Here is a 92,966-nt window from a genome sequence, read left to right on the forward strand (position 1 = left end):
TCGATTTTTTTTAGTCTATTGGCAAACCAGCGATCCTGTACATCAATCATACTATAAAGTGAGCTTTTCCATGCGAATTTCCGAACGTCTGGCGAGGATCAAGCCGTCCGCCACTTTGGCGGTGAACACCAAGGCGCAGGAGCTGCAGGCCCAGGGGCGCGAGATCGTCAGCCTGGCCGTGGGCCAGCCCGATTTCTGCACCCCGGTCAACGTCTGCGAGGCGGCCAAGGCCGCCCTGGACGACGGCTTCACCCGGTACACCGCCGTGCCCGGCATCCCCGAGCTGCGCGAGGCCGTGGCCGGGTACTACGGCCGGTTCTACGGCGCCCAGGCCGGGGCGGCCAACGCTATCGTCTGCAACGGCGGCAAGCAGGTCCTGTACAACCTGCTCATGGCCCTGGTGAACCCCGGCGACGAGGTGCTCATCCCGGTTCCGTACTGGGTCAGCTACCCGGCCATGGTCCAGTTGGCCGACGGCGTGTCCGTGTACGTGCCCACCACCGCCGACGACGGCTACCTGGTCACCCTGGAAGGGCTGGAAGCCGCCCGCACCGACAAGACCAAGGTGCTCATCCTCAACTCGCCGTCCAACCCCACGGGCTGTTGCTACACCCAGGTCCAGATGGAAGCCATCGCCGAATGGGCCCGCAAAAACGACATTTTCATCATCTCGGACGAGGTCTACGACCGGCTGGTCTATCCCCCGTTCGAGCCCGTCTCACTGGCCAAGACCTGGGAGTTGTACCCCGAGACCCTGGCCATCGTGGGCGCGCTGTCCAAGTCGTTCTGCATGACCGGCTGGCGCGTGGGCTACGCCCTGGCCCACGAGGACCTGGTCAAGGCCATGACCAAAATCCAGGGCCAATCCACCTCCAACATCAACTCCATCACCCAGCGCGCGGCCGTGGCCGCACTGACCGGCCCGTGGGACATCGTGGACGAGATGAAGCAGGCCTTTGTCCGCCGCCGCGACCTCGCCTATGACATCATCACCGGCTGGGGCGCGGCCTGCCCCAAGCCCGACGGGGCGTTCTACCTCTTCCCGGTGCTGGACAAGTTCTACACCGACGACGCCCCGGATTCGGCGTCCATGTGCACCAAGATCCTCGAAGAGGCCGGGGTCGCCCTGGTGCCGGGGTCCGCGTTCGGCGACGACAAGTGTATCCGCTTCTCGTACGCCGTCGATGATGAGGTCTTGAAGTCGGCGCTGGCCAAGGTGGGCTCGGTGCTGCTCGGGAAATAGACCGCGTACCGCCGTCTCGCCGGAATTGAGAGATAAGGAAGGCCGCCCCTTGGGGCGGCCTTCTTATTTTGGCGGAAAGGGGAAGAGGAAAATGCGCGGTTGCACCGCTGAGAGCCGCTGTGCGGGGCTGAAGCCCCACACAATTCTCCATGCCCTCCCGGCGGGGTCCATTTTTTTGCTGGCCCAAAAAAATAGACGAAAAAAAGGGCCTTGGAGGGGGACGCGGCCGCCCGGAGATCGAGGGATAAGAAGCTGATCGATTCGGGTCGGCTCCCGATTCGAGGCTCGCTGCGCTCGCTGCGAATCGAAGAGCCGCCGCCCCGAATCGTCAGCTTCTAACCCCCCGATCAAGGGCTCGTTTGGGCGAAATGAAGAGTGGCGGCAGGACGCGGTGGACCGTGCTTCGGCGCGGGACTGAGAGAGCCGCTGTCGGACGCTCGCGTCCGAATCGCTCCATGGCCACAGTAGTGAGTTCCTGCCGGGCCTTTTGCCGAGCCAAACGTGGAAGGCCGATCCACTCTGCCGCAAAGCGCGGCCAAACTATGGCGCACAGGCTCTTTCGCCAGTCCATTCGCAGCAGTCCACTCCCCGCAAGCGCAGGGCAGCAATCGGAAGCGGACCCTAGAGCCCGTCCCCGGCGGCGAAGCGCAGGCCGGATCGCGTCTGCACAGCAGACATCCATCCGGCCAGCGAAAGCCGCCTACGGGCTCTTGGGTCCGCTTCCGCGCGCTCGCACCGCAGCGCAGTTTTTGCTTCCTTTTTTCTGCGCCAGCAAAAAAAGGAAGTCGCCGTAAAGGCGAAATCATTAAATAAGGCGGACAACCAAACGCCCGGACGCGAATGCGCGGACAATCCCCCGAGCTCAACAAGGCCCGCCGCCAGGCGATCCACCCCAACCCGGACGCGGATGCGCGGCCAATTAACCGCGCACAACAAGGCCCGCCGCCAGGCGAACCGCCACAACCCCGACGCGGATGCGCGGCCAATGTATCGAGCACAACAAGCCACATCCAGGCGTACTACGTAAACCTGACCGCGAATGCGCGGACACCCCTCGGCACATGCCTTCTGACGCCAGGCTCTTCGCAGCAGCCCACTCCCTGCAAGCGCAGGACAGCAATCGGAAGCGAACCCTAGAGCCCGTCCCCGGCGGCGAAGCGCAGGCTGGATCGCGTCTGCGCAGCTGACCTTCGATCCGGCCAGCGGAAGCCGCCTACGGGCTCTTGGGTCCGCTTCCGCGCGTTCGCACCGCAGCGCAGTTTTTGCTTCCTTTTTTCTGCGCCAGCAAAAAAGGAAGTCGCCGTAAAGGCGAAATCAAAAAGTAAGGAGAACAGCCAAAAGCTCCGACGCGGATGCGCGGCCATTGCCCCGCGCGCAACAAGGCCCGCCGCCAGGCGATCCACCCCAACCCGGACGCGGATGCGCGGCCAATCATCGGTGTACGACTTCTTACGTCGGGCTTTTCGCGGCAATCCATTCCCAACAAACGCAGAACAGCAATCGGAAGCGAACCCTAGAGCCCGTCCCCGGCGGCGAAGCGCAGGCCGGATCGCGTCTGCACAGCAGACATCCATCCGGCCAGCGGAAGCCGCCTACGGGCTCTTGGGTCCGCTTCCGCGCGTTCGCACCGCAGCGCAGTTTTTGCTTCCTTTTTTCTGCGCCAGCAAAAAAGGAAGTCGCCGTAAAGGCGAAATAAACAAGTAAGGTGGACAGCCAAAAGCCCCGACGCGGATGCGCGGACAATTAACCGCGCACAACAAGGCCCGCCGCATGGCAATCCACCACAACCCCGACGCGGACGTGCGGACGGAACTTCGCGTTCCCATTTTTAAAAAACAAGACGGCGCGCCATGCCCAAGCATGGCGCGCCGTCTTGTCTCGGCATCGGGGCGGCGGGGCGTCCCGCCTGCTATTCGTACAGCTTGTCGAGCTCTTCGTAGACGTAGCGCATGTACATCATCTTGGGGGAGCCGCCCATGGCTACCGCCAGCAACCCCGCGTCGATGATCTCGTCCTTGGTCGCACCGCAGGTCACGGCGTTCTGCACGTGGAGCGAGATGCACATGTCGCACTGGGACAGGATGGAACAGGCGATCAGGATCAGGGACTGGTACTTGTCCTCGATGGCGCTGCCTTGTTTGATGGCCGCGGTGAACCCCTGATACGCCTTGAAGACGTTGCGGCGGTTCTTGTTCATCTGGCGGAAGAGTTCGGTCGCTTTTTCAGCGGGTTCCGGCATTGCGGTCTCCTTGGTAAGTAGAGTCCGGTCCAGGAGAACGTCTCCTGGACCGGGCCTATGAGAGGGAGAGAGTCCCGATTGGGTTGCTCATTGGGTACATTCAAAAAAACGGGCTGTAAAGCGGAAAAAAAGAGAAAAAAATGGGATTTTGATGAATTTTGTTACGGATTTTTTCAAATAAACAACCGATCCCGCGTCTTAGGGCGGGATCGGCCGATTCCACTTTCCCTTCGGAAAGGGGGGGGTCAGTCTTCCTTGCCGTGAACCAGAGTGTAGAGCGCCCCCTTGCTGTCCAGGAGTTCCTGGTATTCGCCCTGTTCCACGATGCGGCCGGCCTTGAGGACCACGACCTTGTCGTAATAGGGGAGCATGTCCAGGCGGTGGATGACCGCCAGGACCGTGGATTTGCCCTTCCAGTTGGTGGTCAGGATGTTCTGCACCCGGGCCTGGGACTTGTTGTCCAGGGCGGCCGTGGCCTCGTCCAGGATGAGCACGGGCGGGACCTTGAGGAAGGTCCGGGCCAGGGCCACCTTCTGGCGCTGGCCGCCGGACAGCCGGTCGCCCATGGAGCCCACCTGGAAGTTCATGCCCATCTCCACCACGGGTTCGAGTGCGCCCTGCATGATCAACGCCTGCATGATCCGGTGGTTCAGTTCCTCTTCGGCGCCCTGGGCGTCGGTGCGCACGCGGCCGAACAGGATGTTGTCCTGGATGTTCAGGGCATCGATGTACTTGTCATGGGTGAAGAAGGTAAAGGCGTCGGGGTATCGCTCGGTGACCAGGTCCATGAAATCCTGGCGCGAACGGACCACACGGTTGGCGAACCCTTTGTCCAGGATCACCTGCTTGTGGATGCCGGGGATGTAGCCCATGGCCAGCTTGATGATCAGTCCCTGTTCCTGCTCGGACAGGGGCTCGCCCGAATCCAGCCGGTTGGCGACCTTCTGGTAGTCGCCGTACTCGGCCTCGGGGATGGGGCTGTTGCGGAAGTCCTCGTGGGAGGGCTCCGGACCGAGCTCGTCCGTGACCACGCGGGCCAGGGTCTCGCCCAGGACGGTCAGGTGCGCGCTCAGCCCGTGGTTTTCGAGGAACGTCTGGAACTCGGGGTGGACGTGCAGGTGCTCCTGGTCGAACGGCTCCATGTTGGCCGCGCCGAAGGCGATGTTCTCGGCCACGGTCATGTACTGCGAGTAGGACTCCATGTCGAAGAACTCGATGTACTCGGCCACGTCCGCGTACATGCCCGCCTCGCCCTCCTGGAACTCCTTGCGCGAGGCCAGGATGGCCTCCTTGAGGGTCTGGTTGTCGGCCTCGGGGTCCAGGCGGGAGCGCAGGGCGAAGGCCAGCACGTCGGTGAACAGCCCCACCTGTTGGGTGATCTTGATCAGGTCGTCCAGGCTCGGCTCGTCGCCGCCCGGACAGTGCCCGCCCTGCATGGCCAGGGAGCGGCAGGAGTAGAGCAGGTTTTCCTTGACCGTGCCGTCGAAGATGAAGGGGTGTTGGGCGACCATGCCCAGATTGTACGAGATGTCCTGCTTGGTCAGTTCCGAGACCTCGCGGCCGCCGAGCAGGATGCTGCCGCCCGTGTACTTGTAGAGCTGGGCCACGCACAGGGCCAAGGTGGATTTGCCCGACCCGGAGAAGCCGACCAGGGCCACGTGTTCGCCGCCCTTGATCTTCAGGGAGATGCCGTCCAGCAGCCGGACGTTGCCGCCGACCACGAAGGACAGGTCGTGGATCTCCAGGTCGTTGTCCAGGTGGTAGGGGTCGCGCCCCTCGGTGACTTGCTTGAACTCGGGCGCGTGGTCGAAGGCGCGCATGATCTGCTTGTAGCGCACGGAGCTGTCCTGGTAGACCTGCCAGAACTCCATGAGCTCTTTCCACGGGTCGTAGAGCTTTTCGTAGGCGGACAGGAAGGCCACGATGGCGCCCACGTCGAACCGGCCCTGGATGGCGTACCAGCCGCCGATGAGGAAGAGCACGAACGGTCCCAGGCTCATGAAGAAGTTGTTCACGAACTTGATGCCGAACTTGATGCCGTTCTGCAGCACCGTGGCCTTGTAAAGCTTGTCCAGCACCCTGGAAAATCGTTGCTTTTCCAGTGGGATGGAAGCGTTCGAGTGGACTTCGTGCACGCCGGAGATGGCCTCGCCCACCAACCCGGAAAGCGCCTGGGTGTGCTTGATGCGGCGGCGGTTGGCCCGGCGGAAATATTTCTGGATGCGCGGCAGGATGAAGAGTTCTATAGGATAGATGGAGATGGAGATCAGCCCGATGGTCGGGTTGAGGTTGATCATGTATCCGGCCATGGCCAGGAAGGTCAGGACGTTGACCGCGGGCACGGCCACGGCCTGGCCGACGAACGTGGCTACCGGAATGAACTCGGTGATCAGGTAGGAGATGACGTTGCCGGGCGAGGTGCGGCGGTAGAACTGCACGGGCAGGGAGAGCAGATGCTCGTATAGCCGCTCGCGGATGTACTTGAGGGCCCGCTCCCCGATGTGCACCTGCATCAGGTTGATGACGAACTTGAGCACCCCGGCCAGGGTCACGGACCCGATGTACAGGGCGCTGTAGCGCCACAGGGCCGAGACATCCTTCATGCCGATGGCCTGGTTGATGATCCGTTTTTGCATCTCCAGCGGGATCACGCGCATGGCCACGGTGATCACGATGATGCCCACCACGATCAACTGCAGCGGCAGGCTCTTGTACAGGACCCAGGAATAGAGCGAGGTCTTGGTGATGCGTTTTTGTTCGTTCGGGTGCGGCATGGGCCATCCGTTTTTCGAGTTTGAAACATGTACGGTATAAACGGTCCCAACCGGTTTTCCAAGCATTATAATGGAAATGGAAGGGCGGGCGTTGGACATTTGCCCCCTATCTGTGGTCAAACTGCAAGTGCGGCGCACTGTCGGCAAGGCGTCCGGAAAAGCGTATGAAGATATCCCTCAGATTAAAATTCTTTGCGGTGCTCCTGGCCTTTAGCCTGGCGCCCATCTTCATCTCGCGCGGGATCATGGGCCGGGCCTCCGAGGACGTCATCAAGGAGACCGGAGACCAGACCCGGCGCGAGCTTTTGGACATCGTCTCCAACGAGTTCGAGTACACGGCCTCTTCCCTGCTCGCCCTGCTGGAGCGCAGCTCCGAGTCCATGCGGCTGGCCGCCATCGGCGTGGCCCACGAGGTGGACGGCGTCCTGAAAAAGACCCCGCCCGCCAAGGGGCCGGTGCCGTTCCTGTCCAACGACTTCGGCGATCCGGACCTGACCCCGCCCGACGCGGCCCGGCGGCAGGGCTACTCCCGGCGGACCATGGGCAACGGGCAGCAGCTCATCCAGGTCAGCTTCGACCACCCCACCTTTCATCTGCCCGCCGGCGTGGATGAGAGGGCCGTGGAGCCCGAGATGCGCCGCCTGCTCCAGGCCTCGGACGGCATCAAGACCATCTTCCAAAACCTGCCCGAGGCCCCGTTCTGGATCAACGTGACCTTGGAGTCGGGCGTGATGATGACCTATCCCGGACACGGCCGGTTGCCGCTCAGGTACGACGCCCGCCAACAGGAATGGTACAAGAAGATCCGGACGGCGGATTCCTTCCAGTGGTTTCACAGTGTGGACCCGGCCAGCCGCTTCATCGTCTCCAAGGTGGCCTTCCCCCTGCGGGGCGCGTCCGGCCGCTTCCGCGGGGCCGTGTCCATCGATATCCCGGCCCACTCCATGATGCCGGACGAGAAGCTCGAGGCCCGCTGGGGGGGCGAGGTGCGCACCTTCCTGGTGGAGCGCATCCCCGAGGGACAGCCCACGGACAAGGGGCTGCCCATCCTGGTCCAGTTGGAGCCCAACGAGCAGGGCCGCCGCCACTGGACGACCGCGGTGGAGCAGAAGAGGCTGACCTTTGACGAGCCCGTGGGCTATGAGATCCTGCTCCATGCCCTGGACACCCGCGAGACCGGCGTGGTGGACGTCTCCTTCGAGGGCAAGCCGTCCCTGTGCGCCTTCGCCTCCACCGCGAGCGTGTCGTTTCTGGTCATCGCGCCCAAGACCGTGGTCGCCAAGCTGCCCGACGAGGTCGGCTCCTCCCTGCAGAACCTGTTCACCGAAATGCGCGTCCTGTCCTCGGTCATCTCCGGGGTCATGCTGCTGATTACCGGGCTCATCGCCTGGTTCGGCTCGCGGGCCATCACCCGGCCTCTCTTCAGCATCGTCGAGGTGGCCCAGCGGCTGACCCAGGGCGATTTCAGCGCACACATCGACAACCGCACCGGGGACGAGCGCGACGACCTCATCCAGTCCATCAACGAGATGGGGCCCAAGCTCAAGGAACTCATGCACCTGAACCGGGACATGGAGGTGGCCCAGGAGGTCCAGCGGCTGCTGCTGCCCGGCGCGGAGCCGGATTTGTCCGGGTTCGACATCTCGGGCGGCATCCTCTATTGCGACAAGACCGGCGGCGACTACTACGATTTTCTGAAGGTCTGCCGAGGAGAGCCTCCCTGTCTGGCGGTGGTCGTGGGCGATGTGTCCGGCCACGGCATCCCTTCGGCCTTGGTCATGGCTGCGGCCAGGGGCCAGCTGCATACCCTGTCCGACATCGAGATGGCCCCGCACGAACGGATGGGCGCCATCAACCGGGTGCTCGCGCGCGACCTGGACGGCACCGGGCGGTTCCTGACCCTGTTCTATCTCCAGCTCAAGGCGGACTCGGGCCGGGTACTCTGGGTCCGGGCCGGGCACGATCCGGCCATCCGGTACAACCCCGACACGGCCGAGTTCGGCGAGCTGCACGGCGAGGGCCTCCCGCTGGGCGTGGTCGAGGACTATGCCTACGCGACCAACGAAGCCATGCTCGCGGAGGGCGAGATCCTGGTCATGGCCACGGATGGGGTGTGGGAAGCGCGCAATGCCGAGGGCGAAATGTTCGGCAAGAAGAGAATGCTTGCCATCATCCGGGAGAACGCCCATAAAAGTGCTGAGGGGATTCGCCTGGCCATGATGGCTGCGGTGGAGGCCTTTCAGGGCAACGGCCAGGAGGACGACATCGCCGTCGTCGTGGTCAAGAAGGGAACAGGCGGCACGGACATGGCTCGGCATTCCATCTCCTTTCGCATGACCAACAAGGAAAACTGCTTCAAGTGCTTCCAGCCCAAGGTGGAAGCCTTCGGCACGGCATACGGCCTGCACTCCAAGATCATCTTCCACCTCACCCTGGTCCTGGACGAGTTGATCACCAACATCATCTCCTACGGATACGCCGACTTCGACGAGCACCCCATCGACGTGACCATCGCGCTTCAGGGCGACCGGCTGACCATCCGCGTGGAGGACGATTCCGAGCCCTTCAACATTCTCGAGGCCCCGGAGCCCGAGCTGGACCTGCCCCTGGACGAACGCGCCAAGCCCGTGGGCGGCCTGGGCATCCACCTGATCAAGAACATGGTGCACGGCATCCATTACAAACGAGAAAACGGCAAGAACGTCCTGACCCTGCACAAGAACATCAGCAAGACCCACTGCCCGGTGCAGGGCTAGGGACCATACGGAGGGAGAGAATGGCATTGACTCAGATCGACGAAGGCGGGGTGGTCATCCTCGCCGTGGACGGCAACCTCGACGGCGAGGGCACCCAGGCCCTTGAGGAGAAGGTCCTGGGCCTGCTCGAAAACGGCACCACCAAGCTGTTGTTCGACTTTTCCGGCCTCGACTACATCAACAGCTCGGGGCTGCGCGTACTGGTCCTGGCCTACCAGCGCCTCAAGAAGAACTCCGGCACGGTGGCCATCTGCGGCGTCAAGGACTATATTCAGGAGGTCTTCGAAGTCTCCGGATACGACAAGATCTTTTCGCTCTACCCCTCCCGCGCCGACGCGCTGGGGGCGGTCTAGCGCGAGCGGCTCCCCGCCGCGGACCGTCCGCGACTCCGTCCGGGGGCTTTGGCCCCACGGCCGGGCGTGTGCGCGGCGGCGGATCAGGTGGAAGGCGCTGCCGTCCCTCCCGCTTCGCCGTTTCGCGGCAATGAAGAACGGTGACAATGGACCCTGCCGGGTTTCGGCGGGGTCTTTTTTTGGGTCGGCCGGACGAGGGGGACCGTGTGCCGGTCTCTCCATCGGGCGCGTCCCCCTTCGCCTATTCGGACTCGCGCTCGATTTCGAGGAGCCGCCGCTTCCGCTCCAGCCCCCAGCGGTAGCCCGCCAGCTCGCCGGACTTGCGCAGGACGCGGTGGCAGGGGACGGCCACGGCCAGGGGGTTGGCGGCGCAGGCCGCGGCCACGGCGCGGACGGCCCCGGGCGCGTCCAGGGCGCGGGCCACATCGCCGTAGGTCCGCGTCTCGCCCGCCGGGATGCGCATGAGCTCTTGCCAGACGCGCTGTTGGAAGGCGGTGCCCTGGATGTCCAGGGGCAGGTCCAGTCCCCGGTCCGGGCGGCGGACAAAGGCGGCCACCTCGGCGAGCAGGGGGGCGAGTTCACCCTGGGCGTCGTGCAGGTCGGCCTCGGGGAAGCGTTGGCGCAGGGCCTGGACCAGGGGCTCGCGGGCGTCGCCGAATTCGATGGCGCAGATGCCGAGGTCGGTGAACCCGGCCAGGACCACGCCGAGGAAGCAGTCGGCCGTGGCGTAGCGGATGGTCAACCCGCGCCCGCCCCTGCGGTACGTGGCGGGCGGCATGCCCAGGGCCTGGCCGGCGCGTTCGTAGAACCGGCTCGGCGCGCCGAAGCCCGCCGCGTATATGGCTTCGGTCACGGACACGCCCTTGGCCAGGGCCTCGCGGACCCGCCCGTCGCGCACGGCCAGGGCGTACTCCTTGGGCGTGATCCCGGTGCGGGTCTTGAACAGACGCTGGAAATGGGACGGACTCAGCCCCGCGCCGCGGGCCAGGTCTTCGAGGGACGGCGGCGCCGCGCCGTCGGCCAGGGACTGTTCGATGGTCCGGCAGGCGGCCGCCACGCGGGCGGAACGCGCGTCCAGGTGGTCCGGGGCGTCCGGGCGGCAGCGCTTGCACGGCCTGAAGCCCGCCTGCTCGGCGAGGGCCGGGGTGTCGAAGAAACGCACATTCTCGGGGTTGGGCGAGCGCGACGGGCAGCCGGGGCGGCAGTAGACGCCGGTGGTGCGTACCGCGTAGACGAACCCCGAGGCCGAGGCGTCCCGATTCAGGACCGCCCGGAGGCGGTCGTCATATGGCGATTGCTTGGAGGTCATGGGTCCAAGATACCCGCATGCGCCGGGCAAAACCATCCGTTTCTTGTGCTGCAATCCGGTTTTGCCGGGCGGCAACAAAAAACCCGCCCGTCCACGACGGACGGGCGGGCCTGTATGGCTGGTGAGGCTGGCCGTTAGAAGCTGTAGCCGAGCGCGGCGCGCATCTCCGCGGGGATGACGGCATCCTGGCCGGGCTCAAGGGCCTTCCAGGGAGCACCGGCTTCCTTGCGGGAGGCTTTCACTTCCTCGAGGTCGAACCCGTAGCGGGGCACGTCGAACTGCTGGCCGGGGTAGATCAGATCGGGATTCTTGATCTTGTCACGGTTGGCCTTGTAGATCAGGGGCCACATGAACGGATCGTTGTACACGTGCTTGTACTCGGAAATCCACCACAGGCATTCGCCCTTGGTCACGGTATGGGTCACGGGCAGCGCATCGTACTCAGCCTTGTACACGGCCATGGGATCGACCACGGGCGCGGGCGCGGGCTGTTCGACGATGACTTCCTTTTCTTCGACCACAACCACTTCGGGTTCGGTCTGGACTTTCTTGGAACAACCCCAGGCGAGCATGACGCACAGGGCGATTGCCAGTAAAATCAGCTTCTTCATTGACGGCCTCCTCAAATAAAGCTCGTTTCATAAGTTCCAGCGTAACGCTGGTTCATGTATGTATTCTATTTGCCCAATTATCAATAATTTTCTTTTCTTGCAACACCATTTTGCTAGCGGGGTTCTCCTTGATCGCCTCGTCCAAGGCATGGGCCGCCTCGTCCACCCAGCCGCCCAGGCGCAGGGACTGGCTGGCCAGGATGTACATCCGCTCGGGTTCGTGCCCGTAAATGGCGAAGACCAGCCCTTCGTACTCGTCCGCGAACACGGCCCGGACCAGCTCGTTCTGGGAGAAGATGTAGCGCGCCAGCAGCACGTTGTCGCTGTAGCGGTGCAGGTAGTAGGGGAGCAGTTGGCGGCACTTGGCGATGATGAACCGGATGCGGTCGATCTCGCGACGCATGGACTCCTCGGTCTGGTTGAGGACCTGGAAGAGCTGCCCGGTGACGTCCTTTTCCGAGGCGTTCAGGTCGCCCTCGTACAGGCGGTGGAACCAGGGTGCGTAGTTCTGTTTCTGGTAGGCGTCCTCCTTGAGTTTCAGGGTCTCGTGGAAAATGTAGCCCAGCGCCCAGTCCAGGAACTGCCCGCCCAGTTGGGCGTGGGGGTCGTTGCGGAAGACGTGGTGGGCCGTGTCCTTCATGCGCCACAAAAGCCCCTTGTTCATCTCGGTGCCGACCAGATCCTTGACCACGTCGAACTCGACAGTGCCGTCCTCGTCAAAGCGGATGAACTGCTTCTCCAACTGGTCGCAGGCCTGGCAGAAGAACTTGAACAGATCCCGGACGAACTCCGAGTGTTTGGCCTGTATCCATGCTTTCGACATTTTCTCGCGCTCCTTGGGGGTTAGGCGGGGAAGATGACGTCCACCCGCGCGCCGCCCTCTTCGGCGTTGCTCAAGGCCATCTCCGCGCCGTGGCTTTCGAAGATGGTCGAGACCAGGGCCAGTCCCAGGCCGGTCCCGGTGTCCTTGGTGGTGAAGAACGGGTCGCGCACCTGGTCCAGGTGTGCGGGGTCGAAGCCGGGCCCGGTGTCGACCAGAGTCACGTGCAACCCCTCTTCGCCCCGGGCCGCCCGGATGGACAACTCGCCCGGTCCGTTCATGGCCTGGAGGGAATTGGCCACCAGGTTGTAGAAGGCGCGGTAGAGCAGGTCCTTGTCGCCCTTGGTGGTCATGTCGCCTTCGAATTCGCGGTCCACGGTCACGCCGAGCTTCTCGCACTCGGGCTCCAGAAAGACGGCCACCTGGTCGAGGATGGACCGGATGTCCACGTCGTGCATGGCCGGTTTCTTGGGCCGGGCGTAGTCCAGAAACTCCGTGACCGTGCGCGACAGCCGCTTGGCCTCCTCGTGCAGGGCCTCGAGGATGCGCACGTTGGAGTTGTTCTCCTTCTTGGCCTTTTTCAGGATCAGCTCGGAACTGGAGCAGATGATCCCCAGCGGGTTGCGGATCTCGTGAGCCACGCCTGCGACCATGCGGCCCATGCCCGCCAGCTTTTCCTGCTGCTGGAGCTCGAAGATGAGCCGTTCCTTTTCGCGCAACTGCCTGTTGGACAGCCGTTCGGCCCGGCGCAGGACGGTCAGGACCAGGAAGAAGAGGACCAGGGAGGTGACCAGGGAGAAGGCGATGATCAGGCGCTCGAAGTTCAGCGTGGCCAGGTAGTCGGCGGTGATGTCCTGCTGGAATTCCAGGATACCCATGATCGGGTTGGCCTCCATGTCGGTCAGGCTGCGTTCGACCCGCAGGGGGTAATAGGCGCGCAGGACCATGGAGCCCGGGTCGAGGCTGACCCGGAACAGGGAGGCGATCTTGGAGACCTTGGACAGGATCTCCGCGCTGAAGTCCTCGGTTTCCCAGGTCTTGTTGACCATGTAATCGGCGTTGCCCTCGCTGCCCACCTCGTCCTTGTTCAGGGAATAGGTGATGTTCCCTTCGCGGTCGTAGATGCGCAGGGAGGACACGTGGAAGCTGTGGATGGTCGAGCGGACCACCTTGTCCATGGCGCCCGCCTGGTCCTCGTTGCGCAGCCGGATGGCCCCGAACTTCAACACCGTGGGGATGACGAAGCGGGTGAACAACTGGTGGCTGACGTTTTCGGCCAGGAGCAGGGCAAAGGCCTCCTGCTTTTCGAGCAGGGTCTGCTCCGCGTACTTGGAGATGAAGAGCGACAGCAGCAGGCTGAAACTCAGGATGATGACCAGCAGGGTCCAGGAAATGACCCGGACGAACTGGAGCGGGCTGCTGCCTTCCTCACGATTATTCGGCAATGACTCAGAACTCCCGTAAATCTCGTTGTGCGTTCAGGAAGGCGTTCAGGTCCGCCTTCTCGTCCTCGAGCCCGTCCGCGTCCATGCGCGCCTTGGCCAGCCGCTTGCCCAGCTCCACGGCGGGCTGGTCCAGGGGGTTGATGCCCATGAGCCAGCCGGTCAGGATGGTGGCCGCGCCGAGCAGCCCGATGAGCTTGCCCGCCTGTTTCGGCCCGTCCGCGCCCACCTGGATTTCCACCAGGGGCACGCCGTTTTTGGACAGGGCCATGCGTGTGCCCAGCCCCTCGGCCTGGATCAGCTCGCCGAAGGGTTTGCCCCGGACGTAGGCGAACTGGTCGGGCAGGTCGGCCGGGAAACTCGGCCCGGCGGGCAGGGTCGGGCAGGTCAGGAACAGGCACGCCTTGTTGCGCACGCCGTCCATGAACATCTGGTTCACCGAGTGCTGGTCGGTCACGCCCACGGCGGGCACGGGCTGGCTGCCCTTGCCTTCCTTGCCCAGCGATTCGGCCCACAACTGGGCGAACCAGTCCCCGAAGCTGGCCCACAAGGGGATATAGGCGAAAAAGATCATCTCCGTAAAGCCCTTGTCCATGAGCGCCGCGCCCCAGGCGGCCAGGCGAAATGCCTGGGTTCCGGCCAGGGTTTCGCCGCTCAGGGCCGGGTCGGCCAGGACGTCGGCTACCTCGCGCGCGCCGCTGAGGAGGGCGTCGATGTCCATGCCCAGGAACAGGGCCGGGACCAGGCCCACGGCGGAGAGCACGGAGTAGCGCCCGCCGAGATTGTCGGGCACGGGCAGGGCCTTGATGCCGTAGGCCTCGACCTCGCCGCGCAAAAAGCCCTGCTTCGCGTCGGTGACCAGGAGCATGTGCTTGGCCCACTTGTCGCCGAGCCGCTCCTTCATCCACTCCTTGATAATGAAATACTGGCCCACGGTCTCGATGGTCCCGCCGGACTTGGAAACCGTGACCACCACGGTCTTCTCCGGCGGGAGCTTTTCTATGTACGCATCCAGGGCGTACGCGTCCACGTTGTCCGCGATCCACAGGCTTCTGTTCGTGTGGCCGGGCCGGTCCTGGCTGGGATAGAAGGCCTTTTGCAGGGCGCGGGCGCCCAGGGCCGAGCCGCCGATGCCGAGCAGGAGCATGTGCTCGAAGCCTTCGAGGTAGCCCTTGAGCCCGGCAAGTTGTTCCCTCAGTTCGGCCGCGTAGGGCATGGTCAGGAAGGGCAGTCTGCCCGCCCCGGTTTCCTCGCGCAGGCGCGCGGCCATGTCCGCCGCCTTGTCTTCATAGGTCGCCATATCGAGTCGTTCGAGGTCCGCGTTGGTCCAGTCGAGAATGTCAGCCATCTTTTCCTCCTTATTGAGGTTTTGTCTTCACGGGCTCGCGCGCGGCGCGAACGGGTCTTGATGGTGCCGGATACCATACAGCACACGATGGGCGAGGGTACCATTATTTTGGGAAAAAGTAAGGGAGCGTCCCGGCCCGCTCAGGCGGGCGGAAGGGGATCGCTGACCTCGGCGAGCCGCCGCGCGTAGTGCTCCGTGTGCAGCGAGAGGTGCTCGTAGTAGTCCCCGACCAAGGATTCCAGGGTCAGGGACTTGCCCTCCGATGCCCACGCATTGCCCGCGGCCGTCTCCGGCGTGGTCGCGGCCAGGTGGAGCAGGAAGGCGTTGTATTGCCGCCAGAGTCCGGCGAGCGCGGCGAAGTCGAATCCATCGTATCCCTGGGCCTTGACCCAGGCTTCGGCCTCGTAGCCCGGAAAGGAGTCGAGGTCGCCCATCCGCAGGCGGGCGAACCGCTGGTGGTTGTTGGAGGCCGAATCCACCAGATGCCCGACGATCTCGGTCAAGGTCCAGGCGTCGGGCGCGGGCCGGATGTGCGCCACCTCCGGCGGGGTGGCCGATAGCAGCCGGTCAAAGGCCTCCACCTTGTCGCGCATGGCCTCGGGTTCGAACATCGTATCCTCCTAGCGTTTGCCGAAGAGCAGCCGTTGCAGCTCGGCCAGGGTCGGGGCCGTGCCCGAATGGCAGACCGGGCCGTGACCCAGCCGGCCAGCCTGCTTGAGGCGCACGTCGTGGGCGGCCACCGGGCGGACCTGTCCGTTCAGGTCGATCTCGCCCCAGAAGACCGAGGCCTCGGGCAGGGGCTGGTCGTAGAAGGACGACATGACCGCGGCGACCACGGCCAGGTCCAGGCCGGGGTCCCTGGAGGCCAGCCCGCCGGTGATCTTGGCGTAGATGTCGTGGCCGCTCAGGTTGAGCCGAAGGCGCTTTTCGAGCACGGCCAGGAGCAGGTTCAGCCGGTTGGTGTCGAAGCCGAGCGCCGTGCGTCTGGGGATGGTCAGGAAGGATTTGGAGACCAGGGCCTGGACCTCCACGGCAAAGGGCCGCTGCCCGTCCACCGCCAGCGCCATGGCCGTGCCCGACAGGGACGGGTCCCGCGCGCCCAGGAAAAAGGTCGCCGGGTCCTCGACCACCTCCAGCCCCTGCTCCTTCATGGTGAAGACGATCAGTTCGTCGCTCGGGCCGAAGCGGTTCTTGAGCACGCGCAGGATGCGCGAGAAATGCTTGCGGTCGCCCTCCAGGTACAGGACTGTGTCGACCATGTGTTCGAGCAGCTTGGGCCCGGCGATCTGGCCGTCCTTGGTCACATGGCCCACCAGGATGAGGGTGGTCCCGCATTTCTTGGTCTTCTCCACCAGTTCGCTGGACACGGCGCGCACCTGGCTGACCGAGCCGGGGATGCCCTCGGCCAGCGGCGAGGCCAGGGTCTGGACCGAGTCCACGATGAGCAGCTCCGGCGGATTGGGTCCCTCCAGAACGGCCAGTCCGTCCTCGACCTTGTTGGTGGCCATGGCCATCAGGCCGGGGCCGAGCAGCCCGAGCCTGCCCGCCCTGGACTTGAGCTGTGGCAGGGACTCCTCGCCGGACAGGTAAACCGCCGTGTGCCCGAGCCGCGCCTGGCTGCCCGCCAGCTGCAGGAGCAGGGTGGACTTGCCGATGCCGGGCTCGCCGCCCACCAGGATGGCCGCGCCCGGCACCAATCCTTCGCCGAGCAGGTCGTCCAGGGAGGGCAGCCCGGACGGCCGGGCCCCGAGGTGCTCGCTCTCCAGGTTCTCAAGGAGTTGGGGCGAGGACTGTGACGCGGCCGCGCCCACCGGGGCCGAGGTCTTCTTCGACACGGTCACGGCTTCGAGCGTGTTCCATTCCTTGCAGGACGGACACTGGCCCTGCCAGCGGGGGGACTGCGCGCCGCATGCGGCGCAACGGTAGGTTTCCTTTGTTTTCATTGCAGGAGTATCCCGCCATTTGCGGCCAAAAGTCCAGTCTGGAATGAAACTGCACAATTAATGCGTTGACGGCGGCCGAGTCGGGCTGTATCCCCATTGATCGGTGGATCAATATTCATGAACGGTATCAAATATTCCTTTTTGTCCGGGGCGCGGGACTCCATCCCCATCCTGCTCGGCATGGTGCCCTTCGGGCTCATCTGCGGCGCGGTCAGCGCGGGTGCGGGCATGTCCCTGTGGGGTGCGCTCGGTTTCACCTGGGCCATCAACGCGGGGGCCAGCCAACTGGCGGCCCTGCAACTCATGGAGCACCACGCCTCCCTGGCCGTGGTCGTGCTCACCGGGCTGATCATCAATCTGCGCTTCTTCATGTACTCGGCGTCCATCGCCCCGCACCTGAAGACCATGCCCCTGCCGGGCCGGGCCCTGCTCGGGTTCATCCTGTCGGACCAGGCCTACGCCCTGGCCATCGCCCGTTTCCATCGGGAGGACGGCGGGGAGGTCAACAAACCGTTCTACTTCTTTGGCGCGGCCATGGCCGTCTGGGTGTCCTATTCCATCGGGGCCGTCTTCGGCGCGTCGGTGGGTACCATAATCCCGCCGGCCTGGGACCTGGGCTTCGCCGTGCCCCTGACCTTCATCGCCGTGGTCGTGCCCGCCATCAAGGACCGGCCCGCAGGACTCGCCGCCCTGGCCGCCGGGCTGGTGGCCTATTTCGCGGACGGCCTGCCGTACAATCTCGGGCTCATGGCCGGGGCCGTGACCGGCATCCTGACCGGATACCTGGCCGAGAGGAGGCTTGCGCGTGACTGATTCGGAGTACTACTGGCTGGTCGCTCTGCTCCTGGGGCTGGGGACCTTCCTGATCCGCTTCTCCTTCATCCTTGTCGTGGACCGGGTGACCTTTCCCGAGGCCGTAGTGCGCATGCTCCGTTTCATCCCGGCTTCGGTCCTGCCCGCCATCATCGTGCCCGCGGTCCTGCTGCACGGCACCGACGGCGGGCCCGTCGGCCTGGCCCGGCCCGTGGCCGCCCTGGTCGCCGTGCTGGCGGCCCGGAAGACCCGCAACATCCTGGTGACCATCCTCAGCGGGATGGCGACGCTCTGGCTCCTGCGCGCCATACTGTAGCGGGGCGGTCCGCCTGGCGGCGGGCCTTGTTGCACGCGGGGGATTGTCCTCGTTTGCGCGACGCCGGTGTGGGGAACGTGCAGTCTATTTCCGGACCTCGGCATGGCCCGCCGCAGGAGCCCCCTACACCCCTTCGAGGTATTCGAACTTGCCGAGCAGGTCGGCTTCGAGCAAAGCCTGCTCGGCCGTGAGGGCGTCGGCGATGTCGGCGCGGGTGTGCATGGTCTGCATCTTGTACTTGTTGCCCAGCGCGCTGCCGTGCTCCTGCGCCGAGGTCAGGGATGCCGCGCCGGTGCGTTTCCTGTGGCGCACGGCCAGGTGGCCCTGGTAGACCGGGAACCGGCCCGCCTCGCACAGCCGCAGGTCGTGCTCCATGTCGTCGTACTGGGACGGGGAAAGTTGGATGGCGAAGTCGCCGGATTCGAGCAGGGTCCGGGTGCGGAACAGGTGGCAGCAGCCGGTGACCGACGCGCAGGGGCGCAGAAAATCGAATCCGCCGGTGTCGAGCGTCTGCACGTGCAGGTCCGTGAGCGAAAACGGATTGGGGGCCAGCCGGGTCAGGTCGGCCCGTTCCGTGGGGTCCATGGCCAGGTGGCTGTCCGCGCTCTGGATGCACAGCGGGTTGGCGTGGTCCACCACCTTGCAGCCCCATACGCCCGCCTCGGGATAGCGCTTGACCGCCGCGCCCAACCGGGCCAGCCAGTCGGGCGGCAGCTCCACGTCGTCGTCGAGATAGCAGCAGAAATCGTGCGCCTGCACCGCGTCCAGATGGAGCAGCCAGTTGCGCGCGGCGGCCGCTCCGATGTTCACCGGCAAGGAAACCACCGTGAACCGGTCCGCGCCGAGAACGTCTGCGAACCGCGCCCCCCGGCGGGCCAGGACCTCGGCGGTTCCGTCCGTGGACCCGTTATCCAGGACGAAGACCGAACAGCCGGTCAGGTCGGCGGCGAGCAGCGAGGCGAGGGTGGCGTCGAGTTCGTCCGCCTTGTTCCAGGAATAGAGCAGCACGGCGGTCCGGCCAGGCAGCGGGCAACGCTGAACGGCCACACCCGAGAGCGCGTCAAAGGCGCGCAGGACCAGACTCGCGTTCCACGGGGCTCGGCGGGCGGCGGCGAGCAGCGCTTCCGGGGGCGGAGTTCCCATGGGGGAAAACAGGGCTCGGGCGCGTGTCATGGCCACGCCGAGGACCGGGCGGACGGCCTCGGGCGCCACGGCCTCCAGGCAGGCGAAGACGAAGTCCGGGGCGTTTTCCACCGCGCCGACGGTTACGGCCTGCTCGCGCCAGAACAGGTTGCCGGGCTCGTCGCGCACGGCCCGGTCCAGGAAGGCGCGGATCCGACCGAAATCGCGGGCGGCCAGGATGTCGAGCAGCGGCGCGGCGTCGGCCGGACGCGTCCAATGGTCGGCCAGGATGCGCAGCCGGGCCAGGGTTTCGGGGGGCAGCAGGGCCACGGCAGATCCGGTGGCCAGCAGTTCGGCGGCCAGCCCGCCGTCCAGCGGATGGTCGGCGGCCAGGGTGTTCAGGGCGTCCCCGGCGATCTCGGCGAGGGCCCCCGCGAGGGTTTCCGCAAGCTCGGTCCGGCCCGCGCGCAGGCAGCGCCCGGCCACGTCGAGCAGGTGGGACCGGCCCGTGAACCCCAGGCGCAGCAGGGCCTTGAGGTCTTCGGGCAGGGCGCGCCAGAAGGCGGCCGGAGCGTCAGCGCGGCCCGTGCTCATGGGGATGTTCCTCCACATCCGCCGCAGCCTCGGCGGGCGGTTCGGGCACGGCCATGTCCTCAATGGGCAGGGGCTCGTACAGCCGCTCGCCCATGTACACGCGCATGAGGTTGCGCCCTTTGACCTCGGGCGTCAGCAGGGTGCGCACCACCCGGCGGCCCGCCAGGCCCAGGGCGAACCGCTTCGGCGGGTCCTCGGCCAGCAGGCGCATCTTTTCGGCCAGGCAGTCCGCGTCCTCGGACGCGCAGAGAAAGCCGTTCACGTTGTCGCGGACCACCTCGGGGATGCCGCCCACGCGGGTGCACACTGCGGGCAGGCCGAGGTCGAACCCTTCGAGCAGGGCGTTGGGCAGGCTCTCCTTGCGCGAGGAGATGACCTGGACGTCGGCGAAGCGCAGCTCGTCCAGGACCTCGGCGTGGGGAATCTCGCCCGCGTTGCGGTAGCGCTCGCGGACCACCGGGGTGAATATGTCGTCGAACTTGGCCAGCTTGTCGTCGGTCACGCCCACGCCCACGAACTCCAGGTCGCGCGCCCCGCCTTGGCAGAGGCGGTCGGCGGCCTTGAGAAAGACATCGAACCCCTTGATGTCCACGGAGTTGCCCACGTAGATGTAGCGCGTGCCCCGCTTCTTGCGCGGCCTGGGCTCGCCGAGATCCGGCCCGGCATAAGCGTTGTAGATCACGTTGAGGCGCTTGCCCCGCACCCAGTATTTGCGCATGACCTCGGCGCACTGGGCCGAGTTGGCGATGACCCCGTCGCTCAGCGCGGTCCATAGGAAGAACACGGCGTTGGGCTTGGAGATGACGCCCCGGTTGATGAACAGCCTGAACTTCGCGCCCATGAGCCGGGCCAGCACGCCCATCTTGTACGCCCGGTTGTGGAAGGTGTGGACCACGTCGATGCGCTTTTCCGCGATGAGCGCCTTGAGGAACTTCCCGGCCTGCACGTATTGGCTGAAGCCGTCGAAGTGGATGACCTCCACGTTTTCACCTTTCAGGGGGTCGAGAGCCCCGTTGATGGCCGTGTCCGGGGTGACCACCGCGTAGACCTTCAGCCCCATGTCCGCCATGGCCTTGATGTTGTTGACCATCTGGCGGCTGCCGCCGGACAGCTTGTTGGAGTCCGTGGCGTAGAGCACGGAGGATATCTCCGGCTTCTTGCGGTATTTCTTGAAAAATAACCTGGACGACGTGGTCCCCGCGTACATGCGCAGCCGGGCCTGGACCCACTTGCCGTCCTTCTTGGCGGACACCCCGAGCCTGTTGAGCCGGAAGGGATCGGTGCCCCGCGTGTTGGACCACCGCTCCAGGGTGAAGGCCCCCGCGTATCCGGCCGCCTTCAGTTCCTCTTCGGCCACCGGGTCGAATTGGCCCCAGGGCCAGCAGAAGAGCTGCTCGTCCAGGCCGTTCAGTTCGCGCATGCGCTTGATGCTGCGGCGAAAGTCCCGGCGGCAGAAGGCCCGGCGTTCCGCCTCGCTCCGTTTGACGAAGCGCGGCTCGCCCCGGCCCTCGAACACGGGCCAGAAACCGTCATGGACGTATCCGCTGCCCGCCTTGAAGGTCGGCCAGCCGTCCTGGTGGCCGGGGTAGACGGCCCAGCCGCCCCAGTGGGCTCCCGGGTCCCCGAGCGGGGCGAGCGGGATGAGGTTGGTGAACGCGGCCTGGTGGCGGCAGCCGTGGGAGAAGACCTCCATGCCCTTGTCGAGCATGGCCCGGATCTCGCCTTCATTAATGAATTGGGAGAAGTCGCCGTCGATAAAGGCGGCCCGGAATACCTCGCGCATGTGCCGCATCGCGGGCGCGGTCTCGGGCGTGCGCACCCCGCCGGGCACGGTAAAGTCCGTGAGGGCGAAGAAGGTCCCGGTCATGTTCCGTTTTTCCAGCTCCGGAACCACGGTGATCCAGTTGGACACGTGGCCGTCGTCGAAGGTCAGGACCAGGGATTTCTTCGGCGGCTTCATCTCCCCTCGCGTCACGGCCAGCAGGTCGCGGGCCGAGATGGTCCGCCAACCCGCGTCGGTCATGGCGTCGAGGTGCTCGCGAAACATTTCGGGCGTGTGCCCGTTCACGTCGGACACGTTGTGGTAGCAGAGGACGGGTATGGATATGCTCATCGTTTTTTCTCGTTTGCGTTCAAGCTTCCGAGAAGTAGCAGATGGGCGGGACCTGAGCAAGAAAGGATGGAGGAAGCCCCGCGCCCCCGGTCCGGGCCCGGTATGCGGGCAAGTGCGCGAACCCCTTGTAAACTCTTCGAGATACCGCTAATAGAAGTGACCATGACGGCCAGAACAGTCCTTTTCATCGCGGAACCGCAGTCCGTGACCGCCATCTTTCCCACCTTGCAGAAGGCCGGATTGCAGGCGGGGTTGGCCGACAACCTCAACGGTGCGCTGGGGTTCATCAAGAAATCCAGGCCCTGTCTGGTGTTCTGTCGTCCGCGACTGCAGGGATTCGACGCCAGGGCGTTCCTCGCCAAGGGGGCCGAGACCCCCGGGTTCCCGCCCGTGATCATCTTCTCGGCCTCGGGCAACGCCGAGCAGGCCACGGAATTCCTTGAACTCGGGGCGCGCGACTACTGGATCGAGCCCCTGGCCTGGGAAAAGATCCAACTGGTCCTGCCCGAGGACGAACCCGAGTCGGAACCCGAACCCGCCCCCTGTCCGCCCAAGGTCCAGTCCGTGCCCGCGGGCAGCGGCTCGCACCAGGGCAGGTTCCAGATCATCGGCCGCCACACCGCCGTGCTGCGCGTGCTCGCCCTGGCCAAACAAGTGGCCGGGTCCAAGGCGACCGTGCTCATCTCCGGCGAGTCCGGCACCGGCAAGGAGATGTTCGCCCGCTATCTGCATCACAACTCCGACCGCGCGGACAAGCCGTTCGTGGCCATCAACTGCGCGGCCCTGCCCGAGCACCTGCTGGAGAGCGAGCTCTTCGGGCACGAAAAGGGCGCCTTCACCGGGGCCATCCAGCGCAAGCTCGGCAAGTTCGAGCTGGCCGACGGCGGGACCATCCTGCTCGACGAGATCACCGAGATGGACTTGGGCCTCCAGGCCAAGCTGCTACGCGTCCTGCAGGAATCCGAGTTCGACCGCGTGGGCGGCGTGGACACGGTCAAGGTCGACATCCGCGTCCTGGCCACCACCAACCGGCGCATCGAGGACACGGTCAAGGAAGGCAAGTTCCGCCAGGACCTTTACTACCGGCTGAACGTCATCCCACTGGTCCTGCCCGCCCTCAAGGACCGGGGCGACGACGTGCTCCTGCTGGCCGAATATTTCACCAACAAGTTCACCGCGGCCTACGGGCTCGGCAGGCTCGCCTTCACGGACGAGGCAAAGAAGTGGCTTATGGACTACGATTGGCCCGGCAACGTGCGCGAGTTGCAGAACCTCATGGAGCGGGCCGTGCTCCTGGCGGGCCAGGGGCCCATCCGGCCTCGCCATTTTCTCATGGGCGACGAGCAGTGGACCCCGGACGACCTGTCCGCCATCGACGCGGACCAGCAGGCCGCCTGCGAGGGCGCGCCCCCGTCCACCCCGGACGAGGCCGTGTCGGTCATGCCCCTGCACGAAATGGAGAAGCGGCTTATCCTCAAAAGCCTGGAAGAGACCACCGGCAACCGTACCCGCGCGGCCGAGCTGCTCGGCATCTCCGTGCGCACCCTGCGCAACAAGCTCAACGAATACAAGAAACAGGGCCTGGACGTGTAGCCTTACCTGGCCGGGGCGTAGAGACAGTCCTGGCTGAGGATGTCCATGGGCGTGTAGGTCACCTCCGGGATGGTCCCGCCGTCGGCCAGCCGGGTCAGGTACCGGTAGGCCAGCCGCCCCATCTCCTCAAAGTCCAGCCCGATATTCACGTGGCTCAGCCGCTTGGCGAAAAGCTCGCGCTGCCTGGCGTGGGCCCCGGCAAAGACCAGGACCTTGCCGCCCGTGCTGAGGTTGCGCCGGTAGCGCCGGACCAGGGCCGCGTAGCCGTCGGCCATCTGCGCCCACCAGCCCACGGAGACGATGACGTCCACCGTGGGGTCGTCGAGCAGGGCCTCCAACTGGTTGAGGGCCTGGGCGTAGTTGTCCCGGCACGGGATGGGCGACTGCGGGAGCAGGGTCCACACCGAACCGGGCGTGCCGAACCCGAACTGCTCGCGCACCCCTCGGATGCGGTCGTTCAGGTTGGTGTCGTTCAGCCCGCCGGTCATGATCGCCACCATGCCGCCCTGTGGCCGGATGCGCTGCGTCTGCCGGGCCAGCACCCGGCCCAACTCCACGTTGTCCGTGCCGATGTAGCCCGCGCGCAGGGAGTGATACGGCTTCGTGAAATCCGAATCGAAGGTGACCACGGGGATGCCGGCGGCGTGCACGGCTTTGAAGGCGTTCTCGGCCAGGAACCGGCTGTGCAGGACCGAGACGGCCAGCCCGTCGGGATTCCGGCGCAACACCTCGCGGATGGCTTCGTCCTGGATGCGGAAATGGGCCTTGCCCTTGCCGCCGGTCAGGAGCATCCGATCGCCGTTGGCCTCGGCTTCGCTCCTGGCCGCGTTGTAGACCCGGATGAAATTCCCGTCCGCTTCCGATTTGGCCACGATGACGAAGAGGCGGCCCTTGCCCAGGCACGATCCGTCCGTCCCCAGGATCGTTCCGAGGATGAGACAGGCCGCCAGCAGGACAAGGCGGCGATGGGCCATCGGTTTGCTGGACATGAGCCCGGATTAACCCCTTGAATATGCGATGCACATTATTTTTCGCAGGGCGCAGGCCTCTCTCCGCTTCGAGGCGGGGGCCTGCCGGGAAGGCCGATGCGGGGAGTGGGCTACCGGAGCAGTAGCTGCTGCCCCTTGGAGAAGCACCGCTTCCTGACCAGGTTGGTGACGATCAGGGCCCCCACGGCGGTGGACGCCACCAACATGAGCATGACCACGATCTGGTAGCGGATGGCGGTGAGCGGATCGGTGCCGGACAGGATCTGGCCGGTCATCATGCCGGGCAGGGAGACCAACCCCACGGCCATGAGGGAGTTGATGGACGGGATCATGCCCGCGCGGATCGCCCCGGCCATGATTTCGCGCGAGGCCTCGCGGTAGTCCGCGCCGAGGGCGAGCCTCATTTCGACTTCGCTCCGGCGGGCCTTGAGGTCCGAGAAGAGGCGGTCCAGGCAGATGGAGATGGCGGTCATGGAGTTGCCCACGATCATGCCGGCCAAGGGGATGAAATACTGCGGCGTCCACCACGGCCGGGCGCCCACGATGACCCCGGTGACCACCATGGTGACCAGGGAGTAGGACACGAGCATGGACAGGAAGGTGGGGATCACGAAGGGGATGGCCCGCTCCTTGACCCGTCCCCGAATGATGTGCACGGCGGCGGCGACCATGAATGCGTACAGGAGCAGGACCAGCCAGGAGATGCGCACCTCGAAGACGAATTTGAGGACGTAGCCCATGAGGAAGAGTTGGGCGAAGGTGCGCACCGTACCCACGGCCAGGTCGCGGCCCAGGCCGAGCTTCTGGACGAAGGAGGTCGCCCCGGCCAGGAGCACGAAGCCGAGGCACAGCGCCAGTTGCAGCGGGCCTATTTCGATGATGTGCGGGGTCATGAAAGGACCAGCCTCCGGTCTTCCAAGCTGATGAAATGGGTCACGCCCTCGGGCACGGTCTCGGAGTGGGAGATCATGACCACGGTGACGCCGTCCCCGGCCAACCCTCGGGTGCGGTCCAGGACCACCCCGGCCGAATGGGCGTCCAGGGAGGCGGTGGGCTCGTCCAGGAGGATCACCTCGGGCGAGAGGAGCAGGGAGCGGGTCAGGCAGATCCGCTGGGCCTGGCCCACGGAGAGCTTGTCCGCCCGTGATTCCAGGGTCACGCCCTCCAGCAGGAAGGCCGAGAGCTGGGCGGCCATCTCTTCGTCCGGGGGCGGGGGCAGTTTCGCGTTGGCCTTGAACGAGAAGGGCAGGAGCAGGTTGTCGCGCACCGTGCCGGGCAGGAGCGTGGGCAGTTGCTGCACGTAGGCCACGCGCCGGCGCAGCTCGGCCGGAGGGATGTCGCGGATGGGCGTGCCCCGGAAGGAGATGGTCCCGGCCTGGACCTCCTCCAGGCGGCAGAGGAGGCGCAGCAGGGTGGACTTGCCCGCGCCGGACGGGCCGCGCAGCAAATGGTAGCCGCCGGGCTCGATCGTGAGCGAGGCGTCCTTGAGGATGGTCGGGCCGTCAGGGTAGGCGAAGGAGATCCGGTCAAGGGCAAGGGACACGGACTATTCCGCCTTCCCGTCGAGAAAATCCAGGAAGCGCAGGGCGGCCTCCATGGCCGGGTTGAGCTCCAAGGCGCGTTGCAGGTTCTCCCTGCATTCGGCCTCGTCGCCGCGCTCGAAGTAGGCCCTGGCGATGTTGTAGAACAGATTTTCGTCGTCCTCGGAGATGGCCAGCGCGCGGGCGTAGTACTCCACGGCCTGGTCCGTGAGCCCGGACTTGCGCAGGTTGATGCCGAACTCGTTGAACAGGTGCTTGTGCTCCGGGGAGAAGGCCGCGTCCAGGGCGACCACGCGCTTGAAGATGTCCCCGGCCTTGTCCGCGTCGCCCCGGGCCATGTAGGTCAGCCCCAAGCCGAAGTTGGCCCGGACGTTCTTCTCGTCCAGCCCCAGGGCGGATTCGAATTCGAACTGGGCGGAGTAGAGGGCCCCCTGGCCGCGCTGCCCCTCGGCCCGCACGAGGGTGTCCCTGAGCTCGCACATGCGCGGGAAGACCTCGGCCTGGTAGAATTCGATCTCCGGGCTGAACCGGGAGAGGAAATCGGGCAGGGGGACGGCCTTCTTGGGGCCGGTGGGGACATTGTGGCTGTTCAGGGGCCGGACCTGTATGATGCGGGTGCCGTCGGCGTCGGGCTCGCCTTCTTCGGCGAACCAGTAGGCCTTCTGCACGGCCTTGCGCTGAGTGGTGCCGGTGCCCACCTGGGACACGGACTGGGTGGAGAACGCGCCGGAGATCTTCTCCACGCGGACGTCGGCGGGGATCCCGGCGCGCTTGGGGCCGCCCTTCGCGCGGGCGTCTTTCTTGCGGGCCGGGCCCAAGGTCAGGGTTTCGTCTAGGTTCACGGCATAGCCTCGAGTTCTCGAAAATGGGGCGAAAAAAAAAGATACACTCGGCCCATTCGGATGGCAACCGGTCTAACGGTTGAGTTGGATGGTTTCGCCAAATGGTGACAATCGCCCGTATATCCGCTACAGGCAAGGGCGACGGACCGTCCCCAACGCCTCTGTCAGCATCGGAAGAGTCCCTGCGCCAGCATTTGTGCCATCGACAACGGAGAAAAACACATGAGTACTATCGGGAAAAGGATTCGCGCCTATCGTGAGAAGCAGAATCTGAGCATCGAGGATCTGTCCAACAGAACCACCCTGTCCGAGGACTTCATCCGTGCCGTGGAAGAGGAGGACATGTATCCTTCCCTTCGGCCTTTGGTAAAGCTGGCCCGAGCCCTAGGCGTACGCTTGGGAACCTTTCTGGACGACCAGGTTTCGAGCGACCCGCTGATCACCCGCCTGGCCGAGCGCGAGGAGGAGCTGATCATGCACCCGGACGGCAAGGAGACCGGGCTGATCTTCCATTCCCTGGGCAAGGGCAAGACCGACCGCCATATGGAGCCGTTCTTCGTCGAGCTCATGCCCGAGTCGTGCAAGGACGATTCCCTGTCCTCCCACGAGGGCGAGGAGTTCATTGTGGTTCATGCCGGCAAGGTGCGGGTGCGCTACGGCCAGGAGGAGCAGATCCTCAAGCCCGGCGACTCCATCTATTTCAACTCCATCGTGCCCCACAACGTGGCCTGCGGCGGAGCGGAAAAGGCCGAGATCTACGCCGTCCTGTACTTCCCGGAATAAGGAGGGTGTATGAGCGCACTTCGAGAAATCACGCTGGGCAACCTGCTGAAGGAAACCGCTGAGAAATATCCCGACACCGAGGCCGTGGTCTACGTGGACCGCGATTTCCGCCTGACCTACGCGGAGTTCGACGAACTGACCGACACCATCGCCAAGGGGCTGATGGGGCTCGGCGTGAAAAAGGGCGAGAAAGTGGCCGTATGGGCCAACAACGTGCCCTACTGGGTGGCGCTGCAGTTCGCCACGGCCAAGATCGGGGCGGTCCTGCTCACGGTCAACACCCACTACCGCTCCCATGAGTTGGAATACCTGCTCAAGCACTCCGAGACCGAGAACCTGTTCATCATCGGCCAGTACCGCGACCACGACTACCTGACCACTACCTACGAGCAGGTCCCGGAACTGCGCACCCAGGAGCGCGGCCAGCTCAGGACCGAGAAGTTCCCGCACCTGAAGCGGATATTCTACCTGGGCCACCAGAAGCACCGGGGCATGTACTCCATCCCCGAGCTCCAGGCCATGGCCGCCATGGTCACGGACGAGCAGTACGCCGAGCGCCAGGCCTCGCTCGACCCCCACGACGTGGTCAACATGCAGTACACCTCGGGCACCACCGGGTTCCCCAAGGGCGTGCAACTGACCCACTACAACATCGTCAACAACGGCTACTGGATCGGCGCGAACCAGAAGTTCGTGCCCGGCGACCGGCTCTGCCTGACCGTGCCCCTGTTCCACTGCTTCGGCTGCGTGCTCGGGGTCATGGCCTCGGTCAACCACGGGGTGACCATGGTCCTCCTGGAGGACTTCGTGCCTCTGGAAGTCATGGCCGCCATCGACCAGGAACGGTGTACCGCCGTGTACGGCGTGCCGACCATGTACATCGCCATCCTCGACCACCCGCTGTTCGAGCGCTTCGACTACTCATCCCTGCGCACCGGGATCATGGCCGGCTCGCCCTGTCCGGTGGAGGTCATGAAGCGGGTCATCGACAAGATGAACATGCGCGAGATCACCATCTGCTACGGGCTGACCGAATCCAGCCCGGTCATGAGCCAGACCGTGGTCGGCGACTCGCTCAGGCACATGACCGAGACCGTCGGCCGGGCCATGCCCGAGGTCGAGGTCCGGGTGGTCGACCCCGAGACGTACGAGGAGTGTCCTCCGGGCGTGGTCGGCGAGGTCTGCTGCCGGGGCTACCTGGTCATGAAGGGCTACTACAACAACGAGAAGGCCACCGAGGCCGCCATCGACAAGGACGGCTGGCTGCATTCGGGCGACCTGGGCGTCATGGACGAGGACGGCTACCTGACTATCACCGGCCGCCTCAAGGACATGATCATCCGGGGCGGCGAGAACATCTACCCGCGCGAGATCGAGGAGTTCCTGTACTCCATGGACGGGGTCCTGGACGTGCAGGTGGCGGGCGTGCCGAGCAAGAAGTTCGGCGAGGAATGCGGCGCCTTCGTCATCCGCAAGGGCGACGCGGACATCGAGGTCGAGGACATCATCGACTACTGCCGGGGCAAGATCGCGCGGTACAAGATTCCCAAGTACGTCACCTTCGTGGACACCTACCCCATGACCGCATCGGGCAAGATCCAGAAATACAAACTCCGCGACATGGCCGCCGAACTGTGGCCCGACGCGTAGGCGAATAGTGTAAAAGGCGGGGACGGCCTCCGGCAGGGAGGTCTCCCCCGAATCCCTTGCCGCCCGGTTCGGCAAGGGGTAGGCCATGTGGACGGCGTGCGCGGAACCCGTATAGGGGCCTTACCGTTCGCCGTCGCAATCCTTCGCCGCTTGGCTGCGGGGGACATGCCGTTTCGGCGGGCCCGGGGCAGGGTTCGGCCGCCGAACTCATTGTTTTTCCAGGAGGTATGGAATGGAACAGTACAAGGAGATCGCGCCCCGTCTGGTGGGCGTGCGTGAGGGCGTCGGCTGGACGCCCAAGGAGATGGCCGACCTGCTCGGGGTGTCCGAGGAAAAGGTTACGGCCTACGAAACCGGGACCGTGGAGATCCCGGTGGGCTACCTGCTCGATGTCTCCCGGCTGTGCCGGGTGGACCTGACCACGCTCATTTCCGGCCGCGAGCCGCACCTCAAGTCCTACTCGCTGGTGCGCAAGGACGAGGGCTTCGCCGTGGACCGGCGCAAGGACTACGACTACAAGTCGCTCGGCTACAAGTTCGCCGGGCGCGAGATGGAGCCGTTCCTGATCACGGTCCCGCCCAAGTCGGGCGAGGACATGACCGAGACCTCGCACCGGGGCCAGGAGTTCATCTACGTGCTCGAAGGCCGCCTTGAGGTGCGCCTGGGCGGCGAGCCGATCATCGTCGAGCCCGGCGATTCGCTCTACTTCAACTCGGAAACGGGCCACGCCCTGCGCGGCCTGGACGGCAAGTCCGTCCGTTTTCTCGACGTGATTCTATAGGGTCGGCCGGGAATTCCCCGACCCGCCCGGAAAAAGTTGACCGATTTTTGTTGCGGAAAAAATCACGAAAGCTGATCTGAATCACGGAGAAAAAACCATGTTTACCAAAGAAGAATACGCCGATTACAAGGATTTTTGCGAACGTTACACACCCGAATGCCCCGAGGACTTCAACTTCGCCTTCGACGTCCTGGACGCCAAGGACCCGAAGGCCCCGGCGCTGATTCACGTGGACGACGGCTACAACCGGCGCGATCTAAACTTCGGCTTCTTCCAGGAGTCCTCCTCCAGGCTGGCCAACGCGCTGGTGGCCAAGGGGGTGAAAAAGGGCGACCGTGTCATGGTCATCCTCTACCGGCGGCTGGAATACTGGGTGGTCATGCTCGCCCTGCACCGCATCGGCGCGGTGCCCATCCCGTCCCCGTCCCTGCTGACCAAGAAGGACATCCGCGAGCGCGTCAACTACGCGGGCATCTCGGCGCTGATCTGCGAGGACTCCATCGTGGAGCGGGTGGACAAGGCCCGGCCCGACTGTCCCGGCCTGAAGTTGCTCGTCCAGGTGGAAGGCAAGGCCGCAAACGGCTGGCTCGACTACGACGCGCTGCTCGCCTCGGGCGACCCGAGCTTCCCGCGCACCCCGGACTCCCCCGGCGGCGACGACCCCATGGTTATCTTCTTTTCCAGCGGCACCACCGGCCTGCCCAAAATGGTCCTGCACAACCACAAGTACGCCGCGTCCCACTACACCACCGGCGCGCTGTGGCACGACCTGGAAGACGGCGACGTGCACCTGACCGTGTCGGACACGGGCTGGGGCAAGTCGGTCTGGGGCAAGTTCTACGGCCAGTGGATGGCCGGGGCGATCATTTTCGTCTGGGACTTCCGGGGCAAGTTCCACCCCGGCGACCTGCTCCAGGTCATGGCCGACAACAAGATCACCACCTTCTGCGCGCCGCCGACCATCTACCGGTTCCTGGTGCGCGAGGACCTTTCCAAGTACGACCTGTCTTCCCTGCGCCACTGCACCACGGCGGGCGAGCTGCTCAACGACTCGGTCTTCCTCGCCTGGGAAAAGGCCGTGGGCATGCCCATCTTCGAAGGCTACGGCCAGACCGAGACCACCCTGCAGGTGGCCACCTTCAAGTTCATGGAGCCCAAGCCCGGTTCCATCGGGAAACCGGTGCCCGGCTGGAACATCGCGCTCATGGACGAGGAAGGCAACAAAGTGCCCCAGGGCGAGGAGGGCGAGATCTGCATCAGCATCGACTCGCCCGTGCTCGGCCTGTTCGACTCCTACATGGACGAGCCGGGCAAGACCGCCTGCGTCAAATGCGACGGCTGGTACCACACCGGCGACAAGGCCTGGGCCGACGAGGACGGCTATCTCTGGTTCATGGGCCGCACCGACGACCTGATCAAGTCCTCGGGCTACCGCATCGGACCGTTCGAGGTGGAGTCCGCCCTGGTGGCCCACGAGGCGGTCATCGAGGCCGCGGTCACCGGCCTGCCCGACGACGTGCGCGGCCAGTTGGTCAAGGCCACTGTGGTGCTCGCCCCGGGATACGAGGGCGACGAGAAGTTAACCAAGCAGCTCCAGGCCTTTGTCCGCGAGTTGACCGCGCCCTACAAGTACCCGCGCGTCATCGACTACGTGGACGAGCTGCCCAAGACCATCTCCGGCAAGATCAAACGCAAGGAAATCCGCGAAGCCGACCTCGCCAGACTGGCGAAGTAGGGGTTCCGGCGGCCGGGGGAGGGGAGGGAAACCTCTTTCCCCCGGCCTCTCCCTTCCCGCCCTTTGCCGAACCTCCCGGCAGCTTCCGCGAACGCCGGCCCGCGTCCGTCCCCGGTGTCTTGCCCGCCACCTATAACGATTGTGTTGTAAGATGGAGGCGTTGTGCTATGGTCCTCCTCAGTGGGGTGGTGCGGCCGTGTTCCGCGCCGGATCGTTCCATCCTGCTTTGATCCCCCCCCCGAGCGCGAGCGAGACATGGAGTCGATTCGGATGAGTGATGCTGTGAGCAAGGAAAAGTCCCTGGAAGAGGTCCACGGGTCCGTCCAGACCCGACACCCCAAATTGTGGAAACGCATTTTCGCCTTTGCCGGACCGGCGTACCTGGTCAGCGTCGGGTACATGGACCCCGGCAACTGGGCCACGGACCTCGAGGGCGGCTCCCGGTTCGGCTACGCCCTGATCTGGGTCGTGCTGATGTCCAACATGATGGCCGTGCTGCTCCAGACCCTGGCCGCCCGGCTCGGCATCGTCACCGGCAAGGACCTGGCCCAGGCCTGCCGGGCCGAATACTCCAAGGCCGCCTCGTTCGTCCTGTGGATTTTATGCGAAATAGCCATCGCGGCCTGCGACCTGGCCGAGCTGCTCGGGACCATCCTCGGCCTGAACCTGCTGTTCGGCCTGCCCCTGCTCTGGGGCGCGGCCGTGACCCTGCTCGACACCTTCCTGCTGCTGGCCATCCAGCGGCTGGGCATCCGCAAGATGGAGGCCTTCATCCTTTCCCTGATCACGGTCATCGCCGGAGGATTCGTGGTCAATCTCTTTCTCGCCAAGCCGGATTGGGGCGCGGCGGCGGCAGGGCTGGTGCCCAGCATACCGACCGGCTCGGTGTACATCATCCTGGGCATCATCGGGGCCACGGTCATGCCCCACAACCTGTACCTGCATTCGTCCCTGGTGCAGACGCGGAACGTCTCCCGGCTGGTGGACGCCAAGGCCCAGGCCTGCCGCTTCAACCTGCTCGACTCGACCATCGCCCTGAACGCGGCCTTTTTCGTCAACGCGGCCATACTGGTCCTCGCCGCCGCGGTCTTTTATCGGAACGGCATCGTGGTCACCGAGATCCAGCAGGCGGACCAGATGCTCGAACAACTGCTCGGTTCCCAGGTGGCCCCCATCGCCTTCGGCCTGGCCTTGCTGGCCGCAGGACAGAGTTCCACCCTGACCGGGACCCTGGCCGGCCAGATCGTCATGGAGGGGTTCGTCAAGATCCGGCTGCGTCCCCACGTCAGGCGGCTCATCACCCGGTGCATCGCGCTGCTCCCGGCCGTGGTGGTCATCGCCATCTTCGGCGACAGGGGGACCTACAGGCTGCTCATCCTCAGCCAGGTCATCCTCAGCCTGCAACTGCCGTTCGCCATCGTCCCGCTGGTCCACTTCACCAGCGACAAGCTGAAGATGGGCTCGTTCGTCAACCGGTGGTGGGCCAAGATCCTGGCCTGGGCGTCGTCGGCGATCATCATCGGATTGAACGGCAAGCTGGTGTACGACCAGATTGCCGAATGGGGCAGCGAGGGCACGCCGTTCATCGTCACGGCGCTGATCATCCTGATCGCGGCGGTGACCGGGCTCTTTCTCGTCTACCTGCTGGTCATGCCGCTCATACGCGGCGACAAGGGCTGGGCCGAGGAGGCGCCGGGCGGAGCGGGCGCAATCATCGGGAAGATCGAGACGAAAAAGACGCGGCACATCGTCGCGGCGCTCGGGCGGGACTCGGGCGATGCGCCGATCATCAACCGGGCGCTTTCCCTGGCCAAGCAGGAGGGGGCCATGCTGACCCTGGTCCACGTGGTCGATACGGCGCTGGCGCACGTCTACGACAACAGCGAGGACGGCGGGCAGAACGTCTACGACGAACACACCCGCGAGGACGAACAGTACCTGTCGGAGATCGTGGATGAGATCTGCACCACCGGCGTGGCCGTGGAGATGGCGCTGCTGTTCGGCAACCCGTCCCGCGAGCTGATCCGCTTCGCCGCCGCCCACAACGTGGACATGCTGGTCATGGGGTCCCACGGCCACCGGCTGCTGGGCGACCTGCTCTGGGGCGAGACCGTGGAGCCGGTCCGCCACAAGGTCGACATACCGATCCTGGTCGTCTAGGCGCAGAAAAAGCGGCCCCGAAAACCGGGTCCGCTTTTCTCTTTCCATGGCAGGGGCGGCGGTCCGTCCCGCGTTCCGGGGACGCCCTACTGTTTGGTTCCCTTTTCCTCGGCCTCGGCGGCCTCGGCTTCGGCCACGCCCTCCTCGGTGAGCAGGGTGGCGTAGGCATCCTTGAAGATCAGCTTGGTGGCCAGTTCATCGGCCTTCTCGCCGAGCTCCATGAGCCGTTCGAGGAAGTCGAGGATGAGCAGGCGGCGTTCCTCCTCGCCGTTTTCGAACTCGAATTTGCAGTCGCCGGAGTCGAAATAGTGGGCCACGCGTTCCAGATAGTCGATGTCGAGCATGGGAGAGCCTCCGTCGGTCGAGCCTAATCGTGATGATAGGGCATGTTTTTATGAATGGTCCCGGCGCGGTAGAGCTGTTCGAGGAGCAGGAGCCGGGCCAGCTCGTGGGGCAGGGTCATGTCGCTCAAACGGATGGTATGGCGGGCGGCGGCCTTGACCTCGTCCGACAGCCCGAACGGCCCGCCGATGACGAAGACCGGGCGCTGGTTGGGCGCGTCGGTCCAGGCCTTGAGTTGGTCGGCAAGCCGGCGGCTGGTCAGCCGTTCGCCGAACTCGTCCAGGAGGATGAGCACGTCGCCGGGCCTGACCTTGGCCAGGATGCGTTCACCCTCCACCTTGTTCTTGTCCGCCGGGGGGAGCTTGCCGGGCGCGTCCTTGATGACCGTCTCCTCCAGCTGGAAGAAGCGCGACAGCTTTTTCCAGTACAGGGCGCACCCGTCCCGCGAAAAGGACTCCTTGAGCTTGCCCACCCAGAGGAAACCGATCTTGCTCATCTAGACGCTCTCAAGGCTGGCGGTCACGGTCTCGCCGTCGAAATCGATGCGCACGAACCCGCCGCCCGCAAGCATGCCGGGGTTGATGACCGGGGTCTCGCCGATGCGGTCGACCCCCGCGGCCTCGTGGATGTGGCCGGTCACGGCCAGGACGGGCTGGACCCTTTCCAGAAAGGCGCGCACGCCGGGGCTGCCCACGTGTTGGCCGTTGCCGAGCCGGTCCAGCGCGGTGTCGGCGGGCGGCTCGTGGATGACGCAGATGAGCCGGTCGAACCCGTCCGCCTGGGCATGGGTCCGGTCCAGCCATTGGGCCAGGGTCGATTCCGGGACCTCGCCGGGCGTGCCGAACGGGGTGGGAGTGGACAACCCCACGCCCATGAGCCCGAGGCCCGGAGCCAGCTCGCGCACGCGCAGATGGATGTCCATGTCCTGCTCGCGGATGTAGGCGGTCACACCGTCCGAGTCCATGTTGCCGGGCTGGGCCAGGATGCGCGGATTGTACCGGGCCACGGCATCGAGCACGCGTTTGCCCGCCTCGCGGCCGCCCCGGTTGGTCAGGTCCCCGGTGACGATCACCCCGTCCGCTTCGGCCAGGCCGGGTACGGACCCGAGCAGGCCGGTCGATTCGTGTATGTCGCCGAAAGCTATCCAATACATGCGCTACCTCGCATCGATTTGCAGAGAACCTAGCGGGGAGACCCGGCCGAGTCAACGTCCGAAGCGAGTCGGGATGCCGTCGCCGGCACGGTGCGCGAGGATGATCGGCGGCTCTGCCGAGCTGCTGCCCGAAGGGCCTCCGGCCCCTACTTGGCGCAGCCCCCGGGGCTGGTCTTGAGGGCCAGTTCGGCCAGCTCGGCCAGGCGCTGGTCCACCTTGCGGTACAGGGTGCCGAGCGGGTACTGCCCGTTCTTGCCGCGCGTGCCGCACTTCAGCCCGGTCAGGATGAACAGGGCTTCCTCGATGGACTTGACCGGGAAGATGTGGAATTTGCCCTCGTCCACGGCCCGGACCACTTCGTCCTTGAGCATCAGGTTGACCACGTTGTCCGCGGGCAGGATCACGCCCTGGCGGCCGGTCAGCTTGCGCCTGCGGCAGACCTCGAAGAACCCTTCGATCTTGCGGTTGACTCCGCCCACGGCCATGACCGCGCCACTCTGCGAGACCGCGCCCGTCATGGCGTAGGACAGGTTGATGGGCGTGTCGGACAGGGCCGAGAGCAGGGAGGCCAGCTCCGCGCCCGAGGCCGAGTCGCCCTCGATGCCCGCGTACGACTGCTCGAAGCAGAGCGACCCGGTCAGCACGATGGGCTTGTTTTGGGCGAACAGGCGGACCAGGTAGGACTTGATGATCATCATCCCCTTGGTGTGGATGGGGCCGCCCAACTGGGCCTCGCGCTCCAGGTCGAGGATGCCGCCGTGGCCCACGCCCACGGTGCAGGAAATTTGATGCGGCAGGCCGAACTCGTAGTCGCCGAACAGGGTCACGGACAGCCCGTTGGCCCGGCCCGTGCCGAATCCGTCCGTATCCACCTTGATGACCTGGCGGTCGTAGTCGGCCATGAACTCCTCTTCATAGAGGTTCACGCGGTAGTCCTTGGCCCAGACCGCCTCGCTCATGGCCGTCTGGTCCACGTTCTCCTTGCCCGCCATGCGCGCCAAAGCCGAGGCCTCGATCATGCGCTCGCGGATCAGCGGGATGTACAGGGAGAGCCGCTTCTGGTCTTCCACCAGCCGGGAGGCGAAGTCGATGAGCCCGGCCATGGCCTCGCGGGTCAGGGGCAGGACCCCGGCCTCGCGCGCGGTCTGGCCGATGATCGAGACGTAGTTGCGGATGTTCGCCGCCGTGCGCATGGCCGCGTGTTGCAGATGCGCTTTGAGCTTGAAATACTTGGCGAACCGGTCGTCGTTGTAGAGCAGGATCTCGTAGTGTTCGTCCGTGCCGATGAGGACCACCTTGAGGTCCAGGTCGATAGGCTCGGGCTGGATGGTCCGGGCGCGGACCTGCTCCGGGTCCACCGGGTCCTCGATGCGCGACTGGCCGGACCTGAGGGCCCGCAACAGCCCTTCCCAGGAGCTCGGGTTGGACAGCAGATCCTCCACGTTCAGGATCAGGAACCCCCCGTTGGCCTGATGCAGGGAGCCCGCCTTGATCAGGGTGAAGTCCGTGTACAGCGCGCCCATCTCGGCCTCGCGCTCGATGGAGCCGAGCAGGTTGAACGGGGTGGGGTGGTCCTCGACCACCACGGGCGCGCCCTTGGTCTTGCCGTTGTCCACGAACAGGTTGACCTCGAACCGGGTGAAGAAGTCCTCGCCCGACGGCATGCCCTCGGGCAGGAGCCCGGCCAAGGAAGTATCGCGCGGCAAGAACTGGTCCACGTTGTCCACCACCTCGTCCACCACGGCCTCGAAATAGGCGGGCAACCCCTCGATGTCCTTGAACTTGTCGGAGACCTGGGTGAAACAGTCCTCCATGACCGTCTTGGCGGTCTCCCGCTGCAGCGCGCTCTCGGAGTCGCGCATCTCCATCTCGTTCTGGTTGATCTGGCGCAGGATGGAGCTGACTCCGGCCAGCAGCTCTTCGCCCTTGGCCTTGAGCTTTTTGCGATGGGCGGGCTTGAGCTTGTCGAAATCCTTGTCCGAGACCACCTCGCCGTCCACGATGGGCGACAGGGTCAGCACGCCCTCGTCGTCCAGCGACAGGGAGAAGTTCTCCTTCTCGGCCGTGTCGTCCATCTCGTTGAACAGTTCCTCGCGCTTGGCGTTGAACTTCTTGACGATGCGCTCGTGCTTCTTCTGGAAGGTGTCCTTCTCGAACCGGGCCGGGATCTCCTGGCGGATGTGGGCCATGGCCTTGTTCTGGGCCAGCTTGAATTTGCGCCCCTTCCCGGCGGGCAGGGACACGGCGATGGGTTTGTCGCTGTCCTCGAAATTGTACAGGTAGACCCAGTCCGCCGGGGGCGTGGCCTTGGCCGCTGCGGGCTGCAGGAACGACTTCACGAAATAGGTGCGGCCCATGTTCGGCTCGCCCGCCACATACAGGTTGTGCTCGTTGCCCCTGATCTCAAGCGCCAGCGACAAGGCGTGGATCGCCCTGGGCTGCAATTTGGAATAGACGTTTCGCGCCGGGACATCGGCGCTGGTGGCGTAGGGAATGGTGGCCGGGTCCATGGCCGCCCGCAGCTTGGAGCCGGGCAGGCTTTTGGGAAGGGTCGTTTTGGTCATCGGTACTCGTTCAGGTTGATTTTGCGCGGCGTTCACACCGTATCCCGTTTCTAAGCCCTTTCCCCACGCTTGTCACCATCCGCGTGGCGGGGGGGCCTCCGGCAGCCAAGGGAAGGAGAGAGGGAACCCTTTGAGAGAAGGGTTCCCTCTCTCCTTCCCTTGGACTCCATCCCCTCTCGCTCTCCTAAACTTTTTGGGTGCCTTCGGCAGGGGCAGGCGGGCCGAAGAACAAGGGCGGCTCCGTGGAGCCGCCCTTGTGGGTGCGCGATGCGTCGGATCAGAGGCCGGTGCCTTGGAACAAGGCCTTTTGCAACCCCATGGACCATTGGCCCTTGGGGAAGCCCTGGCCCACGGCGTAGTGGTCCAGGGAGCGTTTGGTCTGGGGGCCGAAGTTCTTGTCGATGGGCCCCTTGTAGATGCCCAGCTCCTTGAGGCGTTTCTGGATCAGCTCCACGTCGTCCGGGAAGACCGGGTTGAGGAAGGCCAGGCCGCGTTCCAGGGGGCCCTGGGCGGGCGCGGACGCGACCGGTGCCGGTGCCGGGGCTGGCCGGGGAGCGGGTTGCGCGCTGGGAATGGCCTGGGGCGCGGGCCGGGCGGGCGCCGGAGCGTAGGCCGGAGCGGGAGCGGGTGCCGGAGCGGGTGCCGGCGGCGGTGCATAGGCAGGGGCCTGGGCCGGAGCACGGGCCGGAGCCGGGGCAGGGGCGGGAGCGGGGGCCGGAGCACGGGCCGGGGCCGGAGCCGGGGCGTAGCTGGCCGTCTTGGGCGCGGAGTCCCAGCGGGCGATCTGCACCCGTTTGCCCGCGCCGTCGCCGGGGGCGGAATAGTAGTTGATGGAGAACCGTTCGGCAAAGGCGGCGGGCGGGAACCGGGTGGCGAACATGTGCACGGGCATGCCCTGGAAGTTCATGTACCGTTCCTGGCTCTTGGCCTCGCCGTCGGTTGTCGCGCGGTTCGTCCGGCGGTCCGTGACCACTGCCTCGAATTGGGCGTTCGGCGGCAGCTTGCCGCGCAGGAAGCTCATGACCATGTAGCTGTCCGCCGTCCCACCCCCCGCGGCCGGGTCTTGGGCGTGCCGCACGGCCAGATCGTGCAGGGCGTTCCAGTCGGTGAAGACCTCGTAGGGGATGGTCCTGAAGGTCTCCATGGGCACGAGGTAGACCTCCACCTGGGCAGCGGCCGCGGGTGCTGCCCGGCACAGGAGCAGAGCCAGGGCCAAGACGATGAATTTGATACGCATCATGCCGTCCTTGTTGCAGGAAGTTGCTGTCATGCCGCCTCCGCCTGCGCCGTCCCCGCCGCCGGAGGGAAGGGCGGCGGGGTGCGGCGGGCGGGGCAAGGGCCGTGGCGGCCCGTCCCGTTATTGGCCGGTGCCCTTGAACAGGGCCTTTTGCACGCCCAGGCTCCACTGGCCCGTGGGCAGGCCGTGTTGCTGGTTGAAGGTGTCGAGCGCCTTGCGGGTCAGGGGCCCGAAGTCGCTGTCGATCTTGTAGTTGTACAAGCCGAGCTCGTGCAGCCGGACCTGGATGATCGCCACGTCCTCAGGGAAGACCGGGTTGAGGAACCGGGCGCCCGAGGCCAGGGGGCCTTCGCCGGGCTGCGCCGAGGCGGCCGGAGCGTATCCGCTCGCCGGAGCCGTCTGGGCGGCCGGTGCCGGGGCGTAGGGTTTCTTGACGTTGAGGAACTCGCCGACCACGACCTCGGGCAGATAGGAGTTGGCCTCCTGCTTGTAAGTCACGCCCACGTAGAACTTGAAGCGCGAGGAGCCGGGCGCGAACTTGCCGCCCGCCACCAGGATGCGCCAGCCCGAATCATTGATGGAGATACCCTCGGCGAGCTTCTTGCCCGCGCCGTAGGGCCGGTCCGTGATGGTCATGGCCAGGGAGGCCTCCTGGTAGATGCGGTCCTTGCAGAAGGTCAGGATGTAGTATTCGCCGGTCAGCCCGACCCTGCTTTCGCCCTCGCCGTAGGTCATGGGCTCGGCGTTCTCGATGGCGAAGAGGTAGTAGTCCATGTAGCTGGTCAGGTTTGAGGCCGCCGCCTTGAAGGTCTTCTCGGGAATGAAGTAGGTCTCCACCCTGGGGAAGTCGGACGGGATGCCCGCGACCACGGATTTGGTGATGTTGATGTTGTTTGGGGTGACCACGTATTGGGTGCAGAAGTAGACACCTGCGCGTCGGTTGATCACGTCCTTGAACAGGATCACGCCTTCAAGCATGGCCTGGACCCTGTCCGGTCCGAGCTCGGCGGTGATGTAGCCGGTCACGCCGACGTTCTTGACGTCGAAGCCGTCGTAGTTGAAGTCGAGCTCGCCCACGGAGTGCTGGCCGTTGGGATCCAGCGTGACGTTCTCCACGCTGATGCGGCCGCCGCGCAGCCGTTCGATGAGGGCGGCGGTCACGAGCTTGATGTCGTCGAGTTTCTGTGCGGGCGCGGCCGGGATGACCTGGGGCGCTGGCACTTCCCTGGGCGGCGGCGGATTCAGGGCGGCGGACTGCGGCGTGGGCATGTTGCAGCCAGCCACGGCCACGGCTGCGGCGCACAACAGCGGGAGGAGGTAAAAAGCGTATTTGCGCATGGGTGTGTTTCCCCTTTGTTGCTGGTTGGGTTTCGGGCCTTCGGTCTAGAGCTGCGGCGTACCGCCCGAGATCTGGCTGGCCGGGGCGGACGACATGGGGTCGTACGCCGGGTCCGGGACGTAGCTGGGCTGCTGGGCCACGTTCGGCGCGCCCATGTAGTCGGCCAGGGCCTCCATGCTCTTGCCCAACTGGCCTTCGATCTCGCCTTCGACGTGCTTGGTCAGGCCGTAGCGGGCCATGGCCTTGGTCGCGATGGCCAGGGCCCTGGTCCGGACCTGGCTGTTCACGGTGTTGCGGGCGATGTTGATCCCGGCCTTGGCCGTGTTGAAGGCCTTGTCCGCGTTCAGGGGAGAGAAGTGGCTCATCATGACGGACGAGGTGGCGCTGATGACCACGCCCTTGACGATGCCCTTGGTCCCCAGGCCGTCGCGGTAGGCGTTGGCTCCGCCGCGGGCCGCGCTCAGGGTGGCCGAGGTGACCCAGCCCACGCCGGGTACGAAGGACAGGCCCGTCTGCGACAGTTCACCCATCTTATCGAGTATCTCCAGAGTCTTGACGCAGGCGTCGAGCATGGCGGCCTCGTTGTTGGCGGCCGCGGAGTTCTTTTCCAGGAAGACCTGGCGGATGGTCAGCAGGTCGCGTTTGCTGATGGTCGAGCCGGTGAACGCCTCGACCAGCGTGCTCTGCTGGGAGGGCGAGGTGCTCTGGAAGATCGAGCTCAACTCGGCCGGGGTCCAGGGCTCGATGTTGTCGGCGGCCCCGCCGCCGACGTCCCCGCCGCCACCACCTCCACCGCCGCCACCATAGGCCCAGGCCAGGGCCGGAGTCAGCAGCAGACCGAGGGCGAGCGCCCAGGCCATCATTGTCCGCAGTCCTCTAAGTTCGCATACCATGTCGATCTCCTTGAAGGATAAAATGAAACGATTCCCCTATCTGCCGTCCGTTGCCATGGACTCGCCCAAGGCCCCCTCCGGGTCCGCGAGTTCCAGGGACTTCTGTTCGTGTTTCGCATGGTCCGGAACGAACTCCGGGACCATGGCCGCCAGTTCTTCGTGGCTGAAGCGGAAGAGCCGCAGCGGCGGGCTGGACCGGCCGTCGTCGTCTATGTGGGTCAGGAAAATTTCGGTGAAGGGGGAATTCCCCTTGGAGGCGAAGGCCAGCCACCGGGAGTTGGGCGACCAGGTGTGCCAGGAGTTCATCAGCCCGGTGTTGGCCTTGAGCACGTGCGCCTCGCCGCCCCCGGCCGGGACGATGGCGATCTTCGAGTCCGGCTGGAGGACCAGGCCGGTGGCGCACTGGGTGAAGGCCAACCAGCGGCCGTCGGGCGAATACTTGGGAAAGAAGTTGCTCAGGCCGTTGTCGGATGCGCCCTCTATCGGCTCGGGCACGCCGCCCCCGCCGTGGTTGAAGGGGACGGACCAGAGATCGAACTGCACGGGGTATTTGGCGTTGACCGCGCGGATGTCCTGGCCGGGGTCCTCCTTGCGCAGTTCGCCGGCCACGATGCGGGCCACCAGGGCCGTCTCCACGTCGGCCCGGGCAAAGGCCAGCCGCGTCCCATCCGGGCTGAAGGCCGGGTTGGTCTGGATGCGCCTGACGTCGTTCGCGCCGGGCAGGGGCGCGATCTTGCCGGTCCTGGCGTCGTAGATCGCGACCTGGCCCGTGGCCGGATAGAACATCTGCGAGAAATAGAGGTCGTCGAGCATGACGAAGGCAGAGGTCTCGCCCACGGTGGAGGCGGCATAGCGCCCGTCCGGGGAGAGGCTGGTGAACAGCCCCATGCTGTAGGTGGCGGGCTTGGGCGGGACGTAGTCGTTCCAGGAGACCACGTCCCGGTCGTCCACCGAGACCTGTTCGCCCACGGACACCAGGGCGTAACCGCCCTTGTCCCCCTTGTAATCCATGTCCATGCCGTAGGCGGAGCCGTCCAGGGAATAGGCGTGGCAGTTGAAGCAGATGGGCACGTCCTGCATGACGATGCGCGGCCGGCCGTAGTCCGAGAGGTCGCCGATGACGACCTGGCTGTCGTTGGGGTTCTTCTGGGCCGTGCGGAAGGGCAGCCGCTTGCGCAGGAAGGAGAGGCGCGCGGCCACGGGCTCGCCGCTCACGGCGAAGCTGGTCCGTCCGGAGGAGACCATGCGGCCGTCCGGGCCCAGGCCCGAGACGGCGGCCTCGATGGTATGCCCGCCCGCGTCCGAGCGGATGCGTTCCCACAGGGACCGTTCGGGTATCCAGCGGGGGGTGTTCAACAGCCCCTTGCACAGGGGCTGCCCGTCCACGGTCAGGGTGACGAGCCAGGCCCCGGCCGCGGGATCCCGCCAGCGGAAGATGGGGGAGGCCGCGTCCTCCGGGACGAGCGCGCCGTCGGCCGGTTCCAGGATCGTGAGGGGAGCCGGGGAATCCGCCGGGACCAGCCGCTCGATGGCTGCGGCCAGGGTCGTGCCGGGCGGCAGAGCGAGGTCGGCGGAGCGGAAGAGCGGGTAGGCGGCCGCCCCGGAGGGCGCCAGTGCGGCGAGGCAGAGCAGAAGAAGGGAGAAAATCTGTCCCGGGCGGAAGCGGTGGGGCGGCATTCTTTCTCCTGCCTGTATAAATAGTTAGAAGAATTTAGGCTAGTTTGGGCAACGATAATATACTGAGCGAATTTTGGCAAGAAATATGCGGACACACGATACCTGTTCCGGTATGCGCGGCAGGGGCGGAAACGCAGGGGGTCGGGGCGCGGAGCGGCCCGGCGAGGGGACTAGCGGATGTAGTTGGGCAGGTTGAGGAAGAGGTTGGTGGTATAGGACGTCATCTTGTCCATGATCCATGGGAAGGCCAGGAGCAGGGCCAGGAAGATGGCGATGATCTTGGGCACCATGGTCAGGGTCATCTCCTGGATTTGGGTGGCGGCCTGGATGATGGAGATGAAGATGCCCACGATCATGCCGATGCCGAGCATGGGCAGGGAGATGATCAGGGTCATCTCGATGGCCTGTCTGGCGAAACCGACGACGAATTCCGGTGTCATGTCAGGCCCTCCTTGCCGGGGCGGTTGAGGTTGCGGGGCGGCCGCAGGGCGGACCACTCCCCGGGTAACGCGGTGGGCAGGGTCACTGGAAGGTGTTTACCAGCGAGCCCACCAGCAGGTTCCAGCCGTCGATCAGGATGAACAGGAGAATCTTGAACGGCAGCGAGATCATGACCGGCGGCAGCATCATCATGCCCATGGCCAGCAGGATGGAGGCCACGACCATGTCCAGGATGAGGAACGGGATGTAGATCAGAAAGCCGATGGTGAAGCCGGTCTTCAGTTCGGAGATGGTGTAGGCGGCCACCAGCATGATGGTCGGCACCTCTTCCTTGTTCTCGGGACGCGGTTCCTTGGTGATGGAGTAGAATATGGACAGGTCCTTTTCGCGGGTGTGCTTGAACATGAACGCGCGGATGGGGACCTGGGCGCGGGTCAGCGCCTCGGTGAAATTGATGGTCTCGTTCATGTACGGCTGGAGCGCGGTCTCGTTGATGGCCTTGCCCACCGGGTACATGATGACCATGGTCATGAAGATGGCCAGGGCGGCCAGGATCTGGTTGGGCGGCATCTGCTGGGTGCCCATGGCCTGCCGGATGAAGTGGAAGACGATGATGATCCGGGTGAAGGAGGTCATGGTCAGCATGATGGCCGGGGCCAGGGACAGGACGGTCAGCAGGAAGAGGATCTCGAGCAGGGTCGAGACCTCCTGCGGGTCCGCCTGCCCGGCGGCCAGCTCCATGGTCAGCTTGGGGATGACCGGGGCCTGGGCCCAGGCCAGGGCCGGGAGCAGGACGGCGGCCAGCACCGTCAGCAGAAAGATGAGATGTTTGCGGCTAGCCACGGCCCGCGTTCCTCTTGAGCACCGAGGCGAAGGTCTTGCGTTCCGTCGGCTCCGCCTCGGGCGCGGCCTCTTCCTCGGCGAGCAGGGTGACGCTGTGCTCGGTCACGCCGAGCAGCAGGTCCTTGTCGCGGTAGCGCACCACGGCCACGGACTGGCGGTTGCCGAGCATCAACCGGTTGACCAGCTTCGGGCCGTTGGGGCCGGAGCCGGTCAGCACGCCGGGCACCCCGAATCGCTTGAGCAGCCAGTAGGCCAGAAAAATGACGCCGAGCAGCAGGAACAGGTATCCGGCTGTGGTCAGGATGGTGGTTCCCGAATTCACGGCCGGAAGCTGCATGGGGGCGGCGGTGGTGCCGACTGGAGCCGGGCTAGCCAAGTTGCTTCACCCGCTCGATGGGGCTGATGATGTCGGTCAGCCGGATGCCGAACTTCTCGTTGATGACCACGGCCTCGCCGCGCGCCACCAGCTTGCCGTTGACGTAGATCTCGAGCGGTTCTCCGGCCAGCTTGTTCAGCTCGACCACCGAGCCCTGGCCCAGTTGCAGGAGTTCGTTGATCAGCAGCTTGGTGCGGCCCAGCTCGGCCGAGACCTCCAGGGGGATGTCCAGGATGAAGTCCAGGTCCCGCTTGCCCGAGGAACTGCCGGCCTTGGCGTCCGGGCCCATGTCGGTCAGGTCGTAGTCGTGAGTCTGAGTGGACAGGAAGGCCTGTTCCTTCTCGTGCTTGACCTCTTCCTGCTCGGTCTCGGCCAGGGCGGCGGCCCATTCGTCGGCCAGGGTCTCGTCGTCGTTGCCCACGTCGGCGCTGCCCGCTTCGGAAGGATCGGTCACGTTCTCCAGATTCCCCAGCGGATCGTCGTCCGAGTCGTCGCCATCCAGCAGGGCATCGGCCCATTCCTGTGCGAGTTTATCCTGATCGTCAGCCATGTCGCTCACCTCGTTAAATTCGTTATTCGCGGTCGGGCCGTCAAAACCGGGACGGTCCGCAACGGAACTAGCAAGAAGCGTGCTACTGGATGACCATTTCCGTGATGTAGACCCGCAGCACCCCGCCGTTGCCGACAATCTGGTTCAGGCGGTCCGCGATCTCCTGCTTGAGTTCCACCTTGTCCTGCATGGTGGACAACCCTTCGTAGGTTTTGCTCGAAAGCAGCAGGATCAGGGTGTCCTTGATCTTGGGCTCGTACTTGGCCAGGGCGGCCTGGGCGTCGGCGTCCCGCACCTCCACCTCCACCCCGAGCTTCAGGTACCGGCGGCCCAGGGGGTCGGCCAGGTTGACCAGGAACGTAGGCAGGGTCACGATCAGGCCCTCCTGCTGTTCGGCGGGCTTGCCGGGATCGCCCGCGGCATCCTGCTGCGCGGCCGTGTCTTCCTTGGGGGCGGCGAAAAACATCTTGTAGCCGAACCAACCGCCCACTCCCAACGCCGCCAGCAAGACGACGATGATGATCCACTTGAGCAGGCCGCCCTTCTTCTTTTTCCCTTCTTCCTGGGTCAATTCTTCTTGAGCCATGGCAGTTACCTTTCCTGCTGGTTGTTCTTCATCCCTTATCGTCAATCGCCCCACTTTTCCAGACTAACTTTAGACTCGTCAGTAGCCGCCGATGGGCCGGGCGGTCTTGAGCAGTATCTCCACCCGCCGGTTTTTCGGTGACTCGGCCACGGGTCTGCCCAGGTCGTTGATCACCGGGAAGGCATTGCCGTAGGCGGACAGGGAGAAGCGCGAATTGGGCACGCCCTTGTCCACCAGGAAGGCCAGCACGGTCAGGGCGCGGGCTCCGGACAACTCCAGCGGGGTCTGCGTTGCGTCGGACCGGTCGGTGTAGCCGGCCACGTTGATGGGTGCGTCGGTCTGGGTCATCATCGGCACCAGGCGGCCGATGATGTACTTGCCTCTGTCGGACAGCTCCGAGCCGCCCGGCGTAAAGAGTATCTGATCGGTGAAGACCAGGGCCACACCGTCCTGTTTGGCCAGGACGTCGAGGTTGTCGTTCAGGTCGGACTTGCTGATCTCGTCGGGCAGGGTGTCGTCCGGGAAGAGCAGGTCCTTGATGCGCTGCTGCTTGTCAAGGACCTCCCACGGCTTCTCCATGAGCTCGACGATCAGGTGCTCCTTGACGTTGGCCCGGCCCGAGCCGCGCTTGTCGAGCAGGCCGAGGTCCGCCGTGGTCAGCGTGACCTTGGTCAGGATGGAGTTGTCCATTGAGGCCATGGTCAGGAGCAGGACGAAAAAAGTCAGCAGCAGGGTCATCAGGTCCGAGAACGTGACCAGCCACAGGGCCATGGGCGGACAGGGCGCTTGCTTCTTCTTGGCCATGGCCTACTGCAGCTCCTTGGGAGTGGCCACGTCGAACTCGAAGCCGTCCACGCTCATGGAGTTCTTGCGCTCGGGCGCTGCGGGCAGGGCCTCGACGATGCGGTCGCCCAGGCGGCTGGAGCGCTTGTCCAGGACGATGTCCACCCGCCGGTTGCGGGCCCGGTTCTCCGGGGTGTCCGGCGGATAGTGGGGCCGGTACTTGCCGAACGCCTCCACGCGGAGCATGTCCGGGCTCATGCCGTTGTCGAGCAGGTAGCGGTATATGGTCAGGGTCCGATTCAGGGAGAGCTTCCAGGAGAGGTCGGGGTTTTGTTCGTCGTCGCCGGGCTGGTAGTCGAGTCCGAGCTCGTCGCGCATGTCCGAGGTGTGCCCGGCCAGGAGCAGGGGGTACTTGACCTGCTGGAGCAGGGGCAGGAAGCCGTCCAGGGTGGCCCGGCCCTCGGCGCTCAGGGTGTAGCCGTCCGGGCCGAAGAGCAGGCTCGCGTTGATGGACAGGATCTGGACGAAGCGGCTGGAGGAGAAATTGATGTCCTTATCCACGGTTTCCCATTTCAGGGATTGCAGCGGCTCCAGGTCGCCGGTGTCGATGGGGCCGGGCTCCACGGTCCGCTTGGTGTCCTTCCTGCTGAAGACGTCGTAGCCCTCCTGGTTGAAGCCGAAGGTGCCGATGATCGAGCCGAGCGCGACCAACTTGCGCCGCTGGTCGATGGTCGCCATGGACACGAGCAGAATGAAGAAGGTCAGCATCAGGGTCATGCAGTCCGCGAACGTGACCATCCACAGAGGCATCTCCTCGCATACCTGCTTCAGTTTCTTCTTGGCCATGACGCGCCCCTTCGGGTCAGCGGGTTATTCGGAGACGATCCGGTCCTTGGGCGGGAGGTAGCTGTTCAGCTTCTCCTCGATGATGCGCGGGTTTTCGCCCTTGGAAATGGACAGGATGCCCTCCATGATCATTTCGCGCAGGAGGATTTCCTCCTTGCTGCGGGCCTTGAGCTTGCCCGCCATGGGCATGAGCATGAGGTTGGCGATGAGCGCGCCGTACAGGGTGGTCAGCAGGGCCACGGCCATGGCCGGGCCGATGGACGACGGATCACTCATGGTCTGGAGCATCTGCACCAGGCCGATGACCGTGCCGATCATGCCCATGGCCGGGGCCAGGGTGCCCAGCGCGGAGACCACGTCCGCGCCGGTGGCGTGGCGCTCGGCCAGATAGGAGATTTCCGTCTCCAGGATCTCCTGGATGGTCTGCGGCTCCAGGCCGTCCACGGTCAGTTGCAGGCCCTTGCGCATGTAGTCGTCGTCGATCTCCTTGATCAGCGGTTCGAGCGACAGGATGCCCTCGCGGCGGGCGCGGTTGGCGTAGTCCTTGAAACGGTCGATGATCTCGGCCGGGGAATCCAGGCTGGAGAAAAAGGTGTTCTTGATGACCCCGATGACGCCGATGATGTAGTTCATGGGGTAGTTGACCAGCCCGGCCCCGATGGTGCCGCCCACCACGATGAGCAGGGAGGGCACGGACACGAAGATGATCAGGCTGGAGCCGGTCATGATGGCCGACAGGACCAGTCCGAACGAGAGGACGATGCCGATTATGGTACCCAGATCCATGCTGTCTCCGCTTGTGTTCTCAGTCGCGCGGCGGCCGCGCCCCGAAAATCCGTGTGCCGATGCGCACCAGCGTCGCACCCTCCTGCACGGCCGGGACGAAGTCCCCGGTCATGCCCATGGACAGGTGCGGCAGGTCCATGCCCAGGCGCGTTTCCAGCCCGCCGCGCAACTCCCGCAGTCGGGCGAACACCGGCCGCGCGCGCTCGGGGTCGTCGAAAAACGGCGGCATCGTCATCAAACCGACGAGCCGCAGCCCCTCCATGCCCAGGACCGCTTCGGCCAGTCCCGGCAGCTTTTCCACCATGATTCCGGACTTTTGCGTTTCTCCCGCAATGTTCACCTGAATCAGGATGTCCTGGACCGTATCCAGGCTAACCGCCTTTTTATGCAATGCCTGGGCCAGCTTAGAGGAATCCACGCTGTGCACCAGGGCAAACTTTCCGGCCACGTACTTGGCCTTGTTGGACTGCAGGCCGCCGATGAAATGCCAGTTCACGTTCAGCCCGGCCAGCTCATCCTGCTTGGCCAAAGCCTCCTGCACGTAGTTCTCGCCGAACTCGGTCTGGCCGGTTGCGGCCAGGTCCCGGATATCCGAGGCCGGGTGCAGCTTGGACACCGCCACCAGGGTTACGTCCTCGGGCGCGCGGCCCGCCTGTTTCGCGGCCTCGGCCAGGGCCTCCCTGACTTCGGCCCTGCGCTCGGCCAATTCCTGTTGTCTCAGACTCATGCTCGTTCCGTGGGCCGGAGCCGGTTTATCCGGTCCGCACAACACGGCCCTGATGTCCCAATGGCTCTTATCGGCTCGATTTTCAATTAGTTTAATTGATTAATGATGATTTTTTGCATCCGATCAACGCGTATCGGCTTATACCATGATTTTACGCACCCTAACCACCCGAAATTTTACCGGAACTCAGGCAGGACGCAATTCTCAATATTGCCGCAAAGTTAAGTCTGGATTTTCTCTTGTATTCTTCGCCTGCCGAATGCCCGTCTGCAACGCCGCCGCGCCCATATCCGGCCACGGAACATCGTTAAACCAACGGATGACCCCGCCCCGGCATCTCTGCGCAACGGCACCCAAAAGTTTGGGAAAATGAGGGGGTGGGGGTCCGGGGAAGGTAACCGTTGACGCGGCGCATCGCGCCGCGTCAACGGTCGGGCGCGACCGCCTCTAGGCGGGGGTGACGATGGTGTGGATAGTACGGACGAGTTCGGTTTCGCCCTTGGCGGCGTAGGTTTCGTACAGGCCCATGATGGTGGCCTGGGAGTAGACGTAGTTGCGGAACTGCTTGAACGGCTTGGCCTTGAGGTCGTTTTGGGAGAGCTTGTAGTCGCGCACGGCGACCTTCTCCAGGACCGGCAGGACCCACTGGTTGGCGGGCACGGTCAGGACCCAGTCGTGGTCGCCGAGGTGGGTGACGAAGCCTTCCTGGCGGCGAGGCAGGGGCAGGGTTTTGCCGCTCTCGGCGAGCAGGCCGTACTGCACGGGGTCGACGCCCGCGATGATCGAGGCGGCGGTCAGCCAGCCCACGACCTGGGCCTCGTCCTGCTCGGTGCGCGGGTGGTTGTGGGCGCAGGCCTGGGCCACAACGACCTCGGCGGGCACCTTGCGGACGATGGACTCGGCCACGCCCAGGGGATGGTGCTCGCCGGTCCCGGCCAGGGAGCGCTCGGTGCGCGACTCGCCGTCGGCGGCCCACTGGAAGACCCACGGCTTGTGCAGGTCGTGGAGCAGTTGGGCGGCGATGACCACGTCGCGGTCGAGCATGTAGTCGTAGACCTCGCGGTAGCCGTCGTACAGGGCCAGGGACACGCGGGTGTTCAGGCCGGTGTGGGTGCACAGTCCGCCGGGGTAGGCGTGGTGGCTGCCGTAGCCGGAGCCGGGGGCGGACCAGAACGGCTGCGGCGCGGTGGTCGCCCCGGACACGGGCGGCAGGAAATCGGCTTCGGACACGTCCTTGATCAGCCCCTTGCCGGAAAGTTCGTTGTAAATGGCCTTCTTTTCGGCGCCCCCGATGGACTTGGTCACGGTGGGCGCGGGGTTGTCGAGCACGGCCAGGACCTGGGCGCGCAGGCCGGGATTGCGGATCTGCCCGGCGGCCTGGAGGATGGACTGCCAGGAGGCGGACACCGGGCCCGATGCGTCGGCCATGGCCTGGGGCGCCATGGATACGCACTGGTCGAAGGTGACCGTGGCCGGGGCGGCCTGGGCGCGCACGGGCAGGGCGGTGACTGCGGCGGCCGCGCCCGCCAGGACCCCGAATTTCAGGAAATCGCGACGGTTGAGTTGTTCGGAAGACATGTTTTTCTCCTTGAATGCAGAGTGGTTGTGTAGTCTTGCAAACATACCTTCCGCTTTCGTCGGCAGCCTGACGAACCGGTGACGGAGTGTGCCCTGCGGATGGAGAATAGGTCACATTCGGGAGCGGGGACGGGGCGGCAATCGGCTCGGGCGCGGGCCGCGACAATAGGAAAAAAGTGCTTTTCACCCATTATCTATATATAGAGGCTTGACGAGTTGCCGGAAAAGCGGGCATAGACCCCCCTCAGTCTGTCGGGAACGGGTTTTGGACGGACCAGAGCCCCGCAACCAGCAAGGCAGGCCGGATACCATCTTCAGCCTGTTGAAGAAGGCGCGAGTGCAGGAGCGCAATCGCGCGTTTTTCAACAGCCTGATAAGAGAGCCGTAACATGCCGAAAGATCTGATCATCGTCGAGTCCCCCGCCAAGGTGAAGACCATCTCCAAGTTCCTGGGAAAGGACTACATGGTCGATGCCTCGGTGGGCCACGTGCGCGACCTGCCCACCCGCGACCTGGGCGTGGACGAGGAGAACAACTTCGCCCCGCACTATGAGGTCATCCAAGGCAAAGAGGACGTGGTCAAGCGCCTCAAGGCCGCGGCCAAGAAGGCGGGTACCGTCTATCTGGCGCCCGACCCGGACCGCGAGGGAGAGGCCATCGCCTGGCACGTGGCCGAGCTGCTCAAGCCGGTCAACGACAACATCCGGCGCATCCAGTTCAACGAGATCACCTCCCGTGCGGTCAAGGACGCGCTCGAGCACGCCCAGGACCTCAACGAGAACCTGTTCGACTCCCAGCAGGCCCGGCGCATCCTGGACCGGCTGGTGGGCTACAAGATTTCCCCGATCCTGTGGAAGAACGTCAAGCGCGGCATCTCGGCCGGGCGCGTCCAGTCCGTGGCGCTCAAGATCCTGGTCGAGCGCGAAAAGGAACGCCGCGCCTTCCGGCCCGACGAGTACTGGCCGTTCAAGGTGCTCCTGGAGGGCGGGAACCCGCCGCCGTTCTGGATGGACCTGCACAAGCTCGAAGGCAAGGCGGTCAAGCCGGGGGCCAACCACGTTTCCAACGCGGACCAGGCCGAATCCCTGCAACAGCAGCTCGAAAACGGCGAATTCAAGGTCGACTCGGTGCAGGAAAAGCAGCGCAAGCGCCAGCCCCTGCCGCCGTACATCACCTCCACCCTGCAGCAGGACGCCAACCGGCGCATGGGCTACTCGGCCAAGCGGACCATGTCCATCGCCCAGCGGCTGTACGAGGGCGTGGAGCTGGGCAAGCGCGGCACCACCGCGTTGATCACCTACATGCGTACCGACTCGGTGCGCATCGCCAAAGAGGCGCAGGACGCGGCCAAGGAGCTGATCCTGGAGATGTTCGGCGCGGATTTTTATCCGTCCAAGACCCGGAATTTCAAGACCAAAGGCAGCGCACAGGACGCGCACGAAGCCATCCGGCCCGTCGATGTGACCATTACACCCGAGAGTGTGAAGAGCTTTTTGCCCGGTGAGCAGTACAAGCTCTACCGGCTCATCTGGCAGCGGTTCGTGGCCTCGCAGATGGCCGCGGCCACCTTCTGGGACACTACCGTGCTGGTCAACGCCCCGCAAACCGTGTGGCGCGCCAAGGGCGAGCGGCTGCTCTTCGCCGGTTTCCTGGCGGCCATGGACAAGGCCAAGTCCGAGGACGACGTGGAGCTGCCCAAGCTGCACGAGGGCGACGTGCTCCAGCTCAACGAGCTGAAGAAGGAACAGAAGTTCACCCAGCCGCCGCCGCGCTATTCGGAGGCCTCGCTGGTCAAGACCCTGGAGGAACTGGGCATAGGCAGGCCGTCCACCTACGCGGCCATCATCTCCACCCTGATCGACCGCGAGTACGCCAAGCTGGAGGAGAAGCGGTTCGTGCCCACCGAACTCGGGTTCACCGTGTCCGACCAGCTGTCCGAGCACTTCCAGGCCCTCATGGACGTGGGCTTCACCGCCCAGATGGAAGGATTGCTCGACGACGTGGCCGACGGCAAGAAGAACTGGGAGGAGCTGCTCAAGGACTTCGGCGGCGACTTCTACCCCACCCTGGAAAAGGCGCGCACCGAGATGGGCCGCTCCCAGCAGGTCACGGATATCGTGTGCGAGAACTGCGGCAAGCCCATGGCCGTCAAATTCGGCAAGACCGGCGAGTTCCTGGGCTGCACCGGATTCCCGGCCTGCCGGACCATCAAGAACTTCACCCGCGACGAGCACGGCAACATCCAGGTGGTGGAACGCGAAAAACCCGAGGACACCGGGGTGGTCTGCGAGAAGTGCGGCCGCCCCATGGCCATCAAGCAGTCCCGGCGCGGCGAGTTCCTGGGCTGCACCGGCTACCCGGACTGCAAGTCCATCGTCAATTTCACCCGCGACGAGAACGGCAACATCAAGGTCGTGGAGTCGGAGAAACCCGAAGTGGTCGGCACCTGCCCGGACTGCGGCGGCGAACTGCTGCTCAAGAAGGCCCGCACCGGTTCCCGGTTCATCGCCTGTTCCAACTATCCGGACTGCACCTATGCCGCGCCGTTCTCCACGGGCGTGCCCTGCCCGCGCGAGGGCTGCACCGGTGAGCTGGTCGAGAAATCCTCGCGCCGGGGCAAGATCTTCTACTCCTGCTCCGAGTATCCCAAGTGCGACTACGCGGTCTGGAACTGGCCCATCAACGAGCCGTGCCCCAAGTGCGGCCACCCCATCCTGGTGCGCAAGACCACCAAGGACAAGGGCGAGCACATCGCCTGTCCCAAAAAAGGATGCGACTATACTCGTCCGGTGGACGAGAAGGAGTAGGGCGGCTTCCGATAGCGGGCCATCTGCACATTTTTTCCAGGGGGCTTTCATCCTCACGTAGACGGCTACGCTGCGGTGAAAGCCCGCCGGCTTTGTACCTGAGGCATAAGATCTTGTACGGCTCGCAGACTCGCCAACAATTCACTTAAAAATGCATGGCTGACCCACTCTCGACAAATCCGCAGGACAGCGGATTTGGACGTTGCGGTCCTCCGCAACGCCCCGAAGGGGTGAGCCCCAGGACGGGGCGAATCAAAACCTATTCCGAGGGCGGTCTGGCGGCTGAAGAGAGAGCCGCTGTCGGTTGGCGGTGCCAACCGAATCGCTCCATAAGAGGGGCGGAATGGCTGTCGGGTGCTGCGCACCCGAGGCGCTATTTGGTGAGGGAGCTTGGCTCCCTTTTTTTGTGGGAAAAAGTTGCGGGAATTGATCCAGATCAATGTTTTTTTGGGTGGCGCTCTGTAGAAGGGAGGTGCGGATGGGGCATGACCAACCCCGCCGCAGGAGACATTCTCTACCATGGGTGGTCAGCCATTGCCGCCCGAACGTCACACCCTACATCCTCCCCAAGAAGGCCGTCCGTAACCGGGCGGCCTTCCTGGTTGCGCGGGGCTGGATTGTTTGGCGGAAACAACGTATTTGCTGCCCATGCCCGATACCCAACCCGATGCACAGGCCGTGCTGGCCGCGGCCCGCACGCTGGGCCGCCCCGTGGAACCGGACCAGGCAAAGCTGCTGGCCGTGTACCTGGATCAGCTCATCAAGTGGAACAGGAAGATGAACCTGGTGGGTCCGTCCGACTGGCGGACCGTGTTCGACCGGCTGGTGGTGGACTCCCTGTTCCTGGCCGATTTCGTCGCCGGGCTGAAGCTGCACGATCGGCCGCTCAGCCTCGACTTCGGGGCCGGTGCCGGACTGCCCGGCATCCCCCTGCGCGTGCTCTGGCAGCAGGGCGACTACTGGCTGGTGGAGGTGCGCGAGAAACGGGCCACCTTCATGAAGAGTGCGCTCGGGCGCCTCAAGCTGCCCGGCACCGGCGTCTTCCTGGGCAAGGCCGAGGACGCCCTGGACCGCCTGGCCCGATCCGGCCACGAAGACACTGCGGACCTCATTCTCAGCCGCGCCTTCATGCCCTGGCAGAAACTCCTTGATTTCATTCGCCCCATGCTTCGCAAGGCCCCCGGCCGCATCGGCACCGCCATTATCCTGGCCAACGACCCACCCCCGGCCGAGTCCGCCATCCCCGACGGCTGGCAACTCGGCGACGTCGCCTCCTACCCGGCGGCGGGCTCCGAGCGCTACTTCTGGTCGTTCAAGGTCGAGTAGGGAGGAAGAATGCCTCCGGCGGCCAGAGGGGGAACCTCTTGAAGAGGTTCCCCTCTGGACTCCCCTCCAGAACCTTTTGTGTGCCTTCGGCAAGGCGTGCGGACGCCAAAGAAACAACCCCGGCTCAAACGGACCGGGGTTTCGTTATCTGCACACTCCGCGAAGCGGCACAAAAGGTTCAGGAAGGGAGAGGGATGAGGGTCCGGGGAAGGGAGAGGGAAAGCCCTTCCAAAGGGTTTCCTCTCCCCTTCCCCCCGCCGCCGGAGGCATCTTTCGCCTTACAAAACGTCCCAGGTGGCGCCCTGCGGGGTGTCGTGGACTTCGACCTGCATGGCGGCGAGTTCGTCGCGGATGGCGTCGGACTTGTCGAAGTCCTTGTCCTTGCGCGCCTGGGCGCGGGCGTCGAGCAGTTCGGTGACCTTGGCCGGGTCGATGCCGGCGCGGGCGGCGCGGTTGTCGCGCAGCTCCAGGAGGAACTCGGCGGGCTCGCGCTCGAAGATGCCGAGGATGGAGGCCCAGTCGGCCATGTCCGCCTTGATGCGGCCAAAGAGATCTCGGCCGCCTTCGGACTTGCGCAGGTTCTTGTCTTCGGCCACGCGCCCGGCCAGGCGGATGACGGAGAAGATGTGCCCCAGGGCGCCCGCGGTGTTCAGATCGTCGGCCATGGCCTCGGCAAAGTGCTTTTCGAGTTCGTCGAGTTCCCGGGTCAGTTCTTCGGGGAACGGAGATTTCTTCCACTTGGCCTTGTCCAGTTCCACGTCGATCTGGTTCAGGGCGGAGTAGATTCGTTTGACGCCCTTCTCGGCTTCTTCGAGGGCGTCGAAGGAGAAGTCAAGCGGGCTTCTGTAGTGCATGGTCAGCAGGAAGTAGCGCAGGGTCTCGGGCAGGAACTTGTCCAGGATGTCGCGGATGGTAAAGAAGTTGCCGAGCGATTTGGACATCTTTTCGGAGTTGATCTGCACGAACCCGTTGTGCACCCAGTAGTTGGCGAACGGCTTGCCCGTGGCGGCTTCGGATTGCGCCACCTCGTTCTCGTGGTGCGGGAAGGACAGGTCCTGGCCGCCGCCGTGGATGTCCAGCGGCAGGGGGGAGTACTTCTCGCTCATGGCCGAGCACTCCAGGTGCCAGCCGGGGCGGCCTTGGCCCCACGGGGATTCCCAGAACGGCTCGCCGGGCTTGGCTGCCTTCCACAGGGCGAAGTCGAGCGGGTCCTGCTTCTCCTCGCCCGGGGCGATGCGCGCGCCGGATTCGAGCTCGTCGATGTTGCGGCCGGACAACTTGCCGTAGCCGTCAAAGGATCGGACCTTGAAATACACGTCGCCGGACGGGGTGGCGTAGGCGTGGCCCTTGTCGATGAGTCGCTGGGTCAGGTCGATCATCTCGGGGATGTGCTCCGTGCACTTGGGCTCCACCGTGGGCCGCTCGATGTTCAGGCGGTCCATGTCCACGTAGAACTCGCCGATGAACTTTTCGGCGATCTCGCTGGCCTCCTTGCCCACCTCGGCCGCGCGCTTGATGATCTTGTCGTCGATGTCCGTGAAGTTGCGGATGAAGTTGACCTTGTACCCCTCATGCTTGAGGTAGCGATAAAGCACGTCGAAGACCACGCTGGAGCGGGCGTGGCCGATGTGGCAGAGGTCGTAGGCCGTGATGCCGCAGACGTACATGTTCACGTCGTTGTCGTTGGCCGGGGTGAATGCTTCCTTGTGCCTTTTGAGGGTGTTGTAGAGTCTCATTGGATTACTCCATTTTTATTACATTGAAATAATTATGCTTTAATTAAATGCCATTCGTCGGGACGGTGTCCACGTGGATGTTCAGGAGGTCCAGGTTCTCGAACAGGTCGCGGCCCATGAAGAAGTAGAGCACGGGCACGGACTCCGCCGGGTTGGCGGACACGGTCAGGGAGCCGGGGTCGCTCAGGAACGTCTTCAGGCCGAGCATGGCGGCGCGGGCCGGTTCGTTGGCCTGGGTCTCGGCATAGGCGGCCAGGCCGTCCAGCTCCGCGCTGATCCGGTCCAGGGTGACGGATTCGGACACGCCCGTCTTCCGAGCCCAGTCCTCGCCGACCAGCCGCATGAACTCGCGGTTGTCGAAGGTCAGGACCGCTTTGCGGATGCCCAGGGCGAAGCTTTGTTCCGGGCTGAACCCGGTCAGGTTCAGGTTGTCCAGGGAGCCGGTCAGCTTGATCGAGCCGAGCTTGGGGTCGTCCAGGGAGAGGTCCTTGAGCTCCAGGATCTTGGTCTCCGGGTCGTAGGCGTAGTCCAGGGTGCCGTCGCCGAACAAGGTCTCGATGCCGAGCCCCTTGATGTACCCGGCCCACTCGCCGAAATTTTGCGGGGTCACCGGTATGCTCAACCCCTTGGCGGAAATGGCCGCGTAGTGGGGTATGGGGTTGTCCCGGTCGAATGCGGCGATGGACACCGAATCGGCCTGGACGTGCTGGCCCGAGGGGAACAGGGCGTCCACCCCCTTGAGGGTCACGGTGTGGGCGATGATGTCCACGGACAGGTCGGCGTAGGACAGGGCCAGCCCCGGCGTGTCGGCCACGGCGCGGGTCAGTTCCTTGTCCACCTCGGTGTTGACGTACCATTTCAGGCCGAAAAAGCAGAGCGCGGCGAAGATGACGAAGGAGAGCAGGAATTTCTTCAGGCCGGACACGTCACATCTCCCTCAGGCCGGTGACGCAGGCCACGGCCTTGATGCCTTTCTTTTCGCCGGTGAAGCCGAGCTTTTCCTCGGTGGTGGCCTTGAAGTTGACCTGATGCGCTTCCAGGCCGAGCAGCCGGGACACGTTCCTGGCGATCTGCGCGGCGTGGGGGGCCAGGCGCGGCACCTGGGCGATGACGGTCAGGTCCGCGTGGACGATGCGGGTCTCGGCCCGCTCGGCCATGGACAGGACCTCGCGCACGAGCATGCCGCTGTCCGCGTTGTCGAAATTCGGGTCCGTGTCCGGAAAATGGGTGCCGATGTCCCCGCCGCCGAAGGTGCCGAGGATGGCGTCGGCCAGGGCGTGCAGGAGCACGTCGCCGTCCGAGTGGGCCACGGTGGACGGGCCGCCGGGGATGGGCACGCCGCCCAGGACCAGGGGCCGGTCGTGCTCGCCGCCGAAGCGGTGCACGTCGTAACCCCAGCCCGTGCACGGCACGGTGGTGCGGGCCTCCCGGAGACGCTTCAGGTCTTCGGGCAGGGTGATCTTGACGTTGGCCGCCTCGCCGGGAACGATCGCGACCTCGGCCAGCCGCTCGACCATGGAGGCGTCGTCCGTGACCTCCCAGCCCTCGGCCAGGGCGCGGTCGTGGGCCTCGCGCAACAGCGCGGTCTCAAACCCCTGCGGAGTCTGCACGGCCGCAAGTTCGGCACGGTTCAGGGTCTCGGCGACCGTGTTGCCGGATACCCGCTTGACCGTGTCGGTCACGGGCACGGCCGGGATCACGCCGCGTGCGCCGGAATCGAGCGCGCCGAGGAGGTCGCGGACCAGTCGGGCCGAGAAAAAGGGCCGGGCCGAGTCGTGGATCAGGACGCGGCCGCACGACCTGGGCAGGCCGGTCAGGCCGTTGCGCACCGAGTCCTGTCGGCGCTCGCCGCCTGCGACCACGGTCCACTGCACGCCGAGATCCTCGGTCTTGAAGAACTGGCGCAGCTTCTTGTCCATGGTCGGGGCGTCCTCGGGCGGGAAGACGAAGACCAGGCCGCGCACGTCGGCCACGCGGGAAAAGGTCCGGGCGCAGTGCCAGAACAGCGGCGCGGATTTGTACTCAAGGTACTGCTTGCGCTCGCCGCCCGTGGCCTCGGCCAGCCGGGTCCCGGAGCCTGCGGCCAGGATGATGGCCCAAATGTCGTTCATGGTGCGGTCCATGCGGTTGCCTGTCGAAATTGGGCGCACGGGGGAGGGGCTGCCTCCCCCGCGCGGTGTACACAAGTCGGAGCCGGTCATAAGCCGGGTCTTGTTCCCCTCGCGGGGCGGTCATCATTCATCTAGGCCGCCCGTTACCGGACGGCTCGAGCAACCAACCCGACAGCTTCGGCCGGGCCGGCCTCAAACGCTGTCCTATTCGGTCTTGCTCCGGACGGAGTTCACCTGGCCTGCCGCGTCGCCGCGACAGCCGGTGGGCTCTTACCCCACCGTTTCACCCTTACCGCCGGGTTGCCCCGGTGGCGGTCTGCTTTCTGTTGCACGTGACGGGGATCGCTCCCCCTGGGCGTTACCCAGCGTCCTGCCCTGCGGAGCCCGGACTTTCCTCCCCGGCCAATGGCCGCGGCGATGACCTGCCCGACTCCGGACTTGTGATGCTATTCCTCTTCGGCGCCTTGCGGCTGCACAAAGGCCTGCCAGTAAATCAGCCGCTGGCAGTTGGGGCAGCTCAGGATCTGCTGGCCCTTCTGCAGGTCGTTGTACGACTGCGGCGGGATCATGATGTTGCAGCCCGAGCACACGCCTTCGGAGACCGGCACGATGACCGGGTGCTCCATGCGCTCGCGGATGAACTCGTAGCGGCCCAGGATCGGCGGCGGAACGGCCTTGCAAGCCTTCTTGCGCTTGCGGTTCAGGGCTTCGAGCTTCTTGTTGGCCTTGTCCAACCGCTCGTCCAGAGTGGTCTTGAGCGCATCGAACTGCTCCTTTACGCCGCCCATTTCCTCGTCCAGGGCCTGGGTGGCTTCGTCCTGGCGGACCAGCTCCTCGCGCACGGCCGCCTGCTCGTCGTCGCGCATGCGGTTGAGCTTCTCCAGGGAATCCATCTCGCGCATCATGGCGTGGTATTCCTTGGTGTTGCCGACGAGCATCAGCTTGTTCTTGGACTTCTTGATCTTGCCGGCGTCTTCTTCGATCTCCACGGACAGCTTTTTCTTCTGTTCGTTGAGGATGCTCATCTTTTCGTCGATCTGACCGCGGCGTTCCTCGAACTCGCCGAGCTGGTTCTCGAGGTCGGCCAGTTCCTGGGGCGCCTGCTCGATCTCCTGGGTCAGCTCAAGGATTTCGTCGTCCACTTCCTGCAGGACGATCAACTGTTCAATCTGTTTCTGATACATGGGTTAACCTCACTATCTATTTGAAATCAAAAAAAGTGTATCCGCTACTTGCTGTATACCGAAAAGGGGTCCTCGCCCGGGAAGAAACGGACCTCCGCGCGGGGCAGGGCCTCGCCCAGTTCCAGGGCGAAGCGGCGCATCATTTCCTCTTCCAGGGAGAAGTGGCCCACGTCCACCACGCAGACCGGGGTCTCCACGGCCGGGTGGTACTTCATGTCCCCGGTGACGAACACGTCCGCCCCGGCGCGCGCCGCCCGTTCGATCAGGGACGTGCCCGAGCCGCCGCAATAGGCCACGGTGCGCACGGTCCCGGGCCTGGGCCCGGCGACCGTCAGGACGTCGCGTTCGACCAGCCCGGCCAGCCGGTCCAGGAACGCGTCAAAAGGCATCGCCTCGGGCAGCTCGCCCGCCTCGCCGAAGCCGACCTCGCTCACCGGCGCGGTCAGGGAGCGCAGGTAGAACAGGGGGCGTCGGCCCAGGGAAAATTCGATCTTGTCCGCCAGTCCGGGCCACTTGGGCTCGTCGCAGACCACCCGGATCTCGCCCGTGCGGCTCTGGGCCACCGAGTGTACTCCGTCGTGGTCGGCCCAGATGTCGGCCGCCTCGCGGGAGATCTGCTCCTCGCTATAGAACGACGCCTCCACCGGGGCGCGGCCGTGCTCCACTTCGAGCAGCCGCCTGCCGGTCAGCCCCAGCGCCTCGCCCAGCCAGAAGGCCGGACCGTCCGGCCGGGTGTCCAGGGAGGTGTGGGCCGCGTACAGCCAGCTCCCCGTGGGGATCACCGACCGGAGCACGTCCAGGTACATCCCTTCCGCGCTTGGGGCCTTGGGCTTCATGTACAGCGGGTGATGCGTGATCACCGCGCCCGCGCCCCACTCGATGCAACGGGAGACCGCGGCCGGGGTCGGCTCCAGGGTCACGGCCACCTTGTCCACATCGGCCACCGAGCCCGCCACCTGCACGCCGGAATTGTCCCAGGAACTCTGGTTTTCCTCCGGGGCGAGGTTTCTAAAAATAGCTAAAATCTCTTGAATTTTCATATGGTTACGACCATCTCCCATAATGAGGATGCTCCCGTAGGGTTTCCCCCTCGGGAGCATCTCTTGTCCTCTTCGATCACCCGGCCAACGGCCTTATCGGGGGATTTCAGGAAATATGCGTTCTTCTGCTTTCGGGTCTTCGTCAATCACGTCTCCCGGAAGTGGGTCGTTGGTGGGCCAGCCAGGATTCGAACCTGGGACCGACCGGTTATGAGCCGGTGGCTCTGCCAACTGAGCTACTGGCCCGCCGTGGAGTCGAGCACCATAGCCGGAAGCCGGCCATGGTGTCAACTCCACGACGGTGCGTTGTACGGCGGCTTCCGAGAGCGGGCCATCTGCACATTTTTTCCGGGGGGGGCTTTCATCCTCATGTAGGCCCACTACACTGCGGTGAAAGCCCCCCGGAAGAAAATGCACATCTGACCCACTCTCGAAAGCCTCACTCCGTGCGGGCCCGGCGGAAAGAGCCGCTGTTTGCGCGCCTTGCGCACAAAGGCACTCCATGGGGAGAGCCGCTGTCGGGTGCCTTGGGCACCCGAATCGCTCCAGATGGAGGGAGACGGGGAATGCCCTTATTGAATAGGCCGTTGTTCGCGCGCTTTGCGCACGAAGGCACTCCAGGGGGGGAGGGGAAGTATGGGCTTGTGGGCTCAGGATCGGGGGAGGTCGAGGGTTTGGGTCAGCCAGGTGATGAAGGCTTGGGCGGGGGAGTCGGGGGCTGGGGGGCGGCGGGTGATGACGACGTAGTCGGTGGGGGTGGTCGTGAAACCGTAGGGGGCGACGAGGAGGTTCTGGGCCAGGGCGTCCCGGACCATGGGCAGGGGGCCGATGGCCAGGCCGAGCCCGGCGGTGGCGGCCTGGAGGCTGAAATAAAAATGGTCGAAGTATTGTTCGGCGTCGGCGTCCGGGGTCTGGCCGGAGAGTCCCTTCCAGTCGGTCCAGGCCGAGGGGCGGGTGCGGGTGTGCAGGAGCCGTTTGGGGGTGTGTTCGTGGGCCGCCCAGTAGGCCGGGCTGCACACCGGGCCAATGGGCTCCCGGCCGAGCGACTCGCTGTGGTATCGCCCGGACCAGGCGAAGTCCGAGCGCCGAATGGCCAGGTCCACGCCCTGTTCGGACAGGTCGATGAGGCCGCCCGCCGTGGACAACAGCACCTCGGCGTCGGGTGCCGCCCGGTGGAAATCGTCGAGCCTCGGCATGAGCCAGCGCATGGCCAGGGTGGGCTCGCAGGATACGGACAGCCTCGGGGCGGGGGACGTGGTTTTCAGCTCCTCGCAGGTCCGCTCCAGCCCGGCGAACAGGGTCTCCACTTGGGCTGCGAAGGCCCGGCCCCGGTCCGTCAGGTAAATGCCCCGGTTGCGCCGCTCGAACAGCTCGAACCCGAAGAACCCCTCCAACTGCTTCACGGCCCGGCTGACCGCGCCGTGGGTCACGTGCAACTCCTGCGCGGCCTTTGTAAAGCTGCCGTGGCGCGCGGCGGCCCGGAAGCTGGCCAGTGGTGCGAGAGGGGGGAGGTTGGTCATCGTCTTTCTATGAGTTTAATTCATGGATAATTTGAAAATTAATCGATTGTGCATTTTATATCCTCTTTTAAAATAGGTGTAAATAAGATCAACCTGGGAGGATAACCGTGAATTTTTCTATTGAAACAAATCTGCTGGCGGTGGCCGGGATAACCCTGTTGGCCGTGATCAGTCCGGGGCCGGACTTTGCCGTCATCCTGCGCAACGCGCTACGCTCGGGCCGGGGCCCGGGGCTGGCCACGGCGTTGGGCATCGCCTGCGGGGTGGTGGTCCACGTGACCTACACCCTGCTCGGGCTGGGCTGGCTCGTGGCCCGCTATGCCTGGCTGTTGACGGCCATCAGGTACGCCGGGGCCGCCTACCTCGTCTGGCTGGGGTGTTCCGCCTTGCTGTCGCGCAGAGAAGCGTCCGGCCGCCCGCAGGCACCCGCGGCTGACGCCCGCGCCGATCTCCGGCAGGCCTTCGGCAACGGCTTTCTGTGCAACATCCTGAACCCCAAGACCGTGCTCTTCTTCATTGCCCTGTTCACCCAGGTGGTCGCGCCGGGCACGCCCCTGGCCGCCCAGGTGGGCATCGGCGCGTACATCGTCATGGCCCATCTCGCCTGGTTCGCCTTCGTGGTCCTGGTCCTGACCAACCCGGCGGCCCTGCGGGTCTTCAACAATTGGCGGCGGGCCGTGGAAAGGGGGGTGGGCGGCTGTCTCGTGGCCTTGGGAGTGACCCTGGCGATCGATAACTGACCGGATCCTGCGGCGGGCTAGTCCGTCTTCTCCATCGTGTGGATGGTCTTTCCGGCGAACCACAGGGCCACGGCGGCGCTGGTCCAGACGATGGCGAAGATGGTCAGCCACAGGGCGGTGATGGGGTAGCCGAGGACCTGGGTGAAGAGCGTGAACAGGACGAACGGAGCGATCACCTGGCGGGCAAGGCCGAGCCAGATGGCGAACATGGGACGCTTCATGCCCTGCAGGACCGAGGTGGGCACGAAGATGGCCACGTAGCCGTACAGGGTGAAGGCGTCGATGTGCAGATAGCCCGCCCCCACGGCCACGACTGCCGGGTCCTGGGTGAAGATGCGCATGAGCGGCCCGGCGAAGAGCAGGATGGGCACGGACAGGGGGATGAGCATGTACGCGCCGTACAGCAGGTTCTTGCGGAAGTTCTCGCGGATGCGGTCGATTCTGCCCGCGCCGTAGTTCTGGGCCGTGATGGTCAGGGCGGCCACGCTCAGGCCGATGGTAGGCATGAGCACCACCTGGTCGATGCGCGTGGCGATGCCGTAGGCCGCCGAGGCCTCGGGCCCGAACCCGGACACGTAGCGGAAGATGACGAAGAAGCCGAGCGCCACGGTCATGGAATTGAGCGCCGCCGGGAATCCCTGGTGGGCGATCTCCGCGTATAGCTTGAGCCGGGGGATGAAGTTGCGCCCCTTGTCGGTCTTGAGCAGCCCGGTGCGCCGCGTTTTCAGCAGCAGGTAGACTGCGCCGAGGCCTTGGAGGATGACCGTGGCCCAGGCCACCCCTGCCAGCCCCATGGCGGGCAGGCCGAACCCGCCGTAGATGAACCACGGGTCCAGGATCACGTTCAGCGAGGCCATCAGGATGAGCGTATTGCGCATGCTCCGGGTGTCGCCCTGGGATTGCAGGATGGCGTTGAACAGGAAGAGGGCCATGGTGACCAGGTTGCAGGCGAAGATAGGGTTCATGTAGCTCAGGCAGGTGGCCAGATAGTCCCCGTGCGCGCCGAGCCAGCCGAAGATGGCGGGGGAGAAGGCCAGGCCGAACGCGGCCAGGAGTGCGGACGCGAACACGCCGAAGCCGAGCATTTGCACGGCCACCAAGGCGGCCTTGTTCCGGTCGCGCGCGCCCAGCGCCGAGCCCATCAGGGCGGTGGAGCCGGTGCCGATGCCGCTGGCCAGGGCGGTGATGATGAAATATACGGGCAAGGACAGGGCCAGGGCGGCCTGGGCATGGGTGTCGATGCGTCCGGCCCACCAGGTATCCACCACGTTGAACATGGTATTGAAGAAGAAGCCCACGCTCGAGGGCACGGCCACCTGCCGGATCACCTCGGGAATGGGCCGCGTGGTCAGGTCGGTCTTGTCGATGGCCGCGTTGCTCATGGCCGGAGTGTACCCGTTTACCCCGTGGAGATACACCCCTTTCCCGCCGGGTTTTCCGAGTCGGGCGCGCGCCGGTTGACGGCCCCGCGCCAAGGCCTGTACGTATCGACCATGGGAAAGACGCCGACCAACCTGAAAGTGCGCTTCTGGCGCGACCCGGACCTGCCGGGCGTGGAAGTGCGCCGGTCCTCCTACAACGAGGAGGCCTTCCGCGTCCACGTCCACGACGCCTTTTCCCTCGGTTTCATCGAGCAGGGCAGGACCACCTTCGACCTCGAAGGATCCGCGCACAGGGCGTCCACCGGGCAGGTCGTCTTCATCGGCCCGCACCTGGCCCACGCCTGCAACCCGGACCCGGACTCGAACATGGCCTACACCATGTTCTACATCGACCCCGCCCTGCTCCTGGCCGTTGCCCGCGAACTCTTCGGGCCGGAGGCCCGGCCCCCTCGCTTTCCCGAGCCCGTGGTCGACGATCCCCGGCTGGCCGAGCGGCTGCGCGCCCTGCAACAGGCCATTGCCGACGAGGCGGACCGCCTGGAGCGGGAGACTCTGCTCGTCCAGGCGTTGGCCGAGGCCATCTCCCGGCACGGCGAGCCCGGCCCCGATCCCGGGCGGGAGATCCGGTCCGGCGGGCGCGGTGCGGTCCAGGCCGTGCGCGGCTACCTGGCCGACCACCTGGCCGAAAAGGTTTCCTTGGACGAGTTGGCCGAGGCCGCCGGGTTGAGCCGCTACCACCTGCTGCGCGTATTCCAGGCCGCCACCGGCCTGCCGCCCCACGCCTACCAGAACCAACTGCGCGTGGATCTGGGCAAGCGGCTCCTGGCCGAAGGGATGCCCGTCAGCCAGGCGGCGCTCGAGACCGGCTTCAGCGACCAGTCCCATTTCACCCGCGTATTCCGCCAGTACACCGGGGCCACGCCCGGCCAGTACCGGGATTCCGGCCGGTCCTGATCCGGGCCGCAATTTCGTACAATATCCTCCCGCCCCGCCCGGCTATGGTTTCTCCCGCAACCAAAGGAGAAGACCCATGCTGTTATGGCAAAAGACGATGATCGGTTTGGCCCGGAGCGAATCCGTGACCCGCCGGATGCAGGATTCGCGGTACATGGCCCGGTTCGCCCGCCGGTTCGTGGGCGGCCGGGACGGAGCCGAGGGGCTGGAGTGCGCCGGGGCCCTGCGTGAGCACGACCTTTCCGCGTCCCTGTTTTATCTCGGCGAATATGTGGCCGACCCGCAGAAGATCGAGACCACCCGCCGCGTCTTGGGCGAGGTCGCGCAGGGGCTGGGGAAGTCCGGCCTGGACGTGCACCTGTCCGTGGACCCCACCCAGTTGGGCGCGATGATCTCCTGGGAAGCGTGCCGCGAGAACGTGACCGCCCTGGCCCGCGAGGTGGCCGCCAACGCCGGGACCGGGCGCGACGTCCTCATGCTCGACATGGAGGACTCCTCGGTCACCCAGCCGACCCTGGACCTCTATTACCATCTGCGCGGGGAGGGGCTGCCTGCGGCCGTGACCGTCCAAGGCTACCTGCACCGCACGCCGGGCGACCTGGTCCGGCTGGTGGCGGACGGTGCCATGGTCCGCCTGGTCAAGGGGGCTTTCGCCGAGCCCGGCAACAAGGCCGTGACCGGGCGGCGAGACCGGGACGAAGCCTACCGCAAGGCCATCGTCACCCTGCTGTCCCCCGAGGCCCGCGAGGGGGGCGTGTACCCGGTCTTCGGCACCCACGACCACCGCATGGTCGCCTTTGCCGAGCACGTGGCCGCGGCCAACGGCTGGCACCGCGACCAGTGGGAAGTGGAGATGCTCCTGGGCGTGCGTACGGCCTACCAGCGCGAGCTGGCAAGCCGGGGCGTGGCCGTGCGGCTGTACCTGCCGTTCGGCCGCGACTGGTGGCCCTATTCCATCCGCCGGGTGGGCGAAAACCCCAGGAACCTCGGTTTCGTGTTCCGTTCCATGTTCGGCAGGGGCGAATAGGGAACCGGGCGGGCCGCCTGGGCCGCAATTCCGTACAATACCCGGCCCGCCCGTTGCGGCATGGTGTTCCCCGAAACCATCCGGAGAACACCATGTCCGAAAACACCGCCGTTCTGGAGCGCCCCTCCGCATCCTGGCTCGCCCCGGCCTGCCTGGCCGCCGCCGTGCTCCTCTGGGGCACGTCCTTCATGGCCACCAAGACCGCCCTGACCGGGTTTAATCCGCAGGCCCTGGTTTGGCTGCGCATGACCCTGGCCGCCCTGACCGTACCCTTCTTCGCCCGGCGGGTTCCCCGGCCCGCCTACCGGACCGGCGACTGGAAAATCCTCGGCCTGCTCTGCCTCATGCAGCCATGCCTCTATTTTCTGCTTGAAAGCAACGCCGTGAACCTGACCACCTCGTCCCAGGCGGGCATGGTCTCCTCCCTGGTGCCGCTCTTCGTGGCCGCCGGGGCCTGGGCCATCCTCGGCGAACCCATGACCCGCAACGCCATGCTCGGCCTGGCCGTGTCCATGTGCGGGGTGGCCTGGCTATCCACGGCCGGGGCCCCGGACGCCGAGGCCCCCAACCCCGCTCTGGGCAATCTCCTGGAGGGCGGAGCCATGGCCTGCGCCGCCGTTTACATGGTGCTCATGAAGCGCCTCTCCGCGCGCTACTCCACCTGGTGGCTGACCGGCCTGCAATGCGTGGCCGGGGCCCTCTTCTTCCTGCCCGGCGCCCTCCTGGACCTGTTCGGCTCTCCGGCCGAAATTCCCCTGGCCGCCTGGCTCGCCGTGGCCTACCTCGGCCTGTTCGTCACGCTCGGCGCCTTCGGCCTGTACAACATGGCCATGACCTGCATGCCCGCAGGACGCGCCGCTCTGTCCATCAACATGGTGCCGCCGGTGGCCCTGGTCGCGGGCTGGCTCCTGCTCGGCGAGACCCTGACCGGCGCGCAACTGGCCGCCTGCTGCGTGGTCGTGGCCGGGGTCTGGTTCGGGCGTCGCTAGGAGCCCCAAGGGAAACACCATCGCCTACCTCCATTGCGCAACGAAAAGGCCCCGGTTCCCGGTGGAGTGCCGGGGGCCGGGGCCGATGGTGAACCGGTCGCGCGGATATTGATGCGGCTCGACGCTAAGGCAGGAAGCCGAGGACCGTCGCCGGGGAGCCGGACCCGTTGAGGTTGCGCACGCCGCCGACCACGATCCACGCGTCCTTGGCGGGCAGCTGCTCCAGCCCGGCCAGGTTTTCGAGGTGGATGCGGTCGCCCTTCAAGAGGGCCGTGTTGGTGGCGTAGGATTCGTCGGCACCGGGGTCCACGCCGTGGGTGTCGATGCCCAGGCCTCCCAGAGCCCGGTTGTCGATCAGCCACTGCGTGGCGGCGATGTCGATGCCGGGGTAGTGCATGACGCTGTCCTTGTCCTCGTTGAAAAAGGCCTCGGGATTGCTCCAGCGCTTTTCCCAGCCGGTGAAGGCGATGACCATGGCGTGCGCCGGAATTCGGCCGTGGGCCTTTTCATAGGCCTGTACGTCCGCGAGACTCAGGGCGTAGTCCGGGTTCTTGGCGACCTTGGCGCGGATGTCGATGACCACCGCGGGGAAGACGAAGGACGTGGCGGGCAGCTTGTCCGCGGTCTTCTCGTCGGCGTTGAAGTGCGCGGGCGCGCCCCAATGGGTGCCGGAATGTTCGCCCATGGTCACGGACAGGAGGTAGAAACCATCCTTTTCGACCGTGAACGCGGGTTCCAGCACCGGTTCCGGGTCTCCGGGGAAGATGGGCATGTCGGGCGTGTTGACATGGCTCAGGAAAACGACCTTGCCGAAGGCCCGGGCCATCTGCTCCGGGGTCAGCGCGCCGTCATCGCCCGCCATGGCCGTGCCGCCCACCACAAGGAACAGGCACAGGGCCAGTCCCAACGCGCAGCGTGTTTGCGCTTTTACGTAATGCAACATCGAAACTCTCTCTTTTTTTACGTAATCCGGGGAAAGGCGCATCCGGCGCAGCGTGCGCCCGATTCCACCCGTCCCCGTCAGTTCCGGCGACCGGAGCGTTGGCTCCGCCTCCCCGATCGCCCGGACATCCGTTTCTGATATGGACCAGCTCTATGGCAGCTATAGTACTCCAACGGACCGTTGCCCGGCAATATCGGAGAAGGGCATTTTCGGGTGGGTGAAGAGGGGAATGAAGGCCGCTTTGCAGCGGGGACGGATGATTTTGCTTCCGACGGCCAAAGGGGCGGGCCCCTTTGGAATCTTTGGGCCGCCTGCGGCGAGGGAGGAGAACGGAAAGAAGGAAGGCTTGGCGGGCGCGGTTCGGCGCGACCCCTTAGGGACGGTTGCCCACGCCGCCAGGCAGGGCGAGGGGTAAGGAAAATGGAGAGGGCGGCGTGTTGAACCGAGGCAAAAGCGAATTGCCGCGCTCCCACCATCCGCGCAGCGGCCACAAAAAGTTTAGGAAAAGGAGGGGATGGGGGGCCGGGGGGCAAAAAAAGGATGGGCCGCTGACGCGGCCTATCCTTTTTACTTTGTCTGAGGCAGCCCGGTTATTTCAGGCCGAGTTCCTTTTTGAGGAATTCGAAGTCTATGTTGTTGGACACGAGTTCGGCGCCCTGTTTGATCTTGATGGCGTCGCGCAGTTTGTGGCGGGAGAGGATGTCGTCCATTTTCTTGGCCACGGTGAAGGTGTCTTCGCGGACCATGATGATGGGCGTTTCCAGGACCTCGGAGCGGGTCAGGATGATGTCGTTGGGGTAGAGGTTGCCGGTCAGGATGAGGCAGGGGCAGTCGCCTTCCAGCGCCACGAGCTGCACGTCGGACCGGTCGCCGCCCACGATGATGGCGGAGTTCTTCTTCTTGCGGAAGTGGGTCATGAAGTTTTCGACCTGCATGGTGCCGATGAGGAAGGACTCGACCACGCGCTCGCTCTTGTTGTGGGCGGAGATGATCTTGCCGCCCAGGCGGTCGGCCAGATCCCCGACCTTGATGGCGCCCATGAGCGGGTCGCGGGGGATGACGCCCAGGATCTTGACGCCCTTGGCCTCCAGGGCGGGGCCGAGGAGCTGGGTGATCTCGTCCATGAAATTCGGGGGCACGTCGTTGAGGATGACACCCGCCATGAGGTCGCCCAGGGTCTCCTTCATGGCCATGAGGTAGTCGTATTTGAGTTCCTTCTGGAAGCGGTCGATGATCACGGTCTTGATGCCGAGCCTGCGGACCACGGAGATGGCGTCGGTATCGCAGTACTTGCCCGAGTACATGGACCCGGACCCGGCCACCAGGGTGACGTCCTTGTCCTTGGAGACCGCCTCGTAGCCTTCGACGATGCTGTCGAGCAGCCCGTCCATCTTGCCGGTGAACGCCTTGACCTTGAAGTCCTGGGTGACCACCACGGGGGTGACCATGGCCGGGTCTTCGGCCAGGCCGAGCACGTCCTGGACAAAGGCGGCGTCCTCGTCGCCGAGCTTGCCGTCCATCTCCATGGGCATGGCCCCGACGGGTTTCATGTAGCCCACGTTGTACCCGTCTTTCTGCAGGCGCAGGCCCATGCCCATGACGATCATGTTTTTGCCTGAATACCCGGTGGTAGAGCCTATGTAGAGTCCAGCCATGCCTATTGTCCTCCTGAAGGTGAAAGGGGCGGGAACCGCAGCACCCCGTCTTTTGTTAGTATATGAGACCGCGAAAAATGTCCAAGCGTCAAATGGGCCCGACGGTCACGCGCAGGTCGGCCACGAACGCCCCTTGCGCGTCCACCAGGATGGGGTTGAGTTCGGCCTCGCGTATCTCCGGAAAGTCCGTGGCCATCTGGGACATGGACAGCAGGATGTCCTCGATGGCCGCCAGGTTGACCGGCTCCTCGCCGCGCACGCCGCGCAACAGGGGGAACGACTTGATCTCGCGGACGATGTCCTGGACGTCGTGCAGGGCCAGCGGAGCCAGCCGGTAGCTGATGTCGCCCAGGATCTCGGCGGACGGTCCGGCCAGGCAGAACGAGATGAGCGGGCCGAACTGCGGGTCCTGGGTGAACCGGACCACGACCTCGCGGGCCTTGACCGGGCCCATGGTCTGGACCAGGCAGCCCGCGATGTAGATGTCCGGGCGCTTGCGCTGGGCCCGTGTGGTGATGTCGAGCCAGGCCTCGCGCACCTCGCGCGGTGTGTTCAGTTCCAGGGCCACGCCGTCCACCTCGCCCCGGCTGGCCAGGTGGGGTGATTCGATCTTGAGCGCCACGGGGTAGCCCATTTTCTTGGCCGCGCGCACGGCCTGGTCCGAGGTGCGCACCAGCCGGGTCTCGGGCACGGGCAGCTCGTAGGATGCGGCGATATCCATGGCGTCGTTGAAGGGCAGCTCGGCCACGCCCGCGGCCAGGGCGGCCTGGATGGTCCGCTCGGCCCGTCCCTTGTCGCGGCGGAAGCAGACCTCCACCGGGTAGGGCCGGTTTTTCCACCGGTAGTGGGCGAGCATGGCCGAGATGGCCGTGATCGCCGGTTCCGGGTAGGCGTAGCAGGGGATGCCCGCGGCCAGGAGCATGTCCCGGCCCGGGCCGATCCGCTCGTCGCCCATGAACGAGGCGAAGATCGGTTTGTCGCAGGTCTTGGAAATGTCGATGATCGCCTGGGCGGTCTCGGTGATCTCGGCCGAGGCCGTGGGCGTGAGCAGGACCAGGATGGCGTGGGTGGTCTCGTCCTCGGCCACGGCTTCCAGCGTGGCCCGGTAGCGTTCGGCCTTGGCGTCCCCGATGATGTCGATGGGGTTGTAGATGGCGGCAAACGGCGGCAGGGCCTTGGTCAGCCGGTCCAGGGTGGCGGTGGAGGGCCGGGCCAGGTTGAGCCCGGCGGCCTCGCAGGCGTCGGCGGCCAGGATGCCGGGCCCGCCGGAGTTGGTCACCACGGCCAGGTTCGGGCCCTGGGGCAGGGGTTGCTCGGCAAAGGCGCGCGCCAAGTCGAACAGGGTCTCCAGGTTTTCCACCCGGATGATGCCCGCCTGCTTGAACGCGGCCAGTCCGGCCTCCACGCTTCCGGCCAGGGAGCCGGTGTGGCTGGACGTGGCCCGCGCGCCCGCGGGGGTGGTGCCCGCCTTGATCATGATGACCGGCTTCTTTTCGGTCACGGCCCGCGCACGGGTCAAAAATTTGCGGCCGTCGTTCACGGACTCCAGGTAGCCGATGATGACCTTGGTGTCCGGGTCGTCGCCCAGCGCTTCGAGCACGTCCGCCTCGGACACGCCCGCCTTGTTGCCCAGCGAGACGAACTTGGAGAAGCCGATGGATTCGCCCTCGGCCCAGTCCAGGATGGCCGAGCACAGGGCCCCGCTCTGGGAGAAGAAGGAGATGGACCCTTTGGCGGGCATGGTCTGGGCGATGGACGCGTTCAGGTTGATGGCCGTGTTGAACAGCCCGAGCGTGTTCGGGCCGAGCAGGGTGATGTCCCGGCGCCGGGCCAGGTCGGCCATCTCCATTTCGAGCTCGAAGCCGTCGCGCCCGGTCTCGCGGAAGCCCGCGGTGATGACGCAGATGGCGTCCACCTTGGCGTCGGCCAGCTCGCGCATGGCCTGAAGGACCTTCTCGCGCGGCAGGACGATGATGCCGAGGTCCGGCGGTCGCGGCAGGTCGGCGGTGGACGGGTAGGCGGTCAGGCCGAGAATTTCTCCGCCCGCGGGATTGACGGGAAAGATTGTCCCCCTGTACCCTGCCGAGATCAAATTCGACAGGATGAGATGCCCGAGCTTGAGCGGGCTCCGGGATGCGCCGACCACGGCGATGGATTCGGGGTTGAAAAGTTCGCGTAGTTGGGCGTCTGGTTGCATAAATAAGGGGGTTGAATGGATACCGCTGAGCTACAGGATTGTATCCACCATAGGTTTGCCCAAGTCAAGTTCCTGGAGACGGCGCTGACCCACTCCTCGTTCGCCAACGAGCAGAGCGGCATCGAGGACAACGAGCGGTTGGAATTTCTGGGCGACGCCGTGCTGGAGCTGTGCATTTCCGAGGAGGGATTCAGGCGGTTTCCGTCTGCCCACGAGGGGCAGCTCACGCGCATCCGTTCCCAGTTGGTCAAGGAGCAGTCCCTGGCGGACATGGCCCGCGGGCTCAAGCTTGACCAGTACATCCGCCTCGGCCGGGGCGAGGAGCTGCAGGGCGGCCGGGAGCGCGACGCGCTGTTGGCAGACGCCTTCGAGGCCCTGCTCGGCGCGGTATTTCTGGACGGCGGCTTCGAGGCCGCCCGCCGGACCATATTGGAAATTTTCGAAGACGAGTGGCCCGCCCGGGCCATGCTGCCCGAGACCAAGGACTACAAGAGCCGGTTGCAGGAGGTGGCCCAGGAGTTGTTCCGCGACAGGCCGGTGTACGTGCTCTCCGGGACCAGCGGCCCCGAGCACGAGAAGTTGTTCGAGGTGGACGTGACCCTGCCGGGCGGCGAGCGGTTTCGCGGCACGGGCACCAGCGTGAAGCGGGCCGAGCAGGAGGCCGCGCGCATGGGCCTCGATTTTCTCGAAGAGGAATAGATCCTCCCCACACCACACGGCCAAAACGATCGGAGACCAAGCCCTGCGGGATTATCCCGCAGGGCCGGTTCCGATCGTCTTCAGTCGCGTCTGGCCGGTGAGGGCTAGCCGCCGATGAGCTGCATGGCCATCCTCGGCAGGGAGTTGGCCTGCGCCAGCATGGCGACAGCGGACTGGGTGAGAATCTGGTTGCGTACGAACTCGGTCATTTCCTGCGCCACGTCGACGTCGGAAATGCGGGACTCGGCAGCCTGCAGGTTCTCGGCCTGGATTTCAAGGTTGGTGATGGTGTTTTCCAGCCGGTTCTGCATGGAACCGAGGTTGGCGCGGATCTTGTCCTTGGAGATGATCGCCTTGTTGATCGCCTCCATGGCCGCCTGGGCCAGGCCCTGGGTGGAGATGGACTTGCCCGCGTTCTGGGCCTCCCAGGTGTCGCCGTTGGTCTTCAGTGCGGCCAGGTGGCCGAGCCCGAATGAGGACGCGGTGGAGCCCTGGATGGCCACGTAGTAGTAGTCCTCGGCCGAATCGTTGCCGGTGCCGAAGTGGATCTTCAGCGGGCCGGTGGCCTGGAGGCCCGTGCCGTCGTGGTCCACGCCGGGGTCGCCGGACAGGTTGCCGTTGAGCAGGTAAATTCCGTTGAAGTCCGTCGCGTGGGCGATACGGGTGATCTCCGAGCACATTGCCTGGTATTCGGAGTCGATGATCATCCGCTGGTCGGAGTTGTAGGTACCCGTGGACGCCTGCATGGCCAGCTCCTTCAGACGAATGAGCTTTTCGTCGACCACCTGCAGCGCGCCGTCCGCGGTCTGGATCAGCGAGATCGCGTCGGATGCGTTGCGGATGCCCTGGTGCAGGGAACTGATTTCCGAACGCATGAGCTCGCGAATCGCCAGCCCGGCCGCGTCATCCGCAGCGGTGCCGACTCGCAGGCCGGAAGACAAACGCCGGGTGGAAACGCCGAGCCGTCCATAATGCTCCGACAGGTTCCTCTGGGCGTTCATGGCCATGAGGTTGTGGTTAATGACTAAAGACATCAGAACCCTCCTTGTTCGATTCTCAAATCCATTTTGCCAAGATTAAGCATCATGTGTGCCAACTTACATTTCTCAAGTAATATTAAGAAAGTATCTATCTAAAAAATGTCTAGAAAGGTCATTTTTTCCCCTCCTCAAACGGGTGGAAACCCCAGTGCGTCAATGCGTTGTCAATATTTGCCGGGTGGGGGTGGGGTAGTCGAAGGGCCTCGACGGTGCCTTAAGAAGGTAAGGAAAGCCGCCCGATGGGCGGTGATTGATGGGAAAATGCGCGGTTGCACCGCTGAGAGCCGCTTTGCGGGCGGAGCCCGCTCGCTCCGGGACGCGCCTGCGACGCGGGAGAGCCGGTGAAGGGGTTGCCCCCCTTCAACCTCCGAGAGCCGCTGTGTGGGGCTGAAGCCCCACACAATTCTCCATGCCCTCCCGGCGGGGTCCATTTTTTTGCTGGCCCAAAAAAATAGACGAAAAAAAGGGCCTTGGAGTGTTGGGCGGCCGCCCGGAGATCGGGGGATAAGAAGCTGATCGATTCGGGTCGGCTCCCGATTCGAGGCTCGCTACGCTCGCTGCGAATCGAAGAGCCGCCGCCCCGAATCGTCAGCTTCTACCCCCCCGATCAAGGGCTCGTTTGGGTGCAGGGAAGAGGTGTGGCGGGACGAGGTGGGGCGGGGGAGAGCCGCTGTCGGACGCGGGCGTCCGAATCGCTCCAGGGGTCGCCGTAAGGTGTTCCTGTGGGCCTTTTGCCAGGCCGAATGCGGGAGGCCGATCCACTTTGTCGCAAAGCGCGGCCAACTCCCTGGCGCACAGGCTCTTTCGCCAGTCCATTCGCAGCGGTCCACTCCCCGCAAGCGCAGGACAGCAATCGGAAGCGAACCCTAGAGCCCGTCCCCGGCGGCTTCCGCTGGCTGGATCGAGTCTGCGCAGCAGACATCCATCCGGCCAGCGGAAGCCGCCTACGGGCTCTTGGGTCCGCTGCCGCGCGCCCGCACCGCAGCGCAGTTTTTGCTTCCTTTTTTCTGCGCCAGCAAAAAAGGAAGTCGCCGTAAAGGCGAAATCAACAAGTAAGGCGGACAGCCAAACGCCCGGACGCGGATGCGCGGCCATCCCTCCGCGCTCATCAAGGCCCGCCGCCAGGCGATCCCCCTCAACCCCGACGCGAAAGCGCGGCCAATGTATCGAGCACAACAAGCCATATCCAGGCGTCCTACGCAAACCTTATCGCGAATGCGCGGGCAATCCTCGGTGTACGACTTCTTACGTCGGGCTTTTCGCGGCAGCCCCATTCCCAACAAACGCAGGGCAGCAATCGGAAGCGAACCCTAGAGCCCGTCTCCGGCGGCGAAGCGCAGGCCGGATCGCGTCTGCGCAGCAGACCTTCGATCCGGCCAGCGAAAGCCGCCTACGGGCTCTTGGGTCCGCTTCCGCGCGCCCGCACCACAGCGCAGTTTTTGCTTCCTTTTTTCTGCGCCAGCAAAAAAGGAAGTCGCCGTAAAGGCGAAATAAACAAGTAAGGCGGACAGCCAAACGCCCGGACGCAAATGCGCGGACAATTAACCGCGCACAACAAGGCCCGCCGCATGGCGGCAGCGGCATCCCCGGGCCGGAGCAGGCGACCAGCACCGAGCCGAAGTTGACGAAAGGACATCGCCGTGGAGATTGCCGGCCCTGGCTGGCAGCGAGGGCATAGGATAATCGGAGTCGGCTGCGAGGCCCCTCTTCGCGTTTCGAGCCCGCTCCATAAGCCGGACGGCCCGGCGATGTCGCATAACATCGCCGGGCCGCTGGGTTTTCTTTGCCCCCTGGTGGGTGGCCGGGGGACCTTGGAGAAGGACGTCTATGAGTATGGGTTTACTTGAGACCTTTGTTGGTTACCGCTTCATCGAGATGACTTCGCCGAGCAGCGAATCCACGGTGGTGATCACCTTGGTGTTGGCCTGGAAGCCGCGCTGGGTGGTGATCATGCTGACGAACTGCGTGGCCATGTCCACGTTGGACATCTCCAGCGCGTTGCCGTCGATGGTGCCCTTGCCCGAGCTGCCCGCCTGGCCGGTCAGGGCCGGACCGGAGTTCAGGGTCTCGGTGAACAGGTTGCCGCCTTCGCGGCGCAGTCCGTGCTGGTTGGTGAAGGTGGCCAGGGTCACGGCGTAGAGTTCGAGCACCTGCCCGTTGGAGTAGTGGCCCGAGATGACACCCTCGCGGGAGACCGAGATGTTTTGCAGGATGCCTGCGGAGTAGCCGTTCTGGCTCTGGTACAGGGTGGAGGAGCCGCCGGTGTCGAAGCTCTGGGTGGCCAGGGCCGAGACCGCCGGGTCCTTGAAGTTGGCCAGGTAGCCGGTGTTGCTGATATTGTTGCCGACATCGGCCGCTGTGGTGGGCAGGGTGCCCAGGCCGCCGCCCCAGCCGATGGTCGTGGCGCCGCCGCCGTTGCTCGACAGGTCCTTGTTGGAGATGCCGAAGTCGATCTGAAGGGGCGTGGCATTGGCCGCCTCGGCCGTGCTGGCGTTGGACTTGCCCAGGAAGTTGGCCGTGCACACCGGGAAGCCGCTGGTGGAGAAGTCGGCCAGACTCCAGTTGTCGAGATCCTTGATGGTGCTGCCGCCGTTGGACTTCAGCGTGTAGGCGCTCATGCCGGAGAGCTGGCCGGTGGTAAAGGTCAGGGTGCCGATCATGAGCACGCCCGCGGCCGAGGTCTGGGCCTCGCCGATGGAGGTCATCTGGCCGTTGGCTCCGGAGAGCATGCGCCGGTCGGCCGAGGGGTCGCAGGTGACCATGTATTCCCAGACCGTGTCTCCGCCCGCGTTGCTCATGGTCACCTTGTCGAAGTACACGGTCAGGTTGTGGGCCGTGCCGATGTCGTCATAGACCTTGAGCGTGGTCGAGTAGGCGTACAGGGTGGAGGCCAGCGGGGTCTCGGCCGAGCCGTCCCAGTTGTTGAACATGGCGAAATAAGGATTGGTCGAACTGGTGGAGCTGTCCGCGGCCGTGGGGTCCAGGTTGGTGACGATGGACACGTTGGTGGTCGCCTTGGGCTCGGACTGGAAGTTCTCCATGCGGATGTTGGTCGGCGTGCCGATGATCCGCGCGGAGTTGGTGTCCTGCGTGGTGCTCGAGGTGGTTGTCGTCACCATGGTGGTGTTGCGCTCGATCTCCCATCCCTGGAGAATATAGCCGTGCGGGTCCACCAGGTAGCCGTCGTTGTCGAAACGGAAGTTGCCCGCCCTGGTGTAGTACTTCATGTCCTCGCCCAGCGGGGAGACCACGAAGAGCCCTTCGCCGGTGATGGCCATGTCCGTGGCTTCGGTGGACGACTCGAAGGCGCCCTGGCCCCAGTCGGAGTAGATGGTGGACACGCGCACGCCGCGCCCCACCTGGCCGACGCCGTTGACCGTGGCGAAATCCGAGCTGCCGAGGTCCTCGAACTGCATCATCGCGCCCTTGAACCCCGTGGTGTTCACGTTGGCCAGGTTGTTGCCGATGACCGTCATGCGTTCCGAGTGTACCGTCAGGCCGGAAATGCCCGAATACAGTGATGCTCCTAAACCCATAATAACCTCCTAATCTCTTCTCCAAGAGCCCGGAGCCGCCGTCGGCCCCGAGTGAAATAATCGTTCGCAGCCTATGCGCCGGTCCCGGTGTCGCCGTCGCCCGAGGTGTCGTTGCCCTCGCCCGAGGTGTCGGTGGAGTCGACCACGGAGCCAGCGTCCGGATTGACGACTTCCTTGACGTTGAGCATGTTGATGAACCGGCCGTCCTCCAGGCGCAGGTACTGGGTGCCGTTCTCGGTGACCACGCCGTCGACCTTGCCGGAGATCTCGGTCTGGACCATGACGTAGTCGCCGTTCAGGTCCTCGCCGAGGATGCCCACGCCGTACTGGCCGTCGGGGAGCGCGTTGCCGTCCTCGTCCTTGCCGTCCCAGGTGTACTGGTAGGTCCCGGCTTCCTTGCTGCCGAGATCCACGGTGCGGACGATGGCCCCTTCCTCGTCGTAGATGTTCATCTTGATGCTGGAGACCGTCTCGCCGAAGCCGTAGTAGATGGTCGAGGAGTTGCCTTCGTTCAGGCTGACCTTGTAGCCCTCGGCCTTGACCTCCTTGCCGATGAAGCTGACCGCGGTGAGGATGTCGTTCTGGTTCATGGTGTCGTTCAGCGTGGATATCCCGTCATTGATGTTGGTCAGTTGCTCAAGGCTTGAGAACTGCGCCAACTGGGAGGTCATGTCGGTGTCCTCCATGGGATTGAGGGGGTCCTGATGGGTGAGCTGCGCCACCAGGATGGACAGGAAGGCGTCCTGGTCCAGGCTGGTGTCGTGTTCCGTCGGCGTGTTGGAGGCGGCGAGACGCTCCTCCTGCTTTCCGAGATAGACCCCTGTGGTATCTGTATACGGCATCGTAGACCTCGCTTAAGCGATAAGGTGCAAACCCTGATCGGAAGTAATTACCCGTTCCCCGACGGATTGCACGTCCCGGGCCATTGTGCCCGCATCCTGCGTACGCATGGAGCGCATGTGGTTGCGCATGGCGATCATGGCCTCCCGTTCGCGGGACAGATTGTGCTCGCTTTCACCGAACCAGTTGTTGAAGTTCTGGTTGTCGGCGAGCCCGGCCTGGACGTCCAGCTTGTCTACCTTCAGGCCTTGAGATTCCAAGGATTGCTTAATGATATGAAGGTGGTCCGTGATGATCTTGTGGGCGTCGGAATTCTCGGCGCGGATGGTCGCGCTGACCTCCTTGCCCTGGACGGAGAGGACGATGGACAGCTTGCCCAGGTTCTCGGGAGTGAGCTGCAAGGTGAGCTGCTTGGCCCCGTTTTGCAGGGTCTTGAGCACGGCCTGATCGACCTGCTTCATGACCTTGGGGGCGGAAACTTTTTCCCAGGCCTTGGCCGAGGCGTTGTTGGCGGAGGCCTGTTGGGAGAGGACGGTCTTGGTCGCGGAAGTGGTTGCCTCGGTCTTTACCTTGGCTGAAGAATCCTTACCCTGGGTTCCGTCCTCGCGGACCTTGTCGAAGAAGTTGTTCCACTTGCGGTCGTGCTCGGCCTCGGGGTCCAGGTCCGTGTCGGCGTTCTGGTCCTGGGCCGTGGCGTCGGCCTTGATCTCGACCGTGTCCACGGCGGACTGCTGAGCCTGGCGGCGGACCGTATTGTCGGACTGGGCGTCCTTGCGTTCCCGGAAAGCCTGGGCCAGCTCCTCGCGGACGTTGGTGTCGGGCTTTTCCTCGGCCACGCGAGGCTTGAGGTCAATGGCCTGGTCGACCTGCAGGGCCGCCGAGGTCGCCTTGTGGGCGTCGCCCATGATCGAGGCGAAGGCCTTGCCCACGGCCTTGACCAGCTTCTGGTCCTTCCTGTCCAGCCCGGCCAGGTCCTGGCGGATCTGGGTGAAGGCCTGCTTCATGTCCTTGGGCAGGGTATTGGTCGAAAAGAGTTCCTGGACCTGGGTGGCGAATTCCTTGGACAGGCCCATGGAGGAGACGAAGGCCTCGACCTCGTCTTTGGTGAACAGGGTCTGCTGGTCCTCGGGCATGGCGGCGATCTTGGCCTCCATCTGGTCGAGGACCTTGCCGAACTGTCCCTTCTCCAACTGGCCGATGAGCTTGGCGGATTCCTTTTCGGTGAAGCCGAGCTTGCCGAAGAAGGCGGCCAGGGAGGCCTTCTTCTCGTCACTCAGATCGGTTTCGCGGGCAGCGGCGATCTTCTTGGCCACGGTGGAGACGAACTGGCCCCAGGTCATGCCTTCCTCGGAGTTGACCCGGTCCTCGATGGCCGCGATCTCCTCGTCGGACATGCCGTATTCCTTGAGGTCGTCCCGGACACCGTCCAGGTCCTCGCTGGTCATGCGGCTTTCGAGGTCCTTCTCCTCGGCCTTTTCCTCGGCCTTGGGGGCCACCTTCGGGGCCTTGGTCCCGGCCGCGTTGGTGGTGGTTTCCTCTTCTTCCTCTTCCCGGATGCCGGGGGCGGAGTCGAGCATCTGTTGTTCGCTGGTCACCGGGGACATGGACAGTTCGTCCTCGACCATCTCGGTGTGCTCGTTGAACAGATCGGCGAACCGGGTGCTCTTCTCGTCCTTGGCGTCGGCGAGAGCGGACTGGCTGGCGCCCTTGCTCCTGGTGGCCAGTTGGACCAGCTTGGCGGCTTCGGAAGCGGCTTCTGCGGCGGTGCCGGGAATATTTTGCATACTTTTCTCCTCCGGCACATAACCAATCAAAAGCCGTGCCAACGGAAAAAAGTCTTTATGTCGTTAAGTTAACAGTGTTCAGAGGGGGGAAGAAATGACCGCATCGGCCCAATCGGTGACCAGGGGGGCTAGCCGCAGACGCTGACCAACCGTTCCAGCAATGTCAGGACGTGCGCCCAGGCCCGGGGGGAGTAGTCGTTGTTTTCCAGGTACATGTGTGCGAACCCGGTGAACGGCCGGGCCATGGCCGGGCTGCCGGCCCAGAAGGACGTGTCCAGGGCGGTGCCGGAGCGCAGGCCGAGCTTGAACCGGCGGCCCATTTCGGGGATGTGGGCGAGCAGGCTTTCGGCCTCTTCGGATGCGCCATGGGTGAGCCCGGTCCACGCCTCGGCGGTCCGGCGATCCTCCCACAGTCCGAACAGCCCGCCGAAGGCGGCCTGCCAGAAGCGCGAGGCGAGCCGTTCCGCGTCCGGCACGGCAGGGTCGAGCCGTTTCAGGTGGTACAGGCCGAGATCGGACCGGCCCGTCTCGAAAAGGGTCAGGCCGGGCAGTTCCAGGCGGGCCAGCCGGTCGCCGTCCGCGCCCGAGGTCAGCCGCTTGGCCAATCCGGCCACCCGTCCGGGCTTGAACGGTTCGTGGCAGAGCAGGGAGTCCTCGGTGCATTGCCAGCACCCCCTGGCGCAGGGCAGGTCGGCGCGGAGGACGTAGTGGCCGGGGGAGAGGGGGCCGGTCTCCCACGGGTTGACGTTGCCCATGGACAGGTTCAGGCACTTGAGCCCGGTCCAGGCGGCCAGGTGCATGGGGCCGGTGTCCGGGGTGATGAACAGCCCGAGCGTCTGGCCCACGGCCCCGAATTCGTCCAGCCCCAGGGTGCCGCACAGATTCAGGGCCGGGCCCTTGGCCAGCCCGGCCACCTTGGCGCCGAGGCCCTTCTCCGCCGGGCCGCCGAAGAGCACGGTGCGCAGGCCGCGCCCGTGGAGTTCGTCCACCAGCCTGGCCCAGAACGCGGCCGTGGGGCGTTTGGCCGGGTCGCTGGCCCCGAGGAACAGCCCCACCTTGTTGGAGCCGGGCAGGGTCCGGGGCAGGGAGAACCGGGTGGCGGCGATGTCGGCAAAGGGCACGGTGTCCAGGCCGTTCAACTCGCCCCAGTGGAAGCGGTTGTACAGGTTGTTGCGCACCAGAGAGGTCCGGTAGAGTTGCCAGTCGCCGTGCACGTGCCGGGTGCCGTCTCCGGCCTGGACCGGCCCGAACTTGGCTTCGGCCCTGACCCGCCCGGCGAGCACGGCGGCCTTCTCCTGGATGGACAGGTTCAGGACCAGCTCGTAGTCGTGCTTCTCCAGGTGGGCGGCCCCGGACCACGGGAAATAGGTGGCCGCCGGAGAGAGGCGCATGAGCGGTCCGTAAAAGGCCTCCTCGGCGGCCACGAAGATGGGGTGGCCGGGGTGGCGGCGGGCCAGCCAGAGCATCAGCGGAAAGGAGAGGATCAGGTCCCCCATGCGCTGCATCTGCAATATGAGGATCGGTTTCTTGGCCATACCCTACCCGAAGGTCTTGCGCATGGCCTCCATGAGAAAGGTCATGCGGTGGTCGTAGGTGTGCTCGGCCAGGACCCGCCTGCGCGCCGCGGCGGCCACCTGGGCGCGCGCCGCCGGGTCGGCCAGGTAGCGCTCCACCAGTTCGGGGATCTCGTCCGGGTTCGCGTAGCAGACGATCTCGGTGCCGGGCTCAAACAGGTCCTCCACCTGGCGGCGGTGGTCCGTGAGCAGGAAGGCGTTGCAGCAGGGCACGTCGAAGACCCGCTGGTTGACCGCGCCCTTCATCTGCTGACTGGTGCAGTTGAAGTTGATCTCGCTTGCGGGATAGAAGTCGGGCAGGTCTTCGTAATAGGACAGCTCCGGGTGGTAGCGCCAGCCGCTCTGCGCGGAGAACAGCTCCTGCCAGCCGGTGTCGCCCACGATGAGCGGGGAAAAGGGCAGGATGCGGGATACGCAGTCGAGGCGGTAGAGCAGGGTGGCCTGCCAGGTGATGAAGGTCTCGAAGGCCAGCTCGCGGCCGGGATCGCCGAATGCCTTGTACGCGGCGCGGACCTCGGGGAAGTGTTCGGCCATGAACGGCCCGGCCTGCTGCGCGTCGGACAGGGCAAAGGCCTTGGCCACCTCCATGGCCGCCCGGAAGAGGTGTTCGGACGGGTTGGCCGCACGGGCGCGCATCAGGGTCTTGGTCAGCATGGAGTTGCCCACGAAGGAGATGGACGCGCGCCACGCCTCCACCGGCCTGTCGCGGTGCGGCACGAGCCGGGTCGGGTCCGCGCCCAGCGGCAGGTGGAAGACGTGCTCGAAGCCCATGTCCGAGAGCGGGGCCACGGTGTCCAGGTCCCAGGTGAACAGGGCGGTGCGGGGTTCGAGCAGGTGCTTGTAGACCCCGAGGATCAGGTGCGGGTTGTCCACGAACCAGGAGGCCAGGGGCAGGTCGTACTTGGTCAGCAGGGAGGCGAGGACGCCCTCGCGGTCCACGCCCAGGTGGTTGACCGTGAGCACGAAGTCCGGGCGGAAGGTCTCGAAGGCTTCGGTCATGGCGGCCACGAACTCGTCGAGGTCCATCTCCCTGGTCCCGAAGTCCAGGAGCAGGTGTTCCACGCCGAGCCGTTCGCAGGCGGCCGCAAGCTCGCCGATGAGGAAATACTGGCTGGTGAGCAGCAGGATGCGCGGGGACGCGCCCCGGAATCTGGGCCAATTGGTCGGGGATGCTTGCATGATTCCCTTCTCTATCGGCCGGGTGGGCTTTTGTCTACAGGTCCCGGTCCCGGCAGTCGCCGTCCTTGGAGCGGTACATGGCCTGATCCGCCCGGAGGGTCATGGATTCCAGGGTGTCGCCCGCCTCGAACCGGGCCAGGCCGTGGCTGAAGGTCACCGGGATGGCCCGCTCCTCGTCCGCCAGGGCGCGGGCCACGCGCTCGGCCAGGGCCTCGGCCTCCGCGAGCCCTCCGTCCATGAGGATCAGAAACTCGTCCCCGCCCCAGCGGGCCAGGGTGTCCGAGGGCCGGATGATTCGTCGGGTGGCGGCGGCCACATCCTTGAGCACGTCGTCCCCGGCCAGATGGCCGTGCTCGTCGTTGATGGCCTTGAACTTGTTCAGATCGATGATGATCGCCGAGAAAGGCGTACCGTAGCGGTCCGCCTTGTAGGCGAACTGTTCGAAGGCCTCTTCCAGGGCGCGGCGGTTGGCCGCTCCGGTGAGCGGATCGGTCTTGGCCAGCTTTTCCAGGCGGCCCTGGTAGTGGTTGATGGTGATGGAGCAGAGCACGATGATCAGGATGGAGGCGAGCAGGCCGATGAGCACGGTGCGCGCGAGGTTGTCGCGGGCCGAGGCCAGGGCCGAGGACTCGCTCTGCTCCACGATCAGGAACCATTTCAGCTCCGGGATGTACCGGGTGGACAGCAGGTAGTGCTCGCCGTTCCAGTCGTACTGGAAGCTGCGCGAGTCGTCGCGGGGCACGAGGATGGCCGGGGCTACGTCGCGGATGCCCCCGGCCTTGGTGATGTAGTAGCGCTCGATGCGGGATTTGTCGCGGTGGACCTGGACCAGGCCGTCCTGGTCCACCAGGTAGACCTCGCGGTGGTAGTCGCGGCGGGCCTTTTCGAGCAGGCCGGTGACCCGGTCGATGTTCACGCCCACCCCGGCCACGCCCAGGAGCCTGCCGTTTTCGTCCTCCACCCGGAAGTTGACGAAGATGGTCAGTTGGCCGCCCTCGGCCTGGTTGGTGTCCACGTCCAGGGCGAACTCCACGTCCTTGCGGACGAAGGCGTAGTACCACACGTCGTGCGGGTCGCGCGGACCGACCTTCTTCAGGATGCCGTCCTGGTAATAGTAGTTGTCGCTCTTGGCCGAGACGAAGAAGGTGGTCAGGAACCCGTATTTGTCGCGCAGGTCGGACAGGTAGCGGGTGATGGCCCCGAGGTCCTTCTCCCCGGAATCAATCCAGTTCTTGAGAAAGGCGTCGTTGGCCATGGAGGTGGAGACCAGGATGGGCCGGAGCATGTCCGCGTGGACTTCGGAGTAGATGTTCTTGCCGGTCAGGGGCAGGGAGGAGTTGAGCAGCTCCTCCCGGACCGTGGCCCGGGTGAAGGCGTAGTTGATCAGGCTGGTCGCCAGGAAGGCTACAAGCAGGATCAGGGTCAGAGCGGTAATGAGTTTGGTCTTGACGGACATGGAGGCAGTGTAGGCAAGGAGCCGCCCGGAGGCAACCGGGCTAGAGTTCGTCGGAATCCAGGATGATGGTCACCGGGCCCCAATTGGTGAAGTCCAGGTGCATTTCGGCTCCGAAGCGGCCCGTGGCGAATCCGGCCGGTGCCAGCTTGCGGGCGTCCTCGACGAACCGTTCGAACAGGGACTCGGCGATGTAGGGGTGGCAGGCGTCGGTGAACGAGGGCCGCCGCCCCTTCTTGCAGTCCGCGTAGAGCGTGAACTGGGAGACAAGCATCAGGTCGCCCTGAATGTCCGTAAGCGACAGGTTCAGCTTGCCGTTGTCATCCGGGAAAATGCGCAAGTTGAAGAGCTTGTCGAGCATCTTGCGCCAAGCCGGGGTCTCGGGAAAGTCCGCCCTGTCCCGGCCGCCGAAGCCCACGAGCACGAGCAGGCCGGTGCCGATCTCGCCGACCGTGGTGCCGTTGATGCGGACGCAGGCGTCGGACACCCGCTGGATGACCATGCGCACGGCTAGCCTTCGCCGCCCGTCGGCACTTGCGGGGCGGACTGCTCAACGCCGGACGGGCGGCAGCCGAACTCGTTCTGCCGGCTGCACCCCCGGTACATGGTCCCGAACACGAAGAAGCAGACAAAGGCCACGAAGGCGATGCCGCTCAGGATGCGCCTGGGGTTGGTCCGGGCATCCTTGGGGATGAGCAGGGAAGTCATGATCTTCCCGTAGGACATGCCATTGATCTCGCCGCGTTTTTCGCCCTGTTTTCCGTCTTTGTTCCCGACCATTACTCTTCCCAGTAGGTGGCCTTGGACGTGTTGTTTTCCGAGACCGAGACCTCCACCAGGGAGACGTTCTCCGGCAGGGTGCCCTTGAGGTTGCGGAAGATGAACATGGCCAGGTTCTCGGAGGAGGGATTGATCTCCTTGAAGCACTCCACCTCGTTCAGGTGGGTGTGGTCGAGGCGGTTCAGCACGGCTTTGGTGCGGTCCTTCAATTCCTTGAAATCCACAAGGTACTGGACCTTGGGGTCCAGGGTGTCGCCCTCGACCACCACCTCCACGCCGAAGTTGTGGCCGTGCATGTTCTCGCACTTGCCGCAGTAGTTGCGCAGCTGATGCGAGGCCGAAAATTCCTGGGCGATGGTCAGTTTCCATTTGCCGGGCATTATCTGGACTCCTTGTATTCGTGCGGCCGCATGCCGTTCCCCTGGAACGCCTCGGCCGGATACTTTCTCTCGTTGATCTCGCATTTTTCGTGGGCGGCCGCAACCAGATCGATGCCCGTTTCGTCGGCCAGGCGGACCAGGTAGATGAGCACGTCGGCCAGCTCCTCGGCCACGGCCTGTTTGCGCTTGCCCGCGACCTCCCGGCTCTCCTCCGGGGTCAGCCACTGGAACAGCTCGTTCAGTTCCCCGACCTCGCCGGTCAGGGCCATGACCAGGTTCTTGGGCGTCTGGTGCTTCTGCCAGTTGCGGTCCTCGACGAATCTGCGATGCCGCTCGTTGAGTTCTTCCAGGGAATCCATGTACTCTCTCGTGGTTGATCGGTTCGGCGGCCGTCTCCGACGGGCCGCCCGGGCGGTAAGAGCCGTCCCGCTATTTCTTCTTCCCCAGCAGTTCCTCGCGCAGCTTGCGGGCCAGCTCCTCGCGGGCCGGTTCCAGGCCCTCGCGGTAGCCCTGGGCGTCGCCGTATTCGAAGAAGGTCCGGTAGTGGCCGTGCACGGACTTGACCGGGTGGGCGTGACGCACGGGACACCAGTATTGTTCGGTGCGCGCGGCGACCTCGCGGACGTAGGCTATGACGCCGTTGAAGTAGCCGCAGTACATGCAGTTCATCTTTTCCAGCCAGTTCAGGTAGCCGAGGTGCTGGCGGTCGATGACCACGTAGTCCCGCCGCCGGGCAAAGGGGATGCCGTAGACCGGGAAGCAGATGTATTGGTAGACGGAGACCACCAGGTCCATGATCACGCAGGGGATGAGCGCACCCCAGATGAGCGGGATGGTCAGGATGATCAGCGGGCCGGAGTCGTAGACGTAGTCCAGCCACTTCTTCAGGAATTCGCTCTGCCTGGCCTTGACCTCGCGGGTGAAGCTGATCTTGCGTCGCTTGATGGTGTATTCGAGGCCCTCGCGCTTGGCGCGCAGCTCCTGTTCCAGTTCTCCCTCCAGTTCCTCGATTTTCTGCAGCAGTTCGTTGACTCGGCTCATGCGTCCTTCCCGGCGATTATGGGGTTGCGTGTGTCGAAGCGGGGGGCGCTTCGGGGCTTGGTCCATGGTGCATGGTGGGCGAGCGCGGCGCGGTTTGTCAACCAACAAAAAACGGCCCCGCCGTGGCGGGGCCGTGACATTCGGTCGGAGCCGGGGCGGCTAGCCGCGCCGGAAGCGGCGGACCAGGGGCAGGCAGAGCAGGCCGAGGCCCATGAGCAGCCAGGTGGACGGCTCGGGCACCACGGTGGTCGTCTGGACCGTGCCGGGCAAGATGTAGGCCTGCTCGCCGCCGGCGTTCAGCGCGGACATCTTGATCTTGATGGAAAGCATGTCGTAGGGGCTGTCGCCGTCCCAGTCGGCCAGGAGGTCGTTCAGCTCCGGGGCGACCACGGCGTACGCGGCGCGGTCGGAACCCAGGTTGTGCGAGTAGGGGCCGTAGACCACTTCGCTCGAACCGCAGTCCACCGGGGCGCCGCCGCCGTCGAGACAGACGTTGCCGCCGGACAGGACGTAGTCCGTGGGCATGGTGTCCGGGGTGCTCGGGGTAAAAGAAGGATTGTCGTAGGCATGAGCCTCATAGTCGTACGGGTTGCCGCCGAAGGTGCCGCTGCCGTCGCCGTTGGTGCTGGTCAGTTCGAAGTACTGGGAGTTGGCCGTGCCGGCGGAACTCCAGATTTCGACCTGGGCCCAGATCCAGAGGTTCTGGTCTATGGAGTCGTCGCTGTTGGTCTGGTTGTTGTTGAACAGGAAGATCGGGGACTGGCCGCCCAGGAAGTTCACCAGGCTGGCGATGGTCGAATCCCAGGAATCCGCGCGGTCGTTGTCCAGGGCCGGGGCGGGATCGGCGGTCGTGCCGGTGTCGAAGGTGTCGCTGCTGCCGGTTCCGCCGGGGGTCGGGTAGGCGTTGTCCATGTCGGTGAAGTTCAGGTTGACGTCGGTGCCGGACACGCCGGTGGCGATGACCACGTCGTTCTTGATATGGCCGGAGTTGGACAAGATGTTGTAGTCGGACCCGAGGAAGTCCTGGAGGATGGGCAGCGAATAGGAATAGAAATCGCCGTAGGTGACCGCGAAGCCCGAGTCGGCGGAGGGCAGGACCAGCGCCTCGGCCCGTTCGGGCCGGGCAACCACGAATATGCCGATGATCAGAAGAGGGATCAGTATGTATTGCTTCATGATGTGTATCCTTGTCTGCTGCGGAATCCGGTGCGGAGCACGCTTGAACCTTACCATAGCAGTAAATGCAATAAGCATACAGAATCTAATATACTGGTTTCGTTGGTGAATTCGTAAAATTGGTCCGTGGGCGGGTGTGAAGTTTTCCGACATTCAGGAAAACTTTACACTTTTGTAAAGGTATAGATTTTATCTATTTTGCATATTGGCAATTTTGGCGGTTCCCGGTGTCAAACTTCGGGGGAGCTGCCCGGTGCGGACGAAGGGAACCGGCCGGCTCGGCGCATTGAGCACCCCGTGCCGAGGGCGGAACCGGAGCGTGGGTAAGTATACCCTTTGAAATCGGTATGTTGTGGAAAGAAGTATCTGTAAGGTATTCCGACAACACCTCGGGCCGGGCTACAGGAGTTCGGCCTCGGCTTCGGCGCGGTAGGTCTTGGCGTCGCCGTTCTGCCAGGCCTCGACCTCCTTCCAGAAATCACGGCCGGGGTAGACCTTCCAGCCGTTGCCCAGGCGCAGGTTGACCACGGCCTCGCGGGTGATGATGCCGAGGTTCACGCCGGTCGTGCCGGGGTAGCGCTGGAGGATCGCCTTGAGCGCGTTGAGGTGCGGATCGACCGCGTTCTTTTCGCCGATCCACAGGGAGACCGGCTGATCCGAGCCCTGGGCCGCGTCGGCCAGGAACAGGACCTTGTCGGCCAGGATCTTGGCGGATTTGGGCGCGTCCTCGGGGCCGGGCTGGTCGTCGCGCTGGTCGATCTTGCCCTGAACCAGCAGGGGGCGGTCCGCGTCGAGCAGTTCGCGCGCCTCGGCATAGACGTTGGGCAGCATGGTGATCTCGCCGTAGGTGGTCAGGTCCTCGGCGTTGCAGAAGGCCATGGGGGCGCCCTTGCGGGTGATGAACTGCTTGTAGTCCGGGATGATCACGGCCACCCGGACCTCGGTGCCGTTGGGGATGGTCTTGCACTCCTCCAGCGTCACGGTGCGCAGCCGCTGCATGTCGTGGCGGTAGGCCAGCAGCGGGTGCCCGGACAGGAAGAAGCCGAGGACCTCCTTTTCCAGGGTCAGCTTCTCGCGGTCGTCGAACTCCTCGCACAGGGAGCAGGTCGGCGTGTGGGCCGAGTCCTTCTTCTCGCCGCCGCCGAGCATGTCCAGCATGTTGAGCATGCCGGACTCCCGCTCCTTGGCCTTTTTCTGGCCCAGCGCCACGGCCTTGTCCAGGTCTTCGAGCAGGGCCGCGCGGGAGCAGGAGAAGCAGTCCAACGCGCCTGCCTTGATCAGCGATTCCAGGACCCGCTTGGTCACACGGCGCAGGTTCACCCGCTCGCAGAAGTCGAAGATGTTCTCGTACGGACCGTTCTCCGCGCGCTCGGCCGCGATTTCGTTGATCGCCTCCTCGCCCACGTTCTTGATGGCCGCCATGGCGAACAGGATATCCCCGTCCTTGACCGAGAAGCGCGCCTGCCCTTCGTTGATGTCCGGCTGGCGGACCTTGATGTCCATGTCGCGGCAGGCATTGACGTACATGATGATCTTGTCGGTGTTGTTCATTTCCGTGCTCATCAGCGCGGCCATGAATTCCACCGGGAAATGGGCCTTGAGATAGGCGGTGTGGTAGGAGATCAGCGCGTAGGCCGCGGAGTGGGACTTGTTGAAGCCGTAGGCCGCGAACTTCTCCATGGTGTCGAAGATGTCGTTGGCCACGGCGTCGTCGATCTCGTTCTCGCGCGCGCCCTCCAGAAAGCGGGACCGCTGCTTGGCCATCTCCTCGGCGATCTTCTTGCCCATGGCCCGGCGCAGCAGGTCGCCTTCGCCGAGCGAGTAGTTGGCGATGACCATGGCCGTGGCCATGACCTGCTCCTGGTAGACCATGACCCCGTAGGTCGGTTTCAGGGTCTCCTCCAGGGACGGGTGCGGGTAGGTGACCTCGATCTCGCCGTGCTTGCGCATGATGAATTCGTCGACCATGGACACGCCGTGGGAGCCGATCATGCCGAGCGGGCCCGGCCGGTACAGGGCGAGCATGGCCACGATGTCCTCGAAGCGGTCCGGGCGGAGCATGCGCAGGTACTTGCGCATGCCCGACGACTCCACCTGGAAGATGCCGTCCGTGTCGCCCTTGGCGAAGATGGCGAAGGTATCCGGGTCGTCCAGGTGCAGGGTTTCCAGGTCCGGGGCCTTCTTGCCCTGCTCGCGGATGATGTCCAGGCAGTCCTCGATGACCGTCATGGTCCGCAGCCCCAGGAAGTCGAACTTGATCAGGCCGACCTTCTCGACCTTCTTCATGTCGAACTGGGTCACGATTTCACCCTTCTTCCCTTTGTAGAGAGGAAGGTATTCGGTCATGGGCTTGTTCGAGATGACCACGCCCGCCGCGTGGGTGGAGGCGTGGCGGCACAGCCCTTCGAGGCGCGTCGAGATATCGATGAGCTTGGCCACCTTGGGGTCGGTGGCGACCATGTCGTCCAGCTCGGTCACGGCCTTGACCGCGTTGGGCACGGTGATCTTGGCCTTTTCCACGCCGAGCAGCTTGGCCATGAGCGCCGGGTCGTCCGGGATGAGCTTGGCGATCTTGTCGGTCTCGCCGAAGGTCATGCCCAGCGCCCGGCCCACGTCCTTGATGACCGCCTTGGTCTTCATGGTCCCGAAGGTGGTGATCTGGGCCACCCGGTCTACGCCGTACTTCTCGGCGCAGTACTTGACCACCTCCAGGCGGCGGCGCTCGCAGAAGTCCACGTCGATATCGGGCATGGACACGCGTTCCACGTTCAGGAAGCGCTCGAACAGCAGATCGTAGGGGAGCGGATCGAGGTTGGTGATCTTGAGCGACCAGGCCACGATGGAACCGGCGGCCGAGCCTCGGCCGGGCCCCACCGGGATGCGGTGGTCCTTGGCCCAGTTGATGAAGTCCTGGACGATGAGGAAGTAGGCCGGGAAGCCCATCTCCTTGATGACCCCGAGCTCGTAGTCCAGCCGATCCCAGTACTTTTTCTCGTCCACCTCATAGGTGATGGTGTTCAGGCGGCGCTTGAGGCCCTCCCGGCACAGGCGGTCGAACTCTTCGTTCATGGACACGCCTTCGGGCAGCTCGTACTCCGGGAAATAGTAGTTGCCGAGCTCGATCTCGAGGTTGCACTGCTCGGCGATGCGCTGGGTGTTGGCGATGGCCTCGGGCACGTGGGCGAACGCCTTCTCCATCTCCTCCGGGGTCTTGAAATAGAGCTCCTTCGTCTCCATGCGGAAGCGCTTCTCCGCATCCACCGTGGTCTGGGTCTGGATGCACAGCAGGGTGTCGTGGGCCTCGTAGTCCTCGGCGGTCAGGTAGTGGCAGTCGTTGGTGGCCACCAGGGGCAGGCCGGTCTCCTCCGCGCACTGGATGAGCAGCTCGTTGAGCCGGGTCTGCTTGCCGATGCCGTTGTCCTGGAGCTCCAGGTAAAAATTGCCGGGGAAGATGGACTCGTAGATCCGGGCCATGTCCGCGCCCGCCTGAAGCCCCTCGTTCATGAGCTTGCGCGGCACCTCGCCCGCCAGGCAGGCGGACAGAGCCACCAGGCCTTCGGAGTACTTTTTCAGGAGGTTCTTGCACACGCGCGGCTTATAGTAGAAGCCGTTCAGGTACCCTTCGGAGACGATCTTGATCAGGTTCTTGTAGCCGCGCTGGTTCTTGGCCAGCAAGACCAGGTGGTAGCCGCCGCCGTGGTCCTTCTTGTGGTGCGCGTCGACCTCGTCCACGTCGCCCGGAGCCACGTACACCTCGCAGCCGATGATCGGCTTGATGCCCAGTTTCTCGGCCTCCATGTAGAAGACCACGGCCCCGTACATGGATCCGTGGTCGGTGATGGCCACGGCGGGCATGCCCAGGTCTTTGGCCCTGGATAGCAGGTCCCCGATGCGGATGGCGCCGTCGAGCAGGCTGTATTCGGTATGGACGTGAAGATGAACGAATTCGGCCACTTATTGAAACTCCTTGCGTTGAGGAGACGATGATAGCGTAAAGCCGGGGGGACTGCCACCCGGAAAAGAAAGCGGCGATTCGGTTGACATTCTTGTGTGAAAACGGTCCATTGCAACTGTCGAACCTGTAGCCCGGAGACGCTGTGGATTCCCTGACGACCGTGACCGCCTATCTGTGGGGGCGCATGCCCCTGGTCCTGCTCTTCGTGTGCGGGTATCTGGTGTACCAGCTCATGGCGGCCACGCGCATCACGGACGGGTTCGTGGCCTGGGCGCTCAGGCGTAGCGGAGGCCGGGCCGGGCGGGTGCTGCTCTACATCATCGCGGCCTCGGCCGTGCTCTCGTCCTTCATCCCCAACACCATCACGGTCCTGACCCTGATCCCGGTGCTGAAACGGCTTGACCGCGACTTCGCGGCCCGGGGCGTGACCGGCATGACCACGGTGCTCATGTGTTCGGCCCTGTACGGGGCGGCCATCGGCGGGACGGGCTCCATGATCGGCACGCCGGCCAACGCCGTGCTCTTCGCGGCCCTGGACTTGTTTCAGGTGGCCGGGCGCAACAATCTGAATTTCTTCAACTGGTTCCTCTGGTCCGTGCCCCTGGTGGCAGCTTTCGTGCTGCTTGCCTGGTTCGTGGTCGCCGGGCTGGGGCTGCCCAAGTCGGCGCGGGGCGCGGTCATCGACGTGTCCGGTCCGGGCCGGGGCCGGGTCGACGCCCGTCAGCGGTACGGGGCGAAGCTGTTCTGGCTGTACATGGTCTATTTCGTGCTTGAGGCCGTGGTCCGGGAGAACGTGCCGGGATTCGCGGCGATCTCGCCCGTGGTCAGCCTGGGGTTCGCCGCGCTCTTCCTGTACCTGCTCTTCGTGCGCCGCGCGCCGGACGGGGGAGGGCGGTCCGGGCCGCTGCTCACTGGGGCCGGGCTGCTCAAGTCCGTGCCGCGCCGGGGATTCATCTTCATCCTGGCCCTGGCCGTGCTGGTCGCGGTGATCCACTGGACCGGGCTGGACCACAAGACAGTGGTCCTGGCGGGCAAGCTGCTCAAAGGCGACATGGACCCGCGCCTGCTTTTCCTGCTGACCATCACGGCGGTCATCACCCTGACCGAGTTTTTGTCCAACACCGCGGTGGTGACCGCCTTCTTCACCATTTCCTATTATGCGGCCAAGGGGCACGGCATGGATCCGCTGCCGCTGATGATTGCGGTCGGCGTGGCCTCCACCTGCGCCTTCATGACCCCCGTCGCCACCACCTCCAACGCCCTGGCCTTCGGCGAGATGAAGGGCGCGTCCCTGAAGGTCATGCTCGGCCTGGGGTTCGTGCTCAAT

76 protein-coding genes, 1 tRNA gene and 1 other RNA gene (1 of these 78 only partly in view) are annotated in these 92,966 nt (G+C 64.9%); 19 read left to right on the forward strand and 59 right to left on the reverse strand.

The genetic code is table 11. The features are described from left to right. Positions 1–70: 70 nt before the first annotated feature. The gene (locus tag V8V93_RS04805) at positions 71–1,243 is read left to right on the forward strand and encodes a pyridoxal phosphate-dependent aminotransferase (RefSeq protein ID WP_338669226.1); all 1,173 of its coding nucleotides are present in this window, start codon (positions 71–73) and stop codon (positions 1,241–1,243) included. A 1,909-nt stretch (positions 1,244–3,152) separates the two neighbouring features. Here the strand turns inward: V8V93_RS04805 and V8V93_RS04810 are convergent. After that, positions 3,153–3,482 (reverse strand): carboxymuconolactone decarboxylase family protein, encoded by a 330-nt coding sequence (locus V8V93_RS04810; protein ID WP_338669227.1) that lies wholly within the window; start codon positions 3,480–3,482, stop codon positions 3,153–3,155. 245 nt (positions 3,483–3,727) lie between these two features. Beyond that, positions 3,728–6,256, reverse strand: coding sequence for an ABC transporter transmembrane domain-containing protein (locus V8V93_RS04815; protein ID WP_338669228.1), 2,529 nt, complete (start codon positions 6,254–6,256; stop codon positions 3,728–3,730). A 164-nt stretch (positions 6,257–6,420) separates the two neighbouring features. Between V8V93_RS04815 and V8V93_RS04820 the strand changes: the two genes are divergently transcribed. Together V8V93_RS04820 and V8V93_RS04825 are read left to right on the forward strand one after the other, a co-directional pair. Continuing rightward, positions 6,421–9,012, forward strand: a complete 2,592-nt coding sequence (locus tag V8V93_RS04820) for a SpoIIE family protein phosphatase (protein ID WP_338669229.1) — start codon at positions 6,421–6,423, stop codon at positions 9,010–9,012. A 20-nt stretch (positions 9,013–9,032) separates the two neighbouring features. Then, positions 9,033–9,365, forward strand: coding sequence for an STAS domain-containing protein (locus V8V93_RS04825; protein WP_338669230.1), 333 nt, complete (start codon positions 9,033–9,035; stop codon positions 9,363–9,365). 241 nt (positions 9,366–9,606) lie between these two features. On the opposite strand, the gene ada is transcribed toward V8V93_RS04825, so the two are convergent. The 7 genes from ada to radA all read right to left on the reverse strand — a co-directional run bounded on the left by ada (position 9,607) and on the right by radA (position 16,838). Then, positions 9,607–10,674, reverse strand: a complete 1,068-nt coding sequence (ada, locus tag V8V93_RS04830) for a bifunctional DNA-binding transcriptional regulator/O6-methylguanine-DNA methyltransferase Ada (protein WP_338669231.1) — start codon at positions 10,672–10,674, stop codon at positions 9,607–9,609. Positions 10,675–10,808: 134 nt separating this feature from the next. Further along, entirely contained in the window at positions 10,809–11,285 is a 477-nt protein-coding gene (locus V8V93_RS04835) for a LysM peptidoglycan-binding domain-containing protein (protein WP_338669232.1), read from the reverse strand. A 52-nt stretch (positions 11,286–11,337) separates the two neighbouring features. Next, entirely contained in the window at positions 11,338–12,108 is a 771-nt protein-coding gene (locus V8V93_RS04840) for a hypothetical protein (RefSeq protein ID WP_338669233.1), read from the reverse strand. A 20-nt stretch (positions 12,109–12,128) separates the two neighbouring features. Beyond that, the gene (locus V8V93_RS04845; RefSeq protein ID WP_338669234.1) at positions 12,129–13,550 is read right to left on the reverse strand and encodes a sensor histidine kinase; all 1,422 of its coding nucleotides are present in this window, start codon (positions 13,548–13,550) and stop codon (positions 12,129–12,131) included. A 4-nt stretch (positions 13,551–13,554) separates the two neighbouring features. Further along, positions 13,555–14,895 (reverse strand): glucose-6-phosphate isomerase, encoded by a 1,341-nt coding sequence (locus tag V8V93_RS04850; protein WP_338669235.1) that lies wholly within the window; start codon positions 14,893–14,895, stop codon positions 13,555–13,557. A 140-nt stretch (positions 14,896–15,035) separates the two neighbouring features. Next, positions 15,036–15,506, reverse strand: a complete 471-nt coding sequence (locus tag V8V93_RS04855) for a DinB family protein (protein WP_338669236.1) — start codon at positions 15,504–15,506, stop codon at positions 15,036–15,038. Between the two features lie 9 nt (positions 15,507–15,515). Then, complete coding sequence (gene radA, locus V8V93_RS04860) at positions 15,516–16,838, reverse strand: DNA repair protein RadA (protein ID WP_338669237.1); 1,323 nt, start codon at positions 16,836–16,838, stop codon at positions 15,516–15,518. A 117-nt stretch (positions 16,839–16,955) separates the two neighbouring features. Here radA and V8V93_RS04865 point away from each other — a divergent pair, with 117 nt between their 5' ends. After that, positions 16,956–17,651 carry an AzlC family ABC transporter permease gene (locus V8V93_RS04865; protein WP_338669238.1) on the forward strand — a complete coding sequence of 232 codons (696 nt, stop codon included), beginning with the start codon at positions 16,956–16,958 and terminating at the stop codon, positions 17,649–17,651. Further along, on the forward strand, positions 17,644–17,967 hold the full coding sequence (locus tag V8V93_RS04870) for an AzlD domain-containing protein (RefSeq protein ID WP_338669239.1): 324 nt from the start codon (positions 17,644–17,646) through the stop codon (positions 17,965–17,967). The genes V8V93_RS04865 and V8V93_RS04870 overlap by 8 nt, the downstream gene beginning before the upstream one ends. Before the next feature lie 123 nt (positions 17,968–18,090). Here the strand turns inward: V8V93_RS04870 and V8V93_RS04875 are convergent, their stop codons facing one another. After that, positions 18,091–19,683, reverse strand: a complete 1,593-nt coding sequence (locus V8V93_RS04875) for a glycosyltransferase family A protein (protein ID WP_338669240.1) — start codon at positions 19,681–19,683, stop codon at positions 18,091–18,093. Beyond that, positions 19,664–21,796: a glycosyltransferase gene (locus V8V93_RS04880; protein WP_338669241.1), complete on the reverse strand. Its 2,133-nt coding sequence runs from the start codon at positions 21,794–21,796 to the stop codon at positions 19,664–19,666. The genes V8V93_RS04875 and V8V93_RS04880 overlap by 20 nt, the downstream gene beginning before the upstream one ends. A gap of 162 nt (positions 21,797–21,958) precedes the next feature. Here V8V93_RS04880 and V8V93_RS04885 point away from each other — a divergent pair, with 162 nt between their 5' ends. Next, on the forward strand, positions 21,959–23,389 hold the full coding sequence (locus V8V93_RS04885; RefSeq protein ID WP_338669242.1) for a sigma-54 dependent transcriptional regulator: 1,431 nt from the start codon (positions 21,959–21,961) through the stop codon (positions 23,387–23,389). 2 nt (positions 23,390–23,391) lie between these two features. Here the strand turns inward: V8V93_RS04885 and V8V93_RS04890 are convergent, their stop codons facing one another. The 4 genes from V8V93_RS04890 to V8V93_RS04905 all read right to left on the reverse strand — a co-directional run bounded on the left by V8V93_RS04890 (position 23,392) and on the right by V8V93_RS04905 (position 26,761). After that, a complete protein-coding gene (locus tag V8V93_RS04890; protein ID WP_338669243.1) occupies positions 23,392–24,378 on the reverse strand; it encodes a substrate-binding domain-containing protein in 987 nt (328 codons plus the stop codon). A 110-nt stretch (positions 24,379–24,488) separates the two neighbouring features. Further along, positions 24,489–25,271, reverse strand: coding sequence for an ABC transporter permease (locus V8V93_RS04895; RefSeq protein ID WP_338669244.1), 783 nt, complete (start codon positions 25,269–25,271; stop codon positions 24,489–24,491). Continuing rightward, a complete protein-coding gene (locus V8V93_RS04900) occupies positions 25,268–25,921 on the reverse strand; it encodes an ABC transporter ATP-binding protein (protein WP_338669245.1) in 654 nt (217 codons plus the stop codon). The genes V8V93_RS04895 and V8V93_RS04900 overlap by 4 nt, the downstream gene beginning before the upstream one ends. Before the next feature lie 3 nt (positions 25,922–25,924). Further along, the gene (locus tag V8V93_RS04905; RefSeq protein WP_338669246.1) at positions 25,925–26,761 is read right to left on the reverse strand and encodes a tetratricopeptide repeat protein; all 837 of its coding nucleotides are present in this window, start codon (positions 26,759–26,761) and stop codon (positions 25,925–25,927) included. A 222-nt stretch (positions 26,762–26,983) separates the two neighbouring features. On the opposite strand from V8V93_RS04905, the gene V8V93_RS04910 reads away from it, so the two are divergent. The 5 genes from V8V93_RS04910 (at position 26,984) to V8V93_RS04930 (ending at position 33,870) form a co-directional block, all read left to right on the forward strand. Continuing rightward, the gene (locus V8V93_RS04910) at positions 26,984–27,544 is read left to right on the forward strand and encodes a helix-turn-helix domain-containing protein (protein ID WP_338669247.1); all 561 of its coding nucleotides are present in this window, start codon (positions 26,984–26,986) and stop codon (positions 27,542–27,544) included. Positions 27,545–27,553: 9 nt separating this feature from the next. Beyond that, positions 27,554–29,194 carry an AMP-binding protein gene (locus tag V8V93_RS04915; RefSeq protein ID WP_338669248.1) on the forward strand — a complete coding sequence of 547 codons (1,641 nt, stop codon included), beginning with the start codon at positions 27,554–27,556 and terminating at the stop codon, positions 29,192–29,194. Between the two features lie 232 nt (positions 29,195–29,426). Then, positions 29,427–29,975 carry a helix-turn-helix domain-containing protein gene (locus V8V93_RS04920; protein WP_338669249.1) on the forward strand — a complete coding sequence of 183 codons (549 nt, stop codon included), beginning with the start codon at positions 29,427–29,429 and terminating at the stop codon, positions 29,973–29,975. A gap of 97 nt (positions 29,976–30,072) precedes the next feature. After that, positions 30,073–31,710, forward strand: coding sequence for an AMP-binding protein (locus V8V93_RS04925; protein WP_338669250.1), 1,638 nt, complete (start codon positions 30,073–30,075; stop codon positions 31,708–31,710). Between the two features lie 270 nt (positions 31,711–31,980). Continuing rightward, entirely contained in the window at positions 31,981–33,870 is a 1,890-nt protein-coding gene (locus V8V93_RS04930) for an Nramp family divalent metal transporter (protein ID WP_338669251.1), read from the forward strand. 86 nt (positions 33,871–33,956) lie between these two features. Here the strand turns inward: V8V93_RS04930 and V8V93_RS04935 are convergent, their stop codons facing one another. From V8V93_RS04935 to V8V93_RS05020, 18 genes are all read right to left on the reverse strand, one after another. After that, positions 33,957–34,214: a hypothetical protein gene (locus V8V93_RS04935; protein ID WP_338669252.1), complete on the reverse strand. Its 258-nt coding sequence runs from the start codon at positions 34,212–34,214 to the stop codon at positions 33,957–33,959. Positions 34,215–34,237: 23 nt separating this feature from the next. Then, positions 34,238–34,708 carry a 23S rRNA (pseudouridine(1915)-N(3))-methyltransferase RlmH gene (locus V8V93_RS04940; protein WP_338669253.1) on the reverse strand — a complete coding sequence of 157 codons (471 nt, stop codon included), beginning with the start codon at positions 34,706–34,708 and terminating at the stop codon, positions 34,238–34,240. Then, positions 34,709–35,365 (reverse strand): metallophosphoesterase family protein, encoded by a 657-nt coding sequence (locus tag V8V93_RS04945; protein ID WP_338669254.1) that lies wholly within the window; start codon positions 35,363–35,365, stop codon positions 34,709–34,711. 146 nt (positions 35,366–35,511) lie between these two features. Then, positions 35,512–37,929, reverse strand: coding sequence for a Lon protease family protein (locus tag V8V93_RS04950; RefSeq protein ID WP_338669255.1), 2,418 nt, complete (start codon positions 37,927–37,929; stop codon positions 35,512–35,514). 277 nt (positions 37,930–38,206) lie between these two features. Next, positions 38,207–39,199, reverse strand: coding sequence for a peptidoglycan-binding domain-containing protein (locus tag V8V93_RS04955; protein WP_338669256.1), 993 nt, complete (start codon positions 39,197–39,199; stop codon positions 38,207–38,209). An 87-nt stretch (positions 39,200–39,286) separates the two neighbouring features. After that, positions 39,287–40,504, reverse strand: coding sequence for a peptidoglycan-binding domain-containing protein (locus V8V93_RS04960; protein ID WP_338669257.1), 1,218 nt, complete (start codon positions 40,502–40,504; stop codon positions 39,287–39,289). 45 nt (positions 40,505–40,549) lie between these two features. Continuing rightward, positions 40,550–41,398, reverse strand: a complete 849-nt coding sequence (locus tag V8V93_RS04965; RefSeq protein WP_338669258.1) for a hypothetical protein — start codon at positions 41,396–41,398, stop codon at positions 40,550–40,552. A gap of 36 nt (positions 41,399–41,434) precedes the next feature. After that, positions 41,435–43,075: a TolB family protein gene (locus V8V93_RS04970; RefSeq protein WP_338669259.1), complete on the reverse strand. Its 1,641-nt coding sequence runs from the start codon at positions 43,073–43,075 to the stop codon at positions 41,435–41,437. A 170-nt stretch (positions 43,076–43,245) separates the two neighbouring features. Beyond that, positions 43,246–43,515, reverse strand: a complete 270-nt coding sequence (gene fliQ / locus V8V93_RS04975; protein WP_338669260.1) for a flagellar biosynthesis protein FliQ — start codon at positions 43,513–43,515, stop codon at positions 43,246–43,248. 82 nt (positions 43,516–43,597) lie between these two features. Next, positions 43,598–44,257, reverse strand: coding sequence for a flagellar type III secretion system pore protein FliP (gene fliP / locus V8V93_RS04980; protein WP_338670163.1), 660 nt, complete (start codon positions 44,255–44,257; stop codon positions 43,598–43,600). Positions 44,258–44,351: 94 nt separating this feature from the next. Then, on the reverse strand, positions 44,352–44,735 hold the full coding sequence (fliO, locus tag V8V93_RS04985) for a flagellar biosynthetic protein FliO (RefSeq protein WP_338669261.1): 384 nt from the start codon (positions 44,733–44,735) through the stop codon (positions 44,352–44,354). After that, positions 44,728–45,285, reverse strand: coding sequence for a flagellar motor switch protein FliN (gene fliN, locus V8V93_RS04990; RefSeq protein ID WP_338669262.1), 558 nt, complete (start codon positions 45,283–45,285; stop codon positions 44,728–44,730). The genes fliO and fliN overlap by 8 nt, the downstream gene beginning before the upstream one ends. An 82-nt stretch (positions 45,286–45,367) precedes the next feature. Next, positions 45,368–45,871, reverse strand: coding sequence for a flagellar basal body-associated FliL family protein (locus V8V93_RS04995; protein WP_338669263.1), 504 nt, complete (start codon positions 45,869–45,871; stop codon positions 45,368–45,370). 78 nt (positions 45,872–45,949) lie between these two features. After that, complete coding sequence (locus V8V93_RS05000) at positions 45,950–46,675, reverse strand: OmpA/MotB family protein (protein WP_338669264.1); 726 nt, start codon at positions 46,673–46,675, stop codon at positions 45,950–45,952. Between the two features lie 3 nt (positions 46,676–46,678). Then, positions 46,679–47,500: an OmpA/MotB family protein gene (locus V8V93_RS05005; RefSeq protein WP_338669265.1), complete on the reverse strand. Its 822-nt coding sequence runs from the start codon at positions 47,498–47,500 to the stop codon at positions 46,679–46,681. Positions 47,501–47,524: 24 nt separating this feature from the next. Further along, positions 47,525–48,286 (reverse strand): motility protein A, encoded by a 762-nt coding sequence (locus V8V93_RS05010; RefSeq protein ID WP_338669266.1) that lies wholly within the window; start codon positions 48,284–48,286, stop codon positions 47,525–47,527. Positions 48,287–48,305: 19 nt separating this feature from the next. After that, the gene (locus V8V93_RS05015) at positions 48,306–49,013 is read right to left on the reverse strand and encodes a YggS family pyridoxal phosphate-dependent enzyme (protein ID WP_338669267.1); all 708 of its coding nucleotides are present in this window, start codon (positions 49,011–49,013) and stop codon (positions 48,306–48,308) included. Positions 49,014–49,460: 447 nt separating this feature from the next. Continuing rightward, positions 49,461–50,591 carry a twin-arginine translocation signal domain-containing protein gene (locus V8V93_RS05020; RefSeq protein WP_338669268.1) on the reverse strand — a complete coding sequence of 377 codons (1,131 nt, stop codon included), beginning with the start codon at positions 50,589–50,591 and terminating at the stop codon, positions 49,461–49,463. 389 nt (positions 50,592–50,980) lie between these two features. On the opposite strand from V8V93_RS05020, the gene topA reads away from it, so the two are divergent. Next, positions 50,981–53,398, forward strand: a complete 2,418-nt coding sequence (topA, locus tag V8V93_RS05025) for a type I DNA topoisomerase (RefSeq protein WP_338669269.1) — start codon at positions 50,981–50,983, stop codon at positions 53,396–53,398. Positions 53,399–54,046: 648 nt separating this feature from the next. Continuing rightward, the gene (locus tag V8V93_RS05030; RefSeq protein WP_338669270.1) at positions 54,047–54,724 is read left to right on the forward strand and encodes a 16S rRNA (guanine(527)-N(7))-methyltransferase RsmG; all 678 of its coding nucleotides are present in this window, start codon (positions 54,047–54,049) and stop codon (positions 54,722–54,724) included. A 278-nt stretch (positions 54,725–55,002) separates the two neighbouring features. Here the strand turns inward: V8V93_RS05030 and cysS are convergent, their stop codons facing one another. The 8 genes from cysS to V8V93_RS05070 all read right to left on the reverse strand — a co-directional run bounded on the left by cysS (position 55,003) and on the right by V8V93_RS05070 (position 62,315). Continuing rightward, positions 55,003–56,460 carry a cysteine--tRNA ligase gene (gene cysS, locus V8V93_RS05035; protein ID WP_338669271.1) on the reverse strand — a complete coding sequence of 486 codons (1,458 nt, stop codon included), beginning with the start codon at positions 56,458–56,460 and terminating at the stop codon, positions 55,003–55,005. Positions 56,461–56,503: 43 nt separating this feature from the next. Further along, positions 56,504–57,385 (reverse strand): hypothetical protein, encoded by an 882-nt coding sequence (locus V8V93_RS05040; protein WP_338669272.1) that lies wholly within the window; start codon positions 57,383–57,385, stop codon positions 56,504–56,506. A gap of 1 nt (position 57,386) precedes the next feature. Further along, positions 57,387–58,571: a 2-C-methyl-D-erythritol 4-phosphate cytidylyltransferase gene (gene ispD / locus V8V93_RS05045; RefSeq protein WP_338669273.1), complete on the reverse strand. Its 1,185-nt coding sequence runs from the start codon at positions 58,569–58,571 to the stop codon at positions 57,387–57,389. 74 nt (positions 58,572–58,645) lie between these two features. Continuing rightward, an RNA gene (gene rnpB, locus V8V93_RS05050) (RNase P RNA component class A) lies at positions 58,646–59,005 on the reverse strand. 12 nt (positions 59,006–59,017) lie between these two features. Next, the gene (locus V8V93_RS05055) at positions 59,018–59,755 is read right to left on the reverse strand and encodes a zinc ribbon domain-containing protein (RefSeq protein WP_338669274.1); all 738 of its coding nucleotides are present in this window, start codon (positions 59,753–59,755) and stop codon (positions 59,018–59,020) included. 44 nt (positions 59,756–59,799) lie between these two features. Next, complete coding sequence (locus V8V93_RS05060) at positions 59,800–60,795, reverse strand: Nif3-like dinuclear metal center hexameric protein (RefSeq protein ID WP_338669275.1); 996 nt, start codon at positions 60,793–60,795, stop codon at positions 59,800–59,802. Between the two features lie 170 nt (positions 60,796–60,965). Continuing rightward, a tRNA-Ile gene (locus tag V8V93_RS05065) sits at positions 60,966–61,041 on the reverse strand. A 404-nt stretch (positions 61,042–61,445) separates the two neighbouring features. Beyond that, positions 61,446–62,315 (reverse strand): LysR substrate-binding domain-containing protein, encoded by an 870-nt coding sequence (locus tag V8V93_RS05070; protein ID WP_338669276.1) that lies wholly within the window; start codon positions 62,313–62,315, stop codon positions 61,446–61,448. A 107-nt stretch (positions 62,316–62,422) separates the two neighbouring features. Between V8V93_RS05070 and V8V93_RS05075 the strand changes: the two genes are divergently transcribed. Beyond that, positions 62,423–63,055, forward strand: a complete 633-nt coding sequence (locus V8V93_RS05075; protein WP_338669277.1) for a LysE family translocator — start codon at positions 62,423–62,425, stop codon at positions 63,053–63,055. Positions 63,056–63,072: 17 nt separating this feature from the next. Here the strand turns inward: V8V93_RS05075 and V8V93_RS05080 are convergent, their stop codons facing one another. Then, positions 63,073–64,437, reverse strand: a complete 1,365-nt coding sequence (locus V8V93_RS05080) for an MATE family efflux transporter (RefSeq protein WP_338669278.1) — start codon at positions 64,435–64,437, stop codon at positions 63,073–63,075. 111 nt (positions 64,438–64,548) lie between these two features. On the opposite strand from V8V93_RS05080, the gene V8V93_RS05085 reads away from it, so the two are divergent. From V8V93_RS05085 to V8V93_RS05095, 3 genes are all read left to right on the forward strand, one after another. Continuing rightward, entirely contained in the window at positions 64,549–65,391 is an 843-nt protein-coding gene (locus V8V93_RS05085) for an AraC family transcriptional regulator (protein ID WP_338669279.1), read from the forward strand. Between the two features lie 76 nt (positions 65,392–65,467). Continuing rightward, positions 65,468–66,418 (forward strand): proline dehydrogenase family protein, encoded by a 951-nt coding sequence (locus V8V93_RS05090; RefSeq protein ID WP_338669280.1) that lies wholly within the window; start codon positions 65,468–65,470, stop codon positions 66,416–66,418. 92 nt (positions 66,419–66,510) lie between these two features. Then, positions 66,511–67,407: a DMT family transporter gene (locus tag V8V93_RS05095; protein WP_338669281.1), complete on the forward strand. Its 897-nt coding sequence runs from the start codon at positions 66,511–66,513 to the stop codon at positions 67,405–67,407. A 124-nt stretch (positions 67,408–67,531) separates the two neighbouring features. Here V8V93_RS05095 and V8V93_RS05100 read toward each other — a convergent pair whose 3' ends face one another. From V8V93_RS05100 to V8V93_RS05110, 3 genes are all read right to left on the reverse strand, one after another. Next, positions 67,532–68,350, reverse strand: a complete 819-nt coding sequence (locus V8V93_RS05100; protein WP_338669282.1) for a cyclase family protein — start codon at positions 68,348–68,350, stop codon at positions 67,532–67,534. Positions 68,351–68,940: 590 nt separating this feature from the next. Then, positions 68,941–70,005 (reverse strand): phosphotransacetylase family protein, encoded by a 1,065-nt coding sequence (locus V8V93_RS05105; protein ID WP_338669283.1) that lies wholly within the window; start codon positions 70,003–70,005, stop codon positions 68,941–68,943. Positions 70,006–70,093: 88 nt separating this feature from the next. Beyond that, on the reverse strand, positions 70,094–72,202 hold the full coding sequence (locus V8V93_RS05110) for an acetate--CoA ligase family protein (protein WP_338669284.1): 2,109 nt from the start codon (positions 72,200–72,202) through the stop codon (positions 70,094–70,096). A gap of 15 nt (positions 72,203–72,217) precedes the next feature. On the opposite strand from V8V93_RS05110, the gene rnc reads away from it, so the two are divergent. Further along, complete coding sequence (rnc, locus tag V8V93_RS05115; protein ID WP_338669285.1) at positions 72,218–72,901, forward strand: ribonuclease III; 684 nt, start codon at positions 72,218–72,220, stop codon at positions 72,899–72,901. Positions 72,902–73,005: 104 nt separating this feature from the next. Here rnc and V8V93_RS05120 read toward each other — a convergent pair whose 3' ends face one another. The 14 genes from V8V93_RS05120 to dnaE form a co-directional block, all read right to left on the reverse strand. Then, the gene (locus tag V8V93_RS05120) at positions 73,006–73,935 is read right to left on the reverse strand and encodes a flagellin (RefSeq protein WP_338669286.1); all 930 of its coding nucleotides are present in this window, start codon (positions 73,933–73,935) and stop codon (positions 73,006–73,008) included. Between the two features lie 1,865 nt (positions 73,936–75,800). Next, positions 75,801–77,477: a flagellar hook protein FlgE gene (locus tag V8V93_RS05125; protein WP_338669287.1), complete on the reverse strand. Its 1,677-nt coding sequence runs from the start codon at positions 77,475–77,477 to the stop codon at positions 75,801–75,803. Between the two features lie 71 nt (positions 77,478–77,548). Continuing rightward, complete coding sequence (locus tag V8V93_RS05130) at positions 77,549–78,319, reverse strand: flagellar hook assembly protein FlgD (RefSeq protein ID WP_338669288.1); 771 nt, start codon at positions 78,317–78,319, stop codon at positions 77,549–77,551. Between the two features lie 12 nt (positions 78,320–78,331). After that, positions 78,332–80,101 carry a flagellar hook-length control protein FliK gene (locus tag V8V93_RS05135; protein ID WP_338669289.1) on the reverse strand — a complete coding sequence of 590 codons (1,770 nt, stop codon included), beginning with the start codon at positions 80,099–80,101 and terminating at the stop codon, positions 78,332–78,334. 128 nt (positions 80,102–80,229) lie between these two features. Next, entirely contained in the window at positions 80,230–81,636 is a 1,407-nt protein-coding gene (locus tag V8V93_RS05140) for a glycosyltransferase family 9 protein (protein ID WP_338669290.1), read from the reverse strand. Between the two features lie 3 nt (positions 81,637–81,639). After that, entirely contained in the window at positions 81,640–82,854 is a 1,215-nt protein-coding gene (locus tag V8V93_RS05145; protein WP_338669291.1) for a CgeB family protein, read from the reverse strand. 34 nt (positions 82,855–82,888) lie between these two features. After that, positions 82,889–84,310, reverse strand: a complete 1,422-nt coding sequence (locus V8V93_RS05150) for a sensor domain-containing diguanylate cyclase (RefSeq protein WP_338669292.1) — start codon at positions 84,308–84,310, stop codon at positions 82,889–82,891. A gap of 40 nt (positions 84,311–84,350) precedes the next feature. Further along, a complete protein-coding gene (gene dtd / locus V8V93_RS05155; protein ID WP_338669293.1) occupies positions 84,351–84,815 on the reverse strand; it encodes a D-aminoacyl-tRNA deacylase in 465 nt (154 codons plus the stop codon). A 2-nt stretch (positions 84,816–84,817) separates the two neighbouring features. Beyond that, a complete protein-coding gene (locus V8V93_RS05160) occupies positions 84,818–85,087 on the reverse strand; it encodes a hypothetical protein (RefSeq protein WP_338669294.1) in 270 nt (89 codons plus the stop codon). Beyond that, positions 85,087–85,467, reverse strand: coding sequence for a 6-carboxytetrahydropterin synthase QueD (queD, locus tag V8V93_RS05165; protein ID WP_338669295.1), 381 nt, complete (start codon positions 85,465–85,467; stop codon positions 85,087–85,089). The genes V8V93_RS05160 and queD overlap by 1 nt, the downstream gene beginning before the upstream one ends. Then, positions 85,467–85,826: a nucleotide pyrophosphohydrolase gene (locus V8V93_RS05170; protein WP_338669296.1), complete on the reverse strand. Its 360-nt coding sequence runs from the start codon at positions 85,824–85,826 to the stop codon at positions 85,467–85,469. Before V8V93_RS05170 ends, queD begins: the two co-directional genes overlap by 1 nt. Before the next feature lie 70 nt (positions 85,827–85,896). After that, complete coding sequence (locus V8V93_RS05175) at positions 85,897–86,508, reverse strand: hypothetical protein (RefSeq protein WP_338669297.1); 612 nt, start codon at positions 86,506–86,508, stop codon at positions 85,897–85,899. Between the two features lie 159 nt (positions 86,509–86,667). After that, complete coding sequence (locus V8V93_RS05180) at positions 86,668–87,684, reverse strand: PEP-CTERM sorting domain-containing protein (RefSeq protein WP_338669298.1); 1,017 nt, start codon at positions 87,682–87,684, stop codon at positions 86,668–86,670. A 399-nt stretch (positions 87,685–88,083) separates the two neighbouring features. Next, positions 88,084–91,638, reverse strand: coding sequence for a DNA polymerase III subunit alpha (gene dnaE / locus V8V93_RS05185; RefSeq protein WP_338669299.1), 3,555 nt, complete (start codon positions 91,636–91,638; stop codon positions 88,084–88,086). A gap of 143 nt (positions 91,639–91,781) precedes the next feature. Here dnaE and V8V93_RS05190 point away from each other — a divergent pair, with 143 nt between their 5' ends. Beyond that, positions 91,782–92,966, forward strand: partial view of an SLC13 family permease gene (locus V8V93_RS05190; protein ID WP_338669300.1) — the 5' portion only. 60 nt of this gene lie beyond the right edge of the window; the window shows 1,185 of its 1,245 coding nt (coding positions 1–1,185); it begins with the start codon at positions 91,782–91,784; its stop codon lies beyond the right edge, outside the window.

It is taken from the genome of Pseudodesulfovibrio sp. 5S69 (genome assembly GCF_037094465.1).
GTDB classification, from domain to species: Bacteria; Desulfobacterota; Desulfovibrionia; order Desulfovibrionales; family Desulfovibrionaceae; genus Pseudodesulfovibrio; species Pseudodesulfovibrio methanolicus.

Bases quoted from the DNA above. Each gene is read 5' to 3' on its own strand.
- V8V93_RS04810 (WP_338669227.1), bottom strand. From the start codon at position 3,482: ATGCCGGAACCCGCTGAAAAAGCGACCGAACTCTTCCGCCAGATGAAC.
- V8V93_RS04895 (WP_338669244.1), bottom strand. From the start codon at position 25,271: ATGACCCCGCACATCATCGAAATAGGCCCGCTGCAACTGGCGCTGTGC.
- V8V93_RS04875 (WP_338669240.1), bottom strand. From the start codon at position 19,683: ATGAGCACGGGCCGCGCTGACGCTCCGGCCGCCTTCTGGCGCGCCCTG.
- V8V93_RS05180 (WP_338669298.1), bottom strand. From the start codon at position 87,684: ATGAAGCAATACATACTGATCCCTCTTCTGATCATCGGCATATTCGTG.
- V8V93_RS04850 (WP_338669235.1), bottom strand. From the start codon at position 14,895: ATGGCTGACATTCTCGACTGGACCAACGCGGACCTCGAACGACTCGAT.
- ispD (WP_338669273.1), bottom strand. From the start codon at position 58,571: ATGAACGACATTTGGGCCATCATCCTGGCCGCAGGCTCCGGGACCCGG.
- V8V93_RS04920 (WP_338669249.1), top strand. From the start codon at position 29,427: ATGGAACAGTACAAGGAGATCGCGCCCCGTCTGGTGGGCGTGCGTGAG.
- V8V93_RS05175 (WP_338669297.1), bottom strand. From the start codon at position 86,508: ATGAGCCGAGTCAACGAACTGCTGCAGAAAATCGAGGAACTGGAGGGA.
- V8V93_RS05145 (WP_338669291.1), bottom strand. From the start codon at position 82,854: ATGCAAGCATCCCCGACCAATTGGCCCAGATTCCGGGGCGCGTCCCCG.
- V8V93_RS04945 (WP_338669254.1), bottom strand. From the start codon at position 35,365: ATGTATTGGATAGCTTTCGGCGACATACACGAATCGACCGGCCTGCTC.
- queD (WP_338669295.1), bottom strand. From the start codon at position 85,467: ATGCCCGGCAAATGGAAACTGACCATCGCCCAGGAATTTTCGGCCTCG.
- V8V93_RS04880 (WP_338669241.1), bottom strand. From the start codon at position 21,796: ATGAGCATATCCATACCCGTCCTCTGCTACCACAACGTGTCCGACGTG.
- V8V93_RS04965 (WP_338669258.1), bottom strand. From the start codon at position 41,398: ATGGTATGCGAACTTAGAGGACTGCGGACAATGATGGCCTGGGCGCTC.
- rnc (WP_338669285.1), top strand. From the start codon at position 72,218: ATGGATACCGCTGAGCTACAGGATTGTATCCACCATAGGTTTGCCCAA.
- V8V93_RS05135 (WP_338669289.1), bottom strand. From the start codon at position 80,101: ATGCAAAATATTCCCGGCACCGCCGCAGAAGCCGCTTCCGAAGCCGCC.
- V8V93_RS05060 (WP_338669275.1), bottom strand. From the start codon at position 60,795: ATGAAAATTCAAGAGATTTTAGCTATTTTTAGAAACCTCGCCCCGGAG.
- V8V93_RS04885 (WP_338669242.1), top strand. From the start codon at position 21,959: ATGACGGCCAGAACAGTCCTTTTCATCGCGGAACCGCAGTCCGTGACC.
- V8V93_RS04815 (WP_338669228.1), bottom strand. From the start codon at position 6,256: ATGCCGCACCCGAACGAACAAAAACGCATCACCAAGACCTCGCTCTAT.
- V8V93_RS04950 (WP_338669255.1), bottom strand. From the start codon at position 37,929: ATGACCAAAACGACCCTTCCCAAAAGCCTGCCCGGCTCCAAGCTGCGG.
- V8V93_RS05015 (WP_338669267.1), bottom strand. From the start codon at position 49,013: ATGAGTCTGAGACAACAGGAATTGGCCGAGCGCAGGGCCGAAGTCAGG.
- V8V93_RS05140 (WP_338669290.1), bottom strand. From the start codon at position 81,636: ATGGCCAAGAAACCGATCCTCATATTGCAGATGCAGCGCATGGGGGAC.
- V8V93_RS05010 (WP_338669266.1), bottom strand. From the start codon at position 48,286: ATGGATCTGGGTACCATAATCGGCATCGTCCTCTCGTTCGGACTGGTC.
- V8V93_RS04820 (WP_338669229.1), top strand. From the start codon at position 6,421: ATGAAGATATCCCTCAGATTAAAATTCTTTGCGGTGCTCCTGGCCTTT.
- V8V93_RS05150 (WP_338669292.1), bottom strand. From the start codon at position 84,310: ATGTCCGTCAAGACCAAACTCATTACCGCTCTGACCCTGATCCTGCTT.
- V8V93_RS04890 (WP_338669243.1), bottom strand. From the start codon at position 24,378: ATGTCCAGCAAACCGATGGCCCATCGCCGCCTTGTCCTGCTGGCGGCC.
- V8V93_RS04865 (WP_338669238.1), top strand. From the start codon at position 16,956: ATGAACGGTATCAAATATTCCTTTTTGTCCGGGGCGCGGGACTCCATC.
- V8V93_RS05110 (WP_338669284.1), bottom strand. From the start codon at position 72,202: ATGCAACCAGACGCCCAACTACGCGAACTTTTCAACCCCGAATCCATC.
- V8V93_RS05030 (WP_338669270.1), top strand. From the start codon at position 54,047: ATGCCCGATACCCAACCCGATGCACAGGCCGTGCTGGCCGCGGCCCGC.
- topA (WP_338669269.1), top strand. From the start codon at position 50,981: ATGCCGAAAGATCTGATCATCGTCGAGTCCCCCGCCAAGGTGAAGACC.
- V8V93_RS05055 (WP_338669274.1), bottom strand. From the start codon at position 59,755: ATGTATCAGAAACAGATTGAACAGTTGATCGTCCTGCAGGAAGTGGAC.
- V8V93_RS04805 (WP_338669226.1), top strand. From the start codon at position 71: ATGCGAATTTCCGAACGTCTGGCGAGGATCAAGCCGTCCGCCACTTTG.
- V8V93_RS05000 (WP_338669264.1), bottom strand. From the start codon at position 46,675: ATGGCCAAGAAGAAGCAAGCGCCCTGTCCGCCCATGGCCCTGTGGCTG.
- V8V93_RS05095 (WP_338669281.1), top strand. From the start codon at position 66,511: ATGTCCGAAAACACCGCCGTTCTGGAGCGCCCCTCCGCATCCTGGCTC.
- V8V93_RS04955 (WP_338669256.1), bottom strand. From the start codon at position 39,199: ATGACAGCAACTTCCTGCAACAAGGACGGCATGATGCGTATCAAATTC.
- radA (WP_338669237.1), bottom strand. From the start codon at position 16,838: ATGAAAACAAAGGAAACCTACCGTTGCGCCGCATGCGGCGCGCAGTCC.
- V8V93_RS05170 (WP_338669296.1), bottom strand. From the start codon at position 85,826: ATGGATTCCCTGGAAGAACTCAACGAGCGGCATCGCAGATTCGTCGAG.
- V8V93_RS04995 (WP_338669263.1), bottom strand. From the start codon at position 45,871: ATGGCTCAAGAAGAATTGACCCAGGAAGAAGGGAAAAAGAAGAAGGGC.
- cysS (WP_338669271.1), bottom strand. From the start codon at position 56,460: ATGAGACTCTACAACACCCTCAAAAGGCACAAGGAAGCATTCACCCCG.
- V8V93_RS04910 (WP_338669247.1), top strand. From the start codon at position 26,984: ATGAGTACTATCGGGAAAAGGATTCGCGCCTATCGTGAGAAGCAGAAT.
- fliQ (WP_338669260.1), bottom strand. From the start codon at position 43,515: ATGACACCGGAATTCGTCGTCGGTTTCGCCAGACAGGCCATCGAGATG.
- V8V93_RS05160 (WP_338669294.1), bottom strand. From the start codon at position 85,087: ATGGTCGGGAACAAAGACGGAAAACAGGGCGAAAAACGCGGCGAGATC.
- ada (WP_338669231.1), bottom strand. From the start codon at position 10,674: ATGACCTCCAAGCAATCGCCATATGACGACCGCCTCCGGGCGGTCCTG.
- V8V93_RS05020 (WP_338669268.1), bottom strand. From the start codon at position 50,591: ATGTCTTCCGAACAACTCAACCGTCGCGATTTCCTGAAATTCGGGGTC.
- V8V93_RS05100 (WP_338669282.1), bottom strand. From the start codon at position 68,350: ATGTTGCATTACGTAAAAGCGCAAACACGCTGCGCGTTGGGACTGGCC.
- V8V93_RS04935 (WP_338669252.1), bottom strand. From the start codon at position 34,214: ATGCTCGACATCGACTATCTGGAACGCGTGGCCCACTATTTCGACTCC.
- V8V93_RS05005 (WP_338669265.1), bottom strand. From the start codon at position 47,500: ATGGCCAAGAAGAAACTGAAGCAGGTATGCGAGGAGATGCCTCTGTGG.
- V8V93_RS05090 (WP_338669280.1), top strand. From the start codon at position 65,468: ATGCTGTTATGGCAAAAGACGATGATCGGTTTGGCCCGGAGCGAATCC.
- V8V93_RS04960 (WP_338669257.1), bottom strand. From the start codon at position 40,504: ATGCGCAAATACGCTTTTTACCTCCTCCCGCTGTTGTGCGCCGCAGCC.
- V8V93_RS05120 (WP_338669286.1), bottom strand. From the start codon at position 73,935: ATGTCTTTAGTCATTAACCACAACCTCATGGCCATGAACGCCCAGAGG.
- V8V93_RS04825 (WP_338669230.1), top strand. From the start codon at position 9,033: ATGGCATTGACTCAGATCGACGAAGGCGGGGTGGTCATCCTCGCCGTG.
- V8V93_RS04915 (WP_338669248.1), top strand. From the start codon at position 27,554: ATGAGCGCACTTCGAGAAATCACGCTGGGCAACCTGCTGAAGGAAACC.
- V8V93_RS04835 (WP_338669232.1), bottom strand. From the start codon at position 11,285: ATGAAGAAGCTGATTTTACTGGCAATCGCCCTGTGCGTCATGCTCGCC.
- V8V93_RS05105 (WP_338669283.1), bottom strand. From the start codon at position 70,005: ATGGCTGGACTCTACATAGGCTCTACCACCGGGTATTCAGGCAAAAAC.
- V8V93_RS05080 (WP_338669278.1), bottom strand. From the start codon at position 64,437: ATGAGCAACGCGGCCATCGACAAGACCGACCTGACCACGCGGCCCATT.
- V8V93_RS04855 (WP_338669236.1), bottom strand. From the start codon at position 15,506: ATGTTCGAACCCGAGGCCATGCGCGACAAGGTGGAGGCCTTTGACCGG.
- V8V93_RS04930 (WP_338669251.1), top strand. From the start codon at position 31,981: ATGAGTGATGCTGTGAGCAAGGAAAAGTCCCTGGAAGAGGTCCACGGG.
- V8V93_RS04940 (WP_338669253.1), bottom strand. From the start codon at position 34,708: ATGAGCAAGATCGGTTTCCTCTGGGTGGGCAAGCTCAAGGAGTCCTTT.
- V8V93_RS05085 (WP_338669279.1), top strand. From the start codon at position 64,549: ATGGGAAAGACGCCGACCAACCTGAAAGTGCGCTTCTGGCGCGACCCG.
- V8V93_RS05130 (WP_338669288.1), bottom strand. From the start codon at position 78,319: ATGCCGTATACAGATACCACAGGGGTCTATCTCGGAAAGCAGGAGGAG.
- V8V93_RS05070 (WP_338669276.1), bottom strand. From the start codon at position 62,315: ATGACCAACCTCCCCCCTCTCGCACCACTGGCCAGCTTCCGGGCCGCC.
- V8V93_RS04925 (WP_338669250.1), top strand. From the start codon at position 30,073: ATGTTTACCAAAGAAGAATACGCCGATTACAAGGATTTTTGCGAACGT.
- fliP (WP_338670163.1), bottom strand. From the start codon at position 44,257: ATGGAGCTGGCCGCCGGGCAGGCGGACCCGCAGGAGGTCTCGACCCTG.
- V8V93_RS04970 (WP_338669259.1), bottom strand. From the start codon at position 43,075: ATGCCGCCCCACCGCTTCCGCCCGGGACAGATTTTCTCCCTTCTTCTG.
- fliN (WP_338669262.1), bottom strand. From the start codon at position 45,285: ATGGCTGACGATCAGGATAAACTCGCACAGGAATGGGCCGATGCCCTG.
- V8V93_RS04840 (WP_338669233.1), bottom strand. From the start codon at position 12,108: ATGTCGAAAGCATGGATACAGGCCAAACACTCGGAGTTCGTCCGGGAT.
- V8V93_RS05125 (WP_338669287.1), bottom strand. From the start codon at position 77,477: ATGGGTTTAGGAGCATCACTGTATTCGGGCATTTCCGGCCTGACGGTA.